This window comes from Phreatobacter sp. (genome assembly GCF_027532945.1).
Classification (GTDB): Bacteria; Pseudomonadota; Alphaproteobacteria; order Rhizobiales; family Phreatobacteraceae; genus Phreatobacter.
The window spans coordinates 1-108,698 of sequence record NZ_JAPZTZ010000022.1; the positions used below are offsets into that span (position 1 = coordinate 1).

Consider the following 108,698-nt stretch of genomic DNA (forward strand, 5'->3'; position numbering starts at 1 on the left):
CGCGGCCAAAACCCTGCGACGAAGATCAAACGAAAGCGAAGCTGCCATCCCTGCTGGCCTCCGCCCAGCAGGAAGCTTGAATCAGATCGTCACCGATTTGGGAATCTCGAACGATTCAGCCAGGACGATTCCGGCTCTAGCCTGGATCTTCCTCGGTGAGAGGCTCGACCGGCTGCGGCTGCTGGCGCTGGTGGTGGGTCTCACGGGCATCGCCGTGCTGGCCGCTCCGGTCTTCACCGGCGGCATCAATCCGCTCGGCATCCTCTTTCCGATGATCGCGGCGGTGAGCTGGGCTGCGGGGTCGGTCTACCAGAAGTCGCACCCGATCGAGGCGGACCGGGTGACCATGACCGGCTACCAGCTGCTGCTCGCGTCCGCCATTTCCGCGGTCGGCTTCGCGGTGAGCGGCGAGATCCTGCCGACGCAGCTGTCGCCGCGGGTGGCCTGGGCCATCGCCTATCACGTGATCGGGGCGACCGCGATGGCCTACTGGCTGTGGTTCACGCTGCTCAACCGGGTGTCGGTCGGGGCGGCATCGCTCACCACCTTCGCCATTCCGGTGGTCGGGGTGATCGGAGCGATGGTGCTGGTCGGCGAACGGCCAAGCCTTGCCGACTATGCCGGCTTCGCCGCGGTCATTGCCGCCGCGGGGATCGCCATGTGGGCCGCCCGGCCGAAGCCGGGCTGACCGCTGTCGGAGAGGCCGGGGCCTCAGGCCATGCCGAGGGCCTGCAGGTAGAGCTCGAGGATTGCCTCCTGCTCCATGCGCTCATCGCGGTCCTGCTTGCGCAGCGAAATGATCTTGCGCAGCACCTTGGTGTCGAAGCCGTTGGCCTTGGCCTCGCCGTAGACGTCCTTGATGTCGTCCGACAGCGCCTTCTTCTCCTCCTCGAGCCGCTCGATGCGCTCGATGATGGACTTCAGCTGATCGGCGGCGACGCTCTGGGTATCGGCCATGCCCTGCTCCGGATCGGGTGGGTGAACGGGAGCCGCACTGGTTCGCGAATTCAGCCCGCCGGGTCAAGCCGCGGAGCGCTTGTCCACAGGCCCGGCCCTGCCTATGGATCGGCGACCCGCTTGGCCAAGGCCCCATGACCGCACCGCCGTCCCCGTCCCCAACCCCCGCATCCGCGCCTGCCGCGGTGCCTGTCTCCCGCGCCGGTGCCTATCTGGCACTGGCCGCGGGCGCTATCGCGCTCGGCATCTCGCCGGTCTTCGTGCGCCTTGCCGATGTCGGCCCCTTCGCCTCGGCCTTCTGGCGGGCGCTGCTGGCGCTGCCCGTGCTGTTCCTGTGGATGCGGATCGAGGATCGCGGCCGAGCGGACCGTCCCGGCCCGACGCTTGCCATCGGCCTCGCCGGCCTGTTCTTCGCCGGCGACCTGTTCTTCTGGCACCTGTCCATCCTCAATACGACCATCGCCAACTCCACCTTCCTCGCCACGACGGCGCCGGTCTGGGTGATCCTGGTGGCCTGGCTGTGGTTCCGCGACCGCATCTCGGGATCGACAGTGGCTGGCCTCGCCCTGTGCCTCGCGGGCGGCGCGGCGCTGCTCGGCGACAGCCTGCAGGTCGATCGCAGCCGTCTCGTCGGCGACGCCTATGGCCTCGCCACCGGCGTGTTCTTCGGCCTTTATTTCCACGCGGTGCGCGCCGGGCGCGCCACCCATGGCGCAGCGCGGCTGACCTTCCAGTCCAGCGCCGTGACGGCGGCAGTGCTCTTCGTCATCGCCATGGCGCTGGAGCCGCGCCTCCTGCCGCAGACGATGCAGGGCTGGCTCGCGGTGCTGGCGCTGGGCATGCTGACCCATGCGGCGGGGCAGGGGCTTCTGTCGGTGGCGCTCGGGACGCTGCCCACCGTCTTCTCCTCCCTCGTCATCTTCATCGAGGCGGTGATCGCCGCCGTTTTCGCCTGGGCAGTGCTGGGCGAGGCGCTGACCCTCACCCAGGTCGCCGGCGGGGCCTCGATCATGCTCGGCATCTGGGTGGCGCGGCCGCGATGAAGCGCCTTGCCGCCCTCCCGTCGGCTTTCTCTCCGCTGGTCGGGAAGGGCGGGAGCGGGCTTCGTTGACAGGCTCTGCGGTATCAAGGAAAAGCCAAAGAGGTGGACCACAAGGCGCCGATGACTCGCACCCCTTTCCGTGGACTTGCGCTTCTTCTCGGGCTTCTCGCGGGCGGCTTCTGGCTCGCCGGAACGACGCCGGCCAGTGCCGACCTGAGGCTCTGCAATTCCACCGGTAGCCGCGTCGGCGCCGCCATCGGCTACAAGGATGGCGAGGGCTGGACCACCGAGGGCTGGTGGAACATCCCGCCGCGCTCCTGCGAGATCATCCTGCGAGGGCCGCTGGTCGCGCGCTTCTACTATCTCTACGCCGTCGACTACGATCAGGGCGGCGAGTGGTCGGGCCGGGCCTTCATGTGCTCGCGCGACAAGGAGTTCACCATCCGCGGCATCGAGCAGTGCCTCGCCCGCGGCTATGACCGCCTCGGCTTCTTCGAGGTCGACACCCAGGACCAGCGGCAGTGGACGGTGCAACTGACCGATGAGGGCCAACGGCCGCAGGCGCAGCCGCCCATGGCCTCGCCGGGACAGCCGCCGACGCCGCAGCGCCGTCCCGACGCTGTGCCCGCCGCCACTCCGGGTCGGCCGACGCCCTTGCCCAACGCCCCCGCAGGGTCGGCCGGCTCCGGTGCTGTTCAGGGCGGCGTGCCGGCCTTCACCGCGCCGCGCTGATGCGACCGCCGAGTGCGTTGCAAGACCTGAGTGCGTTGCAAGACCTGCCGCCTTGCGCTACGCGTCATTCCATACCGGGCTGGCTTGCAGGGAGTTGAACCATGGCCTCCGAACCGCGCGTCGACGGCACCGCTCCGATGGACTACGCCGAACACGAGCGCACCTATGACTTTTTCGTCGGAATGACCAAGTGGGGCACGATCTCCCTGGTCATCCTGATGATCCTCATGGCGATCTTCCTGCTCTGACAGGACGGGTCCTAACGGACCTCGGGCACCCGCCGTCGAGGGGCGGCGGGATGTCTGCGAAGCGACAAAAATCCCCTCGACAGCGCCCGTCCAGGGTGGAGCGGAGGAGCATTCAATGCGGATCGCTATCCCCAGGGAGACGGAGGCGGGTGAACCGCGCGTCGCCGGTACTCCCGATACGGTGAAGCGCCTGAAGGGCCTCGGTGCGGACCTCGTGGTCGAGCCCGGTGCAGGCCTCGCCGCAGGCATCACCGATGCCGATTTCGAGGCCGCTGGTGCCTCGCTCGCGGCGGACGCCGTGGCCGGCGCCGACGTGGTGCTGAAGGTGCGTCGTCCCTCGACCGCCGAGCTCAAGGCCTACAAGGCCGGCGCCGTCGTCCTCGCCACCATGGATCCCTATGGCAATGAGGCGGCTCTCGTCGCCATGGCGAAAGCCGGCGTGTCCGCCTTCGCCATGGAGTTGATGCCGCGCATCACCCGCGCCCAGGTCATGGACGTGCTGTCGAGCCAGGCGAACCTTGCCGGCTACCGCGCCGTCATCGACGCTTCGTCCGAGTTCGGCCGCGCCCTGCCGATGATGATGACCGCCGCCGGCACCGTGCCGGCCGCCAAGATCTTCGTGATGGGCGCCGGCGTCGCCGGCCTCCAGGCCATCGCCACCGCCCGCCGCCTCGGTGCGGTGGTGACCGCCACCGATGTGCGTCCCGCCGCCAAGGAGCAGGTGGAGAGCCTCGGTGCCAAGTTCGTCGCGGTGATGGACGAGGAGTTCAAGCAGGCCGAGACCGCGGCCGGCTACGCCAAGCCGATGTCGGCGGAGTACCAGGCCAAGCAGGCCGCCCTCGTCGCCGAGCACATCGCCAAGCAGGACATCGTCATCACCACGGCGCTGATTCCCGGCCGTGCCGCGCCGCGCCTCGTTACCGCTGCCATGGTGGCCTCGATGAAGCCCGGCTCCGTGCTTGTCGACCTCGCGGTCGAGCGCGGCGGCAATGTCGAGGGCGCCAAGTCCGGCGAGGTCGTGGTGACGGCGAATGGTGTGAAGATTGTCGGCCACGCCAATGTGCCCGGCCGCCTCGCTGCCACTTCCTCCTCGCTTTACGCCAAGAACCTCTTCGCCTTCCTTGAGATCATGATCGACAAGGCGACGAAATCGGTGGTCGTGCCGTGGGAGGACGAGCTCGTGAAGGCGACGCTTCTCACCCGCGACGGCGCCGTCGTGCATCCGAGCTTCGCCGAAGCCGCCGCCGCGCTGCCCGCGGAAGCGCCTGCCGCGAGCGAGGCACCGGCCAAGCCCAAGGCCGCGCCGAAGAAGTCCACCAAGGCCTGATCCGAGGGAACGCATGACGACGCTCACGCCAGACCAGGCCCTCGAACGGGCCCGCAGCGCCGCTGAAGCCGCGCGCATCGCCGCCGAACAGGCTCGCCTCGCCGCCGACCAGGCCACCGCCATGGCGGACCAGGTGGCGACCGTGGCCGGCGCCGCGGTTCATTCCGCGACCGGCGGGGCCATCGACCCCACCGTCTTCCGGCTCACCATTTTCGCGCTCGCCGTCTTCGTCGGCTACTACGTGGTCTGGTCGGTGACCCCCGCCCTCCACACGCCGCTGATGTCGGTGACCAACGCCATCTCCTCGGTCATCGTCGTCGGTGCCCTGCTCGCCGTCGGCGTTCAGGTCATGGACAGCGGCACGCTGCTGGCGCGCATCTTCGGTTTCATCGCCCTGGTCCTGGCGGCGATCAACATCTTCGGCGGCTTCCTGGTCACGCAGCGCATGCTCGCGATGTACAAGGCCAAGGACAAGCCAGCGGCGAACAAGGGCTGAACCGATGTCAGCGAACCTCGCAGCCCTCCTCTACCTCGTCGCAGGCGTCCTGTTCATCCTGAGCTTGCGCGGCCTGTCCAGTCCGTCCACGTCGCGTCAGGGCAACCTGATGGGCATGATCGGCATGACCATCGCCGTGCTCACCACGCTGGCCTATGCCCGCCCCGCGGGGATCGGCGCCTGGATCCTCGTGCTTGCCGGCCTTGGCATCGGCGGCGGCATCGGTGCCGTCATCGCCCGCCGGGTCCCGATGACCTCCATGCCGCAGCTGGTTGCCGCCTTCCACTCGGGCGTCGGCCTCGCGGCGGTCTTTGTCGCGGCGGCGGCGCTCTATGCACCGACGGCCTTTGACATCGGCACCCGCGGCACGATCAAGGCGCTGTCGCTGTTCGAGATGGGCCTTGGCGTTGCCATCGGCGCCATTACCTTCACCGGCTCGGTCATTGCCTTCCTGAAGCTCGACGGGCGGATGAGCGGCAAGCCGATCCTGCTGCCGCAGCGCCACCTCATCAACATCGCGCTGGGCGCGGCCATCGTGCTGCTGCTGATCATCTTCATGCGCACGGAGAGCACGCTCGCCTTCTGGCTGATCGTCATCCTCTCCTTCGTCATCGGCGTGACGCTGATCATCCCGATCGGCGGCGCGGACATGCCGGTCGTCGTGTCGATGCTCAACTCCTATTCGGGCTGGGCTGCGGCAGGCATCGGCTTCACGCTCGGCAACACGGCGCTGATCATCACCGGCGCGCTGGTCGGCTCCTCGGGCGCGATCCTGTCCTACATCATGTGCAAGGCGATGAACCGCTCCTTCATCTCCGTGATCCTTGGCGGCTTCGGCGGCGAGGATGCGGCGGCGGGCGCTTCCGCCGAGGCGCGGCCTTTCAAGGCGGGCTCCGCCGAGGACGCGGCCTACATCATGAAGAACGCCCAGAAGGTCATCATCGTGCCGGGCTATGGCATGGCGGTGGCCCAGGCCCAGCATGCGCTGCGCGAGATGGCCGACCTCCTCAAGAAGGAGGGCGTCGAGGTGAAATACGCCATCCATCCGGTTGCGGGCCGCATGCCCGGGCACATGAACGTGCTGCTGGCGGAAGCCAATGTACCCTATGACGAGGTCTTCGAGCTCGAGGATATCAACTCGGAATTCGCACAGGCCGACGTCGCCTTCGTCATCGGCGCCAATGACGTCACCAACCCTGCGGCGAAGACCGACAAGACCTCGCCGATCTACGGCATGCCGGTCCTCGACGTGGAGAAGGCGGGGAACATCCTCTTCGTGAAGCGCGGCATGGGCGGCGTCGGCTATGCCGGCATCGACAACGAGGTGTTCTACCGCGACAACACCATGATGCTGCTCGCCGACGCCAAGAAGATGGTCGAGAGCATCGTCAAGGCGCTGGCGCACTGAGCCACCTTTCGGGGCCACAGCGTCGCATCGGATAAGCAGGGGCGGGGCCATGGGCTCCGCCTCGTCGTTTTGAGGAGGACGACATGCTGTTCATGGTCATCGAACGCTTCCCGAACTGTGATCCGGTGCCGATCTATCGCCGGGTCCGTGATTCCGGCCGTTCGCTCCCCGAGGGGCTCACCTATGTCGGCAGCTGGATCGAGCCGAATTTCGACCGCTGCTTCCAGCTGATGGAGTGCGACGACGCCCGGCTGCTGCAGGAATGGGTGCTGTCCTGGCGGGGCTCGGGCGTGACCTTCGAGATCGTGCCGGTGGTGTCCAGCGACCAGACGCGGGCCGTCGTTGCGCCGCACCTGGACCGACAGCCATGAGCCTTGTCATCCGTGCCTACGAGCCTGCCGACCGCGCGGCGGTTGTCGATCTCGTCCACCAGCTCAACCTCTTCGAGGACGGCATCTCGGCCGACCGGGCGCGGGACGTGAAGGCAGCGGCCACCTGTCTCGATGCCGACCTCGCAAGGGTCGCGCGGGATGGCGGGGCGGTGGTGGTGGCGGCCGATGGCGACGAGGTCATCGCCATGATGTGCTTCGTGCTGGAGCAGCCGCAGCCCTATCTCAAGGCCGAGATTGCTCGGGTCGCCTGGGTGTCCGAACTCGTGGTGGACGAGCGGCACCGCGGGCAGGGGATCGGCACCGCGCTCCTGGAGGAGGCCGAGCGGCTCGCCCGCGCCCATGGCGTCTCCCGGCTGATGATCGGGGCGATCGTCGGCAACCACGTGGCGCGCAAGGCCTATGAGCGCTTCGGCTTCCGCCCGGCGGTGGTGGAGCTGGCGAAGGATCTGGAGTGAGGTACGCGGTCGCCCGCAGGCAAAACCCTGTTCCGCCTGCTCAGTTGAACAGGCGATAGGTCTGGCCGGCGCGGCCGCCGAGGCGGTTGAAGCCCTCGCGTGCACCGGGATTGTTCTCCTCGATGCTGATCGCCTTGGTGTAGGAGCCGAGCGCCCGCTCATTGTCGCCGGTGCGCTCCAGCGCCTGGCCACGGGCGACCCACAGGTCGGCATTGCGCTGTTCGAACTGCACCGCCTCGTTGAAATCGTCGAGGGCGGACTTGGCATCGTTGAGGGCGAGATAGCTGAGGCCGCGGCCGTAATAGGGCTCGGCATTGTTCGGGGCGAGGCCGAGGGCCGTGGTGAAGTCCTCCACCGCCTGGCGGTGGTTGCCCTGGGCCGCCCAGACGAGAGCCCGGTTGTGATAGGCCTGCGCATCCGAGCCGTTGATCTGGATGGCGCGGTTATAATCCGACAGGGCCTCGCCCTGGCGGTTCTGGGCGCGATAGATGTTGCCGCGGCCGACATAGGCCGCCGCGTAGTTCTGGTCGGCTGTGATGGCACGGTTGTAGTCGGCCAGCGCCTGGTCGAGCCGGCCCATGCGGCGATGCACGAGGGCGCGGTTGGCGAGCGCCTGGGCGTAGTTCGGATCGATCTGGATGGCGCGGGAGAAGTCCGCCAGCGCCTCGGCGTTGCGGCCGGTGCGGGCGAGAACGGTGCCGCGCATGTTGAAGGCCTGGGGATCGTTGGGATTGCGCTGCACCACCTCGCCGAGGGAGGCGAGATTGGTGGTGGAGCCGATATAGCTCGACTCGGCGTCGTCGCCGCCGGTGGTCGAGCCGGGGGAGGTGACGCCGCTGGTGGCGCTGCAGCCGCCGAGGGCAATGGCCGCGGCCAGGAGCAGGAGGCGCGGCGCGGTCAGTCGGTCTGTCCGTGCGGCCATGTCCCTCAGCCCCATCTGCCTGCGCCCTGTCATTCGCCGTCAGCCCCCGTGGCCCGGCTTCTTGGACCCGTCCCCATCCCGAGGGGCGAGGGTCCGGAAACGAATCGGCCCGCGAAGATCGTGCATCGCGGGCCTGACGAAATTGCGGCGGAAGGAGAAGGAGGGCGCCTCAGCGGGCGCCGGCAGCGGCCCGCGGCTTCACCGGCTTGGCCGGGATCAGACCCTCGCGCTGGGCGCGCTTGCGGGCCAGCTTGCGGGCGCGGCGCACGGCCTCCGCCTTCTCGCGGGCCTTCTTCTCGGACGGCTTCTCATAGTGGCCGCGCAGCTTCATCTCGCGGAAGATGCCTTCACGCTGCATCTTCTTCTTCAGCGCCTTGAGGGCCTGGTCAACATTGTTGTCGCGAACGAGAACCTGCACGCCGATGATCCTTCACGTCATCTGTTTCGAGATCGGGCAGGGTTCGCACCACGGTTTGCCGGGTGGCGAGGATGCCCAAAGAGAGAGTGGCGCGTAGCAGAATCAAGCGCCTTTGTCCATGGGGATGTGGCCTTCGCCACGATTTTTCACGCCAAGGTTTGCGTCATGGCGGGTAGGCCGTTATATCGAAGGTGATTTCCCGATCCTTTGATCGATACGAGGCGGTCGCCTCGGCCCCAGCCCTCCGGGCCGGGGCGGGGGAGGGGTCTACCCTTCTCACAGGCCGCCGCCGCGTTGTCGATCCTCTTGTGAAGAGGCCCGCCATGACCCAGCTCCTCATGCCCAAGGCGACCGCCGTCTGGCTGGTCGACAACACCGCGCTGTCCTTCGACCAGATCGCGGCGTTCTGCACGCTGCATCCGCTCGAGGTGAAGGCCATCGCCGACGGCGAGGCGGCGCAGGGCATCAAGGGCGCCGATCCCGTCATCAGCGGCCAGCTCACCCGCGAGGAGATCGCCAAGGCCGAGAAGGATCCGACCTACCGGCTGAAGATCGCGCCGCCCAAGGTGAAGCTGCCGGAGGTGAAGTCGCGCAAGGGTCCGCGCTACACGCCGGTGTCGCGCCGCCAGGATCGCCCGAACGCCATTCTCTGGCTGGTGCGCAATCATCCCGAGCTGAAGGACGCGGCCATCATGCGCCTCGTCGGCACCACCAAGCCGACGATCGCCGCCATCCGCGACCGCACCCACTGGAACTCGCAGACGCTGAGCCCGATGGATCCGGTGACCCTCGGCCTGTGCTCGCAGATCGACCTCGACATGGAGGTCAATCGCGCCGCCAAGGAGCGCGGCCCGGTGGACACCACGCCCGAGCAGACGCTGCTGCCGGCCGACCAGACCACCTCGGCTCCGGCCAAGTACGATCCCTTCGAGCGCGAGCAGGCGCCCAAGCGCGAAGAGCGCTATGACGCCGAGAAGGTCTTCGCCAACCTCAAGTCGCTCCGCCACGACGACGACGAGTGAGCGCGCCGCCGCGCTCTTTTCCCTGACGATGCGACGGTGTAACCCGGTTCGCCCGCCGAAAGGCAGGCGAGCCCGATTCGTTTCGCCTCCCGGAGACCGACCATGGCCGATGCTCCCCGCAGCCCCGTTTCGCTCGACGGGCTCGACCTCGCCGCGCTCGTCGCCAGCCGCGTCTGCCATGACGTGATCTCGCCGGTCGGCGCCATCGTCAACGGCCTGGAGCTGATGGAGGACGGCGCCGACGAGGCGACGACCGAGCTCGCCCTCGATCTGATCCGCAAGAGCGCCAAGACGGCCTCGGCCCGCCTGCAGTTCTGCCGCATCGCCTTCGGCGCGGCGGGCTCGGCCGGCTCCGCCATCGACACGCGCGACGCCCACCAGGTGGCCGCGAACTTCCTCAACGACGACCGCACCACGGTCGACTGGCACATTCCCCCGGCCTTCCTGCCGAAGAACCGGGTCAAGCTGCTGCTGAATCTCATGCTGCTCGCTGCCGGGGCGATCCCGCGCGGCGGCACCATCAAGGTGACGATGACCGGCGAAGGCGACACGGCGGGGTTCGACATTCTCATCACCGGGCTCAATGCCCGTGTTCCCCCGCATGCGGTGGAGCTGCTGGCCGGTATTCCCGGCAACGAGCAGGGAACCATCGACGCTCACGCGATCCAGCCCTATTACGCCGGGCTTCTGGCGCGTGCCGCCGGTATGACGGTGCGGATCGAAAAGATCGAGGATCGGGTCGAAATCAGCGCCGCATGACGTTGCGGCAGGGTTTCTCAAGCCTGCTTAACTTGCTGTAAATCAACCCTTATTTCACCCCGTTTTTCGGCTGTGAAACCGATTTGCGCTTCAACAAGCCTTAACCCTTTTGCCCGACACTCCGGCTCATGTGGCATGCCGTCGAACCGGTATGCCGGTGTGCTGAAAAGGCCGGGCTGGGCGACATGGATGACTTGCTGCGCGAATTCCTGACCGAAACCAACGAGAGCCTGGACGTCGTCGACGTCGAGCTGGTCCGCTTCGAACAGGACCCCAACAACGCCGCGATCCTCGGCAACATCTTCCGCCTCGTCCACACCATCAAGGGCACGTGCGGCTTCCTCGGCCTGCCGCGCCTCGAGGCTCTGGCGCATGCCGCCGAGACCCTGATGGGCAAGTATCGCGACGGCGCGCCGGTCACCGGTGACGGCGTGTCGCTCATCCTCTTCACCATCGACCGCCTGAAGGAGATCCTCGGCGATCTCGAGGCTGCCGGCTCCGAGCCGGAGGGCGACGATGGCGACCTGATCAGCCAGCTCGAGGACATGTCCATGGCCGCTGAGACCGCGCCTGCCGAGGCCGCCGCGCCGAAGGCCGAGCCCAAGACCGAGCCGAAGCAGGCGACCGGCACCGTTGCCGAGCAAACCCTCGAGCGCGCCCTTCGCCCGGGCGAGGTGTCGCTGGACGAGCTGGAGCGCGCCTTCCGCGAGACCGAGGCCGAGACCCCCCCGGCGCTGCCCGAGGTGGCCGCTCCCTCCGTGACCCCCGCCAAGGCCGAGAAGGTTGAGGTGAAGAAGCCCGCCGCGCGTCCCGCCAAGGCCGCTGTCGCCGAGGACGATTCCGGCGAGACCGGCGTGAAAGGCCAGCAGACCCTGCGTGTCAATGTCGACACGCTCGAGCAGCTGATGACCATGGTCTCCGAGCTGGTGCTGACCCGCAACCAGCTCCTCGAGATCGTCCGTCGCCACGAGGATTCCGAGTTCAAGGTGCCGCTGCAGCGGCTCTCCAACGTCACGGCCGAACTCCAGGACGGCGTGATGAAGACCCGCATGCAGCCGATCGGCAATGCCTGGCAGAAGCTGCCGCGCATCGTCCGCGACCTCGGCAACGAACTTGGCAAGCAGATCGAGCTCGAGATGCACGGCGCCGAGACGGAACTCGACCGCCAGGTCCTCGATCTCATCAAGGATCCGCTGACCCACATGGTCCGCAACTCCGCCGACCATGGCCTGGAGCCGCCGGAGCAGCGCCGCCTCGCCGGCAAGCCGGAGAAGGGCACGATCAAGCTGTCCGCCTATCACGAGGGCGGCCACATCGTGATCGCCATCTCCGATGACGGCCGCGGCCTCAACACCGACCGCATCAAGAAGAAGATTCTCGAGCAGGGCCTCGCCAGCGAGTCCGAGATCGAGAAGATGACCGAAGCGCAGATCCACAAGTTTATCTTCGCGCCGGGCTTCTCGACTGCGGCGGCCGTCACGTCGGTCTCCGGCCGCGGCGTCGGCATGGACGTGGTTCGCACCAACATCGACCAGATCGGCGGTACGATCGACCTGAAGTCGGTGCAGGGTGAGGGTGCCACGGTCACCATCAAGATCCCGCTGACGCTCGCCATCGTCTCGGCGCTGATCGTCGAGAGCGCCGGCGACCGCTTCGCCATTCCGCAGCTCTCGGTCATCGAGCTCGTTCGGGCCCAGCAGAACTCCGAGCACCGCATCGAGCGGATCAAGGACACGCCGGTCCTGCGGCTGCGCAACAAGCTGCTGCCGCTCGTTCACCTGCGCCAGCTGCTGGGGATTGCCGGCGGCGAGCCGCTGGATGAGACCAACGGCTTCATCGTGGTCACCCAGGTCGGCAGCCAGACCTTCGGCATCGTCGTTGATCAGGTCTTCCACACCGAGGAAATCGTCGTGAAGCCGATGTCCTCGAAGCTGCGCCACATCACCATGTTCTCCGGCACGACCATCCTCGGCGATGGCTCGGTGATCATGATCATCGACCCGAACGGCATCGCCTCCGCCATCGGCACGGACGTCTCCGCCCAGGCCGCGGAGACCGAGGCCAATGCCAGCCGCGGCAACGAGCGCCAGCTCATCTCGATGCTGGTCTTCCGCGCCGGCTCGCGCGAGCAGAAGGCCGTGCCGCTCTCCCTTGTCACCCGCCTCGAAGAGGTGGCGGTGGACAAGATCGAGCAGGCCCATGGCCGCCATCTCGTCCAGTATCGCGGCGCCCTTATGCCGCTGGTGCCGGTCTCCGGCCATATGCAGCTCAAGAGCGAGGGCAGCCAGCCGCTGCTGGTCTTCTCCGATGCCGGCCGCTCCATGGGCCTCGTGGTCGATGAGATCGTCGACATCGTCGAGGACGCGCTGAACATCGAGGTCTCGGCCGACGTTCCCGGCATGCTCGGCTCGGCCGTCATCAAGGGCCAGGCAACGGAGATCCTCGACATCGGCCACTACCTGCCGCTGGCCTTCGAGGACTGGTTCAAGCGCAAGGAAATGCGCATCGAGGCGCTGACCCGCAAGCTGCTGTTCATCGACGACTCGCCGTTCTTCCGGAACATGCTGACGCCGGTGCTGAAGGCCGCGGGCTACGAGGTGGTCACCGCCTCCGCCGGCTCCGAGGCCCTCGAGATCCTCAAGGCGGGCGACAACAAGTTCGATGTCGTCGTCTCGGACATCGAGATGCCGGAGATGAACGGCTTCGAGTTCGCCGAGGCGCTGCGCGCCGACAAGCGCTTCGCCTCGACCCCGGTGATCGCGCTGTCGTCGCTGACCAACCCGGCCGCCATCGAGCGCGCCCGCGTCGCCGGCTTCCACGATTATGTCGCCAAATTCGACCGTCAGGGCCTCATCGCCGCCCTGAAGGAAACCGCCAACGAATTCGCCCAGGCGGCGTAAGCCGAATTGCGTGAGGATCACTCCATGCAGCAGACCACCAGCGACGACGTGACCGAGTACGTGACGGTCCTCATCGGAGGCCAGCTTTTCGGCCTGCCCATCTCGCGCGTGCAGGACGTGTTCATGCCGGATCGGCTGACGCGCGTGCCGCTCGCCCATCCCGACATTGCCGGCGTGCTGAACCTGCGCGGCCGCATCGTCACCGCCATCGACATGCGGGTGCGCCTCGGCCTCGGCCGCGACAAGGACGCCAAGCCCGCCATGGCGGTCGGCATCGAGTCGCGCGGCGAGAGCTATGGCCTGCTGATCGACTCGGTCGGCGAGGTGCTGAAGCTCTCCAACGACAGCTTCGAGCAGAATCCCATCAACCTCGATCCCCGCTGGTCCCGTGTTTCGGCCGGCGTGCATCGCCTGGACGGCCAGCTGATGGTCATCCTCGACGTCGATTCCGTGCTCGCCATGGGTGGCGAGCAGATGGCCGCATAAGTTCAAGTAACGCGTAGGACTGAAGGCGATGAAAACCTGTCTGGTGGTCGACGACAGCTCGGTGATCCGCAAGGTCGCCCGGCGCATCCTGGAAGGCCTCGGCTTCCAGATCGAAGAGGCCGAGGATGGCCAGAAGGCGCTCGAGTTCTGCTACGAGACCATGCCGACGGCCATCCTCCTCGACTGGAACATGCCGGTCATGGACGGCTACGAGTTCCTCCGCGAGCTGCGCAAGCTGCCCGGCGGCCAGGCTCCGAAGGTGGTCTTCTGCACCACCGAGAATGACGTGGCGCACATCGCCCGCGCCATGCATGCCGGTGCCAACGAGTACATCATGAAGCCCTTCGACAAGGACATCGTCGAAGCGAAGTTCGCCGAAGTCGGCCTGATCTGATCCGCCGCGGCAGGAAGCCGCCCCGTCACGCGTTTGTTCCGAGTATCGGCGTCATGAGTCTCGCGTCCTTCAAGGCGGCTTCGGCAGGTCCGGCCCCCAGTTCCACCGACCCGATCAAGGTCATGGTCGTCGACGACGCTGTCGTCGTGCGCGGTCTGGTCGGGCGCTGGATTTCCGAAGAAACCGACATGAAGCTGGTGGCCTCGCACCGCTCGGGTCGCGAGGCCGTTGCCGATATCGCCAAGGTCAATCCCGACGTCGTCATCCTCGACATCGAGATGCCGGACATGGACGGCATCACCGCGCTGCCGTTGATCATCCAGGCCAAGCGCGACGTCATGGTTCTGATGGCCTCGACGCTGACGCGTCGCAACGCCGAAATCTCGCTGAAGTGCCTCTCGCTCGGCGCTGCCGACTATGTGCCGAAGCCCGAGACCAATGCGGGCGTCACCACCTCGCCGGCCTTCAAGCGCGAGATCCTCGACAAGGTCCGTGCGCTGGGCCGCCGCCGCAAGATCTCCGGCCGCGCCTTCCGCGCCGCCAGCCCCGCCGGCAGCCCGGCAGCAGCCGCCGCGCCGCGGGTCTCCTCGCCCTCCATCGCCCCCCAGTCCGTCGGCTTCAACGACACCGGCTTCAAGCTCCGGCCGATGGGCACGACCATCCCGAAGGTGCTGTTGATCGGTTCCTCCACCGGCGGCCCGCAGGCCCTGACGACGGTGCTGAAGGCCCTCGGCTCCTTCATCGACCGTGTGCCGGTGCTCATCACCCAGCACATGCCGCCGACCTTCACCACGATCCTCGCCGAACATGCCGCCAAGGCCGCGGGCCGCCCGGCGGCCGAGGGCCGCGACGGCGAGCCGATCCAGGCGGGCCGCATCTATGTCGCTCCCGGCGGTAAGCACATGGTGGTGCGCAAGACCGGCGGCACCAACGTCATCCATCTGGAGGACGGCCCGCCGATCAACTTCTGCAAGCCGGCCGTCGATCCTCTCTTCACCTCGGCCACGCAGGCCTGGGGCGCCCAGACCTTCGGCTGCGTGCTGACGGGCATGGGCCATGACGGTGCCCACGGCGCCGGCGACATCGTCGCCGCCGGCGGCTCGGTCATCGCCCAGGACGAAGCCACCAGCGTCGTCTGGGGCATGCCCGGTGCGGTGGCCCAGGCGGGCCATGCCTGCGCGGTGCTGCCTATCGACCAGATCGCCCCGAAGATCATGCGCGTATTCTCCGGAGACCGGTCGTGACGCCTCTCGACTATGATTTCCTCAGGGGCTTCCTGAAGACCCGTTCCGGCCTGGTGCTGTCAAATGACAAGCAGTACCTGATCGAAAGCCGCCTCATGCCGATCGTTCGCAAGAACGGCATGGCGTCGATCACCGAGCTGGTGCAAAAGCTCAAGATGCCCGGCCAGGAGCCGCTCGCCTCCGCCGTCACCGAAGCGATGACGACGAATGAGAGCTTCTTCTTCCGTGACAAGACGCCCTTCGACCACTTCAAGGAGCACATGCTCCCGGCGCTGATGAAGGCGCGCGCCACCAAGCGGCACATCCGCATCTGGTGCGCCGCCGCCTCGACCGGCCAGGAGCCCTATTCGCTCGCCATGATCCTCAAGGAGATGGGGGCGGCGGTCGCCGGCTGGCGCTTCGAGATCATCGGCACGGATCTGTCCGGCGAGGTGCTGGAGCGGGCCAAGGCCGGCGTCTACACCCAGTTCGAGGTGCAGCGCGGCCTGCCGATCCAGATGCTGCTGAAATATTTCCAGCAGAACGGCGATCAGTGGACGATCTCCCAGGAGATCCGCTCCATGGTGCACTATCGCACGCTCAACCTGCTGAACGACTTCTCGGCGCTCGGCCAGTTCGACATCATCTATTGTCGCAACGTGCTGATCTATTTCGACCAGCCGACGAAGATCGACGTGCTGAACCGCAGCGCGAAGCTGCTGGCGCCCGATGGCTACCTGCTGCTCGGCGCCGCGGAAACGGTGGTGGGCCTGACGGAGGCCTTCAAGCCGGTCACCGAGCGGCGCGGCCTCTATGTCCCGGGCGGCAAGCCCGCGGTCGCCGCTCCCGGCGCCGCCGCTGCGTCGAAGCTCTTCGCCTACGCCGGGTCGCGTCCTGGCTGAGCCGGATCACCCCTGAATTGGCATGAGAGGGCGCCCGCGAGGCGCCCTTCTTGTGTGGGGTTGGCGATGCTAGGGACGATGGACGCCGTCCCGACGCCAGCGGTCCCTGCATCCGATGATCACCGATCCCTTCTTCTACGTCGTCGCCGTCCCGGCGGTGATCCTCTATGGCCTCTCGAAGGGCGGCTTCGGCGGTGTGGCGATCCTGTCCATGCCGCTCCTGTCACTCGCCATCTCGCCGATCCATGCGGCGGCCATCATGCTGCCGGTGCTGATGGTCCAGGACGTCGTCACCGTCTGGAGCTATCGCAAGACCTGGGACTGGCCGACGCTGAAGCACCTGGCGCCCGGCGCGCTCGCCGGCATCCTCGCCGGCTATGTCTTCGCGTCCTACGTCTCCGAGCCCGCGGTGCGCCTCATCGTCGGTATCATCGCGGTCGGCTTCTGCCTCGACCGCTGGCTTCGCCCGCCCTCGGCGGGTGGCGAGAAGCGGCCGCAGGACTGGACGTCGGCGAGCGTGCTCGGCGCGCTATCGGGCTATACCAGCTTCGTCATCCATGTCGGCGGGCCGCCCTTCAACATGTACGCCATGCCGAGGGGTCTCTCGCGCGACGTCTTCGTCGGCACGGCGGCGGTGTTCTTTGCGGCGGTGAACCTGGTGAAAGTGACGCCGTTCCTCGCGCTCGGCGCGCTCAACCCCGGCAATCTCGCCACGGCGGCCGTACTCTTCCCGCTCGCCATCATCGCGAATATGGGCGGCATCTGGCTGGTGCGGCGGGTGCCGGCGCACCTCTTCTACCGCATCATCTATGTGCTGACCTTCGTCGTCGGCTGCGTGCTGCTCGTCGGCGGCGTCCGCGCCTTCCTGTGATGCAACTGCCCAACGAAAAAAGGCCGCCCGAGGGCGGCCCTTTCCGTCGATGGTCCGGTGAGGACCGATCGGATCAGTAGCGCGCGACGACGGCCGACGGGCCGGTCGAGAAGAGGTAGTTCACGCCGAGCTTCACGGTGTGGATCTCGTTGCGGACGGGCAGGCCGATCGCAGCGCCGGCCGCACGGGTGCCGAAGTTGTAGTAGTTGTACTCGATCTTCGCGGTCCAGTTCTGGGTCAGGGCGTACTCGACGCCGCCGCCGAGGGTCCAGCCGGTGCGGGTGAAGCGCTCGACAGCAACGCCGTTCTGCGCCAGAGCGGCGTTCTGGATGCCGAGACCGCCGGTCACGTAGAAGAGGGCGCGATCGACGGCGAAGCCGGCGCGGGCGCGGACCGAGCCGAGCATGTTGGTGCGCAGCGAGAAGGCGGGAACGGCGGTCACGCGGCCAGTCACCGCGGCGAAGGCCAGGTCAGCCTCGGCGCCGAGGACGAACTGGTTGATCTGGTAGTTGTAGCCGATCGTGCCACCGAGGAGCGGGCCGTTGCCGGTGCCGGTGCCGGGACCGATGACGTTGAAGTTGTTCCAGCCGTAGCCGGCGAAGGCGCCGACATAGAAGCCGGTCCAGGAGAAGGCCGGGGCCATCACGGCGGCGGCGACCGGGGCGCGCGGGGCGCCGAGATCGGCGGCCTGGGCGCCGGTGGCGAGGGCGGCGACAGCGGCGCTCGCGAGGAGAAATTTCTTCATGTGTAATTCCTTGTCCAATGGCCGGGGGAGGACCCGCCGGATACCTCTCGACCGTTCCAGATGTGGCCGGGGCGACCCCCTCTCTCGCCGCGACCACACCCAAACGGTGAGGTGAGGGATAAGGGGGTGAGGGTTGATTGCAACCTTCAAAGCCGTGAGTCCCGGTGTGATGACGCGTCGCGGAAGCACTGTCCGTGAAGCCTGTGTCGGGACGGCCACAGATTACCTTGGGGAATGCGGTATCATGATGCATCCTCTTGAAATTGTGACGAAAAAGCGGCGACTCGCGCGTCGGCACCAGGCTACCGGACGACCGGCGTTGAACCGCTTCGGGTCGGCGCGTAGGGTCCTTGCCGGAAACGCCCGAGACGAGACGCCGCCCATGAGCGCCTACGATACCGACCTCGACAAGAACCCGGCCAACCACCAGCCGCTGACCCCGCTCACATTCCTCGAACGCTCAGCGCGGGTCTTCCCCGACCACACCGCCGTGGTGCACGGGCGCATCCGCCGCAGCTATCGCGACCTCTATGCCCGGACCCGCCGTCTCGCCTCGGCGCTGGCGAAGGCCGGCATCGGCAAGAACGACACCGTGGCGGTCATCTGCGCCAACACGCCGGCCATGCTGGAGGCCCATTACGGCGTGCCGATGTGCGGAGCGGTGCTCAACACGCTCAACACCCGGCTCGACGCGCCGATCATCGCCTTCTCGCTCGACCACGGCGAGGCCAAGGCCTTCATCGTCGACCGCGAGTTCTCGAAGCTCGCGAAAGAGGCGCTGGCGCTGGCCAAGGTGAAACCGCTCGTCATCGACTATGACGACACGGAATATGACGGGCCCGGCGAGCGCATCGGCACGATCGAATACGAGGACTTCATCGCCGGGGGCGATCCGGACTTCGCCTGGCAGCGCCCCGGTGACGAGTGGGACGCCATCGCGCTCAACTACACCTCGGGCACGACGGGCAACCCGAAGGGCGTCGTCTATCACCACCGCGGCGCCTATCTCCTCGCGCTCGGCAATGTCGTCACCTGCGGCATGGCCAAGCACCCGGTCTATCTGTGGACCCTGCCGATGTTCCACTGCAACGGCTGGTGCTTCCCCTGGTCGATCTCGGCGGTCGCCGGCACCCATGTCTGCCTGCGCTGGGTGCGGGCCAAGGCCATGTATGACGCCATCGTCGACCATGGGGTGACGCATCTGTGCGGTGCGCCCATCGTCATGAGCCTGCTTCTGAATGCGCCGGCCGCCGAGAAGCGCGAGATCGGCCGCAGCGTGTCCTTCTTCACCGCTGCGGCGCCGCCGCCCGAGGCCGTTCTGGCGGCGATGAAGGCGGCCGGCTTCGACGTTACGCACCTCTACGGTCTGACCGAGACCTATGGGCCCTCCGTCATCAACGACTGGAACCGCGACTGGGACAGACTGTCGAGCGCCGACTATGCCGCGAAGAAGGCGCGGCAGGGCGTGCCCTATGTCGTGCTCGAAGGCATGACCGTGATGAACCCGGAGACCATGGAGCCGGTGCCGGCCGACGGCGTCACCCTCGGCGAGGTGATGATGCGCGGCAACGTGGTGATGAAGGGGTACCTCAAGAACCGCAAGGCGACCGACGAGGCCTTTGTCGGCGGCTGGTTCCATTCCGGTGACCTCGGCGTGCTCTATCCCGATGGCTATATCCAGCTGAAGGACCGCTCCAAGGACATCATCATCTCCGGCGGCGAGAACATCTCCTCCATCGAGGTCGAGGACGTGCTGTTCAAGCACCCGGCGGTGCAGGCGGCGGCGGTGGTCGCCAAGCCCGACGAGAAATGGGGCGAGACCCCCTGCGCCTTCGTCGAGCTGAAGCCGGGCATGACGGCGACGGCCGAGGACATCCTCGCCTGGTGCCGGCAGAACCTTGCCGCCTTCAAATGCCCGAAGACGGTGGTGTTCACCGAGCTGCCGAAGACGAGCACCGGCAAGGTGCAGAAGTTCGTGCTTCGGGAGATGGCGAAGTCCGCCTGACTCTCGTTCGCCCCGCTTGCATCACGCCGCCCGCCCGCGCAGGCTCGTCCCATCGGGAGCGCCCGGCACAAGGGCGCCGCGCAACGGGGAACACGCATGGATGCCGACGTCATCGTCGTGGGGGCCGGGCTTGCCGGCCTCGTCGCGACCGCCGAACTTGCCGATGCCGGCAAGCGGGTGATCCTGCTCGACCAGGAGGGCGAGCAGAACATGGGCGGGCAGGCCTTCTGGTCCTTCGGCGGCCTGTTCTTCGTCGACAGCCCCGAGCAGCGGCGCATGGGCATCCGCGATTCCATCGATCTCGCCATGCAGGACTGGTTCGGGTCCGCCGGCTTCGACCGGGCCGAGGACGACTGGGCGCGGCGCTGGGCGGAGGCCTATGTCCATTTCGCTCATGGCGAGAAGCGCGCCTGGCTGCATGGGCAGGGTGTGCGGTGGTTCCCGCTGGTCGGCTGGGCCGAGCGGGGCGGAGGTCTTGCCACCGGCCACGGCAATTCCGTGCCGCGTTTCCACGTTACCTGGGGCACCGGGCCGGGCGTCATCGCGCCCTTCGAGAAGCGGGTCAGGGAGGCGGCCGCGCGCGGCCTCGTCGATCTGCGCTTCCGCCACCGCGTCAGCGGCCTGACGCGATCCGGCGGCGTCATCGACGGCGTCGAGGGCGAGGTTCTGGAGGCGACCACCGTTGCCCGTGGTGCCGAGAGCTCCCGCAACCCTGTGGGCGCCTTTTCGCTGAAGGCGCAGGCGGTCCTCGTCACCTCCGGCGGCATCGGCGGCAATTTCGACCTCGTCCGCAAGAACTGGCCGGCGCGGCTTGGCACGCTGCCGGATTTCCTCGTCTCCGGCGTGCCCGCCCATGTCGACGGGCGGATGCAGATGATCACCGAGGCCGCTGGCGGGCGCATCGTGAACCGCGACCGCATGTGGCACTATGTCGAGGGCATCCGGAACTACGATCCGATCTGGCCGCATCACGGCATCCGCATCCTGCCCGGGCCCTCGTCGGTCTGGCTCGATGCGACGGGCAAGCGCCTCCCCGCCCCGAACTTCCCCGGTTTCGACACGCTCTCCAGCCTCGAGCACATCGTGAAGTCCGGCCATGGCTATTCGTGGTTCGTGCTCTCCCGCGCCATCATCAAGAAGGAGTTCGCGCTGTCGGGCTCCGAGCAGAACCCGGACCTCACCAACAAGTCGATCGCCGGTGTCCTGTCGCGGCTCGGCAAGGGTCTTCCGCCGCCGGTCCAGGCCTTCATGGACAAGGGTGCGGACTTCATCGTCGATGGCGATATCCGTTCGCTGGGGCGGCGGATGAACGCGCTGGTCGGCACCGATCTCATCGATCCTGAAGCGCTGGCGGCGGAGATCACGGCGCGCGACCGCGAGATCGACAATCCCTTCTCCAAGGACATGCAGGTCATCGCCATCCGCGGCATGCGCGGCTATCGCGGCGACAGGCTGATGCGCACCGCGCCGCCGCACAAGATCCTCGACCCAAAGAACGGGCCGCTCATCGCGGTGAAGCTGAACATCCTGACCCGCAAGACGCTGGGCGGCCTGCAAACGGACCTCGACGGCCGCGTGCTGACCGAGGGCGGCGAGCCGCTCGGCAATGTCTATGCAGCGGGCGAGGTGGCCGGCTTCGGCGGCGGGGGCCTGCACGGCTACCGGGCGCTCGAGGGCACCTTCCTCGGCGGCTGCCTGTTCTCCGGCCGCTCGGCGGGGCGGGCCTTGGCCAGGGCGGTGGGGTAGGGATCAGCGCGGTCCGGCGGCACGGCGCGCCTTGGCGTAGGCCTTCAGCACATTCTGCATGCGCGTGATGTGCCCCTTGCCGCCCGCCTCGTCGCGGAAGAAGTCAAAGACGTCCTGGTCGATCTTCAGGTGAACCGACCGCAGCCTTGCGGGCTGTTCGACCACCGCGCCTGCCCAGAAGTCCGGACCGAGGTCGTCGCCCGCCGGGGCGCTCGGGTCCTTGGTCAGCGCGCCCGCATCATTCATCCGGCGCAGATCCGCGAGCGATGCGCGCTTCATAGATGTCCCGGTCATGCCGGCCTCCCTTCCAGGCGGTGATCAACCGCGTCCGACCCTCACGCGGCGTGTGCACCACCACGAAACACTCGCCATCTACCAGGCCGATTGAGATCTGCCGGCCCTCGCCATAGTCGCGCCGGTGATCGACGCGGGTCAGCACCGGGCCTTCGAAGATGAGGGCCGCATGCAGAATGTCGACGCGGCGTTCAGCGAGCACGCGTTGCCGCTTGTCCTCGTCCCACTCGAACTCCATGCGGTCCTGATGTCGGCCGGTCAGCTGGAGGGAATAAGTGTACATGGAAAGTGTATCTTATCCCATTGGTATCGTCGATCGCCGGTTTCCGCTAGACCACCCGATGTCACAGCCCCCGCGAGTCCCATGTTCGGCATCCACGATCTCTGGCTCTTTGTCCTCGCAGGCCTCTTGCTCAACATCACCCCAGGACCGGACATGGCGCTGGTCATGGCGAGGTCGATGCGCGATGGCGTGAAGGCGGGCGCGGTGGCGGCGCTGGGCATCGGGGCAGGGGCCTTCGTCCACATTGCCGCGGCGGCGGTCGGCCTGTCGCTGATCATCGCCCAGTCGGCGCTGGCCTTTGCCGTGGTGAAATGGCTCGGCGTCGCCTATCTCGTCGTCACCGGGCTAAGGCTCCTCCTCAGCCGGCCTGAGCCGGTGGATGCCGCCTCCGTCGCGGAACCGGCATCGCTCGGCGCGGTCTTCGCGCAAGGGTTCCTCACCAATGCGCTGAACCCCAAGGTGGCGCTGTTCTTCCTTGCCTTCCTGCCGCAGTTCATCGACCCGGCCGTGGCCGACAAGGGGCTCGCCTTCGTCGTCCTCGGCCTCGTCTTCAACGTCAACGGCACGCTCATCAACCTCGCCGTCGCGCTGGCGGCGGCGCGCCTTGCCGCATTGCCCTCCTTCGCTGTGGTGCGGGGCCGGCTCGACAAGGTGATCGGGGCGCTGTTCGTCGGCCTCGCCGCCCGGCTCGCCTTCACCCAGCCCTAAAACGCAAAAGGCCCTCCGCAGGGGAGGGCCTTTCGAGGGGTGTGACGGGACGCAGCGTCAGGCGGCGCGGATCGTCGACAGGAACTTCGTCATCTCGGTGCTGAGGGCGCCGGCCTGGGCGGCCAGCGTGTCGGCCGAGGCGAGGACCTGGCTTGCCGCCGCGCCCGTCTCCGACACAGCGTGCGACACGCCGACGATGTTGGTCGAGACCTCGCCGGTGCCGAGGGAGGCCTGCTGGACGTTGCGGGCGATCTCCTGCGTTGCGGCGTTCTGCTCCTCCACCGCGCTGGCGATGCTGGCGGCCACCGCGCTGATGTCCCGAATGGCGGCGGCGATGCCATTCATGCTCTCGGCGGACTGGCCGGTGGCCTGCTGGATGCCGCCGATCTGCGCGGCAATCTCGGTCGTGGCCTTGGCGGTCTGGTCGGCGAGGCTCTTCACCTCGGCCGCGACCACTGCGAAGCCCTTGCCGGCCTCGCCGGCGCGGGCCGCCTCGATGGTGGCATTGAGCGCCAGGAGGTTGGTCTGCGAGGCGATCGAATTGATGAGCTCGACGATCTCGCCGATCTTCTGCGCCTTGGTGGCGAGCTCCTCGATCGTCGCGGCGGAAGCGTCGGCCTTGGCCACCGCCTGGTTCGCCATCATCGCCGACTGCTCGACGCGGCTGCCGATCTCGCGCACCGAGGCGGAGAGCTCCTCGGTGGCGGAGGCCACCGTCTGGACATTGGTCGAGGCCTCCTCGGAGGCTGCGGCCACCGCACCAGCCTGGCCGGAGGCCTCTTCGGCGGCGCTTGAGAGCGTCTGGGCGGCGCCCTTCAGCTGCGAGGCGGCCGACGAGACGTGGGTGACGATGCCGCCGACCGCGCGGTCGAAGTCATCGGCCATGCGGCTCATCAGCGCCTTCTGCTCCTGCTCGCTGCGGGTCTTGACGGCCTCCTGCTCGGTGCGCAGCTGCTGGGCCTCGATGCCGTTGGCCTTGAAGGTCTCGGCGGCGCGGGCGATGTCACCCACCTCGTCCTTGCGGGCGGTGCCGGGGACGGCGACGTCGAAGCGGGCGTTGGCGAGGTCCATCAGGCAGGCGGTGAGGTGACGGATCGGCGTGGCGATGCCGAAGCGGCCGATCAGCACGCCGAGCCCGCCGCCGATGACGAGCGCGGCGACGACGAAGCCGATGAGCAGGGTCTGCTGCGAGGCGGCCTCGGCATAGGCGGTGTTGAAGCCATCCGTGGAGCGCTGCTGCTGCACCTGCGTCAGGTCGCGGAAAGCCATGCGCGCGGCCATGTAGAAGCTGCGGGAGGCGAGGCTGCTCTTCGCCAGCTGGTCCTGCTGCTCGATGGTCGCGGTGTCCTGGACCTGGGCGGCGATGCGCATCGTCTCCTGGGCCAGCGGCAGGTAGGCGCGATAGGCGGCCTCTGCCTTCTGCACGGCGGCGACGACGAGGGGGTTCTGTGCCTGGCGCAGCGACTGCAGCCGGCTCTCGACCGCCTGCATGTCCTCGCGCATCTGCTGGAGGGTGGTGTCGATGGTCGCCTTGGTGGAGTCTGTCGCCATCAGGAACTCGGCCCGCGAGAGGGCGGCGAGGCCGCGATTGGCGACCACCGCATCGAAGGCACGGCCGCTGATGGTTGCGGCCAGTTGGACTTCGCTCTGGAGCTTCTGGAGGGCGACGTAACCGGTGGCCCCAACTCCCAGGGTGATGGCGCTCATGATGATCACGAGGCCGATGATCTTTGCCGAAATGCTGATCCTGCCCAGCAGAGACATGACATGCTCCAATGCAAATGCGTGAGCCAATTTGTCGCGGTATTCGGTTAATGACCGCTGAATTTGTTGCGTCGCAGCACCCAAAAATGCAGCTCTGAGGCGAAGAAACGCCTTACCGTAACTTCAGGTTGGCAGCTTGACGCGGCGTCCTTGGCATTTCCGCGCTGCAACTAAAGTTCGCTTCCCGACAGGCCGATCGGGCGAGGCCAAGCCTGTTGCGCTGGCGCGCGACACGGAGACAATGCCGCCCATCGAAACCGGTGCGCCATGAAGCGCATGGGATGAGGGCGTTCGCGCGCCCCGGGGGGTCGTCATGGGTGGTCAGTCCTCGCGCTACGGCGACGTCTATGCCGCATGGAAGGCGGATCCGGAGGGCTTCTGGGCCGAACAGGCCAAGGCCATCGACTGGGTGACGCCGCCGACCATCACCTTCGATCCGGCAGCAGGCGTTTATGGCCGCTGGTTCACCGACGGCGTCTGCAACACCTGCCACAACGCGGTGGACCGCCACGCGGCGACCCGCCCTGACCAGGCGGCGATCATCTATGACTCGCCAGTCACCGGCACGGTCCAGCGCATCACCTTTGCCGAGCTGAAGGAGGAGGTCGCGACCTTCGCGGCTGTCCTCCAGGACCTCGGCGTCGCCAAGGGTGACCGCGTCATCGTTTACATGCCGATGGTGCCGGAAGCGGCCATCGCCATGCTGGCCTGCGCCCGGATCGGGGCGATCCATTCGGTGGTGTTCGGCGGTTTCGCGGCCAAGGAACTCGCCACGCGCATCGACGACTGCCATCCCAAGGTCATCGTCTCGGCTTCCTGCGGCATCGAGGGGGCCAAGGTCATCCCCTACAAGCCGCTCCTCGACGGTGCCATCGACCTGTCCATGGCGAAGCCCGAGGCCTGCGTCATTCTCCAGCGCACGCAGGTCGAGGCCTCGCTCGTGCCGGGGCGCGACCATGACTGGGCCGGCCTCGTCGCCCGCGCCCGCGCTGCCGGCCGGCAGGCGGAGTGCGTGCCGCTCGCCGCCACCGATCCGCTCTACGTGCTCTACACCTCCGGCACGACCGGCAAGCCCAAGGGCGTGGTGCGTGACAATGGCGGGCACATGGTCGCCCTCGCCTGGTCGATGACCAATCTCTATGGCGTGAAGCCGGGCGAGGTCTTCTGGGCGGCCTCCGATGTCGGCTGGGTCGTCGGCCATTCCTACATCGTCTATGCGCCGCTCATCGCGGGCATCACCTCCATCCTCTACGAGGGCAAGCCGGTGGGCACGCCCGATCCGGGCGCCTATTGGCGGGTCATCGCCCAGCACGGCGTCGCCGCTCTCTTCACCGCGCCCACCGCCTTCCGCGCCATCAAGAAGGAGGACCCGGAGGCGACGCATCTGAAGCGCTACGAGCTGCCGAGCTTCCGCACCCTGTTCCTCGCCGGCGAGCGCGCCGATCCCGACACGGTGCTCTGGGCGGAGAGGATTCTCGGCGTGCCGGTCATCGACCATTGGTGGCAGACCGAGACCGGCTGGTGCATCGTCGGCAATCCCGTGGGCCTCGGCCAGCTGCCGGTGAAGCCCGGTTCGCCCACCGTGCCCATGCCCGGCTACGACGTGCGCATCGTCGACGAGGCCGGCCACGAGGTGGCGCCGAAGGCCATGGGTTCGATCGTGGTGAAACTGCCGCTGCCGCCGGGCTCGCTGCCGACCCTTTGGCAGCAGGACGACCGGTTCCACGAGAGCTATCTCTCACAGTTCCCGGGCTATTACTCGACCTCGGATGCCGGCTTCGTCGACGAGGACGGCTACCTCTACATCATGGGTCGCACCGACGACATCATCAACGTCGCGGGCCACCGGCTCTCGACCGGCGGCATGGAGGAGGTTCTCGCCTCTCATCCGGACGTCGCCGAATGCGCTGTCATCGGCATGGCCGACAGCCTCAAGGGCGAGGTGCCCTGCGGCTTCGTCGTGCTGAAGGCCGGTGTGAACAAGCGGCCGGAGGAGGTGGAGAAGGAGCTGGTGGCGCTGGTGCGCGACAAGATCGGCCCGGTCGCCGCCTTCAAGCTCGCCATCACCGTGTCACGCCTGCCCAAGACGCGCTCGGGGAAAATCCTGCGCGGCACGATGAAGAAGATCGCCGACGGCACCGATTGGTCGATGCCCGCGACCATCGACGATCCCGCCATTCTCGCGGAGATCGAGGAGGTCCTGAAGGACCGCCGCTGACCCCTGCGCCGGGCACGTGACAAACCGCGTGCGCTGCGGCAGGCTGCGCCAGCCGCAAGGAGGCGAGGGCATGGAACGGGCTAAAGTTGCGGCATTGCGGGCGCTTGTCCTGCTGGTATCGGTCGTCGCGGCCTTGCCCGGCGCATCGGCCCAAACCGGCCCGTCCACCGTTCCCTCCTCGGGCAGCGCCGCCTATGACCGGCTCGACCTGACGACGCCCGAGGCGGCGCTGCGCCAGTTCCTCGGCGCCTATCGGCGCGGCGACTATGTCACCGCCTTCTGGATCATGGCGCCGGCCGCCCAGCAGGCCTTCTATGTTCATCTCATGCGGTTTGACCTGTCGCGGATCGCCCGGGTCTCGGTGACCGGGGCGATGACCCATGCGATGGAGATGATCCCGCCCGTCAACCGGCTGGAACAGACCGATCCGAGCTTTGCCTTCGCCTATGCGATGCAGGTGGCCCGGCGTCTCGACATCATGCCGCTCAACCTCGCGGGGATGCCGGAGGACATGAGCCCCGCCGTGGTGCCGCGGCTCGGCACCCGCGTGCAACTCGCGGACGGGCAGGTTGAGATCGCCATGCCGTTGCAGGCCTATCGCGCGCCGGTCGTCTTCCGGATGGTGCGCAGCGCGCAGGGGCGCTGGCGGGTGCAGCAGGTGCTGCCGCCCGGCGGCAATGTGGAGGCGCTGCCCTTCGGCCTGCCGACGGACTGATCCGCCGGCAGCCGGTCCTTCTCGCTCAGAGCCCGTCGAAGAGCGCGGTCGAGAGGTAACGTTCGGCGAAGCTCGGGATGATGACCACGATGGTCTTGCCGGCATTTTCCGGCCGCTGGCCGAGCGTGATGGCGGCTTTCACCGCCGCACCGGCGGAGATGCCGGTGGGAACGCCCTCAAGGCGGGCGAGTTCGCGGGCCTGGGCGAAAGCCTCGTCGTTCGAGCCCTGCACCACCTCGTCGATGACGCCGCGGTCGAGGATGTCCGGCACGAAGCCGGCGCCGATGCCCTGGATCTTGTGAGGGCCGGGATTGCCCCCCGAGAGGACCGGCGAATCCGTCGGTTCCACCGCAACGACCTTCACCGCGGGCTTGCGGCCTTTGAGCACCTGGCCGACGCCGGTGATGGTGCCGCCGGTGCCAACGCCGGAGACGAAGATGTCGACGCCGCCCTGGGTGTCGTTCCAGATCTCCTCCGCCGTGGTGTGGCGATGGATCTCGGGATTGGCGGGGTTCTTGAACTGCTGCGGGATGATGGCGTTGGGGTTTGCGGCGGCGAGTTCCTCGGCCTTGGCGACGGCGCCCTTCATGCCCTTGGGTCCCTCGGTGAGCACCAGCTCGGCGCCGAGCAGGGCGAGCATCTTGCGGCGCTCGACCGACATGGTCTCGGGCATGACGAGCACGAGGCGGATGCCGCGGGCCGCGGCGACGAAGGCCAGCGCGATGCCGGTATTGCCGGAGGTCGGCTCGATCAGGACGGTGTCCTTGGTGATCTTCCCTGCCGCTTCCAGCGCATCGATCATGGCGACGCCGATGCGATCCTTGACGCTGGCGATGGGATTGAAGAACTCGAGCTTGGCGAGGATCGTCGCCTTGACGCCATGGGTCGCGGCGAGGCGGTCGAGCCGGACGAGAGGCGTGTCGCCGACGGTCTCGGTGATGGAATTGTAGATGCGGCCGCGGCCGGGCTTGCGGGTCTTGTCGGGCAAGACGTGAGCGGTCATGGGAGCCTCCCTTCTTGTCCGGTCAATCTAGCGACGCACGGAAGGAAATTCTACGAACGGTGTCTTCGTGCCTCAAATAAGAACGATCATTCCCCATGGGGGAGATAACGAGGAACGCCTGTATCTCGCTCCGTCCCACCTGAGGGAGCCTCTCCCTCGGCTGGGGGCAGGATTGCGGTGATGGGGATCGACCGGCGAGGAACTTACCAGCCAGTTTTGACGTGGGAGACACGCCATGAGTGACGAGCCAGTTCGCACCAACGCCCTTCGCGCCGCCGATGTTCCGCCGCGCACCAAACCGTCGAACTATCCCGAACCCTTCTTCTCGCGCATGGCCGGGCGGACGAAGCGGCCGCTCGGCGACCTGTTCGGCCTCAGCAATTTCGGCGTGAACCTGACGACCCTGGCACCCGGGGCCATGTCGGCGCTGCTCCACCGGCACACGACGCAGGACGAGTTCGTCTATGTGCTGGACGGCGAGCTGGTGCTGGTCACCGACGAGGGCGAGACTCCGCTGAAGCCAGGCGATTGCGCCGGCTTTGCCAAGGGCGGCATCGCCCATCATCTGGTGAACCGTTCAGGCGAACCCGCGACCTATCTGGAGATCGGCGACCGCTCGCCGGGCGACAGCGCGAGCTATCCTCAGGACGACCTCGTGGCGGTGCTCCAGCCCGACAGGACCTGGGCCTTCACCCACAAGGACGGAAAGCCCTACTGAGCGGGCTCACAGGATCATCTGTGTCTGGGTGACGAGCGCGACCGGCTTGCCGTCGCCGCGAGTGATGCGCGTCTGCCAGACCTGGATGCGCCCGCCGCGATGGACCGGTGTCGCCGTGGCGGTGAGCGTGTCGCCGACCGGGCCGGAGCTGAGAAAGTTCGTCTTGCTCTCGATGGTCGTCGTGCCCTTGGCGCCGGCCGGCAGGTTCAGAAAGGTTGCGGCGGCGCCGACCGTGTCGGCCAGCGCCATCAGCGCGCCGCCATGGACGATGCCGCCGATGGTGCAGAGGTCGTCGCGGACGGTGAGTGTTGCGATGACCTCGTCAGCGCTCGCGGACTTGAAGGTCACGCCCATCAGGGTCGCGAAGGGGAGGGGATGGGCGGCGAGGCGATCGAGGGCGTCGGACATGGGCAGCCTCCTCAAGGGAGGGGAGCCTCTCGCCGGAGACGCGGCGGGTCAATGACGTCGGAGGTCATGGGGGCGGGGCCCGTCGCCACCTCGACAACAAAAAGCCCCGCGCGGTTTCCCGGCGGGGCCCTCGTCGCCTGGCGGCATTCCATCCGTGCGCACCAGGCTGATGCGGTATCTTCTCTCAGGCCGGGATGACGGCCTTGTGACGCGGATGCGGCGGAAATGTTTCCGCCGGCCGCATCAAGCGGGGATGCGCTCTTCCGCCTCGTTGGGCTCGCGCAGCACATAGCCGCGGCCCCAGACGGTCTCGATGTAGTTGCGGCCCTCGGAGGCATTGGCCAGCTTCTTGCGGAGCTTGCAGATGAAGACGTCGATGATCTTCAGCTCGGGCTCGTCCATGCCGCCATAGAGGTGGTTGAGGAACATTTCCTTGGTGAGCGTCGTGCCCTTGCGCAGCGAGAGGAGCTCCAGCATCTGGTACTCCTTGCCGGTGAGGTGCACCCGCTGGCCGCCGACCTCGACCGTCTTCTGGTCCAGGTTCACGACGAGGTCGCCGGTGGTGATGACCGACTGGGCGTGGCCCTTCGAGCGACGCACGATGGCGTGGATGCGGGCGACCAGCTCGTCCTTGTGGAAGGGCTTGGTCAGGTAGTCGTCGGCGCCGAAGCCGAGGCCGCGCACCTTGTCCTCGATGCCGGCGAGGCCGGAGAGGATCAGGATCGGGGTCTTGACCTTGGCAACCCGAAGCGACTTCAGCACTTCGTAGCCCGACATGTCGGGCAGGTTGAGATCAAGAAGAATGATATCGTAGTCGTAGAGCTTGCCGAGGTCGATGCCTTCCTCGCCCAGATCCGTCGTGTAGACGTTGAAGCTCTCGGACTTGAGCATCAGCTCGATGCTCTTCGCGGTAGCGCTATCGTCTTCGATCAACAGAACGCGCATGCCCATCCCCTTCCGCTGACCCAGAACCGGCCATCCCGCCCGACAGGACGAAACAGACGCTCGGCAAAGCGGTCCCGTGCCTTCGCCGCCGCGCGAAAGCTGTCTGGGACCCGTCCCCGTTCACTGATTCGACGCTACGCCCTAATGGTTAACAAACTGTGATTCGCGGGGGCAAGAGTCGGCGCGAAATTATTTCGCGACTCACTCCAACCTCCTGCGGAATCGACCATTTTGGCCGTCTCGCAGAGTCCGGTTCCTGCCATACCGCGACCAGGGGCCCGCTGTGGGTCGTTCTCGACGAACCCCCGGCGGTCGCGGGTGCCATTAATCGGCTGTCAGGGATCATTAACGCGCCGGGTTAAGGAAGGGTTACCCTTCGGGGCGCAATTCGGGCGGCATCTGCCTTTACTTGGGCTGAAGTGCAGCCCGGAGCGTTAAACTTCGCTCGAAAATGGTCCGTCGCGGCGGCAACGGAGCCGATATCGGTCGCTCGCCGGGGAAGGGGTGGGCGCATCCGATGGGCAGGTTCTACCGGGTGCATGGTTAACGGGCGGTAAACGTTGCCGGGTGATCGTTGCGAAATGCGCGAGTTCCGGTAAGGGGCGGCGATCGTCCCGGCAAAATCTGCCGGTCGGCGTTAAGAACGGGCCTTTCGTTAACCTTTCATTGACCATGCCGGCAGGATTGTGGACCGTCATTGACGGATCCTTTGCCCATGCGCGCGCTCGCCGACCAGATTTCCGACATCGATTCCATGTCGATCTACGGCCGCGTGTCGGGCGTGCGGGGTTTGATGATCGAGGCTTCCGGTCCGATCCACGCCATGAGCGTCGGCGCGCGGGTCACTGTGGAGACCGGCGCGCGGCCGATCCCTTGCGAGGTCGTGGGCTTTGCGGGCGACCAGGCGCTGCTCATGCCCTTCGCGGGCCTTGAGGGCGTCAGGCGCGGCTGCAAGGCGCTGGTCTCGCTGGCGCCCGCTGCCGTGCGGCCGAGCGCCGGCTGGCTCGGCCGGGTGGTGAATGCGCTCGGCGAGCCCATCGACGGCAAGGGTCCGTTGCCGCAGGGCGGCGACCCCATGCCCTTCCGTGCCGATCCGCCCGCCGCCCATACGCGCCGCCGCGTTGGCGCACCGCTCGATCTCGGTGTGCGCACGCTCAACACCTTCCTCACCTGCTGCCGCGGCCAGCGCATGGGCATCTTCGCCGGCTCCGGCGTCGGCAAGTCGGTGCTGCTGTCGATGATCGCCCGGAACGTCGAAGCCGACGTCTCGGTGATCGGGCTCATCGGCGAGCGCGGCCGCGAGGTGCAGGAGTTCCTGCAGGAGGACCTTGGCGAGGAGGGCCTCGCCCGCTCGGTGGTCGTGGTGGCGACCTCCGACGAGCCGGCGTTGATGCGCAAGCAGGCCGCCTATCTCACCCTCTCCATCGCCGAATATTTCCGCGACCTCGACCAGCAGGTCATGCTGATGATGGACTCGGTCACCCGTTTCGCCATGGCCCAGCGCGAGATCGGCCTCTCCGCCGGCGAGCCGCCGACCGCCAAGGGCTATACGCCGACCGTCTTCTCGGAACTGCCGCGGCTTCTTGAGCGCGCGGGACCCGGTCCGCGCGAGGGCGCGATCACCGCCATCTTCACCGTGCTTGTCGATGGCGACGATCACAATGAGCCGGTCGCCGACGCGGTGCGCGGTATTCTCGACGGCCACATCGTCATGGAGCGTGCCATTGCCGAGCGCGGCCGCTACCCCGCCATCAACGTGCTGAAGAGCGTCTCGCGCACCATGCCGCGCTCGGCCGATCCGGAATATTGGCCGGTCATCCAGAGGGCGAAACGGATCCTCGCGACCTATGCCGACATGGAGGAACTGATCCGGCTCGGCGCCTATCGCCAGGGATCCTCCGCCGAGGTGGACGAGGCGATCCGCCTTCAGCCGGCACTGGAGGCCTTCCTCGGTCAGCGCAAGGACGAGAACGTCAAGATCCGCGACGGCTATGACGGCCTTGCCCGCATCCTCGAGGAGGCCGGCGATCCGGGCTGATTTCGCCAATGAATGCGGTAACTTATGAACGTCCGTTTACCACGAATCATCGTTTTCGGAAACGGATTCTCAACCTCGTATGGCTAGCTTCATCCTTCATTAGGGGTAAGGCGTCCGCTTGTCGGGCGCTTCGGACGACCGGTCCGCGTGTGTGTGCGGAACGGAACCAGGGGACTTCTGGGAGTACGAGTCGATGAAGTCGCGAGAGACGTTGATCCGCCTGAAGCGCTTTCAGGTCGACGAGAAACGACGTCAGGTCACGCAGATCGAGATGATGATCGCCGAGTTCGAGCGCATGGCGACCGAACTCGACCGCGAGATCCTGACCGAGCAGAACCGGGCGAACGTGCACGATCCCGCCCATTACGCCTATCCGACCTATGCCAAGGCGGCGCGCCAGCGGCGTGACAACCTGATGGGCTCGGCCGGCGAGCTGAAGGGCCAGCTGGACGACGCCAAGGCGGCTCTGGCGGAGGCCTTCGAGGAGCTGAAGAAGGTCGAGATCCTCGACGAGCGCGAGAGCGCCCGCGACAGGGCCTCCGATGCTGCTCGCGAGCAGGCTGAGATGGACCGGATCGGCCTGTCGCGCAGCGGCGCCTATCTCGGCGCCTGAGCTCTCGTCACCGGCATGAACGAAGGCGCGGCTTCGGCCGCGCCTTTTCGTTTGCGATCAGGCCACCGGCCGGCGTTCGACCTCCACCCGCCAGGCGCCGGGCTCGCCGGCCACGGTGACGAGGTTCCAGGCCGCGCCTTCGTGGCGGCCGCCATGGGCGGCGGAGGCCGATGGCACGCCGATCACCGGGATCGGCCCGGCGGGGCCCTTCAGCTGCTTCAGCGTGCCCTTGTGGGTATGGCCGTGGAGGACCGCCTCGCAGCCCACCTTGGCCAGCATGGCGGTCAGATCCCGATAATCGCCGAGCCGCTTCTGCGGGCCGATGTCGAAGGGCGGGTGATGGATGAGGACGAGGCGGGCGAGGCCCTGCTCGCCCAGCATTTGCAATTCGTCGGCAAGGGCCGCGATCTGCCTTGGTCCGAGATAGCCGGTGGCGAGGAAGGGGGCTGTCGGCACGCCGCTGTTGACGCCGACGAGGGCCACCTGTCCACGGATGCGCGTGAAGGGGAAGGCGTAGCCGCCCTCATTCTCAGCGACGCCGTCGGAGAGGAACCAGGGCCGCCATTGCAGCACGATCTGCGGCACCGTCTGGCGCATATAGGCGTCGTGGTTGCCGGGAACAAAACTGACGCGATCCGGCGGGCCGATGCGCCACAGCAGGGTGCGCGCCGCCTTGAACTCGTCGGGCAGGCCCAGATTGACGAGGTCGCCGGTTACCGCGACGTGGTCCACATCGGCCTGAACGATGTCGGCGATCAGCCTGTCCAGCACGTCCATCCGGTGATGGTGTGCGCGGCCGCGGCGCCAGTTCAGGTAGCCGGTCAGGCGTTTGTTCATCAGCTCGCGCCAGGTTGGCGCGGGCAGGGGACCGATATGCGGGTCGGAGAGATGGGCAAGGCGGAACATGCCTCGCCTATGAGCGAGGGCGCGGGAGCTGTCCAGTGCGCCGGACCGCCGCGGAGCGCCGGATCAGGCGCGCGGCTGGTAGATGCCGAGAGCGGCCGCCGTGGCGCCGTCGCGGATCTCGAGGGAGGGCTGCCAGTGATAGGCCGGGCGACGCTTCAGGAGCGACAGAAGGAACGAGATGAACATGGAAAAGCTCCGAAAATGGGCGCAATGCTTGTTTGTGCATCGCAACATGCCGTCGAAATAGGCCTTTTCCGTGACTGTTTGAAGAACTTGCCTTGCCGGACCAGCCATGCATTTTTGATCGCCTCCGTTCATGGATCCTCAATCAGTCATCAGGGAAGCTGATGGAGTCCCCGCCTTGATCCTTCTCTCCCCGGACCGCCGCTCCTGGCTGACGCCGCTGTTGCACCTCTACTGGCGCTTCACCCGCGGCATGACGCTCGGTGTGCGCGGCTGTGTCACTGACGCGGAGGGCCGTGTCCTCCTCATCCGCCACAGCTACACGCCAGGCTGGCACTTTCCGGGTGGCGGGGTGGAGGTCGGGCAGACCGCGATCGAGGCCCTCGCCATGGAACTGCGCGAGGAGGCCAATGTCTTCGTCACCGGTGAACCGGCTTTCGCCGGCCTGTTCCTCAACCAGCGCACCTCGCGCCGCGACCACGTGGTGCTCTACCGGGTCGAGGCCTGGACGCAGCCCGCCCCCTTCACGCCCACCCGGGAAATCCTCGAGGCGCGGTTCTTTCCCCGCGACGCGCTGCCCGAGGGGGTGACACGCGGCACGAGGGAGCGCCTCGCCGAACTCTTCGAGGGAGCGCCGCGCAGCCCCTATTGGTGAGGCCTGCGCCCCAGCAGCAGCGTGACGATCGCGGCCGAGAAGACGGCGGCCGCGAGGGCATGGACGAGCGGTGCGTCGCCGGCTCCCGCCGCCGAGGGGATGGCCTCGCGCAGCAGCCCGAAGGCCGCCGGCGCGAAGGCGTAAAGCCCCTGTCCCAGCGCCACCGTCAGCGCCACGACCCGCGGCACGTCGCTCGGCGCGAATTCGCTCTGGGCGATCAGCGGCGGCAGGTAGACGACATTGCCGATGCCGAGGCCGAAGAGCGCAACGCCCGTCCAGATCAGCCAGGGGTCGTTGCCGTGGGACAGCATCAGCGCGCCGCAGCCGACGACCTGCACCGCATAGCTCGCCGCGGCGATCAGGCGGCGGTCGGCATCTGCGGGCATCACCGCCGCAAGCAGGGTGCGCCCGGTGACGGCGGCAAGGGTCGCGCAGGCAATGGCGATGCCGGCGACCATTTCGCCGAGGGCCGGGACGATCAGCGAGAAGAGGTGGGCGAGGAGCCCGGTCTGGGCGAAGAGCCCGAGTGCGGTCGCCCCGGCGAGGGTGCGGAACCTGCGCTCGCCCCACAGGGCCGCGGCGGGGAGGGGCGGGCGGACCGGGGCCGCAGGCGCGGTGTCCTGCGCGTCGGCCGCATCGCCATCCGGCCGCTGACCGAGCGAGCCCGGCGAATGGACGAAGACCTGTCCCGCCAGCAGCCACAGGATGGCGATGACCGTCGCGGCGATGAGGCTGGCCGCGAGGGGGAAGCCGAATGCCTGGATCGACAGGACCCAGAGCGGCGACATGAGGATGCCGCCGAAGCTTGCGCCATTATAGGCGAGGGCCAGGGCTGCTGGACGGCCGCGAGCGAACCAGGGCGCCACGATGGCATTGACCGCGGCGGCGCCGAGGGTCGCCCAGCCGAGGCCGCTGAGGACTGCGACGGGGAAGAGCTGCCAGGGCGCTGCGGCCAGGCTCCAGCCGACAATGCCGAGGCCGAGCGCCACAGCGCCGGCGCGGGTGACGCGCATCAGGCCCCAGCGGGCGTGGAGGCGCGGCAGGTTGGCGACCGCGATGGCGCCAGCGAGATAGTGGACGGTGATGGCCGCGGCGACGAGCCCGAGCGACCAGCCCTTTGTCGCATGAATGACGTGGAGAAAGATCGGCGGACCATAGAAGCCGAGGCCCCAGCCACAGATGGCGAGCACGAAGGCGCCTCGCACCACCGTCCAGCCGAAGAAGCCGCCTGCCGCCGTCCTGCTCATGCTCATCCGTCTCCGCTGCGGATCAGATCATGGCGCGAGCGGCGGCGGAATTGTTCGGCGCGGACCGAAGCCCCGCGCAGGCGCGTGGGCCTCCTGCCCTCCGGCCGGGATGACGGCCTCTTTGACGCGTGCTATGCGGCGACGATGATGAGGTTCAGCCCACGGATCGAGCGACGACGACGGCCGGCATGAGTGCCGCAACACCCGTTCGTTTGCCCCTGCCGCTGGACGCCTGAGCCATGCCCGACTTGTCGCTCGACCTGCACCCCGAGACCCCCGCCGACCATGCCGCCATCGAGCGGCTGCACGAGCGCGCCTTCGGCCCGGGCCGCTTCGCGCGCACGGCCTTCCGCCTGCGCGAGGGCGTCGAGGCCTATCACTCGCTGTGCTTCACGGCGCGCGTCGGCACGCTGCTCGTCGGCTCCATCCGCTTGTCACCGGTGGAGATCGGGCCGGGCACCGCTTGCGTTCTCCTCGGGCCCATCACCATCGACCCGGCCTTCCAGAGCAAGGGCATCGGCGGCGCGCTGATGCGCCGGGCCATGGATCAGGCGAAGGCCGAGGGGCACCGGCTCATCATGCTGGTGGGGGATGCGCCCTATTACGAGCGTTTCGGCTTCACGGTCGTGCCGCAGGGCCGCCTCGCCCTGCCGGGCCCGGTCGATCCGCGCCGTCTGCTGGTGGCCGAACTGGTGCCCGGCGCCTTCGAGGGTGTCAGCGGCCCCGTGCGTGGCGGCCTCGTGGCCGCGTGATACGCGAACGGCGCGGGATCTCCCGCGCCGTCCGTCCTGCAAGCCTTGGCTTACGACCAGCGACGCCAGCCCCGGCCGGGCGGCGGGCCGCGCCGACGGCGACGGCCCTCACCCCAGCCGCGCCGCTCCCAACCACGACGGCGCCCCGGCGGCATCCATTCGCCTCGCCTGCGCTGACCGGGCGGTCCCATGCCGTCGGGACCCCAGCCACGGCCCTGGGCGGCGGCTGGCGCAGGGGCCGCGGCGAGCGCTGCACAGGCGGCCACCAACGATGTGACAAGTGTTCGACGGTTCATGTCCGCGTCTCCTTGGGGCGGGTTCTGGTCCCGCCGGTTTGAACGTTCTCCCGAACGCACATTGTCCGCCGCCACCCGGGGGTGGCGACGGTTCATGGCCGCAATCAGGTGGTACGGACCGTCATGGTCGTGAGAGCTCTGACCGGTTCGAACGCATCCAGCTCACACGCTGCGACCCTTGTCGCCGTGCTGGCCCTGCTCGCTCTTCTGCTGGCCGCCCTGCTGGCCCTTCTGGCCATCCTGCTGCTGCTGCTGGCCGCCATGCTCGGAGCCCTTGCCCTGGTCCTTCTGGTCGCCGGGAGACTTCTGGCCGCCCTGGTTCGGATTCGGCTGGTTCTGGTTGGTCATTATCGTTTCCTCTTTTGCCCCCAGTCACGGAAGACCAACGTGCGGGGCGGAGGCATGTTCCTCCCGAGACCGTGACGCGCGGAGCCATCCGGGGCATCACGGAGGGATCCGGGGATTGCGATCCGGCCCCGCGGCGATCAGGTTGAGCGTCCGCCCCGATCCGAGGGCGGCAAGGACCCGCCGGAGGACATGACATGCTGCTACGACGCGCCTTTCTGATGGCCCTGATCGGCCTGCCCGCCGCCACGCTCGCGGCGCCCTCCGCCGAGGCTTCCTGGGTGTCGCAGGGCGTCAACGCCACCGGGCGCGGACTGCGCCGCGCTGGCCGCAGCATCAATCGCGGCGTGAGGCGGGGTGAGCGGCGGGTGCGCCGGCAGGTCTTCGGCCGGCCGCGTCGCCGTCGGCGCTGAGGCTCACGCCGCCAACTGCCGTCAGCGGCCCTCGCGGGCTCAGACGGCGGGTCAAGTTCCTCGGTCGATCGGACCGCCGTCAGCGTCCCTCGCGGGCCCAGACGGCGGTCATGGCGCCGAGCAGCAGGATGAGGCCGAGCAGGCCGGCGAAGGTCGGCAGGATGCCAATACCGCGCACGACCGAGGCGTCGCGCTGGCGGATGCCCATCCAGTCCTCGCCGCGCAGCGAATTGGCCGAGCGGGTCGGGACGATGCGCGGGACGCTGAGCGTGCCCGTTTCCGAGATCCGCCAGATGCCGCCGCCGGTCGCCCGCACCAGCGGCTCGAGCAGGCGCGTCGTTGAGGTGACGTCGGTGAATTCGCGCGGATTGGGCGGCCCGACATTGATGAGGCGGGTGAGACGGCCCGCCTGGGCGCGCCAGAGCCCGAGTTCGTTGATGTCGACGAGGCCGCGCCAGAGACCGGGCTCGGCGTCCTGCATCGACACGGTGACGCTGTCGCCGGAGGGGCGGGTGAGGGTCACGGTTTCCGGTCGCTCTGCCATGGTCTGGAGCTCGACGGCGAGCTGGCGGCCGCGCACGGCAAGGCGAAGGCTCTCCTCCTCCAGCTCCGGCTCCTTCATGAGCCAGTGCGAGAGGCGGCGCAGCAGTTCGAGATGCGGCCCGCCGCCCTCGAAGCCACGGGCCCAGAGCCAGATATGGTCGGAGAGCAGCAGCGCGACGCGGCCCTCGCCCTGGCGGGTGAGGAGGAGCACCGGCCGCTGGTCGGGGCCATCCATGACGGTCATGGCGCCTTGCGCCGGCTGGCGGCTCTCGATGAGGCGGAACCAGCGGCTCCATTGCGGATTGCCCTCGGCCGCCATGCCGGGCAACGCCCGCGTCACGGGGTGGCGACGGCCGGTGTCGGAGACTCGGGCGTGGAAGGGCCGCTCCATCACGTCGCCGGTGGGCGCGGCGGGCAGGATCGTCTCCAGTGGCGTGTCGTTGATCGAGGCGGAGGTGGCGTGTTCGGGGCCGGCGGCGATGAGCAGCGCGCCGCCATTGCGGACATAGCGGGCGATGTTCTCGAAATAGATCAGCGGCAGCACGCCCTGCTGGGCGTAGCGGTCGAAGATGATGAGGTCGAACTCGCGGATCTTCACCTGGAAGAGCTCGCGGGTGGGGAAGGCGATCAGCGACAGCTCGTTAATCGGCGTGCCGTCCTGCTTCTCCGGCGGGCGAAGGATGGTGAAGTGGACGAGGTCGACACCGGCATCCGACTTCAGGAGGTTGCGCCAGGTGCGCTCGCCGGCATGGGGCTCACCGGACACGAGCAGGACGCGCAGCTTCTCGCGGATGCCGTCGATGACGACGACGGCGCGGTTGTTGATCGGGGTGAGCTCGCCGGGAAGGCCGTCCACCTCGATCTCGATGATGTTGGCGCCCGCATGGGTGATCTGGACCGAGGTGCTCACCGTCTGGCCGGTGGTGACGGTGCGCCGTTCGATGACCTCGCCGTCGCGGCTGATGGTGACCGTTGCCGGCGCGGCGATGCCGCCGGTGCCATTGTCCTCGATGCGGAAGCCGATGGTCTGGCTCTGCTGGACGATGCCGAAGCGCGGCGTCTGGGTGAGGACGACGCGGCGGTCCTTGTCGGTGGAGCGGCCGGTGATGAGGGCGTGGACCGGTGCCGTGAAGCCGATGGCCGCGGCTTGCGCCGGCACGTCGTGGACCTGGCCGTCGGTGACGAGGATGGCGCCGCCGACCCGCTCGGCCGGCACGTCGGCAAGGCCGGAGCGTAGCGCCTCGAAGAGGTGGGTGCCGTCGGTCTGGCCGTCGGAGGCCCCCGCCTCGATCCAGCGGATCTCGAAGCCAGGCGAGCGGGCAAGGCTCCGCTCGATGGCGGCCCGCGCCTCGTCGGTGACACGGCGGCGGTCGGCCAGCGACTGGCTGGCCGAGCGGTCGAGGACCACGGCGATGACCGACTGCAAGGGGTCGCGGTCTTCCTGGGTGAAGACCGGATTGCCGAGGGCGAGCAGGGCCAGCGCCATGGCGCCGATGCGCCACCAGGCGCAGCGGCTGCGGGAGAGCAGCAGCAGCGCGGCGAGCGCAACCACAGCCAGCGCGGCAAGGCCGAGCGCCCAGAGCGGGATGACGGGGGACCAGACGACGCCGAGGCTCATCGTCAGTTCCCCAGCCGCTCGAGCAGGGCCGGCACATGGACCTGGTCGGTCTTGTAGTTGCCGGTCAGCGCATACATCACGATGTTCACGCCGAAGCGGAAGGCGAGTTCACGCTGGCGCGCCTCGCCCTGCACGGGGAGCAGTGGATTGCCCTGGCGGTCGACGGCCCAGGCCGAGGCGAGGTCATTGGCGGTGATGATGATGGGCGAGACGGAATCGGAGGCCCGTGCCGGCCGTGCCGTCTCCTCGTCGGTGGCCGGCGGAATGGCTTCCACCCAGGTGACGCCGTCGGTGTAGCGGCCGGGGAATTCGCGCAGGATGAAGAAGGCCCGGGCGAGCACGTGGTCGCGCGGCACCGCCTCCAGCTCGGGGATGTCGAGGCCGGCGAGGATGCGCCGGAGCGTCACCTGCGCCGGGCTCGCCTGGCCGGGGCGGGCGGTGATGGCATCGCGGGTATCGAAGATCACCATGCCGCCCTGTTTCATATAGGCGTCGAGCTTCAGCAGCGCCTGGGGCGAGGGCTCCTCGGCGCCCGCCACCACCGGCCAGTAGAGCACGGGGAAGAAGGCGAGTTCGTCGCGGGCAATGTCGACGCCCTGCGGCTGGGACGGCTCCAGCGCCGTGCGGGCGGAGAGGAACCGCGTCAGCCCTTCGAGGCCGGCGCGGGAGACCTCGTCGATCTCGCGCGAGCCGGTGACGACATAGGCAAGCCGGGTCGACTGCGTGGCGCGGATGGCCGCGTCGTCGGTGGCATTGCCGGTGGAGATGACTGGGCGGTCCTGGTTGCGCCGGGTCTGCGCGTCGGCATCGTGTCCGCCCATGAGGGTGAGAGCAGCGGCGGCCAATATCAGCGATGCCGCCACGCGGCGGCGCGGGCCGATGAGGCGCGCGAGGCCTCCGGCGATGAGGAAGACGATCAGGCCGTCGGCGAGGAGGAGGAGGAGGGCGGCCACGAGCAGCGGTGTCCTGAGATCGACCGGTTCCCCCAGACGGTACCGCTCGATCGTGGCGGAGAGGGGGCCGGCATCGAGGGGCTTCAGCCGTTCATCGGCGGTGAGCACGTTCACCGCAAGCGTTCCTTCGGCGGGGCCGTAGAAGCCGGGCGGGGCGTCGAAGGTCGCGGCGTCGCGCCAGTCCGAGGGGATCGGCTTGGCGGTGGCCGGCGGGGCGATGAAGGCGCCATAGCCGTCGAGCACGCGCGTCGGCGCGACGCGCTCGGCGGCGCGGGCCTGGCCGGGCGCGCCTGCAACGCCCTCAGCGCCCGGCTTGCCGGCGGCGGACAGCCCTGCGATGCGCTTCAGCATGTCGACGAAGGCGCCCGACAGCGGCAGGTCGGACCAGGCGGTATCGGCGGTGATGTGGAAGAGCACGAGCAGGCCCTGGCCGCGCTTTTCGGCGGTGACCAGCGGCGTGCCGTCGGCGAGCTGGGCCCAGGTCTTGTCGGCCAGCAGCCCGTCCGGCTCGGCGAGGACCTGGCGGCGGACGCGCACGTCGGCGGGCACAGCAATGTCGGCGAAGGGGCTCTCCCGTCCGAAGGGGGATAGAGCCTGCGGCGTCTCCCAGGAGAGCGCCCCGCCGAGCTGACGGCCGCCACGGCGCAGGCGCACCGGCACGAGGTCGTCGCCCTGCGCGCCGGCGAGGCGGGTGCCGGCGAAGCGCAGCAGGATGCCGCCGCCATCGATGAAGCGGTTGAGCGCCTGCCGCGCGGCGGGGGTGACGGTGCCGACATCGGTCAGCACGATCATCGGCACGCGGCTCTCGATGAAGCGCAGGATGGCGTCGGAGGGCGAGGCGCCTTCGACCGTGCGGATATCGGCGAAGGGCTCCAGCGCCCGGCCGAGATAGTAGGTCGGTGACAGCAGCGGCTGGGCGACGTCGGTGCTGGCGCCAGAGACGACCCCGACCGTGCGCCGGGCCCAGCGGGAATCGATGAGCTGGACGGCACCGGCCGAGCGCTCGCCGGCAATGTCGAGGCGGGTGATCTCGTTGCGGATCTCGACGGGCAGGTCGAAGCGCACGTCAGCCTCGGTCTTGCCGGCCTCGAAGGCGAAGGCCGATTCGCCCAGCGGCAGGCCGCGGCCGTCGAGGGCGCGCACGCGGCCGACCTGGGCCGGGCCTCCCTGCGGCCGCAGCACCTTGGCGGTGAAGCCGCCCGCGGTGTTGGTGGCGGCGGCGAGGGCGAGAGGCTGGGCAAGGCCGGTGTCGAAGACGGTGACGCGGCGGCCGGTGACGAGTGGCGCCAGCTGGTCGATGAAGGCCTTGGTGCGGCCGGTATCGGTGCCATCGGCGAGCCAGACGACCTCGGCCTCCGGCTGGGCGGCGAGGAACTTGGTCAGCGCTGGAAGGAGCGCGGCGCGGTCGGGCGTGTGCGGCAGCGGGTCGATGGAGCGCAGCCGCTCGCGCACCGTTCCCGGCGTTTCCAGTGCGATGTCCACCACCGGGCGCGACGTTGGCACGAAGGCGACGGCGCGGCCGGCGCTCTCGGCGGAGGCAATGATCTCTGACGCGACGCGCTGTCGCTGGTCGAAGGTGGCGGCGGAGGGCCAGCCATCGTCGAGCAGCAGCAGCACGGGGCCGCGCGCACCGCCGGTGGCCGCCGGCGGGTTCCACATCGGCCCGGCCATGGCGAGGATGATGAGGGCGGCGAGGAGCAGGCGCAGCGCGGTCAGCCACCACGGGCTATGCGAGGGCGTCTCCTCCTTCGGCGCGATGTCCATGAGGATGCGCGTCGGGGGAAAGCGAACCCGGCGCGGCCGCGGCGGCACGAGGCGCAGGAGCCACCACAGCGCCGGCAGCGCGGCGAGGGCGAAGAGAACCAGCGGCGAGGCGAAGGCGAGGGGCAGGCCGAGCATCAGGCGCCTCCCGCCGCGGGGCCGAGATCGCGGGAGCCGGGACCCATGCGCTGGTGCAGGGCAAGGATGGCGGTGGCCGGCGGCTGGTCGGTGCGGTGGACGGCAAAGCTCCAGCCGCGCGTGTCGCAGTCACGGCGCAGCGCGGCGCGATGGGCGGCGAGGCGGGCGATATAGTCGTCGCGCCAGGTCTCGGCCCGGCCGGCGGTGATCGTCAGCTTGTCCTCGAGCTCCTCGAACTCGACCCGGCCCTTGTAGGGGAAGGTCTCCTCGATGGGATCGTTGATCTGCAGGACATGGCCGCGCGAGCCGGTGGCGGCGAGGCCGCGGATCTCCTCGCCGAAGGTTTCGGCCGGCACGAGGCAGTCCGAGAGAATGACGACCTCCGACAGGCGCGAGACGGGCGCGCGGGGCGGCAGGTTGGCCGTCGCGAGATCGGGGAGCGCCAGCAGCGCATCCGCCATGCGGTCGATGATGGCGCGGCTGGCCGTCGGGCGCATGATGCCGGGAATGCCGACGCGCTCACCGCCGCGCACCATGATCTCGGCGAGGGCGAAGGCGATGACGAGGCAGCGGTCGCGCTTGGTTTCCCAGGCGAGCGGCGAGACGAACTGCATGGAGGCCGAGCAGTCCGGCCAGATCCAGACCGTGTGGGCCGCCTCCCATTCGCGCTCGCGGACATACAGATTGCGGTCGCGGCCCGAGCGCCGCCAGTCGATGCGGGCGGCGGGCTCGCCGTTCATGAAGCGGCGGAACTGCCAGAAATTCTCACCCGTTCCGGCGCGCCGGCGGCCGTGCAGGCCATGCACCACCGTTGCTGCCACGCGCCGCGCCTCCAGCACCAGCCGGGGCAGGGCGGCGGCGAGCATCTCGCCGTCGCGCATCAGGCGGCTGGCATGGTCCTCGCGGCTCTCGGCGTTGGCGAGGTCGAACATCGGCGTCAACCGATCGGCTTGACCAGAGCGGCGATGGCTTTCTCGACCGTCAGGCCGTCGGCCCGGGCGGAGAAGGACAGGGCCATGCGGTGCTTCAGCACGGGTTCGGCCAGCGCCACGACATCGTCGACCGAGGGCGCAAGGCGTCCATCGAGCAGGGCGCGGGCGCGCACGGCCAGCATGAGCGCCTGCGAGGCACGGGGGCCCGGACCCCAGGCGATGGCCTGCGCGAGCTCGCCCTTCGCGGCGCCGGGACGGGCGGAGCGGACGAGCTGGAGGATCGCCTCCACCACGGATTCGCCCACCGGCAGGCGGCGGACGAGCCGCTGCGCTGCCATCAGGTCGTCGCCAGTGAGGGCGGCCTTGGCACGGGTCTCGTCGGCGCCGGTCGTGTCGAACAGGATCTTCCGCTCAGCCTCGAGGTCGGGATAGTCGACGTCGATCTGCATGAGGAAGCGGTCGAGCTGCGCCTCGGGCAGGGGATAGGTGCCCTCCTGCTCGAGCGGGTTCTGGGTTGCGAGCACGTGGAACGGGCGCGGCAGCTCGTAGCTCTCGCCGGCGACCGTCACGTGGTGCTCCTGCATGGACTGGAGCAGCGCCGACTGGGTGCGCGGCGAGGCGCGGTTGATCTCATCCGCCATCAGGAGTTGGGCGAAGACCGGGCCCTTGATGAAGCGGAAGGCGCGGCGGCCGCCGGCCTCCTCCTCCAGAACCTCGGAGCCGAGAATGTCGGAGGGCATGAGGTCGGGCGTGAACTGGATGCGCCGCGCGTCGAGGCCGAGCACCGTGCCCATGGTCTCCACGAGCTTGGTCTTGGCGAGGCCGGGAAGGCCGACGAGCAGCGCATGGCCGCCCGACAGGACGGTGATCAGGGCCCGGTCGACCACGGCCTGCTGGCCGAAGATCACGGTGGAGATATTGGCGCGCGCGGTGCGGATCTGGGCGGCCGTCGCTTCGGCGGCGCGGACGATGGCGTCTTCCATCCGTTCGGCGGTCTCGGCGGTCATGGTTGCTCCCTCGAGGCTGCGTCGCTGTGCATTGCATCATGGCCCATGCGTTGCGACGGGGATAGTCGAGTCTTAGGTTCGTCACAGGCATCGTCCACCGGAACCGGTCCGGAAGACAGGGCCCATCACCCAATCGTGAGGTGGCGAAGTGATGACGCAGGGGGGACCGCAGCAAGGTCTCGACGGGATCGCGGCGGCTTTGAAGAAGGCCGGCGGCGGGGCGCCGGTTCATCTGTGGAACCCGCCCTATTGCGGGGATCTCGACATTCGCATCGCTGCCGACGGCACCTGGTTCTACATGAAGACGCCCATCGGCCGGATGCCGCTGGTGAAGCTGTTCTCCTCCGTGCTGAAGCGCGAGGAGGGGCGCTATTTCCTCGTCACGCCCGTGGAAAAGATCGGCATCGTCGTGGACGATGCGCCTTTCGCGGCGGTGGAAATGCGGGTGAATGGCGAGGGGCGTGACCGCCGCATCGCCTTCCGAACCCAGGTCGAGGACTGGATCGAGGTCGGGGAGGACCATCCCCTGCGTTTCGAGAAGGAGGAGGGCACGGACGGCGTGAAACCCTATGTGCTGGTGCGCCGCGACCTTTGGGCGCGGGTTTCGCGGTCCCTCTTTCACGATCTCGCGAGCGTCGGGGAGATCGAACGCCATGATGACCGCGACTGGTTCGGGCTCTATGTGGCGGGAACGTTCTATCCGATGGTGGATGCCGTCGAGATCGAGGGCCTGACGTGATCGATTCGCCTGACGCATTCCGCCTCGCGGTCACCCGCCGGCTCAACCTCGACCTGCCGCAGGTGCAGCAGGACCTGTTCGGCAATGGCGCGACCAGCCCGCTCGACGAGGGCGACCATACGGTCAACGAGGGCCGTCCGCCCCGGCCTGCCGCCGTGCTGGTCCCGGTGGTGGCGCGGGACGAGCCGACCATGCTGCTGACGCAGCGCTCCAGCGACATGCCCGACCATTCCGGTCAGATCGCCTTTCCCGGCGGCAAGATCGAGACGGAGGATGCGACGCCGCTGCACGCCGCGCTGCGCGAGGCGGAGGAGGAGATCGGCCTTGCCCGGGCCCATGTACAGCCGCTCGGCTACCTCCTGCCCTTCCTGTCGCGCACCGGCTTCTTCATCACGCCGGTGGTGGCGCTGGTGCATCCGCCCTTCGAACTGGCGCTCAATCCGCGCGAGGTGACCGACGCCTTCGAGGTGCCGCTCTCGTTCCTCATGGATCCGGCGAACCACCAGAGGCAGCACCGCGAGTTCAACGGCCAGAGGCGGCATTTCTACGCCATGCCCTTCGGCGAAAGGTATATCTGGGGCATCACCGCCGGGATCATCCGCAATCTTTGGGAGCGGCTCGATGAGGCGGCGCCTGTGGGGGCTCCCGCATGAGGATCGCAATCAACCTCGTCCTCTTCATCCTGCCTTTCGTGCTGTATTTCTTCTGGCTGCACCTGAAGGAGCGCAACCCGTTCCTGAAGGAGCACTGGGATCGCCAGCCGGTGGTCTGGCTCGGCCTGTTCGGCCTCGTGCTCGGCGGCGGCTATTTCCTCTACCACCTGTCCTACCAAGTGCGGGATCCGAACGTCGTCTATCGCCCGGCGCGGGTCGAGAATGGTGTGTTTCTCCCCGCGGAGATGCAGCCACGCCGGCCGGAGCCGCCGCGATGAGCGAGGCTCCGCTGCCGCCGCTGCCGGCCTGGTTCGCGGACGGGCCGGTGCGGCGCCTCATCGACGTGATCGGTATCGAGGGCGACGAGGCGCGTCCCGTGGGCGGGGCGGTGCGCAACTGGCTGATCGGCTCCTCGTCGGGCGACGTCGACATCGCGACGACGGCGCTTCCGGCCGTGGTCGCGGCCCGCTGCGGCAAGGCCGGGTTCAAGGTCGTGCCGACCGGCATCGACCACGGCACCGTCACGGTGGTGGTGGACGGCACCGGCTTCGAGGTGACGACGCTGCGCGAGGATGTGGCGACCGACGGGCGCCGCGCGGTGGTGCGCTTCGGGCACGACTGGCTCAAGGACGCGGCGCGGCGGGATTTCACCTTCAATGCCATGAGCCTGACGGCGGAGGGGGCGCTGTTCGACCCGTTCGGGGGGCGGGAGGACCTCGCCCGCGGGCGCGTCAGGTTCATCGGCGAGGCGATCGCGCGCGTGCGCGAGGACAGGCTGAGGATCCTCCGCCTGTTCCGCTTCCATGCGACCTATGGCGCGGGCGCGCTGGACGCGGAGGCGCGGGCCGCCGCGATCGCCGAGCGGGCGGGCGTCGCGGACCTCTCGCGCGAGCGCGTGCGCGCCGAACTGATGAAGCTCCTCGTCGCCCCGCGTGCGGGCGCGGGTGCCCAGGCCATGGCCGATTGCGGCCTGCTCGACCGCATCCTTGGCGGGGTGCCCATGGCGGCGAGCGTCCAGCGCCTGTCGGCGATCGAGGCGGCGACGGGCCTTCCGGCCGATCCGGTGCGACGTATGGGCGCGCTGGCGGTGCTGACATGCGAGGATGCGGTGCGACTGCGCGACCGCCTCGCCCTTTCCAATGCCGAGTTCCGCCGCCTCGAGGGTATCGGCCACGGCTGGCGCCAGGCCGATCCGGCCGCCGGCCCCATCGCCGCCAAGGCCCTCCTCGCCGCCACCGGACCGCGCGGCTACGGCGACCGCGCCATGGTCGGTTTCGCACGATCCGGCGCGCCCGCAGACGATGCGGCCTGGTTGCAGCTCCTTACGTTGCCGGAGCGTTGGAAGGCCCCGAGCCTGCCCGTGTCCGGCGATGATCTGATGCGCCGCGGCCTTCCCGCAGGCCCTCCCGTGGGCCGTGTCCTCGCGTCGGTGCGCGAGCGCTGGATCGCTGCCGACTTCCCCATGGACCGGGCGAGCGTCGAGGCCATCACGGCCGCGGCGCTCGCGGAGGAGCGCGGCTGACCGCGCCAAACGGCCGATAAATGCGTGGCCGATATGCGCAACCATCTCGCGCCAATTAATTGATGGGCAAGTTTTTTTTGTTTGGATCAATCCGTCCGCCCCTCCCTCTGGAGAGGCCCCACGGCTTAATCCGACGAGATGGTGAGCGTCACCCGCAACGGTCCCGAGAGCACAGCGCGCGAATTGCCGGTCGAGGTTTATGTCTCGATGGTCGATGCGCTGTACGAGGACGTGCGCTCGCTGCTGCTCGGCGTGCTCGCGGCCCTCGCCGGCACCGTCTATGTCGCCGTCGTCACCGCCAACCCGATCCTTGTCGCCTTCCCGTTCGCCATCGTGCTCATCGCCGCAGGCCGCATCCTGCGCATGGGCGCCTACCGGCGGGAGCGCCGGGATGTGCGCAGCGCCGAGCAGGCGCGCCACTGGGAGCGCGAGTACACGATCGGCGCCAACCTCCTCGTCTTCACCATCGGCCTGTGGTGCCTTGCCTGCTTCGTGCTGACGACGCTGCCGAGCGCGCATCTCTTCTGCGTCGCGGTGGCGCTGTCCTACATGGTCGGTGTCGGCGGGCGGAACTTCGCCAACGGCCCGTTCGTCGACAACCAGATCGCGCTGCTGTGCGCGCCGCTGGTCCTCGGCATGGTGATGACCGGCAACTGGGATTACCTGATCCTCGCCTGTTTCGCCGTGCCCTTCTTCGCCAGCGTCCGCAGCATTGCCCGGCGCCTGCGCGACATCCTGCTCAACGCCATCATCGCCAAGCGCGATGTCTCGCTGCTGGCCGACCGTTTCGACACCGCCCTCAACAACATGCCGCATGGCCTCGCCATGTTCGACGCAGACGGCCGGGTGCTCGTCGTCAACCGGCGCTGGAGCGAGATCCTCCCCATCGATCCGGAGACCATCACCACCCGCTCGCGTTGCGAGGCGATCATCGCCGCCTATGTCGAGCTCGGCCTCCTGTCGGAGCGCGATGGCGGCCGCATCATCGAGGCGGTGGGCACGCGGCGCGGCGATCTCGCCAGCAGCCAGCTCGAGGTCACCGCCGGCGACCGCAACGTCGACATGACCTTCCAGCCGATGGAATCGGGCGGCCTGGTCGTCGCCATCGAGGACATCACCGAGAAGCGTCGCACCGAGGCCCGCATCGCTCACATGGCCCGCCATGACGCGCTGACCGGCCTGCCGAACCGCTCGCTCTACCAGGAGCGCCTGGAGGCGGCGCTGTCGATGATGAACGGCGACGACATGCTCGCCGTCCTTTTCGTCGACCTCGACAATTTCCAGCAGGTCAACGACACGCTCGGCCACAGCACGGGCGATGCCGTGCTCATCGAGGTGGCCGACCGGCTGCGCTTCACCGTCGGCGAGAACGACGTGGTCGCCCGCTTCAGCGCCGACGAGTTCGTCATCCTGCAGACCGGAGCCCGCAGCGAGCACGACGTCATCTCGCTCGCCGGCCGGGTCATCGAGACCATTGGCGACATCGTCCAGATCGAAGGCAAGGCCATCGCCTGCGGCGCCTCGGTGGGCATCGCTCTCGCCCCGCGCGACGGCACGGATGCCGACCAGCTCCTCAAGAGCGCCGACATGGCGCTCGCCCGTGCCAAGGCCGGCGGCCGCGGCATGCTGCATTTCTACGAAGAGGAAATGGATCGTCGCGCCCAGGCCCGCCGCGCCATCGAGATGGACCTGCGCCGGGCCCTGCAGAACGACGAGCTGGCGGTCTATTTCCAGCCGCTGCTGAACCTCAAGACGCTCAGCGTCACCACCTGCGAGGCGCTGGTGCGCTGGCCCCATCCCGTCCGTGGCATGATCTCGCCCGCCGAGTTCATCCCCGTGGCCGAAGAGACCGGCCTTGTCCTGGAGATGGGTCGCCAGGTCATGCGCAAGGCCTGCCAGGCCTGCGCCGGCTGGCCCGACGGCGTGCGCGTCGCGGTGAACCTCTCATCGGTCCAGTTCGAGCGTGACGATGTGGCCGCGGTCGTGGCAGAGGCGCTGAGCATCAGCGGGCTGGCGCCGTCGCGGCTGGAGCTCGAGATCACCGAGACGCTGCTGCTCAAGGATTCCGCGCCGGTGCTGGAGACGCTGGAGCGGCTGAAGGCCATGGGCGTGCGCCTGTCGCTCGACGATTTCGGCACGGGCTATTCGAGCCTCAGCTACCTCCACAAGTTCCCGATCGACAAGGTGAAGATCGACCGGTCCTTCGTCAGGCCGATCACCACCGACCGCAAGGCGGCGAAGCTCCTGCGCGGTGTCACCCGCCTCGGCGCCGAACTCGGCCTCTCCGTCGTGGTCGAGGGCGTCGAGACCCACGAGCAGCTCAAGATGATCGACGCGGCCGGCGTCGTGACGGAGATCCAGGGCTTCATCCTCAGCCCGGCCGTGCCCGATGCGCAGGTCAAGGCCATGATGGGCCGGACCGCCAAGGATCTACTGGCGCGGGCTGCGTAAAACGCGCCCTCAATACTTCCGTTGCGTCATGCCCTTGCGGCATCCGTAATCATCCCGTGCCGCACCATGCCGCGGCGCGGTTCCGCCGGGTGGCACGCTCCGGCGCAAGGGCTTTCGAGCCACATCTCCCCGTTCAGATCCTGCCAAATCGTCATCGCTTCGGCGAATGCGCCGCAAATGACGGCCAGAGGCCGCTCTTCCGTCCTTTTCGACATGCCGGAGCCGCCACGGCTACGCCCGCCGCGACCTGTGCGGCGCAGCGAAGCAAAAATGGAGGTATAATGATAACGGTCATTGTATCTGACCGTTTTTCTCGGGACGCGTTAACGATGATTTAACCAACCGCTTTCCATTGGTTAAAAAACCATGAACAATGATCCTGCTCATACGGGCTGCCATTCGACAGACTCGCGGGGTTGTTCAGATGATTACGGTTAACGCCGAAAGTTCGTTCTCCCGCAACGTCGCAGACCTCGTGCGGCGTGTGGAATACCGGCGGGTTGTGACCGCCGCCGAGCGTGAGGCGGTGTTTCGCCTGCGCTATGACTGCTACCTCCGGGAAGGTGCCATCCTTCCCAACGAGACCGGTCTCTTCGCCGATGACTTCGATGACGCACCGAACGTCTTCATTTTCAGCCTGCATCTCGACGGTGTTCTGGCGAGCTCCATCCGAGTGCATGTCGCGAGCCCGCAGCATCCGATCGCTCCGGCCCTCTCGGTCTTCGGTGACGTCCTCGGGCCGCGCATCGCCCGCGGTGAGGTGATCGTCGATCCCACGCGCTTCGTCGTCGACCAGGAACTGTCGCGGATCCATCCCGGCCTCGCCTATGCGACCGTGCGGATGGGCATGCTGGCGGCCGAACATGCCGAGGCCGATTACGCGTTGGCGACCGTCCGGACGGAGCACCGCGCCTTCTACAAGCGCCTGCTGTTCATGGAACCGGTCGGCGAGCCGCGGCTCTACCCGAACCTGAAGAACCCCATCAACCTGATGGGCGTGTCCTTCCCTCTCATGCGGCAGCGGGTCTATGATCGCTATCCGTTCATGATGTCCACCCGTGAGGAGCAGGACCGGCTGTTCGGTCCCCGCCCCGAGCGGAGCGTGGCAGTGCCGATGACGGATGACGCGCTGGAGGCTGCCGCGGCGGCCTGAGCCGGGGAGGCGGGCGATGAGGTCGGACAGGAACAGGCCCTTCGACGCCGTCCGCCGTGCGCCCGGTGCCCGCGACCAGGCATCGGATGGCTGGAAGCGCGAGACCTTCGTGCTGCCGCGCGAGGCGGCGCGGATCAAGGCGCGCGAAATCCTCGATCGCTTCCCGAAGGCGGCCTACCTCACGGAGGTCGAGTTCTGGCGCGAGCTGGAAGACGGCCGCATCGAGTTCACGATGCGCCGCCTTCCGAGTTCGGACTGACGGCCGGGAGCTTCACTCCTCGCTGCCTCATTCCTTGTCGTCGGAATCCTCGTCTTCCGATTCACCCTCGCCCTCTTCCTCTTCCTCATCTTCGGGATCAAGGATGGCCTCGAGGGCGATGAGCGGGATCTGCTCGCGGAACAGGTCACCTTCCTCGCCAAGCCAGATGCAGGTGGCGTCCTCGTCGTGGATCGCCGCGACGGTGAGGGCCTGGCCGCCCGATTTCAGGGTGACGATGTCGCCGGCACGAAAGGTCATGGAAGCCTCCTTGTTGGGGTGCGGGCTCCTCTTCGCACGGGTCCGTGACGGCGCGATCACGACAGCGCGACGCTGCGTCGCAGACGAATCCGGTCCCGCTACGTAGTGGGACGCATGACAAACGATGCCGGCTCCGCTGTTGTGGATCGTCCCATGTCTCATGGCTTGCACCAGAGGGAGACCAGCGTCGCCATGCACAGCCAGACCAGCTCCGACGCTCTCGTCGATCTCGCCGAGGAGTGCCTTGCCAGCGGCAAGACGCGCAGCGAGGTCGCGGCTTTCCTGGTGCGTGAATATGCGCTGGACCTCGGCGGCGTGATGAAGGTGCTGGCCCATCGCGAGGCGCGCTCTGCACGCCGCCAGTTCCGGGCTGCCGCCGCGGCGGTCTTCGTCGCGGTCGTCGCCACGGCGAACCGGGAAGGGCAGTTCGACGTGCCCTTCCTCTCCTTCATCTGACCTTTCTCAGCCTCGCCGCGCGGCGAGGCTCGCCATCAGCGCGCGGATCCCGTCTGTCCAGGGCGCGCATTCCGTCGACAGCCGCACCCGGTTCGTCAGGCCGCCGAGTTCGGGGCTGGCGATGGTGACGATGTCCCCGAGCTTGTGGGTGAAGCCCTTGCCCTTGTCGCCGCGGTCCTGGATGGGCGCGAAGAGCGTGCCGCAATAGAGCACGAGGCCATCCGGATATTGGTGGTGCGGGCCGATGGCCTGGCGGGCGAGGTCCTCCACGTCGCGCGAGATCGCCGCCATGTCGCTCTTGCCATCCAGGACGAAGCCGTCCTCGCCGGTCACCTTCAGCGAGATCTTCATGGTCCTGACGGCGTCGATCCCGAAGGTGGCGTCGAAGAGGCGCACGAAGGGGCCGAGGGACGCCGAGGCATTGTTGTCCTTGGCCTTGCCGAGGAGCAGCGCGGACCGGCCCTCGACGTCGCGGAGGTTGACGTCATTGCCGAGCGTCGCGCCGACGATGCGGCCCGCCGCCGAGATGACCAGCACCACCTCCGGTTCCGGATTGTTCCAGGTGGAGATGGGATGGAGGCCGACATCGGCCCCGGTGCCGACCGAGGACAGGACCGGCGCCTTGGTAAAGATTTCGGCGTCCGGTCCGATGCCGACCTCGAGATATTGCGACCAGAGCCCGCGCTCCTGCAGGTGCTTCTTCAGTGCGGCTGCCTCGGGCGAGCCGGGCTTCAGGCCTTTCAGTTCGCCGCCGATGATCTCGCCGATCTCGGCGCGGATCGCGGCGGCGCGCTCGGGCACGCCCTTGGCCTGTTCCTCGATGACGCGCTCCACCATCGAGATGGCGAAGGTGACGCCCGCCGCTTTGACGGCCTGGAGGTCGATCGGCGAGAGCAGGAAGGGCTGACTGGTGTCACGCGCCTTGGGCGGCGTGTTGGCGAGGATCGTGGCGAGGTCGCCGATCCGCTCACCCGGTACGGCCACAATGGCTGCGGCCGGGTCGGGTCGGTCGAAGAGATCTGATGTGGTGGGGAAGGCGCCGGTGACGTCGAAGACGCCGCCGGCGCGGATCACCACAACCGAGGGGCCGAGGCCGGGCCTGAAGACCCGGCCGACAAGGGTGCCCGCCGTGCCGTCGGCGGGAAGGGTTGAGCCGGCGGCGAGCGTGACGGACATCAGATGCACCGCCCGCCATCGACCTCGAGCACGACACCGGTGAGGAAATGACCGGGATCGGCGGCGAGGAACAGCGCCGCGTCGGCAATGTCCTTCGGGGTCGAAAGGCGACCCATGGGGATGGAGGCGACGAACTTCTTGCGCATCTCCGGCGTGTCCTCGCCCATGAAGGTGCCGAGGAGCGGCGTGTCGCCGGCGACGGGCGCCAGCGCACAGACGCGGATGCCGTCGGGCGCAAGCTCGACTGCCATGGACTTGGTGAGCAGGTTCACCGCGCCCTTGGAGGCATTGTACCAGGCAAGGCCGGGGCGCGGGCGGATGCCGGCGGTGGAGCCGACATTGACGATGACGCCGCCGCCGTTCTGGCGCATCGGCGGGACGACGGCATGGGCGAAGTGGAAGATCGACTTCACGTTGACGTCGAAGACGCGGTCGAAGGTCGCCTCGTCGACCTCCAGCATCGGCCGGTTGCGGTGGGAGGTGCCGGCATTGTTGACGAGGATGTCGACCTTGCCGAAGCGCTCGATGGTCTTGGCCACGGCGCGCTGGACGTCCTTGGCCTTGGAGACGTCGCACTTCATGCCGAAGGCCTTGCGGCCGAAGGGCTTGGCCGCCGCCTTGGCGCCCTCCTCGTTGAGGTCGAGGACGGCGATGCGCGCGCCCTCTTTGGCGAAGGCCTCGACGATGCCGAGGCCGAAGCCCTGTGCGCCGCCGGTGACGATGGCGACCTTGTCCTTCAGACGCATGGTTTCCCCCTGATGCGTGGATGCTTGGTGGGCAGGCGTTGGATCGCTCAGCCGTGGTTGATGACGACGGTCTTGGAGGCGGAGAACTCGTAGAGCGCCTCAAAACCCTTCTCGCGGCCGTGGCCGGATTTCTTCACGCCGCCGAAGGGCAGCTCGATGCCGCCGCCGGCGCCGTAGCCGTTGACGAAGACCTGGCCGCAGCGCATGGCGCGGGCGACCCGCATCGAGCGCTTCGCATCGCGGCTCCAGACACCGGCGACGAGGCCATAGTCGGTGCCGTTGGCGAGGCGGATGGCGTCCTCCTCGTCGTCGAAGGGAATGGCCGAGAGGACGGGGCCGAAGACCTCGTCGCAGGCGAGGCGGTTTGAGCGCGGCACCGGGCCGAACAGGGTCGGGGCGACATAGAAGCCGTTCGGCGGCAGGTTCGGCGCGAGCTGGCCTTCCGCCAGAACCGGAATGCCGTCGGTGCGGGCGCGGGCGACGAAGTCCTCGACCCGCTTCTTCTGACCGCGGGTGATCATCGGGCCGCAGTCGAGGTCCATGTCCCAGGCGCCGACGCGGACGGTCTTGAAGCGTTCGGCGACGCGGCCGACCAGCTCGTCATAAGCCGTGCGCTCCACCAGCATGCGCGAACCCGCCGAGCAGGTCTGGCCGCCGTTCTGGATGATGGCGTTGACGAGGGTCGGCACCGCCGCGTCGAAGTCGGCATCCTTGAACACGACCTGGGGCGACTTGCCGCCGAGCTCCAGGGTGCAGCCGATATGGTTCCGCGCCGCCGCCGACTGGATCAGCGTGCCGACTTCCGGCGAGCCGGTGAAGGAGATGAAGTCGATGCCGCGATGGGCGGAGAGCGCCGCGCCCGCCTCCTCGCCAAGGCCGGTGAGGAGATTGATGACGCCCGGCGGGAAGCCGACCTCGAGCGCCAGCTCACAGATGCGGATGAGCGAGAGACAGGCATCCTCCGCCGGCTTCACCACACAGGTATTGCCGCAGGCGAGCGAGGCCGCCACCGAGCGGCCGAAGATCTGCGCGGGATAGTTCCACGGCACGATATGGGCGGTGACGCCATGGGGGTCGCGGACGACCGCGACCGTGTAGCCGTTGAGGAAGGGGATGGTCTCGCCATGCACCTTGTCGGCGGCGGTGCCGTAGAACTCGAAATAGCGCGCGGCGGCGGTGATGTCGGCCTTGCCCTGGCGGGCGGGCTTTCCGGTGTCGATGCTCTCCAAGAGCGAGAGCTCGTCGTGGTTGGCGAGGATGGCATCGGCGAGCTTGCAGAGCAGGCGGCCGCGCTCGGTGGCGGTCATCCGCCCCCAGGGGCCTTCCTCGAAGGCGCGGCGGGCCGCGGCCACCGCCCGGTCGACATCCTCGGCAGAGGAACGCGGCATGGACGAGATAACGGCGCCGTCCGATGGTCCGACCACGTCCAGCGTCGCGCCGCTCGCCGCCGCCACCGACTTGCCGTCGACCACATTGAGATAGGCGCGGGCGAGGCCGCGGGGCGGGGTGATGGCCTCAGGGCTGGCGGTCATGCGGATTTCCTCGGCGAGGGCGGGCGCCGGCCGCATGGGGCGGCGCCGGATGATCGGGCGCGCACGCTAGCCGCGCCGCACGGGCGCCGGAAGAGGGGGCTCGCATGGGAGCCTTTCCGCCAGGGGCGGGGAGGGCGGTCAGATCCTCACGGCGAACTGCGCCACGGCGAGCACGCCGCCGATCCCCGCCGCGATGCCGATGAGGAAAACAACGAAGGCGCCGAAGCCCGAGAAGCGGACGCGCTGCGCTTCGGCTGAGGGCGGCTCCTGCATGAGCTGAGCGGTCGCGGGGGCAGGCTGCGCCGGCGTGACCGTCGCTGCCGCGGGTTCGCCGGTCGCATCACCGCCTGCATGGCGCGCCGCGAGGAAGGCGGCGGGCAGGTCTGCCGGCGGCAGGGCCCGTTCGCCCTCGGGCGTCTTAGCGGCGACAGCGGGCATCTGCGCCAGCAGGCGTTCGCGCTCGATCAGCCGGCGCGCCATGTAGGCGGTGATGCGCCCGGCGACCGCGCCGATATCCGTGCTCTCGATCAGCACGCGGCGGCCGTCGCTCGTGTCCTGCAAGAAACGGTAGCTGCGCTTGTCGCGGCCGATCTCGACGAAGGTGACCATGTCGATCCACAGCCGCGGCGTCTCGCCCGGGGTGATGCCGGTGTCGAAGAGCTCGACGTGGCGTGGCACCTCGCCAAAGACCGGCTGGAGCCTCTCCTGAAGCATGCCGAGGCGGGCGAGATCGGCCTCGCGCAGCGCGACGACGACACCGGTGCGCTCGGCCTCATCGATCCGCAGGGCGCGGATCGTCTCCTTGAGGCTCCGGTCGGAAGACGGGCGGTCGGCAGTCGGCTTGGCGTCCATGGGGCTGTCCGGGCGAGGGGCGATGGTTAACCATCATATAATCGTGGCGCGGCAGCGGCGGGAGCGGCGTGTTCGAAGGTTCGTCGCTAGGCCATCCGCCTCGGCGTGTGCTGGCTCATCTCGACCGGCCCGTTTGCGTTTCGGGGCGCATACGACGCCGCTAGCGATTCGTTGTGGCGGCGAGCATTGAACGATGGCGGAACGCTTCGAAAGCTTTGCAATTGTACCGGCCCACCAAGGTGACGTGCCACGTCAACTTCATGGCGCACCGGCAGGATCGACCATTCCGTGTTGTCGGCATGCAACATAACGTTACGAAAAATGCATTCCTCGTCGGAATCCCTGGGTCAGCATGTGGGAATCCGTTGTGCGTCGGGCCTAAGGAAGGCATGGTCGCGTGAAGCATTCCTGCCGGTCGGCCGGCTTCACAGTCATTGCAGGACGCACCCCATGAAGAGGCTTCTCCTCGCCACCACGGCGCTTGTCGCCTTCGCCGCCGGTGCCCAGGCCGCCGATCTTGGCGTGCCGCGTTCGCCCGTCGCGGCCGCGGTCGTCGCGCCGGCCTTCAACTGGACCGGGTTCTACCTTGGCGGCCACCTCGGCTATGGTTTTGGGCGCGGTCACCATGCCAACACGCCGCTCGGCGCTGGCGGCGCTTTCGACAACGGCCCTGATACGACGCCCTTCACCTACAACACGCGCGGCGTTCTCGGAGGCGTCCATGCCGGCTACAACTGGCAGACGGGCTCGCTTGTCGTCGGCATTGAGGGCGAGCTCGGGTTCAGCGGCGTGAGTGGCCGCCGTGCGGGCGCGATTCCTGGAGTGTCCACAGACGACTATGGTGACACGCGTTTCGGCTTTTACGGCTTCATCGGCCCCCGACTCGGTTTCGCGGTCGACCGGGCGCTTCTCTACGTGAAGGCTGGTCTCGCCGTCGGGACGGTCCGCAACACGGCGACGGACCTTCTGGCCGACCCGCCGCCCATCGATTTCGACCTTGGCGACACCACGCGGGTTACGCGCACCCGATTGGGCTGGGGCGTCGGCGCCGGCATCGAGTACGCTTTCACGCGCAACTGGGTCGGGCGTCTTGAATACATGTACAAGGACTACGGCTCGTTCACCTCAACGAACCTCGACGGAGACTTCTTCCGTCACCGCAACCACGAACATTCGGTCCGCGTCGGCGTGAGCTACCTGTTCTCGACCGGCCCCTCTGCGGTCGTCGCGCGCTACTGATCCAGACGCTTTCAGCGTCGGAGGGACGAACGGGCTGCCTTCGGGCGGCCCGTTTGCGTTTCGGAGGGACGCCGCCGTCGGGGGCGTCGTGGTGGCGAGCATGCGTTGGTCGCGGGGGGGCGTCGCTGCAGGGGGCATTGCGCCGGCTTCCCGAGGCGACGCTGCGCATCAACCGCATCATTCTTGGGCGGGAGGGATCACGGCCTGTTGTCGGTGCGCAACATCACGGTTCGAAAGATGTCTCCCGCAGAGGAATTCCGGGTTGGGCCTGTGGTAACGCATTGCATGTCGGGCTTCGGCGAGGCAGGGTCGAGTCGGGCATTCCTGCCGGTCGGGCCGGTGCCGCAGTCATCGCAGGATGCACCCATGAAGACGTTTCTCCTCGCCACCTCGGCGCTCGTCGCCTTCGCCGCCAGCGCCCAGGCTGCCGATCTCGGCGTGCCGCGCTCGCCCGTCGCCGCCGCGGTCCTGGCCCCGGCCTTCAACTGGACCGGGTTCTATGTCGGCGCCCATGTCGGCTACGCCACGGGCACGTCGTCCTGGCGTTTCACGCCGCCCGGCACCGAGCGCAACACCCGTCCGGCCGGCGTGTTTGGCGGCGTCCAGCTCGGCTACAACTGGCAGATCAACCAGGCGGTTCTCGGCCTCGAGGCGGATATCGGTCTTGGCGGCGTCAGCAACACCCGCTTCTGTCCCAACCCGGCCTTCACCTGCGGGACGCGCGTTGACTTCCTCAGCACCATCCGTGCCCGTGCCGGTTTCGCCATGGACCGGGCTCTTCTCTACGTGACGGGCGGCCTGGCGATCGACCAGTTCCGCCATCGCACGAGTGTCGCCGCCACGGGTGCCCTGTGGGGCAGCTACAACGTGACGCGCGTCGGCCTGGCCGTGGGTGCTGGTGTCGAATATGCGGTGGCCCAGAACTGGACCGTCAAGGCGGAGTATCTCTACCACACCTTCGGTTCGTCCACGCAGGCCGCTGGCGTCGGCGCGCTCGATCAGATCAGCGCCACGCGCATCCGCTCCGACCTCCATACCTTCAAGCTCGGCGTGAACTATCTCTTCTCGACCGGCCCCTCGGCCGTCGTCGCGCGCTACTGATCCAGACGCTTCCCGCGTCGGAGAGACGAACGGGCTGCCTTCGGGCGGCCCGTTTGCGTTTCGGGATCTGCGCCACCGCCCTCCCGGCCAGATCGTGACATTCATGCCGCAGGCGGTGCAGCAATGCGGGTGCCGTAAGGTCAATCTGCGCTGCAGCGGCCTTTCGCGGCTTGCATGGTTTTGGCGAGTCGTGCTTTCGGAAAAGCGACGGTACCGGCTGTCCAAGCCGTGCCCCAGACTTGAAGTGGATGACATGATGAAGAAGCTCCTCCTCGCCACCACCGCGATCGTCGCCTTCGCCGCCGGCGCCCAGGCCGCCGATCTCGGCTCGCGCCGCGCCCCTGTCGCCGCCGCCGTCATGGCCCCGGCCTTCTCCTGGACCGGCTTCTATGTCGGCGCCTTCGCTGGCTACGGCTGGTCCAACTTCAACTTCGGTGGCACGCCCGGCAGCGCCAACGGCCCTCTGATCGGTGGCACGCTCGGCTACAACTACCAGATCAACCAGTTCGTCCTCGGCGTTGAGGCTGATCTCGCCTTTGCCGCCGCTACCGGCCGTCTCGCAGCCGCCCCGGCTGTGTCGCACAGCACGAACATGCTCGGCTCGCTGCGTGCCCGCGCCGGCTTCGCCGTTGACCGCGCGCTGCTCTATGTGACGGGTGGTCTTGCCGTCCAGGGTGCCGCCCTTGCCGCGAACCTCGGCCCGCTGGAGAAGTACACCCGCGCTGGTTACACCCTCGGCGCCGGCGTCGAGTACGCCTTCACGCCGAACTGGACCGCGAAGATCGAGTACGGCTACTACAACTTCGGCACGCGCGCTGCGACCGTGAACTTCCCGACCCTGCGTTCGGACGTCCACACCGTGAAGATCGGCGTGAACTACCTGTTCTCGACCGGCCCCTCGGCTGTCGTCGCACGCTACTGATCTCCTGACGCTTCCAGCGTCGGATGACCGAGCGGGCCGCCTTCGGGCGGCCCGTTTGCGTTTGGGGGGACGGGCAGGCCGCCTGCGACCAGCCCGTCCCTCGTGGGACGGGATGCCATGCGGATGCGATCAGCTGTCGCGCTGCGGCGGAAAGCCGCCGAGTTGTCGCAAAGCTTCGCCGGCGATGATGGCGCTGGCCATGGCCACATTGAGCGATCGCAGGCCGGGCCGCAGCGGAATGAGGATTCGCGCATCCGCGGCGGCATGGACCTCCTCCGGCACACCTGCCGATTCACGGCCGGCCATGACGACATCGCCGGGCTGGAAGGCGAAATCCACATGCGGGATGCTGCCGCGGGTGGTGGTGAGCACGAGACGACGGCCTTCCGCCCGCCGGCAGGCCTCGAAGGCGGCCCAATCGTCGTGCCGCCGCCAGTCCACGTGGTCGAGATAATCCATGCCCGAACGGCGGAAGGCCCTGTCGGAAACGGGGAATCCGGCGGGCTCGACGATGTCAACGGCGATGCCGAGACAGGCGGCCATGCGCAGGATCGTGCCGGTGTTCTGGGCGATGTCAGGCTGGAAGAGGGCGAGGCGCATCATCACCGGTTCATTCAGAACAGTCAGAAAACACGAAATGGGCGGCACATCGGTTCATGCCTCCGACGAAGGTCCGGTACAGTGCAATACGGTGTTCTCAAGGCCGCACTGGACATCACCTTATAACGGTGCGAATAAGCGTCGCCGATCAAGGTTCCCGCGCGGATTCCCATGGCCCGTGAAGGGTCATTCGGTGTGGCGGCGCCGCCTTCCGGCTGCCCCATGCCGGCCCGGTCTCCCGCGGAGGTGCCCCTCGCCTGGTCGGCGCGATTGGGTCCCGGTTGTCGGACCGACGAGCGAAAGGACGACAAGAAGTGGCAAGCGTTCAACATGCCGAGGGCGATCGCCGTGATTTCCTGTTCCTGGCGACGGGGGCGGCTGCTGCCGTCGGCGGCGCTGCGGCGATCTGGCCCTTCATCAGCCAGCTGGCTCCCGATGCCGGCACCATTGCGGCCGGCGCCCCGGTCGAGATCGATCTCGCTTCCATCCCGGCTGGCGGCCAGGTGAAGATCCTGTGGCGCGGCAAGCCCTACTTCGTGCGCAACCGCACCGAGGCCGAGATCAAGTCGGCCCAGGATGTCGATGTGAAGACCCTGCGCGACCCGCAGCCGGACGCTGTCCGCGTCAAGGAGGGCCACGCCAAGTGGCTCATCACCGCGGCCAACTGCACCCATCTCGGCTGCGTGCCGCTCGGCAACCAGGGCGACTACGGCGGCTGGTTCTGCCCGTGCCACGGCTCGCATTTCGACACGTCGGGCCGCATTCGCAAGGGCCCGGCGCCGACCAACCTGCCCATCCCGCAGTACACCTTCGTCAGCGAAACGCGCATCCGCATCACCGGCGCGCCGACCACCGCCTGACGCTCCGATCCAGAGGTATTCACGACCATGCAGGGTCACTCGCACTACACCCCGACGTCGGGCATCGGAAAGTGGATGGATTCCCGTCTGCCGGTGCCGCGCCTCGTCTATGACAGCTTCATCGCCTATCCGGTTCCGAAGAACCTGAACTATTTCTACACCTTCGGCGCCATCCTCTCGTTCATGCTGGTGTCGCAGATCATCACCGGCGTCGTGCTGGCGATGCACTACACCGCCCATGTCGACCTCGCCTTCAACTCGGTCGAGAAGATCATGCGTGACGTCAACTACGGTTGGATGATCCGCTATCTGCACTCGAACGGCGCGTCGATGTTCTTCATCGCCGTCTACATCCACATCTTCCGCGGCCTCTATTACGGGTCCTACAAGGCTCCCCGCGAGGTGCTGTGGATCCTCGGCGTCATCATCTACCTCTTGATGATGGCCACCGCCTTCCTCGGCTACGTGCTGCCCTGGGGCCAGATGTCCCTGTGGGGCGCCGTCGTCATCACCAATCTGTTCTCGGCCATCCCGCTGGTCGGCCCGACCATCGTCGAGTTCCTGTGGGGCGGCTATTCGGTTGATCAGCCGACGCTGAACCGCTTCTTCTCGCTGCACTACCTGCTGCCGTTCATGATCGCCGGCGTCGTCGTGCTGCACGTCTGGGCGCTGCACGTCACCGGCCAGAACAATCCGACTGGTGTCGAGGTGAAGGACGTGAAGAAGGACACCGTGCCCTTCACGCCCTATGCGACGATCAAGGACGCGGTCGGCCTCGTGTTCTTCCTCGTCTTCTTCATGTGGTTCGCCTTCTTCCAGCCGAACTATCTCGGCCATGCGGTGAACTACGTGCCGGCCGACCCGCTGGTGACGCCGCCGCATATCGTGCCGGAGTGGTACTTCCTGCCCTTCTACGCGATCCTGCGTGCCATCACGTTCGACATCAACCTGATCATCTTCACCATCCCCTCGAAGCTCGGCGGCGTGCTTGCCATGTTCGCGGCCATCGCGGTGCTGGCCTTCCTGCCCTGGCTCGACACCTCGAAGGTGAAGTCCTCGGCCTATCGCCCGCTGCACAAGCAGTTCTTCTGGGCCTTCGTCGTGGTCTGCGTGATGCTGGGCTGGCTCGGCTCCAAGCCGGCCGAATATCCCTACACCGTGCTGTCGCTCATCTTCACCGGCCTGTACTTCGCGTATTTCCTGGTGGTGCTGCCGCTGCTCGGCCTGTTCGAGACCCCGCGCCAGCTCCCGGCCTCCATCGCCGATGCTGTGCTGGGCAAGAACCGGGGTGCCGCTCCCGTCACGGCCGGCGCCGCCGCCGCGCCGCAGACCAAGGGTTGAGAGAACCGAAGGACTTCATGAGATGACGCGTTTCTCTCTCCGCATGGCGGCGGCCGGCCTTGCCGGCCTCGCCCTCGCCGCCAGCCTCTCGCCGGCTTCGGCCGCCGGGCAGGTCGAACCGCCGCGCTTCAACTGGTCGTGGGCCGGCGTCTTCGGCACCTTCGACCGGGCGCAGCTGCAGCGTGGCTTCCAGGTCTACAAAGAGGTCTGTGCGGCCTGCCACGGCCTCGAGCTGGTGTCGTTCCGCAACCTCGCCCAGCCGGGCGGCCCCGGCTTCAGCACCGCCCAGGCGGCGCAGATCGCGGCGGACTGGATCCACAAGGTCCGCGAGATCGGTGACGACGGCCAGCCGGCCGAGCGCACGCCGCGCCTCGCCGATCGCATTCCCGGTCCCTTCCCGAACAAGAAGGCCGCCGAGGCCGCCAGTGGCGGCAAGGCGCCGCCGGACCTGTCGCTGATGCCGAAGGCGCGCACCTACGAGCGCGGCTTCCCGCGCTTCCTCTTCGACATCGTCACCCTCTATCAGGAGACGGGCGCCGATTATGTGAAGGCCTTCCTCACCGGCTACGAGGACGGCCACGAGGTGCCCCCGGGCACCCACTACAACAAGTATTACCCGGGCAACGCGGTCGCCATGCCGAACGTGCTGCAGGACGGCCAGGTGACCTATTCGGACGGCTCGCCGCAGACGGCGAAGCAGTATGCCGCCGACGTCACCGCCTTCCTGATGTGGACGGCGGAACCGCACATGGAGCAGCGCAAGCGCATCGGCTTCCAGGTGATCCTGTTCCTTCTGGTGCTCGGCGGTCTCGTCTATTTCACCAAGAAGAAGGTGTGGAAGGACGTCGAGGGCCACGCCTGAGACGTGTCGACACGGACTTGACGAAGGGCCGCGCGAGCGGCCCTTTTTCGTGGGGCTTCAGGGGACAGGCGCATGGCCAAGGCGGTTCTGGGAATCATGGGCGGGTCGGGCATCTACGACCTGCCGGGCCTCGAAGGGCTTGAGGAGGTCGCCATCGCCTCGCCCTGGGGCGAGCCGTCCGACGTCCTGCGGCGTGGCCGCATCGGCGGCACCGAGATCGTCTTCCTGCCGCGGCACGGCCGGGGCCATCGCCTCAGCCCCTCCGATATCAACTACCGCGCCAATATCGACGTGCTGAAGCGGGCAGGGGTCACCGACCTCGTCTCGCTCTCCGCCGTCGGCTCGTTCAAGGGCGAGTTGCCTCCGGGCCATTTCGTCCTCGCCGACCAGTTCGTCGACCGGACCTATCTGCGCACCTCCAGCTTCTTCGGCCGGGGCTGCGTCGCCCATGTCGCCTTCTCCCATCCGGTGGCGCCGCTGCTGCAGAAGCGCGTGGCGTCGGCCGCCGAGGCGGAGGGCATCGCCCACCAGGTCGGCGGCACGGCCGTGTGCATGGAGGGACCGGCCTTCTCGACGCTGGCCGAGAGCCTGTTCCACAAGGGGCAGGGCTGGGACCTCATCGGCATGACGTCGATGCCCGAGGCCAAGCTCGCCCGCGAAGCAGAGATCTCCTTCGCCTTCGTCGGCATGGTCACGGACTACGACGCCTGGCACGAGGAGGTCGGGCCGGTGGACGTCTCGCTCGTCGTCCATCACCTCCACGCCAATGCCGACAAGGCGCGCCGGCTGGTGGCACGCCTCGCCCGCGATTTCCCGGCGGAGCACGAGCCCTGCCCGATCCATTCGGACCGGGCCCTGGAGCACGCCATCATCACGGCGAAGGAGCATCGCGACCCCGCGCTCGTGGCGAAGCTCGATGCGGTGGCCGGCCGGGTGCTCGGCCGCTGAGGCGTCAGAGGCCGAAGGGGCCCATGCCCATATAGCCATAGCGCCAGGTGGCGACGCCCCAGAACAGCAGGCCGCCGATGACCCGCACGACGATCGCCACCGCGATGATGGCGGGGATGGCGGCGAGGGCTGCCTTGAAGAAGAAGGCGACGAGCCTGAGGAAGGGTACGTCGAGCGCGGTCAAGGTGACCGGGGTCGGCTGCCAGGTGGTCGGGGCCGGCTGTGCGGGCATGGTCATGGGTCTCTCCGGGTGGAGGGGCGCGTCCTGCCGGACGGGTCCCGTTTTCTCTGTGTCGCTCCCCGGCTAGAGTTGGACGGGGCGCCGCCAATGCGCCAGTGAATTCGCGGTAAGGTTTTGCCGGCGCGCCGGCGCGCCGGCACGGGGGCATGAGCGGATGACGGACGACGGGGATCTGCGGCAGGCGATCAGGACCATCCCGGACTATCCCAAGCCCGGCATCATGTTCCGCGACATCACCACGTTGCTCGGGGATGCGCGGGCCTTCCGCCGCGCCGTGGACCAGCTCGTCCACCCCTATGCCGGCGCGAAGATCGACAAGGTCGCCGGCATCGAGGCGCGCGGCTTCATCCTCGGCGGGGCGGTGGCGCACCAGCTCTCGGCCGGCTTCGTGCCGATCCGCAAGAAGGGCAAGCTGCCGCACCAGACGGTTCGCATGGCCTATGCGCTGGAATATGGAACCGACGAGATGGAGATCCATGTCGATGCGATCCGGCCCGGCGAGAAGGTCATCCTGGTCGACGACCTGATCGCCACCGGCGGCACGGCCGAGGGCGCGGTGAAGCTCCTGCGCCAGATCGGCGCCGACGTGGTGGCGGCCTGCTTCATCATCGACCTGCCGGAGCTTGGCGGCGCTGCGCGCCTGCGCGCCATGGGCCTGCCGGTGCGGGCGCTGATGGCCTTCGACGGGCACTAGCCGGAGTGGGCTTTCAGCTGCAGCCGACCGGCGGGCGGCTGCCGGTGGGGCAGTTACGGCCGAAATTGCGGCCTGTTCCGTACCAGCTGCCGTTCGGTCGGCGTTCCCAGCCTGCGCCGAAACTCGACCCGGTGCCGGTGATGCGGTTGCGCTGAACCTCATAGCCCGAGCCGAACCGGCTGCCGGTGCCGGTGATGCGGTTGCCGCGCTGCTCGTAGCCACCGCCGAAATTGCCGCCGGTACCGCGGAAGGTCGTGGTGCCGGAGCGGCGCGACCGCTCCACATCGAAGCCCCGGCCGAAGCGCCGGCCCTCGCCACGGAGATTGCCGCGGCGATCCTCGACATATTGCACCGGCGTGATCTGCGGTCCGGATGCGGCTGGCGTCGTGGAAACGATCTGGCCTGCCATCATCAGCGCGAGAATGGCGCTCATCCTGTTCTCCCGGGTGTCCCTCGCACGGTCTCCTGTCGCATCGGCGGCTTTCCGCATGATGCCGCGAAGCGACGCCCTGTCCTTCGCAACGACGTCTTGACCTTCCCACAATGGGAAGGTGCATCCCCCTGGCCTGACATCGTCAAGGAGCCTCTCATGCGCCGCACCGCGATCCCTGCCCTCGTCCTCGCCTTCGCCGCCGGCCTCGCCGCTGCCACGGCCCTCACCGGTGGCGGCCTGCCGCTTCTCGCCCAGACCCATGGTCATGGCTCGCACGGTGCGCGTTCGCCCGCGCCGGCCGCCGCCAGTGCCGCGACAACGGGCTACCGCGCCGCCAATGCCCGCATGCACCGCGACATGGACATCGCCTTCACAGGTGATGCCGACGTCGATTTTGTCAGGGGCATGATCCCGCACCACCAGGGCGCCATCGACATGGCGAAGGTCGTCCTTGCCCACGGCACCGATCCGCAGGTGCGCAAATGGGCGGAGGATGTCATCCGCGAGCAGGAGCGCGAGATCGGCGAGATGCGCGGCTGGCTTGCCCGCCGCGGCCGGTGAGCCGTCAGAGCGGCACGAAGACCGAGCCGTCGAAGGCGAAGACCTGCTCGCCGTGCTGGTTTTCGCCGGTGTTGAGCGAGAAGACGATGCCCCAGCCGGGCCGCGAGGCGAGCGGCCGCTTCGACACATATTCGGTGTAGTAGGTGACGGTGTCGCCGGCCCTGACGGGTCGCGGCCATTTCAGGTTCGTGAATCCGCCGGAAGGGCCGTTCCACTGCGGCGGCAGGCCCTTGGCCGCGCGCTCCGCGGCGATGCGCTGGGAATGCTCCACCCGCATCCGCATCCACAGGCTGCCGGTATGCCAGCCCGAGGCGACGAGCCCGCCGAAATGCGTCGCCTTGCCACCCTCCTCCGAGAGGTGGAAGGGCTGCGGGTCGTAGTTGCGCGCGAAGGCGATGATTGCCTCGGCGGTGAAAGTATAGGCGCCAAGCCGCTCGCGCTGCCCCAGGACAATGTCGTCGTACATGGTCAGGCCCCGGCTGGATGGCGGCGGGCGAAGAAGATGGGATTGGTCTGCTCCATCACCACCTCGCCCTTCTGGTTCATCAGCTGAAAGCGGAAGCGCACGACGCCGCGGTCGGGCTTCGAGGCGGAGGGCCGCGCCTCCAGCACCTCGCGGCGCACCGACAGCACATCGCCGGGGAACACCGGCTTCAGCCAGCGCACCTCGTCGATGCCGGGCGAGCCGATGGAGGTCGAGCCGTCCATGAAGTGATCGAACATCAGGCGCATCAGGATGGCGCAGGAATGCCAGCCGGAGGCGGCGAGGCCGCCGAGCATGGAGGCGCGGCCGGCCTCCTCGTCGAGGTGGAAGGGCTGCGGGTCGAACTGGCTGGCGAAATCGATCACCTCGTCCTTCGTCACCGCATAGGCGCCGAAGGTGGTGATTTCGCCGGGGACGAAATCCTCGAAGGCGGGGTAGGGGCGTGTGGCGGTCAAACTGTCCTCCGAACCTCGTATCCGGCGACGTGGCTGTTCCGCCTTATGCCGGAAAGGGAGGGCTTCGTCCCGCTGGACCTTCGGCAGGGTGGGGACCTGTCCTGGGTGCCCGAGGAGCCTCAACCGCCATGCCCGGCCTTGTGCCGGGTATCACGCGGAAGCGTGCGATCCTAAAAAGGCGCGCTGCATCGCGGCAGTGCGTCCTTCGAGGCTCGCTGTCGCTCGCACCTCAGGATGAGGATGGTGGAGCGTTGCGGAGCCGTTGCAGATCACGGCCAGCGGCTGAACCGAAGCGATGACGCCACTCACCGCTGATGCCAGTCACCACATGCCTCATCCTGAGGTGCGAGGCCTCTTGGCCGAGCCTCGAAGGACGCACTTGCGTGATGCAATGCAGGGCCACTTACCCTCGGGAGGCTGTGTGCAGGTCCAATGGCCCCATAGGACACGTCGGGATGGCCGATGCCTCCCGCCGGTCGAGACAGATGCTTCCTGCGCCCCGCCTCAGTTGGCGAAGCGGAAGTGCAGCACGTCGCCGTCGGCCACCACATATTCCTTGCCCTCGAGCCGGAGCTTGCCGGCATCGCGCGCGCCGGCCTCGCCGCCCAGCGCCGTGTAATCGGCATAGGCGATCGTCTCGGCGCGGATGAAGCCCTTCTCGAAGTCGGTGTGGATGACGCCGGCAGCGCCGGGGGCCTTGGTGCCCTGGGTGATGGTCCAGGCGCGGGCCTCCTTCGGGCCGACGGTGAAATAGGTCACGAGGTGGAGGAGGTCGTAGCCGGCGCGGATGACGCGGTTGAGGCCCGGCTCGGTGAGGCCGACGGCCTCGAGGAAGTCCTTCTGGTCCTCGGCCGGCATGACCGCGATCTCGCTCTCGATCTTGGCGGAGACGACGACGGCCTTGCCGCCTTCCTCCTTCGCGCGGGCGAAGACCTTCTCGGAGAAGGCATTGCCCTTGTCGGCGGAGGCCTCCTCGACGTTGCAGACGTAGAGCACCTTCTTGGAGGTCAGGAGGTTCAGCATCTCGAAGGCCTTTTGCTCCTCCACCTTCACCTCGGTCATGCGGGCCGGGCGGCCGTCGCGCAGGTGGACGAGGGCGCGGTTGATGAGGTCGACCAGCTCCTTCGACTCCTTGTCGCCGCCCTTGGCCTTCTTCTCGAGGTTGATGACGCGCTTCTCCAGGCTCTCGAGGTCGGCGAGCATCAGCTCGGTCTCGATCGTCTCGATGTCGGCGATGGGGTCGACCTTGCCCTCGACATGGGTGATGTCGCCGTCCTCGAAGCAGCGCACGACATGGACGATGGCGTCCACCTCGCGGATGTTGGCGAGGAACTGGTTGCCGAGGCCCTCACCCTTGGACGCGCCGCGGACGATGCCGGCGATGTCGACGAAGGTGATGCGGGTCGGGATGATCTGCTGCGACTTGCCGATGGCGGCGAGCTGGTCGAGCCGCGGATCGGGCACGGCCACGTCGCCGACATTCGGCTCGATGGTGCAGAACGGGTAATTGGCGGCCTGCGCCGCCGCCGTCTGCGTCAGGGCGTTGAAGAGGGTCGACTTGCCGACGTTCGGCAGGCCGACGATGCCGCATTTGAAGCCCATGGGAGGTCCGATCTCGTGGTTCGGCGCCTTGTCGAATGCAGGCGCGGGGGTGTCAAGGGCCGCGGGGGCGCGGCGTCAGGGCTTGCGGGTCAGGGTTTCGGCGCGTCCTTCTCGCCGACGCGCTTCACGTCGCCCCAGCCGCGGCCCTCCATGGCGAGGTGAATGCGGTTCTGGAAGCCGGGATCATCGCCCGCGCCAAGGAGCTCGGCATGGTCGGCGCAGGCCCCGCAAAGGTCCTCGACCCAGGGCGTCTCGGCCTTGGCAAAGTCGTTCAGCACATAGGCGTGGACCAGAGCCTTGTCGCCGGGATGGCCGATGCCCATGCGCACGCGGCGATAGTCGTTGCCGCACTGGGCGGTGATAGAGCGCAGGCCGTTATGGCCGGCATTGCCGCCGCCGGTCTTCACCCTGAGCTTGGCCGGTGGCAGGTCGAGCTCGTCGTGGAAGACGATGACCTCGCCGAGAGCGATCTTGAAGAAGCGCATGGCCTCGCCGACGGCCCGGCCGCTCTCGTTCATATAGGTGCCGGGCACGAGCAGCAGCACCTTCTGGGTGCCGATGGTGCCTTCCGCGGTGAGGCCCTGGAAGCGCTGGCGCCAGGGGCTAAAGCGATGGCGGCGATGGATCGCCTCGATCGCCATGAAGCCGATATTGTGCCGGTTGTTCTGGTATTTCGCCCCGGGATTGCCGAGGCCCGCCATCAGGATCATGGGCCAGGGTCTCTCGCGCGTGTTCGCGTCTCAAATGACAAGGGGCGCCCTGCGAGAGGGCGCCCCGATGCCGGTCACGGTGGGGCCAAGGCCCCGCCGGATCACTTCTTGGCGGCGGGCGCGGCAGCGGGAGCCGCAGCGGCCGGCTCGGCCGCGGACACGGTCGGGGCGACGATCGACAGCAGCGTGACGTTCTCCTTGGAGGCGAAACGCGTGCCGGCCGGAAGCTTCACGTCCTGGATATGGACGCTGTCACCGACGCCGAGGGCCGAGATGTCGACGTCCACGCCATCGGGCAGGTTGTCGGCGTTGCAGAGCAGGGTGAGCGCGTGCAGGACGAGGTTGACCGTGCCGCCGGCCTTGATGCCCGGCGAGGCCTCGGAGCCCTTCACGTGGATCGGGATCTCGACGCTGATCTCGGCACCGGCGCCGAGGCGCAGGAAGTCCACATGGAGCGGGGTGTCCTTGACCGGATCGAGCTGGTAGTCGCGCGGAATGACGCGATGCTTCTGGCCGTCGACCTCGAGCTCGAACACCGTCGAGAGGAAGTGACCGGCATAGATGCGCTGGTGAAGGGTCTTGTAGTCGATCGCGATCAGCACCGGGGGCTTCTTGTCCCCGTAGATCACACCGGGCACGCGGCCCTGACGACGTTCTGCGCGTGCGGCCCCCTTGCCGCCCTTCGCGCGGACCGTCGCCGACAACATTGCGTTGGCAGCCATGGTCTGTTCTCCAAAAGAAAGACCCGTGGCGGGAGCCTCCAGGGGTGCGGAGATGCCACGGGACGCGGCTCCATAGCGGAAAGCGCCCGCCGGAGCAAGGCTTGCGGTGCTGCGGCGGCGTTTGGCGGAAACAGCAGCGGGGCCTAGTCTGTCCTTCTGTCACGAGAGGCTATCCGCATGCGCATCGCAGCCGTCGTCACCCTCGCTGGCCTTGCCGGCACGCTTGCCTCCGGCCCCGTCGCGGCGCAGAGCCTGTTCGATAGGCTGAGCGGCGCAGGCGGGACGGGCGATCCCTGTTTCGGGCGGACCTATGACCGGGAGCATCTCAACCGCAACCCGGGCCAGCGCGTCGTGGCGATGCATGTGGTCCGCGAGCGGGTGGAGGTCGCGGCGGAGAACGGCCCGCGGCGCTTCACCGTCCGTGTCGGCTTCCGCCTGCGAAGCGGCACCGAGACCTTCTCGACCCTCGCCATCTGCACGCCCGCAGGCGACGGTGCGGCCTGTGCCGGCGAGGGCGACACCGGATCGTTCCGGCTTGCGCCGGCCGGGCAGGGGCTGCGGATGACCATCGCGCGGCTGGAGGTCGAGGGCGAGACCGAGTCGAGCCCCGACCTCGCGCGCGGCGACGACCGCGTCTTCCTGCTGCGGCCCGCGGCGGCGGCAGCCTGCTCCGCCAGCTAGCTCACTCGTCGCGGCCGAGCAGGCCGTCGAGCGCCGCCTTGAGGTTTTCCAGCGACAGCGGCCGGTAGGCGAAGACGACCTTGCTCGCGCCAGCCGGGACCTCGACGCCGCGGAACAGGACGTCGGAGCGCAGCAGCGGCTTGCGCAGGCCGTCTACCTCGACCTCCCAGCCAGGATACCAGGGCTCGTGCAGGGTGAGCACGGTGGAGACGCGGGCATCGACGGCGACCTCGATCCGGTCCGGGCGCCAGGCCGTGATCTCGGCCTTGCCGGGCGAGCGCATCAGCGCCTGCATGGCCGGGGTGAGGGTGGCGCCGCCGCCCTGGCGGGCGGGTGTCTGGCCAGCCGTCGCCTGCTGGCTCAGTTCGTCGTCGTCGTCGACCATGACCTCCTGGTGCGTGCCGTTCACGCGCGGGAAGCTGCCCGCCTCAATGAAGGCATCGGCATCGGCGACGCGGACGGCGCTGGCGAGGGCGACGCGCGGGGAGGGATCGGGCAGGCGGTAGATCCAGGCACGCGGGCCGGCCATGACCGTCTCCACCGTCGAGCGCTGGGCGAGGTGCGGCATCTGCTCGATGGGGCGGTCGAGGACGATGAATTCGAGGCCGAGCAGCTTGGAGAGGTCGCAGCTATAGCTCGGGAAAGAGGTCGGGAACTGCCGGTGCAGGACCGTGTAGGGGCTCTCGCCAGGCGCCACTAGCCGGTCATAGGGGCCGATGCGCAGCGGGTTGTAGCCGTTGGTCGCCTCGAAGCCGTAGACCATCGCGGCGTTTTGCCAGGGACCACCGAGGCCGACGATCTCAACGCGCGGGCGCGTCGCGCGCGAGCCGTGCTTCTTCAGCTCGCGGGTGAGGGTGGCGATGATGCCGGCATCGCGGCCGGCAGGCTTCTCGAGGAAGGCGTACGAGGCGCGCGGCTCGGCATTCAGCGACGAGCCGGCATTGCGCAGCACGAGTTCGCCGCTGGTGACGAGGACGGCAAGGCTCGCCGCGGCGAGGCGCATGCGCGCCGTCTTCGGCCAGGCGAGGAGGACAATGAGGGCCACATAGATCGGCGCGACCTTGGCGATGGCGAGAGCCGATTCCCAGGCCTTGCCGGACTGGGCCGAGAAGTGGATCGCCCAGGCGAGCATGGCGGCGGTGCCGAGCCCAAGGCCAATCACAACGAGCCGGTTGAGGCGCGGCAGGCCGCGGCGGACATAGTCAGCGAGGAGGAAGCCGGCGAGATAGGCGAGGGCGATGACGACGATGAAGAGGCCGCCGACCGGCCGGCGGAAGCGCGAGACGCCCGGCATATGCTCGAAGAGGAATGGGAAGACCGGCGTGTAGCGGCCGAGCGCATAGGCAAGGCCCGCCAGCGCCACGACGGCGAAGACGCGGCGGCCCGAGGCGAAGATGCGGCCGCCGGCAAGGCCGTGCCAAAGCAAGAGCAGGGCGGTGAGCGTGCCGGCGAAGAGATAGTTGAAGGAGCGGTCGGTGCTGTCGATGCCGGGGCGTGTGCCGTGGCTCGGGCCCCAGTCGCCGGTCGCGCTCGGCTGCAGCGAACCGAGTGCGTCGGGGGCGAAGAAGGTGGCGAGGTTCACCGGGAACCAGGATGAGGTCAGCGCCGTCTCGAGATCGACCGCAGGACGGTTCGAGAAGCTGGCGAGCTGGGCCGTGAGCAGGATTGGCACCACCATGAGCGCCGCGCCGAGCAGCGCCATCAGCACAAAGAGGTGGAGGCGGCGGCCGAGATAGGCGAGGGGGCGTTCCTGCACCGCCACCTTGGTCACCGCATAGGCGACGAGGATGGCGCTGAGCAGCATCGGCTCCTGGGTGCGGCCGATGGCCAGCAGCACCGCGGTCAGCGTGAAGCCGATCGCCGACAGGATCGAGCGGCGGTCGAGGGCGATGTCGAGCAGCAGCAGGGCGAGCGGGAAGAGCCCGTAGGCGGTGATGATGCCGACATGGTTCATGCGGCCAGACACGACGCCGCCGAGCATGAAGATGGTGGCGGCGAGCACCGAGGCAGCCGCCGGCCAGCCGAGGCGGTGGCCGTGGATGGCGAGGGCGAGGCCGCCGACCAGCAGATGGGCGAAGACAAGGAAGTCGAAGGCGAAGAGCGAGGGTTCCGGATCGAACCAGGCCCACAGCAGGAAGGGCGGCTGGAAGATCAGCGATTGCGGGTCGGCGATGCTGGGATGGCCGGAATAATGGTAGGGGTTCCAGAAGGGCGTCGCGCCGGAATGAATGGCCGAGGCGAGGAACCGGAAGAAGGCGTAGAACTGGTTCTTGGAGTCCCAGGGGACGACGAGGTCGTTCAGCCACCACTGCATCCAGGCCGCGGTCCAGACGAGGGTGACGGCGACGAGAGCAACTGCGAGGCCAGCGCGAGGGGAGGCTGCGACGCTGCGCCGCAAGCCCGCAAGCCGGGCTTGGGACGCAAAAAAGACGGACGCGCCACGCGAGGCGGCGCGGGCCGGGCTTTGCAACGACACAGGCAGTCCCCCTGGACCACGTAGGATCCGACTTCTTCACTGAAACGTGAACGACGCAAATTTCAAGTGATTTGTCGGCTCTCGGGCACCAAAGACCACGAGCGACATTTACCGCACGTGAACGGGATTGGGTTGCAGCGCGGCGACGGGGGCGCGATAAGCGGGCATGTCCACGCTCGACCGTCCGCGCTCGACCTATGGTGGCCTTCGGGGCGTGCTCGCCAATCTCGCGAGCCGCTTCTCCGCCTTTTCCGACATTTCGGGCCGACGGTTCAACGACCTGATGCCGAAGGGCCTCTATGCCCGCTCGCTCATCATCGTCATCGCGCCAATCGTCATCCTCCAGTCGGTGGTCGCCTATGTCTTCATGGAGCGGCACTGGCAACTCGTCACCTATCGCCTCTCGGCGGCGGTGACGCAGGACATCGCCGCCCTCATCGACATCCACCGCACCTATCCCGCCGACCGTGACGACGCGACGCTGAAGCGGATCGCGCGCGAACGCCTGAACCTCATGGTCGATATCCTGGCGCCCGAGCCCCTGCCAGTGTCGGGGCCGCGGCCCTTCTTCGACGTGCTCGACGCGGCATTGTCGCGAGAGATCGCGCTGCAGGTCGGCCGGCCCTTCTGGATCGACACGGTCGGCAATTCGGCGCTGGTCGAAATCCGCATCCAGCTCGAGGACGGCAAGATCATGAAGGTCTTCGCCCGGCGGGGCATGGCCTATGCCTCGAACAGCCACATCTTCCTCGTCTGGATGGTCATAGCCTCGCTGGTGCTGATCGCCATCGCCATCCTGTTCCTGCGCAACCAGATCCGCCCCATCCAGGCGCTGGCGGCGGCGGCGGAGGATTTCGGCAAGGGGCGCGAGGTCGCCGGCTTCCGCCCGCGCGGGGCCAGCGAGGTGCGCCAGGCGGCGCTCGCCTTCATCGAGATGCGCCGCCGCATCGAGCGGCAGATCGACCAGCGCACCACCATGCTGGCCGGTGTCAGCCATGACCTGCGCACCATCCTCACCCGCTTCAAGCTGGAGCTGGCGCTCCTGCCGGAGGGGCCGGAGACGGAGGCGCTGCGCCGCGACGTCGACGAGATGGGGCGCATGGTCGAGGGTTATCTCGCTTTCGCCCGCGGTGATGCCGGCGAGGCGCCCGCCGTCACCGACATCGAGCTCATGCTGAAGGAGATCGGCGCCGATGCCGAGCGCACCGGCGCGCCGACGACGGTCGCCTATCATGGCCAGCCCACGGTGAAGGTCCGTCCCGACGCCTTCCGCCGCTGCATTGCCAATCTGGTGGTCAATGCCGCCCGTTATGGCGATGCCATCGCCATTACCGGCCATCGCGACCATCGCTGGCTCACCGTGACGGTGGATGATGACGGGCCCGGCATTCCCGCGGAGAACCGCGAGGACGTGTTCAAGCCGTTCCTGAGGCTCGACGATGCCCGCAACGTCGACGATGGCGGCTCGGGCCTCGGCCTTGCCATCGCGCGCGACATCGCCCGCTCCCATGGCGGCGAGATTACTTTGTCGGACAGTCCGCTCGGGGGCCTGAGGGCGACGGTGCGCGTGCCGGTCTGACCGGCCTCAGGCCGCGGCTTCCGCGTCGGCGCCGATCCAGCGCTTTTTCGCCGCCAGCACCACGTCGTGGACGAAGAGCGACAGGTGGCCGGCGGTGATGGCCGCGGAGAGCGCCATGCCGAAGATCCAGTAGCCCGGCATCGAGGACAGCGCCGTCGAGGGCGAGGGGATGCGGCTGGCCTGGTCGAGAAGGGGCTGCGCCAGCCAGGACAACAGGATCAGGCCGGCGAGGCCGCCCATGACGATGGCGGTGGAGCGGATGTTGGCGAGAGGCTCGCTCGGGCCGAGGATGGCCCGCAGGGCGCCGACGAGGGTAAGGCTCAGCACGGTCGCCCAGGAGACAGCGTGGAGGCCGGCATAGACCTGCGCCTCGAAGATGCGTTGCGCGCTCACGAGGGAGTCGATGCGTGCCTCCAGCGTGTCCGGCGACATCCAGAACAGCGAGAGACGATAGCCTGGCACGGGATCGATCAGCCCCCAGCCGGTGGTGGCGGCGGCGAGCGCCGCGGCTGCGAGATAGATCCCGCAAAACGTGATGACGAGCCGCCGCATGGACCCGAGCCTCCGATATCCCGGGGGGGACCCTAGGAGGGGGGCGGGGCCCTCACAATGAAAAGGTTAAGAGAAGGTTAACGCCGCGTCCCATCCCCGGTTCGGCCGGATTGCGGCCCGGCTGCGGCGGGGCGAGGCTCACGGCCACACCAGGGAGGACGAACGATGCCTGATCATCACGCCGCCAATTCGGCTGCCATGCCGGCCGCCATCCGTCGCTGGCATGCGGTCGCCGAGGCGCGGGACGTCGCCGGCCTCGCCGATCTGCTGGCGGACAATGTGGTGTTCGAGAGCCCTGTGGTGCACACGCCACAGGAGGGTCGGGCCCTCACCACAAAATATCTCGCGGCGGCGTTTCAGGTGCTCAACAACGAGGGCTTCCACTATCCGAACCAGTGGTTCGGCGCGCGCTCCGCGGTGCTGGAATTCGCCACCGGCATCGACGGCATCGCCGTCAACGGCATCGACATGATCAGCTGGGACGAGGCCGACCGCATCACCCATTTCAAGGTGATGATCCGGCCGCTGAAGGCCATCAATATCGTCCATGAGAAGATGCGCGAGACGCTGATGGCGATGTCTGCCACCTCATGATGTTGTCAGCCTTTCGGGGTATGTCAAAATCTGGCATTCTGTACGCCTATGACAGCCACTCTTCAAATATTCTAGAATTCTAGAATGAAGACAATGTGGTCATCTTATTACATGTCGACGCGATAAGTGCGAATGGTATCACACGATTATTGCCACGTTCGGTGCGGATGACTTAGCTGTCTCCAACGGCGATCATCGCCTTAAGGAGGAACGTCATGCGTCGTGTTCTGTTCGGTCTGGCTGCTGCCTGCTGCGTTGCAGGGACTGCGTCCGCAGCCGATCTCGGCTCTCCGCGCGGTCCGGTGATGGCGGTCGCCGTCGCGCCAGCCGGGTTCAACTGGACCGGCTTCTACATTGGCGGCCACCTGGGCATCGCCTCGGTCGCCGGTGGTTACGACGCCTTCACACCCCGCAACGGCTTCGCAGGCTTCCCGCTTCAGGGGATGGGCGGTTCGGCGCTGATGGGCGGTATGCAGATCGGCTACAACTACCAGATCAACAGCATGGTCCTCGGCCTTGAGGCCGATCTGTCGGCTGTCGGATTCAACAAGAGCTCGACCACGGCGCTGGCGCCGGCCGCGGGTGTGGTGCCCGTGTTCGCGCGCAGCCTCAACTGGACCGCAACGCTGGCGCCGCGCATCGGCGTCACCTTCGACCGGGCCATGCTCTACGCCAAGGCTGGTCTCGCCCTCGGCGGGTTCACGACCGGTCACGATCAGGGGCCCTACCTGTCCTCCTCCAGCACCCGTGTGGGCTGGATGGTTGGCGCCGGCCTCGAATATGCGGTGACGCAGAACCTGACCGCCAAGATCGAGTACAACTACCTCGCCTTCGGTCGCTTCCGCACCGATCTGGCGGGTGCGCCGAACATCTGGGTCCAGCAGCGTGGTGACGTCCATGCCGTCAAGGTTGGCGTGAACTACCTGTTCTCGTCGGGTCCGGCTGGCGTCGTCGCCCGCTACTGAACGAAGGCTATCCGACAAGATGAAGGGCCGCCTCGTCGAGGTGGCCCTTTTCCGTTGTCCGCCCGTTGGCTGTCAGGCCGCCCGGAGGGCGTCTAGAACCCGCGTCGCCACGCCCGACTCGATTGAGTGGATGATCCGGCGCCCGGAGCGCCGCGATGCAATGATCCCGGCGTGGCGAAGGATGCCGAGATGATGGCTGACGGTCGCAGGCCGGAATCCGGTGCGCCTTGCAATCACGGTCGACGAATCCTCGCCATCGCGAAGACAGCAAAGGACCATCAGCCTCTGGGAATGCGCCATGGCCTTGAGAACATTTTCGATCTCGTCGGCAAGCGTTCGCTGGGCGTCGCAAGGCATATCCATGCCGAAACCTTTTGGCTTTTTCTTCCTCCAAGGCAAGTAATTTACGTGAGGGCTCCAAGGAATGCATTGCGCTGTCTCAAGACAGGCTGCCACGGCCTGGGCCGGATTCTCGATGTGTCGGTCGTGTCAGCGCTGGCAGATGGTCAGCGTCGAGACGGCCTCGCCGGTGGGGCGGAACTTCAGCACCTGCGATCCACCGAGGACCTGGCCGTTCGGCACCCAGTCGCCCGAGACCGTCATGGCCGGCGGCGCGGCGGTGCACAGGCAGGGGCCGCAATAGGTGACGGGGCGGGTGCCCGGCGACTGCGCGGGGGACTGGGCCGGGGCGGCGCCGGCGCTGGCGGCGAAGCCGGCAGCGAGAACGAGGGCGGCGAAGGCGGTGCGGGCGATGCGGATCGACATGGTCTGTCTCCGGTCGGCGGCGCTGTTGGGCCGCGGGACGATGAACTTGACCATGGGTGGCGGCGTGCCTCGAAAAGGTTCAAACCGCCGCGGATTTTTCGTCAGCCAGCCGTATTGGGGCGCCGGCAGGAGGAGGCGGTGCGGCCCGGCTCGCGCGGCTCGAAGCGCAGGGTGATGCGGTCGCCCATGCGGCCACTCGGGCGCCACTCGCCGGGAACCGGCATGTCGGGGCGTTCCTCGTCGCAGAGGCAACCGGTGCAATAGAGGACCGACTGGGGCGCCATCGCACGCGGCGCATCGCCGGCGAGGCCTGCCAGGCCCGCGACGGCGGTGATGGCGGCGGCGATGGAGGACAGCGGCATGAGGGGCATCGGAGCGATCCTCCGGCGGAACGGCTGACTTGAGAACAGCCCGCCGAGGTTAAGGTTCCCTTAACGGCCTGGCCGTCTGCGGTTGGACATCCCGGCGAGAGGCGCCGTGTCGCCTGGGATCGTCACGAAGAGTGGCCCTGAAGCCGCTCACTTGAACATGGGTCGGATCGGCATTCCGAAAGGTTCAAACGAAAAAGCGCGCCGGTGAGGGCGCGCTTCCCGATGGGGACCGGTGATGACCTGAAAGGCTCAGCGCAGCTCGGCGCAGAACTTCTGGATCTTCTCGCAGGCCGTGGTCAGCGTCTCGGTCGATTCCGCATAGGAGAGGCGGAAGGCCGGGCCGAGGCCGAAGGCCGAGCCGTGGACGATGGCGACACCCTCGCTCTCGACGAGTTCCATGGCGAAATCCTCGTCGGTGGCGATGGTCTTGCCCGAGGGAGCCTTCTTGCCGATCACGCCCTGCAGCGAGGGATAGACGTAGAAGGCGCCTTCCGGCGTCGGGCAGGACAGGCCCTTGGCCTGGTTGAGCATGGAGACGACGAGGTCACGGCGCTGCTCGAAGGCCTTGCGGCGCGCCGGGATATAATCCTGCGTGCCGTTCAGTGCTTCCACGCCCGCCCACTGGGCGATGGTGTTGGCGCCGGAGGTCTGCTGGCCCTGAATAAGGTCCATGGCCTTGATCAGGGGCTCGGGACCGGCGGCATAGCCGATGCGCCAGCCGGTCATCGAATAGGCCTTCGACAGGCCGTTCATGGTCAGCGTGCGCTCGTAGAGGGCGGGCTCGACCTGCGCCGGGGTGGTGAAGGTGAAATCGCCGTAGACGAGGTGCTCGTACATGTCGTCGGTGAGGATCCAGACATGCGGGTGCTTCATCAGAACGTCGGTGAGCGCCTTCAGCTCGGCGCGCGTATAGGCCGCGCCCGTCGGGTTCGACGGCGAGTTGAACAGGAACCACTTGGTCTTCGGCGTGATCGCGCGGTCGAGCGCCTCCGCGGTCAGCTTGTAGTTGGTCTCAGGCCCGGCCGAGACGAAGGTCGGCGTGCCGCCGCACAGCGCCACCATTTCCGGATAGGACACCCAGTAGGGGGCCGGGATCAGCACTTCGTCGCCGGCGTTCAGCGTCGCCATGAAGGCGTTGAAGAGCACCTGCTTGCCGCCGGTGCAGACGATGGCCTGCTGCCACTTGTAGTCGAGGCCGTTCTCACGCTTGAACTTGGCGACGATGGCCTGGCGCAGCTCGGTGATGCCGGACACCGCCGTGTACTTCGTCTTGCCGTCGGCGATGGCCTTGACGGCCGCCATCTTGATGTTGTCCGGCGTGTCGAAATCCGGCTCGCCGGCCGAGAGCGAGATGACCTTCTTGCCCTGCGCGTTGAGGTCGCGGGCCTTCTGCGCCATGGCGATGGTGGCAGAGGGCTTCACGCGCTTCAGGGCGTCGGCGAGAAAGGCCATGGTCGACTCCGTCGAGTTTGAAAATCCCCGAAGGCACGTTATGACCGCGTGGAAAATCTCCGCGGCGCCCCGGCGTTCCGGCGGGGACGTTTAGTCGTGCGTCACGGCGCGAACAAGCGAAAAACATTCATAGAAGCCATCATCAGGAAGGGAACCCATGAGCAGCACCACGCGCAGCATCAGCCGGGCCACGCGTCGCGGCGTCGTCCTCGGTTTCGGCGGCCTTCTCGCCGCGCCCCTTTTCATCCGCGGCGCTTCGGCCCAGGCCTGGTCACCGTCGCGGCCGGTCAAGCTGGTCGTCGCCTATCCGGCCGGCGGCCCCACCGACGGCATCGCCCGCATCGTGGCGCAGGATATTTCCGGTCCCCTCGGCCAGCAGGTTGTGGTGGAGAATGTCGGCGGCGCCTCGGGCTCCATCGGCACGCGGCAAGTCGCCCGCGCCGATGCCGATGGCCACACCATCACCTTCGGCAACAACCAGACCCACGGGAACAACATGTTCCTCCTGAAGGAGCCGGGCTACGACGCGGTGAAGGATTTCTATCCGCTCGCCGGAGTCGGCGCCTTCGAGCACATCTTCGTGGTGAAGAACGACTCGCCGGCCAAGTCGATCCAGGAACTGATCGCGCTGGCGAAGTCCAAGCCCGGCGAGCTCAATTACGGCTCCACCGGCGTCGGCTCCGGCTCGCATCTCTCCACCGAGCTGTTCATGGTGCGCACCGGCATCAAGATGACGCACGTGCCCTATCGCGGCGCTGCGCCGCTGGTGCAGGACATTGTGGGTGGCCGCATCGATGTCGCCAATTCCACCATGGCGAGCGTCTTCACCCAGATCCAAGGCGGCCTGATGCGCGGCATCGCCATCGGCTCGCCGAAGCGCAACCCGCAGCTGCCGAATCTCGCGACGCTGCGCGAGCAGGGCGTCACCGATGCCGACGCCGAGAGCTGGACCGGCTTCTTCGCTCCCGCGGCGACGCCGCAAGGCGCCCTCGACCGGCTGTCGCGCGAGATCCTCGCCTCGCTGGCAAGGCCCGCCGTGGTCGAGGCCATCACCAAGCTCGGCTTCACCATCACGGCGCGCGACCCGGCCGCCTTCCGGCCCTATCACGCCCAGGAGATGCAGACCTGGGCGGAGATCATCCGCGCGGCGAACATCCAGCCCTCGGGCTGAGTCCGCGCGGCTAACCTTGTCTTAGCGCCTTGCTGCGATGGTGCCCCGGTCTAGCAACCGGGGCATCCATGCTGGCCTCCCTTCGCAGCGGCGACTGGCTCACCGAAGATCGTGCGCGCATCTATGCGCTGATGATCGCGCTGTTTGGCGCCGCCTCGCTCATTTTCATCTGGGTGACCGGCGGGCCGATGACCGACCGGTTCGGCCGGCCCATCGCCACCGACTTCTCAGGCATGTGGACGGCCGGGCGGATGCTTGTCGGGGGCGATCCCACCGGCCTTTTCGACCCCGAGACCCATTTCGCCTTCCAGCGGCAGGTCTTCGCCAATCCCGCCATTGACGTCTATGGCTGGCATTATCCGCCCTTCTTCCTCGCCGTGGCGGCGCTGATGGGGCTCCTGCCCTATGTGCCGGCGCTGATCGCCTGGCAGGCCTCGACGTTCGCGCTCTATCTCGCCGCCGTGAGGGCCATCGCCCCGCCGCACCGCGCCCTTCTGGCGGTGGCCATTGGCTTTCCGGCGGTCTTCGTCACGCTCGGCCATGGCCACAACGCCTTCCTGACGGCAGGCCTGCTCGGCTTCGGGCTTCTGCTCCTTCCGACGCGGCCGATCATCGCCGGGATCTGCATCGGGCTCCTCGCCTACAAGCCGCAGTTCGGCCTCGTCCTGCCGGTCGTCATGCTGCTCGGCTGGCATGTCCGCGCCGTGGTCGCGGCAGGCGTCACGGTCCTCGCCATGGTGGCGGGCGTGACACTCTGGCTCGGTCCCGAGGTCTGGACGGCCTTCCTCAAGGGTGCCGTCTTCACCCGCGAGGTCATTCTCGAACAGGGCATCACCGGCTGGGCGAAGATCCAGTCGACCTTCTCCGCCTTCCGCTCCTTCGGCGCGCCGCTGCCGCTCGCCTATGGCGCGCAGTTCGCCGTCACCGGCCTTGTCGTTGCGATCCTTGCACTCGCCGCATGGCGCCGGGCTGACCACCGCCTCGTCGCCGCCATGACCGCTACGGGCGCGCTGCTCGCGACGCCCTATTGCCTCGACTACGACATGACCATCCTCGCGGTCGCCGTGGCCTTCACCGCCGCCCATGGCGTCGAGAAGGGCTTTGGCCCCTATGAGAAGACGCTTCTCGCGGCCGTCTGGTTGCTGCCGCTCGTCGCCCGCCCCGGCATGATGGTGACGGGCGTGCCCATCGGCGTCCTCGTCATGGCCCTGTTTTTCGGCGTCCTCGCCCACCGGGCGCTTGGGCCCGATCTCCTCCGCCTTTCCGCCCGCTGGAGCCCCGCCCGTGGCTGAACCGCAGAAGCGCGCGTCCCGATCCGCTGCCCCCGCCTCGGGGAGCCCGGCCCGCGCCCTCATCGACGATCTCGCCCGCCGCCTCGCGGCCGAAGCCTCACGGCCCTCCGTCGCCGTCCTGCTACCCTGCTACAATGAGGCAGCGACCATCGCCGCGACGGTTGCCGCCTTCCGCGCCGCGCTGCCGGAGGCCACCGTCTACGTCTATGACAACAATTCCACCGACGGCACGGCCGAGGTGGCGCGCGCCGCCGGCGCGGTGGTCCGCCACGAGCCGTTCCAGGGCAAGGGCAATGTCGTGCGCCGCATGTTCGCCGATGTCGACGCCGACATCTATGTCATGGCCGATGGCGACATGACCTATGACCCAACAGCGGCCCCCGGCCTCGTCGACCTGCTGCTGCGCGACCAGCTGGACATGGTGGTCGGTGCCCGGGTCGACAGCGAGGAGGCGGCCTACCGGCGCGGCCATCGCTTCGGCAACGCGCTGTTCAACCGCATCACCACCGCGATGTTCGCCTCGCCCTTCAAGGACATCTTCTCCGGCTACCGCGTGTTCTCGCGCCGCTTCGCCAAGTCCTTCCCCGCCTCGTCCTCGGGCTTCGAGATCGAGGCGGAGCTCACCGTGCACGCCATCGACCTGAAGCTGCGCACTGGCGAGGTGCCGCTGCCCTATGGCAAGCGCCCGGAGAACTCGCATTCCAAGCTGAAGACCTATCGCGACGGCGCGCGCATCCTCTGGACGCTGGTCAACATGTACCGGGCCGTCCAGCCGCTGCGCTTCTATGGCCTGATTGCCGGCGTGCTGGCGCTGGCGAGCCTCGGCCTCGCCGCGCCGATCATCCAGACCTACCTGGAGACCGGCCTGGTGCCGCGATTCCCCACCGCCATCCTGTCGGCGGCGGTGATGCAGCTCGCCTTCCTCATGCTGGTCTGCGGCCTGGTGGTCGATGCCGTCTCCGGCGGGCGGCGGGAGATGAAGCGGATGCGCTATCTCGACCTGCCGGCGCTCGCCTGCGAGCCGGCCGCGGCCCATCGTCCCGGCGGCTGACAATCCCGCTGCGTTCGCTATAACGAACGCATGAGCCTCGTCCTCCACGCCGCCCAGCGTTCGGCCAATTGCTACAAGGTGCGCCTGCTTCTGGCGCATCTCGGCATGCCCTTCGACCTGCGTGACGTCGACATCCTGCGCGGCGATACGCGCACGCCCGACTTCCTCGCCATGAACCCCCGTGGACGCGTGCCCGTCCTGCAGGTCGATGGCGGCACCGTGCTGATCGAGTCCAACGCCATCCTCATGTATCTCGGTGAGGGCACGCGCTTCCTGCCCGAGGACAAGCTGTGCCGTGCCATGATGATGCAATGGCTGTTCTTCGAGCAGAACTCGCATCATCCCTCGCTCGGCGAGGCGCGGTTCTGGATGGCGCTGATCCCCGGCGGGCGCGAGTTGAAGCGCGACCTCGTCGACGACTGGATGGAGAAGGGCGAGGAAGCGCTGTCGCGGATGGAAACCCAACTCGCCCGCTCCCCCTTCGTCGCGGGCGACCGCATGACGCTTGCCGACATTGCGCTCTACGCCAACACCCATCTCGCCCACGAGGCGGAGTTCGACCTGACGCCCTTCTCGGCGGTTCGCGGCTGGATCGACCGTGTGGCGGCGGAACCCGGCCATGTCGGCATGGACTGGCGGCCCGTTCCGGTCGTGGCCTGAGGGAAGCGGATCATGGCGGTGCGCGTCCAGCGTGAGGATTTCGACATGGGGGCGGAGGTCCGCCGCCTCACGGCGGGCCGTGTCGATGTGGGGGCGGTCGCGACCTTCACCGGCCTCTGCCGCGGTGTGACCGGCAGCACCACCATCGGCGCCATGACGCTCGAGACCTACGAGGCCATGGCCCTGGCCGAACTCGGCCGCATCGAGGACGAGGCGCGGGCGCGCTGGCCGCTGCAGGACGTACTGATTATCCACCGCCACGGGCGGATGGAGCCGGGTGACAATATCGTCCTGGTGGTGACCCTCTCCGAGCATCGCGAGGCGGCCTTTGCGGCGGCCGAATTCCTGATGGATTTCCTCAAGACACGGGCGCCGTTCTGGAAATTCGAGGAGAGCGGCGGCGATGGGGCCTGGGTTGCCGCGAAGGACGCGGACGATGCCGCAGCCACCCGCTGGCAGGGCGCCGAGGGCGTTTCCCGGCGGTCCTGACCGGGGCGGCGTTTCGCCGCGACACATGGTGAACGGCCCTTAACCCTGCCGCGCCGACCCGGCTGGTCCATTGGCAAGGGTTGCCCGGCTAACAGCGTGCGGCCGGCGCGGGGCCGGCTTGCAGGGCAGCAGCGGGACATGGGACGGGATACGTCGAAGGAGGCCTATGGCCGGGGGCTGAACAGCATCCCCTTGCGCTTCGCGTTGCTCAGCTTCGTCGTGGCGCTGGCCTGCGGCGGGCCGCTGAGCTTCGCGGTGCTGACGCGGATGACGGACCAGGAGCCCGCTCTCGCGGCTGCCGCCATTGCGCTCGGCACGGCTGCCATCTCCGCCGTCATGATGCTGCTCGCTGCCCGCAAGCTCACCAGCACCATCGCCGCCATCCAACGCTCCACCGATGCGGTCGCGGCCGGCCGCTTCGACGAGGTGGTGGACGTCGATTGCGCCTGCGAGATCGGCGGCCTTGCCGAGAGCTTCCGGCGCATGGTGAAGCGGGTGAACGCCAGCATCGTCCGGATGAACGTCCTCGCCCATACCGATCTCGTCACCGGCCTGCCGAACCGCGCGGTGGTGACCCATGTCCTCAATCTCGCCGCCGGCCGGACGCAGGAGCCTTGCGAAGGCGCGCTGTTCTTCATCGACCTCGACGGGTTCAAGGCCGTCAATGACACCTATGGCCACCGCACGGGCGACGAGCTTCTGCGCCAGGTCAGCCGGCGCATCGTCGTCGACGGGTTCGGGCGCCAGCCCGAGGAGCTCGCGAGCTGCACCAATGCCCTCGGCGAGCTGATCGAGGCCTGCCCCGACGATCTCGTCGTGGCGCGCTTTGCCGGCGACGAGTTCGTCGCGCTGATGCCGGGCATCGTCGCGCTGGACGTGCTGCGCGCCCGTGCCGACGCCATCCTCGCGGCGCTTCGGCGGCCCTTCCGCATCGCCGGCCATGACATCGTGATCGGCGCCAGCATCGGCATCGCGCGCGCGCCCGACGACGCGCCGGCGCTCGGCGACCTCATCAGCCTCGCCGACTTCGCCATGTATGTCGCCAAGGCGCGGGGCAAGAACACGGCAGTCTTCTTCGACCAGGACCTGCGCGACCTCGTGCGCGAGCAGGCCGAGCTGGAGGCCGATCTGCGCATTGCCATCGAGACGCAGGCGATGGAGCTGTACTACCAGCCGAAAGTCTCGACCACGAACGGCGAGGTCGTCGGCGTCGAGGCGCTGCTTCGCTGGACCCATCCGAAGCGCGGCGCGGTGGCGCCGTCGCAGTTCGTGCCGCTCGCCGAGAAGGTCGGGCTGATGGAGGACCTCGGTCGTTTCGTCGTCACCGCGGCCATCCGCCAGCAGGTGATCTGGGCGGCGGAGGGGCTCGACCTGCCGGTCGCCGTCAACGTCTCGCCGCGCCAGCTCGAGGACCCCGCCTTCGTGCCTGAACTCCTCGAACTGGTGATGCGCAGCGGCGTGCGCCCGGAGCTGATCGAGGTCGAGGTGACGGAAACCGCGTTGATCAGCGACTATGCCGAGACGGCGGCCAAGGTGCGCCTGTTGCGCCAGGCCGGGATCGGCGTCGCCATCGACGATTTCGGCATCGGCCATTCCAACCTGTCCCACCTGTCGCGCCTTTCGGCGACGGCGTTGAAGATCGACCGTTCGCTCATCGAACGCGTGGCCGAGGACGAGAAGGCGGAGGCGATCATCCGCGCGGCCGTCGAAATGGCGAGGGCTCTCGGCCTGACCAGCGTCGCCGAGGGCATCGAGACGCCGCAGCAGGCGGCCTTCCTTGCGAGCGCCCGCTGCGACGTGCTCCAGGGCTTCCTCTATGCCCGGCCCATGGCCCCGGCCGACCTCCTCGGCTGGCTTGCCGGGCGCGGTGCAAGCCCCGTGGCCGATCTGACCGACGGATTGCGGCAGGCGCTGTCCTGACCATCCACAGGGCGCCCAGACCACTTCCGAAAAAGCCTCGGGAAAGTGCTATGTCTCCGCCATGCGCTTTCCCCCCTCGTTCCTCGACGAGATCCGCCAGCGCCTCCCCGTGTCGGAGGTGGTGGGCCGGCGCGTCAAGCTGAAGAAGCAGGGGCGGGAATGGCGAGGGCTGTCGCCCTTCAATGCCGAGAAGACGCCGTCCTTCTATGTGAACGACCAGAAGGGCTTCTATCACTGCTTCTCCTCCGGCAAGCACGGCGACCAGTTCCGCTTCCTGATGGAGACGGAGGGCGTGTCGTTCCCCGAGGCGGTGGAGCGGCTGGCGGCCGATGCGGGCCTCGCCGTGCCCAAGGTGTCGGCGGAAGAGGTGCAGCGGGCCGAGAAGGCGCGCACGCTCTACGACGTCATGGAGCTTGCGGCGAAACATTTCGAGGCCAAGCTCCAGGATCGCGTCGGCGCCAAGGCCCGCGGTTACCTCGCGGGGCGGGACCTCGGTGCGCCGACGCAGCTGAAGTTCCGCCTCGGCTATGCGCCGGGGGAGCGTTTCGGGCTGAAGGAGTTCCTGGGATCCAAGGGCGTCTCGGTGCCCGACATGATCGCCGCGGGCCTTCTCGTCCACGGCGACGACATCCCGGTGCCCTATGACCGGTTCCGCGACCGCGTCATGTTCCCGATCACCGATCTGCGCGGGCGGGTCGTCGCCTTCGGCGGCCGGGCGCTGGAGAAGGACGTTCCGGCAAAGTACCTGAACTCGCCGGAGACCGACCTCTTCCACAAGGGGTCGCTCCTCTACAACGCCCATGGCGCCCGCGAGGTCGCCCATCGCGCGAACCGCATCATCGCGGTGGAGGGCTATGTCGATGTCATCGCCATGGTCATGGCCGGCTTCGGCGAGACGGTGGCGCCGCTCGGCACCGCCCTGACCGAGGGCCAGCTCGACCTCTTATGGAAGATGGCCCCCGAGCCGGTCCTGCTCTTCGACGGCGACAAGGCCGGCCGGCGGGCCGCTTACCGGGCCATCGACATCGCCCTGCCGCTGCTGAAACCCGGCCGTAGCCTTCTCTTCGCCGCCCTGCCGGAGGGGCAGGACCCCGACGACCTCATCCGCTCCTCGGGTCGCGAGGCGATGGATGCGGTGCTGGCCCAGGCCCAGCCGCTCGCCTCCATGCTCTGGCAGCGCGAGACCGAGGCCGGCGTCTTCGGCACACCGGAGAAGCGCGCGGCGCTGGAGGCGCGGCTCGGCCAGGTGGTGGCGACGATCGGCGACGAGAATGTCCGCCGGCACTATCGCGACGATGTCTTCGGGCGGCTGTCCGACCTGTTCCGGCCGATGCAGCGGGCGCGGCGGCAGGGGCCGCCGGGCGCCCAGCGGCCGGGCCAGGGGAGCCGCGGCTTTTCCCGCTACGACGTGCCGGACCACCGGCCCTCGCCTTCGCTTGCCGCGAGTGCTCTTGTGCGCGGCCCCCGCGCGGCCCTGCCGATGCGCGAGGCGCTGATCCTCATGGCCCTGCTCAACCATCCCTGGCTGATCGATGGCCAGGAGGAGGAGATTGCCGGCCTCGACCTGCGCCATCCGCAGGCGGAAGCGCTCAAAGCGGCGCTTCTCGACATGCACGCGCAGGGGATTGATGCAGAGGCCGAGGCCTTCGCCGTGGCGCTCATGGCCGCCGGGCATGGGCCGCTGGTCGACCAGTTGCGGGCCACCGTTTCGCTCGGCGCGGTCTGGGGTGCCAAGCCGGGGGCCGCAAAAAGCGACGCAGAGGTGACATTCGGCCAGCTGATGGCCTTGCATCGCAAGAAGCAAGCGCTAATTAAGGAAATCCGGGATGCCGAACGTGCCTTCGGCGACGATCCGACGGAAGCCAATGAGCAATGGCTCCTTGACGCGAAGCGTCGGGAGGCGGAGTTGGCGGGAACGGAAGCCCTCGTCGAGGGCTTCGGGGCCCAGTCCGGTCGGGGTGGTCGGAGCGTCTGATGCGCTCGGTGTCACGGGGGGCTGGCCCACGCAACGGCAACGAGGCGTCCGGTCATGGTTCACCAGGTCTTAAGGACGAAGGCCTTAGGGCGGGTCAGGCGGGTTTGACGAGGGGCGCGCCGGTGAGCGAGCGCAGCCCCTCTTTTGGCGTTGAGGCGGGCGGTTGCCCTCCATTGGTGCCGGACGGGCCGCTTGCGGCGCGTGAGCGAGGACGGGTGTTGATGGCGACCAAGGCAACCGAGAAACCGGAAGGCGCGGATCAGGAGACCGAGGGCCCGGATGGCCCGCTCCTGGACCTCTCCGATGCCGGCGTTCGGGCGATGATCAAGCGCGCCAAAAAGCGCGGCTATGTCACCATCGACGAAATCAATGCGGTCATGCCCGCGGCCTCGTTCACCTCGGACCAGATCGAGGACATGAACGCGATGCTCTCCGAGATGGGCATCAACGTCGTCGACAACGACGAGGCGGCCGAGGATGGCGAGGGCGAGGAGCAGCCGGAGGCCGACGAGCCCGATGGCGAGCTGCAGGAGGCTTCCCCCCGTGCGGTGGTCAAGTCCGAGCGCGCTTCCGAGCCGCTCGACCGCACCGACGACCCCGTGCGGATGTATCTGCGCGAGATGGGCTCGGTGGAGCTGCTGTCCCGCGAGGGCGAGATCGCCATCGCCAAGCGCATCGAGGCCGGCCGCGAGGCGATGATCGCCGGTCTCTGCGAGAGCCCGCTGACCTTCCAGGCCATCATCATCTGGCGCGACGAGCTCAACGAGGGGAAGATCTACCTCCGCGACATCATCGATCTCGAAGCCACCTATGCCGGCCCCGACGCCAAGAACGCGCCGGTGGTGGGTGAGGGCGAGGCGCCGATCGCCCCCGATGGCGAGGAGGCCCTGCCGCCGGGCGCCGAGGGCGACCTCGACGAGGACGACATGGAGAACGCCGTGTCGCTCGCCGCCATGGAGGCGGAGCTGAAGCCGAAGGTGCTCGAGATCTTCGACACCATCGCCGACGAGTACAAGAAGCTCCGCCGGCTGCAGGACCAGAATGTCGAGAATCGGCTGAACGACACCAAGCTGTCGCCGAGCCAGGAGCGCCGCGCCAAGAAGCTGCGCGAGGACCTCGTCACCCACGTCAAGTCGCTGTCGCTGAACACCGCCCGCATCGAGGCGCTGGTCGAGCAGCTCTACGACATCAACAAGCGCCTCGTCGGCTACGAGGGGCGCCTGCTTCGCCTTGCCGAGAGCTATGGCGTCGACCGCATGTCCTTCCTGAAGGAGTACCAGGGCTCGGAGCTCGATCCGAACTGGATCCGCCGCGTCGCCTCGCTGGGCGCCCGTGGCTGGAAGGGCTTCGTCGCCGAGGAGAAGGACACGGTCAAGGAGATCCGCGCCGAGATCCAGGCGCTGGCCACCGAGACGGGCCTGGAGATCGGCGAGTTCCGCAAGATCGTCCAGATGGTGCAGAAGGGCGAGCGCGAAGCCCGCCAGGCCAAGAAGGAAATGGTCGAGGCGAACCTGCGCCTCGTCATCTCCATCGCCAAGAAGTACACGAACCGCGGCCTGCAGTTCCTCGATCTCATCCAGGAGGGGAATATCGGCCTGATGAAGGCGGTCGACAAGTTCGAGTACCGCCGCGGCTACAAGTTCTCGACCTATGCCACCTGGTGGATCCGGCAGGCGATCACCCGCTCGATCGCCGACCAGGCCCGCACCATCCGCATTCCCGTGCACATGATCGAGACGATCAACAAGATCGTCCGCACCAGCAGGCAGATGCTGCACGAGATCGGCCGCGAGCCGACCCCGGAGGAGCTGGCCGAAAAGCTCGGCATGCCGCTGGAGAAGGTCCGCAAGGTCCTCAAGATCGCCAAGGAGCCGATCTCCCTCGAAACCCCGATCGGCGACGAGGAGGATAGCCACCTCGGCGACTTCATCGAGGACAAGAACGCGATCCTGCCCATCGACGCGGCGATCCAGAGCAATCTTCGCGAAACAACGACGCGTGTGCTCGCCTCGCTCACCCCGCGCGAGGAGCGCGTGCTGCGCATGCGCTTCGGCATCGGCATGAACACCGACCACACGCTCGAAGAGGTCGGCCAGCAGTTCTCGGTGACGCGCGAGCGCATCCGCCAGATCGAGGCCAAGGCGCTGCGCAAGCTGAAGCATCCGAGCCGTTCGCGGAAGCTGCGCAGCTTCCTCGACAACTGACGCGACGAGCCCGCCTGCGAGGAACGTCGACATGACGGAACGCGCGGCGGGCAGGCATCAGGGCGGCGGCAGGGGCAGCGCCCGGTCGCGCTCGCTCTTCGAGGTGCCGCGCAGCTCGCCGCTCTGGGGCCGGCTCGCCCGCTCCATCGCCATTTGGTTCGCCCTGATGCTTGCCGGCCTCGCCGTGGGCATGGCCGGCTATTCCGGCTTCGAGGGCATGGGCTGGCGCGATTCCTACCTCAACGCCGCGATGATCCTCTCCGGCATGGGCCCGGTGACCGAGCTCAAGACCGATGGCGGCAAGCTCTTCGCCGGCACCTACGCCATCTTCTCGGGACTTGTGATCGTGCTGGCGACCGGCGTGGTGCTCTCGCCCATCGTCCAGCACGTGCTGCACGTCTTCCACGCCGACACGGACGACGACGAGCGCAAGGGGTGAGGGCAACCTCGCCCATCGGGATTCATCCCAAAGTTGTGTGACCCTCCGGAAGCGCTTTCAATCGGAGTACCCGCGACGAGGTACCCCGTGGCGAAGCCCGACAGAATCCACGCTGTCACGTCCGCTGAAATGACCTTCGACTGTCCGTGCTGCGGGAAGCTCTCTCGGACGATCTTTGGTGAGGTCCATGACCCGGTAGGCTCCATCGTCGTCTACCTCTGCCAGTGGACGGTCGACGGCCCTGACCACGATGCCAATGTCGACCTCCTCATCGGCCCCTGGGGCGATGGCACGACGGCTGGTGACCGAGCCTTGGTCAGCCTGCTGTATCGGCGCAGTGAAACCAGTTTCATGGCCATCGATGCCGAGCCGAGGCTGGAGAAGGTCCCGGGCCTCGCCGCGATCGGGCTGGCGCGCAGCGAGGTGATCGGCTCCTGGATCGCTCAGAGCGCTTTCATCGTCGTCGACGTCATCTGGTACGACGACCCGCGGGTTGCCGACCTCCTCGCCGCCCGCTGATCCTCACATCGCCTTCACCATCGCCACCAACTGATCCAGCGCCGTGCCCCAGCCCGTGTGGAAGCCCATGGCCTCGTGCTGCTGCTTCGCCTCCGGGTCCTTGTGCAGGGCGCGGGCGACATAGAGCGTGCCCGTCGCGGTCGGGGCGATCTCCACCGAGGCGGCCATGAAGGCGCTGCCGGTGGGGCGGAAGCCCGGGCCGAGCGCGTCGGTGAAGACGAGGAGGCGGCCGGGGATGACGTGCAGAACGCAGCCCGTGCTGTCGTTCTTCTCGCCGTTCGGCCCCTCCATCACCGTGCGGAACTTGCCGCCCGGGCGCACGTCGATCTCGCAGAGCGTGGTCCGCCAGGGCGCCGGCGTGAACCATTTGACGATCAGCTCCGGCTCGGTCCAGGCGCGCCAGACGAGGTCCGCCTTCACCGGCACCTCGCGGCGCAGCTCGAGGTCGAGGGTGGGATCGAAGACGGAGAAGGCGTCGGGCGTCGGAGCGGTGGTCATGGCGTGTCCTTGTCGGTCTGGTCTTGGGGGGAGGGCGTGGCGGGCATCTCCTCGGCCATGGTGACGAGGAGCGCGTCCAGTTGGTCGAGGCGGCGGGTCCAGAGGCTGCGCTGCACTTCCAGCCAATGATCGAGGGCCGCGAGCGGTTCCGGCTTCAGGCGGCATGTGCGCACCCGGCCCTGCTTCTGGGTTTCGACGAGGCCGCACTCCTCCAAGAGCTTCAGGTGCTGCAGGAAGCTCGGCAGGGCCATGGAGAAGGGCCGGGCGAGGTCGCTGACGGCAGCGGGGCCGCGCCCCAGCGCTTCGACCACGGCGCGGCGGGTGGGGTCGGCCAGGGCGCGGAATGTGTCATCGAGGCGATGGGGCGCAGTGATCATGGGGCGAGGCTAGCGACACCTATTAGTTAGGTTAATGACTAAGTATTGAGGGGTGTGCGGAGGGATTGCCTCCGGGCGTCATGAAGGGCCTCATGGCCCATCATCGGAGAGAGACCATGACGATCGAGTTCCTGCTGACGACGCTCATCATCGTCGCCTCGCCCGGCACGGGCGTTGTCTACACGCTGGCCGCCGGCCTTTCGCGCGGCAGCCGGGCGAGTGTTCTCGCTGCCTTCGCCTGCACGCTCGGCATCGTGCCCCACCTGGCCGCGGCCATGCTCGGGCTCGCGGCGCTGCTCCATACCAGCGCCGTGGCCTTCGCCATCGTCAAATATGCCGGTGTCGCCTACCTGCTCTGGATGGCCTGGCAGACGCTGAAGGAGAAGGGTGCCCTCAGCGTCGATGCGGCCAGTGCCCCGCGGTCGAACCTGCGGGTGCTGGTCGACGGGGTCGTCATCAACGTGCTGAACCCGAAACTGTCGATCTTCTTCGTGGCTTTCCTGCCGCAGTTCATTGCGCCGACGGAGGCCGCACCGCTCCTGCGGATGCTGGAGCTGTCAGGCGTGTTCATGGCCATGACCTTCATCGTCTTCGTTGTCTACGGCCTGTTCGCCGCGGCGATGCGCGACCGGGTGATCAGCCGGCCTTCGGTCATGGCCTGGATGCGGCGGACCTTTGCCGCCGCCTTCGTGGCGCTTGGCGCGCGCCTCGCCCTGCAGGAACGCTGAGACCGTCCGTCTTCGTCTTCCGAACGCAAAAGGGCGCGCCGATGGCGCGCCCTTCTGGATCAAGTCGGCTCAACCGCCCTGGCCGCGACCCACGGAACCCGGCGTGCCGGGGGACTGTCGGTCGGGTCGAGGAGCAACGGGCCGCGGGGCCGGTCCGCCCGTGCCTGGCCGCGTGACATCCGGTCGCGTGAAGGGGGGGCGGCCACCGCCACCATCAGTCCAACCCGGGCGCCCGGGCGGGCGGAAGTCTGGCCGATCGGGCCGCGGCGGGCGAAAATCAGGGCGGTCGGGCCGCGGCGGGCGAAAATCAGGCCGGTCGGGCCTTACCGGCGGACGCCATGCGGGGCGGCCGTCAGTTTCGTCCGGACGGACAGGGGGACGCCAGTTCGGGCGGTCAGGCCGGTAGGGAGGGCGCCAATCCGGACGGTCGGGCCGGTAAGGCGGGCGCCAGTCCGGGCGGTCGGGGCGATAGGGCGGACGGTAGTCGGGACGATAGGGCGGATCATAGGGCCGCACATAGACCGGCGGCGGGATGTAGACCGGCGGCGGGACATAGACGCGCGGCGGCGGCGGCACGTCCACGTCGTCGTCGATCAGGCTCGCCGAGACAAAGCCGCGCAGGCCGCGATAGGTGACCTGGCACCAGCTCACGCTGCAGCCGATCAGGTTCACCACCGCGCCCGGGGGGAGGGTAGCGATGCGGCTGAATTGCGCACCAGGGCCGGCGCGCAGGTTCGCCGTCGCGATTGTCACCGCCGGCTCGGCCATCGCGGCCGTCGACAGGCCGCCGACGGCGAGCAGTGCTCCCGCCAGGCCCGTCCATCGCTTGAAACCCCAGATCATCGCGGATCTCCACCCTCGCGACCTCTCCTCCATGGGATGGCCGCGCCTACGCAATATCACAGTGACGGTATCGCCATGAACCGTCGATGAACCCACCGGACCCCGGTGTGGTTCCAGAATGTCGCACCGGCGGCGCGGGTGCATCCGGTCCTTTCCGCAGGGGGCGTGGCGGTCTAAGGGTGGCGCAACCGTCCCCGGAGGAAACGCCATGTCCTTTTTCAAATCCCTGTTCGGCTGGGGCAAGTCCGGCCCCGAGGCGGAGGCGGCCCCGGCGGAGGGCGCGACGCTGGAGCACAAGGGCTTCCTCATCACCGCCGCGCCGTTCCGGAACGAGGGCCAGTTCCAGACCGCCGGCACCATCACCAAGGAGGTCGGTGGCGAGATGAAGGCGCACAGGTTCATCCGTGCCGACCGCCATGCCAGCCATGAGGATGCGGTGACCTTCTCGCTGTCGAAGGGACGGCAGATCGTCGACGAGCAGGGCGAGCGGCTGTTCCGCTAGAGGGGCCTGATCAACGAAAAAGGGCCCGTGAGGGCCCTTCCGGTGTCGTTCTCCGCCCTCAGGCAGGATGGCGCGCTGCCTTCAGCGCGGCGTGCCGGTGGTCGGAGCCGCAGCGAGCGGCGCAGAACCCGGGGCACCGCCCGGACGGGGCTTGCGCTCGGGGCGCGGCTTCGGCTTGGCGGCGGGAATGAGGCCGTCGCGCTGGGCCTGCTTGCGGGCGGCCTTGCGGGCGCGGCGAATGGCTTCGGCCTTCTCGCGGTTCTTGCGCTCGGACGGCTTCTCGAAGTTCCGGCGCTGCTTCATCTCGCGGAAGATGCCCTCGCGCTGCATCTTCTTCTTCAGGACCCGGAGGGCCTGGTCGACATTGTTGTCACGGACGAGAACCTGCATGTCGTCTCCCTTGTCGGTGGGGCCGCCGCAGCGGCACGGGCTTCGGGCGGTGGAGCGTCAGGCCGACTTGGCCGCCGCGTCCTTCTTCCGCCAGAGCTGGAATCCGTTCTGCGCAATGCCATCCTCGATGGCGTCGCGCTTGAGGCCGTGAGGCGGGCGCTGGTCGCCGCGGATCACGCCGATGCTCGACCAGGGGCCGAATTTCTCCGGCAGCTTGCTGCCAGTATGGTCGGACGCGAAGCCGAAGAGCTGGTCGTTGGCTCCCGACTTGAACATGAACAGGCGCGGCGCATCGGCGGTCATGGCGGTCCTTCAAGGCTTGCCGCCTGCGGACCTCGGTGCCCGTCGCGGTCGTCACGCAGGCGCGTCGGGCGATAACGCCCGGCGCCTGCGCAAGGTCCGGACGACGCGCGGCAAAGCCGCCCCGTCGCCCGGGTCTCCCGATGGTCCTCGGTCGCCACCATTACATCCGTGGCTCGCGAGCGGGGCCCATCGGCCCCGCGGTCACTCGACCGCGCGCAGGTTGTCGGCCGCCGACTTGCCGGAACGGCGATCGGCGACGATCTCGAAGGAGATCTTCTGGCCCTCGTTGAGGCCGTAGAGGCCGGCACGCTCGACGGCGCTGATGTGGACGAAAACGTCCGAACCACCGCCATCAGGCTGAATGAAGCCGAAGCCCTTCTGGGAGTTGAACCATTTCACGGTTCCGGTCTGCATGGGATGTCCTTTCGCAAAGCGCGATGAAGTGGACCGCTCGCGTCAGGCACGAGAAGTTCGTTGGTACGGTTTCGATGATTTTTGTCAGCGGTGCGCCGAATTGGATGGGCGCGGGGCCAAAAAAGAACGGCCGAAACGTCGGTGAGAGATAGGCCCTTTGTCTGCCAATTGCAAGACAATAAATTTCCCGGCCGCGCCACAGATGCTGCGAAGAGGCCGAAAACTGCCGCTGAACGCGGGAAAAACTGGAGCTACTGGTTGAGGGGTGCGGCGAGTTCACTCGCCAGCACGCCTTCTCGCCCCCAATTGCCACGGCCCCTGCGACCTGCGTCAAATCGTCGAAGGATACGATAGCGGAATCACCCATGACCTCCAGCCAAAGGCACGAGCCTGCCAAGCCCCGCGGCCAGCTCACGGTGCGGATCAGCGCCATGCCGGCCGACACCAACGCCAACGGCGACATTTTCGGCGGCTGGGTCATGGCCCGCATGGACCAAGCGGGTGGCATCGCCGGTGTCGAACGCGCGCAGGGCCGCGTCGTCACCGTGGCGGTGGAGGCGATGACCTTCATCCGCCCCATGGGCGTCGGCGATGTGCTCGAGGTCTACACGGAAGTCTTCCATGTCGGCCGAACCTCCATGAAGATCCATGTCGAGGCCTGGGCGCAACGCTTCCGCTCGACCCTGCGGGAACTGGTGACGCAGGCGACCTTTGCCTTTGTCGCCATCGACGAGGAGGGCAAGCCGCGGCCCGTGCCGCCGCTGCCCGAGGCCGTCACGGCCCCCAGCGGTAGTTGAAACTCACCGAGATCCGCTCCTCCGGACTGCGGTTCACCGGCACTTCGTGGCGCACGAAGCTTTCCCAGAGCAGGATGTCGCCGGGCGCCGTCGCCACGGAGACATGCGGCTGGAGCTCGCGCGGCGCATTCGCCTTGCGCGGCGGATGGGCCATCATCTGGGTGTGCCGCGGGTCCTCGAGCTTCAGCGCCGCGGCGCCCTTCGGCATGGCGACATAAAGCGTGCCGGAGATAACGCTGTGCGGGTGGATGTGGGAGGCATGGGCCCCCCCCTCGGGCAGCACGTTCACCCAGAGCGAATCGAGCGCGAGCTTGCGGCGGCCGAGATCGAGGGCGAGGTCCTTGGCGAAATCGGCGACATGGCGGTCGAGCCGGCGGGCGAGGGCCTTGAAGGCAGGGAAGCGCCAGGGCAGGTCGTTCAGCGAGGCGTAGCTGGTATAGCCGGGATAGCCGTTGCGGGCGCACCAGCGAATGCCAGCGGCGTCGTCCACGGCCAGCGAGCGGCAGGATGCGTCGATCTCGGCGAGGAGCGCGGCGTCCTCGGGCGCGAGAGCGGAGCGGTAGAGGCGGGTGACGAAGAGGGTTTCGATCGTGGCCATGGCGCCTGTCATGGCACCGCCCCGGGCCCGACCGCAAGCACCGGGACCCGTGGCCTAGTCCAAGTTTGACCGCCGGTAAAACGCCCTTCGCCTTGGTCGGGATGCCGAAACCTGTTATGCGGCGGCGTTGTATCCTCGGCGAGCACAAACGGCTTCATGCGGCTGCCTGGCCTCCTTTCCAAGCTCGATGCCCAGCGGGGCCAGACACTCAAGCGCCTGGTCTCCGAAAGCATCAGCACCTATGCGGCGCGCTACGCGCTCGCCTTTGCCTGCATGGCCGTCGTCGCCGGTTGCACCGCCATGTCCGCCTGGATCATGCGCGACCTCATCAACGGCGTGTTCCAGAACCGCGACTTCACGCTCGCCGTCTGGTTCGGCGTCACGGTCTTCACCGTCTTCCTCATCAAGGGCATCGCGGCCTATCTCTCCAACATCATCCTGTCGCGGATCGGCAATGCCATCGTCGCGGCCCAGCAGGCGCGCATCTTCCGCCATCTGCTGGGACAGGGCGTCGACTTCTACCAGCAGCATGTCTCGGCCGATCTCGTCACGCGCGTGACCCACAATGCCCAGGCGGCGCGCGACGTGCTGCAGAACATCGTCACGACGGTCGGGCGCGATCTCCTCACCGTCATCGGCCTCATCGGCGTGATGATCTATTCCGATCCGCTGATGTTCGCGGTGTCCGGCCTGGTCATGCCCTTTGCGGTGCTCGGCGTGAACCGCCTGCGCCGCCGCGTGCGGCGCCTCGCCCAGAGCGAGTTCACCTCCCTCTCCTCCATGGTCAACGTGGTGCAGGAGACGGTTCAGGGCGTGCGGATCGTCAAGTCCTTCGGCATGGAGGACCGGATGCAGGCCCGCATGGAGGCGACGATCGATGCCGTGCGCCAGCGCGCCGACAAGATTGCGACGCTCGGAGCCCGCACCGCGCCGCTGATGGAGACGCTCGGCGGCCTCGCCATCTCCGCCGCCATCGTCTACGGCGCCTGGCGCGTCATCCACCAGGGCGTCGATGCCGGCGCCTTCTTCGCCTTCGTCACCGCGCTCCTGCTCGCCTATGATCCGGCGAAACGCCTGGCGCGGCTCGGCGTCGAGGTCGAGAAGGGTCTCGTCGGCGTGCGGCTGATGTACGAGCTGCTCGACACCGAGCCGACGCTGAAGGAGAAGCCCGACGCCAAGCCCCTCGCGGTCAGCGCCGGCACGGTCGCCTTCGACACGGTCACCTTCGGCTACCAGACCGGCGAGCCGGTGGTGCGCGACCTGTCCTTCATCGCCGCCGGCGGCAAGACCACGGCGCTGGTCGGGCCCTCGGGCGGTGGCAAGTCCACCATCATCTCCCTTGTCCAGCGCTTCTTCGACGTGCAGGGCGGCGCCATCACCGTCGACGGGCAGGACGTGCGCGACGTCACCGTTGCCTCGCTGCGCGGCGCCATGGCCTTCGTCAGTCAGGACGTCTTCCTCTTCCAGGGCACGGTGCGCGAGAACATCGCGGTCGGTCGCCCCGGCGCTACGGAAGAGGAGATCGTCGCCGCAGCGCGCGCCGCTCACGCGCACGACTTCATCACCGGGCTGCCGGAAGGCTACGAGACGCTGATCGGCGAGCACGGGCAGGGCCTGTCTGGCGGCCAGCGCCAGCGGGTGGCGATCGCCCGCGCCATCCTCAAGGATGCGCCGATCATGCTGCTGGACGAGGCAACCTCGGCGCTCGATTCCGAGAGCGAGTTCGAGGTGCAGCGCGCTCTCGACCAGTTGCTGGACGGGCGCACCTCCATCGTCATCGCCCACCGCCTGTCGACGGTGATGCGCGCCGACCGGATCTTGGTGATCGAGGCCGGCCGCGTCGTCGAGACCGGTACCCATGCCGATCTCATCGCCCGCAACGGGCTCTATGCGCATTATGTGGCGATCCAGTTCGGCGCGCCCGACGCGGCGGCCGAATAGCCGTCAGTCCACCAGTTCCCAGGCGATGGAGACCGACAGGCGGAAGGTCTGGTCGCCGGTTGCGACGGGCACCGACTCGCCGGAGGCATAGGAGGCCGACCGGGGCCGCGCCACGGCCATCGGTGCCGGCATCGAACCGCCGCTCTCGGTGATCGACAGCACCTTGCCGAGCCGGGCGCCGGCGGCCTTGGCCAGAACCTCGGCCTTGCGGCGGGCATCGGCGACCGCCGCCTCGCGGGCCTCGTCCACCTTGGCGGACCAGTCCGGCACGCTGAGTTGCAGGCCGTCGATCTGGTTGGCACCCGCCGCCACCATCCTGTCCAGCACGTCACCGAGGGTGGCGAGGTCGCGAAGCCGCACCCTGAGGCGGTGGCCGGCGACATAGCCGGTGACGCGCGGCCGGCCGCCCGAGGGATATTCGACCTGGGGCTGCAGGGAGAGGGCGGAGGTCGCCACGTCGCGGTCGGCGATGCCGGCCTGGCGCAGCGCCTCCTGCACCTGCCGCATGGCCCGCGCGTTGCCGTCCATGGCCTCGCGGGCGGTGCGGGCCTGGATCTGCGTGCCGCCGGCGATGAAGGCCTCGGTGGGTGCGGCGGAGGCCTGTCCCTCGCCCTGAACGGCGATCTGCCGGGGCTGGGCGACCTGCGCGGCGGCGGGCAGGGCCGCGAACGTGAGGCCCGAGGCGAGGAGTAGGCCGGCGAGGGCGCGGCGGGGCAGGGCAGCCGTCGCGACGCGGCCCGGACGCGAAGTGGTGGGTGTCATTGTATCCCTCAGGTTGCAGCGGTGCGGCGATTGACGCCGCGGAGGCCAAATGCCATCACCTGTTCGTGCCGCCCCAAGGGTCGCCTTGCGGCCTTTTCGCGGCACGCCGCGCGTTACTGCCGGCACGGTGGGCCTGTAGCTCAATGGTTAGAGCCGGCGGCTCATAACCGCTTGGTTGGGGGTTCGAGTCCCTCCGGGCCCACCAAACTCCGCTGGCCTCGCCCCGCCCGACGCTCTATCCCTCGGCCGAGTCCAGTCCCCGCCCCACGGAATCCCCATGCGCATCGTCGACGTCGTCGAGGTCACCAAGCCGATCGCCTCGCCCATCCGCAACGCCTATATCGACTTCACCAAGATGACCGCGAGCCTCGTCGCCGTGGTGACCGACGTGGTGCGCGATGGGCGGCGGGTCGTCGGCTACGGCTTCAATTCCAATGGCCGCTACGGCCAGGGCGGGCTGATCCGCGAGCGCTTCCGCGGCCGCATCCTCGAGGCCGATCCGAAGGGCCTCCTCAACGCGGCCGGCGACAATCTCGATCCGCACCGCGTCTGGGCGGCGATGATGGTCAACGAGAAGCCGGGAGGGCATGGCGAGCGCTCGGTCGCGGTCGGCACGCTGGACATGGCGGTCTGGGACGCTGTCGCCAAGATTGCCGGCAAGCCGCTGTTCCGCCTGCTCGCGAATCTCAAAGGCCGCGAGGCCGACCCGAAGGTCTTCGTCTATGCAGCCGGCGGCTACTATTATCCGGGCAAGGACGACAGCGCGCTGCGGGCGGAGATGCGGAGCTATCTCGACCGCGGCTACAATGTCGTGAAGATGAAGATCGGCGGCGCGCCGATTGCCGAGGATCGCCGCCGCATCGAGGCGGTGCTGGCCGAGATCGGGTCGCAGGCACAGCTCGCCGTCGACGCCAATGGGCGCTTCGACCTGGAGACCGCCATCGCCTATGCCAAGATGCTCCGGGACTATCCGCTGTTCTGGTATGAGGAGGCGGGCGACCCGCTGGATTACGCGCTACAGGCGGCCCTCGCTGAGTTCTATCCGGGGCCGATGGCCACCGGCGAGAACCTCTTCTCCCACCAGGATGCGCGCAACCTCCTGCGCTATGGCGGCATGCGGCCCGACCGCGACTGGTTGCAGTTCGACTGCGCGCTCTCCTACGGCCTCGTCGAATATCTGCGGACGCTCGACGTGCTGGAGCAGCAGGGCTGGTCGCCCGCCCGCTGCATCCCCCATGGCGGCCATCAGATGTCGCTGAACATCGCCGCCGGCCTCGGCCTCGGCGGCAACGAGAGCTATCCGGACCTGTTCCAGCCCTATGGCGGCTTCCCGGACAGCGTCCGTGTCGAGGACGGCCATATCGTCATGCCCGACCTGCCGGGCATCGGATTCGAGGGCAAGAGCGACCTCATCCGGGTGATGCGGGATCTCGCGGAATAGGCCCTGCCATGGGGGATGCAGCCACCGCGGTGTGCGGTGACGCACATCACGGCTTATGCATCACCCTGTTCCTTTCCGGCACTGGGCTTGGCCGCTTCGTCAGCGCGGCCAGGGGTTGTGCGTCAGGGGCGCGGGATGGTCGATGGGGACTCAGCAGCGCCGAGCTTGTCGGTCGTCGCGCCCTGTTTCAATGAGGCGGAGATCGTCGGAGCCTTTCTCGTCCGCATGAGTGCTGCGGCCGAAGCGGCAGCCGGCGGCGATTTCGACATCATCCTCGTCGATGACGGCTCGACCGACGGCACCTGGCCGATCATGGCGGCTGCGGCGGCCGCCGACCCGCGTATCGTCGCCATCCGGCTGCGGCGCAATTTCGGTCACCAGATGGCGGTGCTGGCGGGCCTCAGGGCGGCCCGCGGCGCGCGGGTCCTGCTGATCGATGCCGACCTGCAGGATCCGCCGGAACTTGTCGGCCCGATGATGAGCCAGATGAATGGCGGTGCCGATGTCGTCTATGGCCGGCGGGTCGAGCGGGTGGGCGAGACCGTTTTCAAGCGTGGCTCGGCCGCCCTGTTCTACCGGCTGTTGCGTCGCCTGTCGTCGGTGGACATTCCGGTTGATGCGGGGGACTTCCGGCTGATGACGCGCCGGGTCGTCGACCTGCTGGTGGCGCTGCCTGAACAGCACCGCTTCACCCGCGGGCTGGTGAGCTGGATCGGCGGTCGGCAGGAGCCGATCGACTATGTGCGCGAGGCCCGCTTCGCCGGCGCGACCAAGTATCCCCTGGCGAAGATGCTGCGTTTTGCCCTCGACGCGCTCACTTCCTTCTCGATCAAGCCGCTGCGGCTCGCCACCTGGCTCGGCTTCGCCGCCGCCGGCCTCGCGCTGATGCTGATGGGCTACAGCGCGGTGCAATGGGCACGCGGCCATGTGGTGGATGGCTGGACCAGCCTTTTCATTGCGGTGACGACCCTTTCGGCGGTGCAGCTCGTCGTGCTCGGCATCCTCGGCGAGTATGTTGGCCGGCTGGTGATCGAATCGAAGCACCGCCCCCACTACATCGTCGATGCGGTCATCTCGGCCCGCGGGCTTAATGCGGCCGCCCCGCTCATGCCCCTTCCGGGTGTGGCGATGGCCTTGCCCGGCCTTACGCTGCCGGCCGGTCCGGCATCGTCCTGACCGATGCTGCCGCAAGCCATCACGCGGGTCGTGGCCTTCCTTGGCGTTGGCGTTGTCAATTCGCTGATCGACGTGATCGTGTTCCTTCTCGCCATGGCCATGGGCGTGCCGCCGCTCGCCGCCCATGTGCTCGGCTTTGCGGCCGGCGGGCTCAACAGCTTCCTGATGAACGGGCTCGTGACCTTCGGCCGTCGCCTCGTCGACATCGTCCGCTGGCGCACGGTCGTTCCGTTCATCGGCGTCCTCGCCGTCCAGTTCAGCATCGGCACGGCGACCTTCTGGCTGGCGCATCACGCGACCGGCTGGCCGATCCTGGCAAAGCTCATGGCGATCGGCATCACCACCGTCGCCTCCTTCCCGTTGATGCGCCGCGTCTTCGCGGCGGCGCGCTGATGACCTCCGGAAAGTGATCTCCGCCATGTCGATCCACCTGCCATCGGGGGCCGCGCCACCGCGCTGGCTCGTCGCCGCCCTGGTCAGCCTCGCCGCCATGAGTGTCATCGCCCCGCTCGCCGTGGCGCCGGTCCCCTATCTCTGGGACTTCCCGAACCACCTCGCGCGGTTGTGGGTGCTGCTCGGCTATGCGGCGGGCACGCCGGTCGCCGGGATGTACCAGCCCGACTGGAGCCTTGCCTGGACCAATCTTGGCCTCGACTATCTCGGCATGGTGCTCGGGCAGGTCCTGCCCTTCGCCTGGCTGGGGACGGTTCTCGTCGCCGTCGCGCTGCTCATCGTCCCGGCGGGGCTCATCGTTCTCAACCGCGCCCTCTTCGGCGGGCCCCATATCTGGCATGTCGGGCTGTTCCTGCTCGCCTGGAACTTCGTGGTGGTCGGCGGGCTGCTGAGCTTCCAGCTCGGTCTTGGCTGCGCGCTGTTCGCCGCAGCTCTTGATACGCGCCTTACGGGCCTGTCCCGCTGGAGGCGCTTTGCGGCGCGGGTAGCGATGGCGACTGGGCTGATGGTCGTCCATGTCTTCGGGCTGATGTTCTTCCTGCTGCTGCTGGTCGGGCTCGATGTCGGCCGGCGGCGCCCGCCGGTGGACCAGCCGATCGTTCGGCGTCTCATTGTCAGCCGCCTTGCCATCGCAACGGCCGCCTGCCTCGTGCCGATCGTGGCTCTCGTGATCCTCGCCCCGCGCCTGCCCGGTGCGCATGTGCTGCCAGGCGCCGGGGCTCAGTTCAAAGCGACGATCCTCGACTTTCCGCCCCTGACGGTGCTCGAGCACCTGTCGATCATGCTCACGCCGCTGAAGACCTACGATCTCCTGGCGGACCTTGTGACCGTCGTCGCCGCGATGGCGCTGCCCGTCTATGCGCTGGTCCGGGGCCGTCTGCAGATGCATTTCGGCCTGTTCTGGCTGGCGGTGGCGCTGTTCATCCTCTGTCATTTCGCCCCCTCGACCGTTCTCGGAACGGGGTGGATCGACAAGCGCCTGCCAGCCATGGCGGGTCTGATGTGGGCGGCCTCCGCGCGCCCGCAGCTTCCCGCGACGGTGCGCGGGCAGGTGCTCGTGGCCTGCCTGCTGCTCGGGGCGGTCGTCGCCCGGGCGGCATTCATCGGCACGGTCTGGTCCGGCCAGCTAGTGGTGGTGCGCGATGTCCAGGCGGTCACTGCCACTGTCGAGCCGGGCTCGGCGGTACTGATCGCTGAGCATTTCACCGGCTCGGTATCCGATCCCCGCGCCCCGCTCGGCCGCTACGCCCATGGCGAGCCGGTCTTCCGCCATATGCCGACGCTCCTGGTGATCTGGCGCCAGGCCTTCGTGCCGACGGTGTTTTCGGCTGCCGGCAAGCAGCCGCTCAGGGTCCTGCCGCCATGGATCGAGCTGGCGGTGCCGGAGGGCGGCATCCCGAATCTCAACGATCTCGACGCGCCGGAGGCGCTCGTCGAGTTCCACTATCTCGCGGACTGGCGACGCCGGTTCCACTATCTGCTTGTGGTCAATGCCGACCTGCCCCATGCCGGGCGCCAGATCAGCGAGATCCCCGGCATCCGCGAGGTGGCGACAAGCCCCTTCGCGCGCCTCTACCGCATCGAGAAGCCCGGAGCGGACTGATCCGCGTCATGGTCCCGCTGCCGTCGCCGCGCTAGGCAGGTGCGTGGATGGCAGGAGAGGCTCTTGGCAACAGCACAGGCGGACGAGCAGGTGGTCGGCTTCCTCCTCGCCATGGCGGGCGAGGGCGTGCGGCGCATCGCCACCCATGCCTCGGAGGTCATCATCGGACGTCGCGACGTCTTCAAGCTGAAGAAGCCGCTGACGACCTCCTATCTCGACTTTTCGAGCCCGGAGCGACGGCTCGCCTTCTGCGAGCGCGAGGTCGCGATCAACCGGCGCAGTGACCCGCAGGGGCGGATCTATCGCGGCGTGCGACGTATCACCCGCACGGGCTCTGACGGCCTCGCCTTTGACGGAGAAGGGCCGCTGGTCGACGCGGTGGTGTGGATGCAGCCCTTCGACCAGGCGGGCCTGCTCGACCGGCTGGCGCAGGAGGGACCGCTTGCCGGGGCGCTGGTCGATGATCTTGCCGCCGCGATCGCGAGGCTCCATGCCGCCGCCGAGATAGCTCCCGATGCCGCCGGCGCGGCGCGAATGGGCCGGGTGCTCGCCGTCAACCGCCGCGCCTTCGTTGATAGCGGGCTGCTGAACGCGGCGGGAGCGGAGGCGCTCGATGCCGCATTCCACGCGGCGTTCGCCCGCCATGCCGGCCTCCTCGACCGCCGCGCCGCCGCAGGTTGCGTGCGGCGGTGCCATGGCGACCTTCACCTCAGCAACATCTGCCGGATCGACGGCGAACCGGTGATCTTCGACGCGCTGGAATTCGACGAGGACCTCGCCACCACCGACATTCTCTACGATGTCGCCTTCGCGCTGATGGATCTCAGGCATCGCGGGCAGGCGGTGGCGGCGAACCGGCTGATGAACCGCTGGTGCGATGCGACCGGCGACGAGGCGGGCCTCGCGGCCCTTCCGTTCCTCGTGGCGGTCCGCGCCGCCGTGCGTGCCCACGTCGCAGCATCTGCAGGCGACATGGCAAAGGGGGAGGCCTATCTCGCGCTCGCTCGATCGGCGCTCGCCCCGGTGCCGGCGCGGCTCGTCGCTGTCGGCGGCCTCAGCGGCTCCGGCAAGTCGAGCCTCGCGGGCGCGCTGGCCCCTCGCCTTGGCGGTCTGCCCGGCGCTCGCATCCTCTCCAGTGACCGGATCCGCAAGCAGATGTTCGGGGTAGGTGCGCTGGAGCGCCTCGGTCCGGAGGCCTATCGCCCGGAGGTTTCCAGCGCCGTCTACGGCGCGATGCGCCAGCGCGCCGCGGCGCTGCTCGCCAGTGGCGTGCCGGTGGTGGCCGACGCGGTTCATGCCAGGGCTGAAGAGCGTGAGGCCATCGCGGCTGTCGCGGTCGCCGCGGGCGTGCCGTTCCACGGGATCTGGCTCGACCTGCCGGCGGACCGGCTGGCTGCGCGTGTCGCGAGCCGGCAAGGCGATCCCTCCGATGCCACGGTCGAGACGGTGGCAGCGCAGCAGGCCTACGACCTGGGCGCCATCACCTGGGAACGTCTCGATGCCTCCCGCCCTTCCGCGCGGATCCTGGCAGCGGCGATCTCCAGTCTCGATTGACCATGGGCTTTGGCTGAAGGCGTTGCTGCATTGCGACAATTTCGCGCATATGGTGTATAAGAGATCTATTGCTCTTATATTTTTGATAATTTTTTCAATGGGGTATGGCCTTTATCCCTCCGCTGACCCTTGTCTCGCCCGGCGGACCGTTCACCACCGATTAACCACCCCGATCGACGGTGCTCGGATGGGTGGAGGGGTGCTCCGCCGCAGACGGAATGACACCATGCTGCAGCTTCTCAGGCGTCACGACCGAGCAATGATCGATGCGATCGGGCGATCTCATGCGATCATCTGTTTCGCGCCCGACGCGACCATCCTCGACGCCAACGACAATTTCCAGAAGGCGATGGGCTACTCGCTGGATGAGATTCGCGGGCGCAAGCACAGCATGTTCATGCCGCCGCACGAAGCCGAATCCGCGGAATACCGGCGCTTCTGGGATGACCTGCGTGCCGGGCGTTTCCAGCAGGCGGAGTGTCGGCGCATCGGCAAGGGCGGCCGCGAGGTCTGGATCCGTGCGAGCTACAATCCGGTGACGGATGCGGCTGGCAAGGTCGTGCGTGTCATCAAGATCGCCAGCGAGATCGGCGAGCAGATGCTCCGCCAGGCCGAGTTCTCCGGGCAGGTTGCCGCCATCAACCTCTCCCAGGCGGTCGTTGCCTTCTCGCTGGACGGCACGATCCTCGACGCCAACGAAAACTTTCTCAAGGCAGTCGGCTATCGCCTCGAGGAGGTGAAGGCACAGCCCCACAGCATGATCGTCCATCCGGCCGAGCGGCAGAGCCCGGAATACCGCACGTTCTGGCAGAGCCTGGCGCGCGGTGAGTTCCAGGCGGCGCAGTACCGTCTGGCTGGCAAAGGTGGCAAGGATGTCTGGATCCAGGCGAGCTATAATCCAATCTTGGACATGGCGGGCAGGCCCTTCAAGGTCGTCATGTTCGCCACCGACGTGACGGCTCAGGTCGTCGAACAGCAGCGCCGGGCGGGTATCCAGAAGGACATTGCCGGCGGTCTGGGCACCATTGCCGCCTCCGTCACCAATGCCATGCACGAGGCGACGGCTGCCGCGGCCGCTTCCACCCAGACCTCCGGCAATGTGCAGGCGGTCGCGAGGGGGGCGGAGGAGCTCTCCACGTCCGTTGGCGAGATCCGGCGGCAGGTGTCGCAGGCCCGCGACATTGCCACCCGCGCCGTCGACGAGGCCGCGAGGACCAACGAGATCGTCTCTGGTCTGACCTCTTCGGCGCAGAAGATCGGCGACGTGGTCCAACTCATCAACACCATCGCCGCCCAGACCAATCTGCTGGCGCTCAATGCCACCATCGAGGCGGCGCGTGCCGGGGAGGCCGGCAAAGGCTTTGCCGTGGTCGCCACCGAGGTGAAGAGCCTCGCCAACCAGACTGCCCGCGCCACCGAAGAGATCGGCACCCAGATCGGGTCGGTCCAGGCCTCGACCCGCGAGGCGGTGGAGGCCATTGGCGAGATCAATGCCACGATCACCGCGATCAATGACATTTCGGCTGCCATTGCTTCGTCGATTGATCAGCAGAGCGCCGTCACGACGGAGATGTCGGAAGCCATGAAGGTCGCCGCTGAGGGAGTTGCGGCAGTCTCGTCGAGCATGAACTCCATCGCACGCGCCACCGAGGACATCGATGGTGCCGCACAGGAGGTTCGGCGCTCGGCGCAGGCCTTCGGTTGATGGCCTTGCCGCCACTTATGCGTAGCGGCGCCGGATGATGAGGGTTGAGGCGACGGTGAGGATCAGCGTCGCCGTCATCAGGATGAAGGAGACCGCGCCGCCGAAGGGCCAGTTGTTCTGCTGGGCGAAGGTGGAGAAGACCAGCGGCCCCATGGTCTGGAACTTCGGCCCGCCGAGCAGCACCGGCGTCGCATAGGCGTTCATCGCGAGGATGAAGGTGAGGATGACGCCGGCGAGAATGCCGGGCAGGGCGAGGGGGAAGAGCACCCGCATCGCCATGGTCATGGGCGGCGCGCCGAGGGAGAAGGCGGCCTCCTCCACATTGCGGTCGATGCCCTCGATGACGCTCTGCAGCGTCAGCACCATGAAGGGCAGGTTCACCGCGATGATGCCGATGATGACCGCGAGCTCAGTGTACATGATCTCGATGGGTGCGGAGGTGAGGCCGAGGCCCATCAGGCTGGCATTGATGAAGCCCTTCGAGCCGAAGGCGACCATCCAGCCCGCCGCGCGCACGGCATTGCCGACGAAGAGCGGCAGGACGATCGCCATGACCAGCAGGTTCTTGAACCGCGACTGTGTGCGCGCCAGCACATAGGCGAGCGGAAAGCCGAACAGCAGGCAGAACACCGTGCAGGCGACCGCGACGCGGACCGTCCGCCACAGGACCTGCAGGTAGAAGGGATCGCTGAAGAACTTGACGTAGTTGGCGATGGTCAGCGCGTCGACCATCAGCTTGCCGGGCTCGAAGGCATTCAGGCTGTAGCGGAAGAGGATGGCGATCGGGACGAGCAGGCCGATCGCCACGAAGAGGCTGGCGGGGACGAGGAGCCCCGCCGCCGTGAGCGCACCCGGCTCGCCGACCGGTCGTTGGGTAATGGTGGCCATGGCGAGCCGGTGCTCCCGTCTCAGGCCTTGAAGACCTTGTCCCACCACTCCTTCATCGCCGCGTCGTTCTTGGCGAGGAAGTCGTAGTCGAG

General features: G+C 68.0%; 115 protein-coding genes, 1 tRNA gene and 1 pseudogene (1 of these 117 running past the window's edge). 70 read left to right on the forward strand and 47 right to left on the reverse strand.

The features are described 5' to 3' along the window. Positions 1–688, forward strand: a 688-nt coding sequence (locus tag O9344_RS15985) for a DMT family transporter (protein ID WP_298479474.1), incomplete at its 5' end; no start/stop codon positions are given. A 23-nt stretch (positions 689–711) separates the two neighbouring features. Here the strand turns inward: O9344_RS15985 and O9344_RS15990 are convergent. Further along, positions 712–957, reverse strand: coding sequence for a DUF2312 domain-containing protein (locus O9344_RS15990; RefSeq protein WP_298479477.1), 246 nt, complete (start codon positions 955–957; stop codon positions 712–714). A gap of 185 nt (positions 958–1,142) precedes the next feature. Between O9344_RS15990 and O9344_RS15995 the strand changes: the two genes are divergently transcribed. The 8 genes and pseudogenes from O9344_RS15995 (at position 1,143) to O9344_RS16030 (ending at position 7,057) form a co-directional block, all read left to right on the forward strand. Continuing rightward, positions 1,143–2,000 (forward strand): DMT family transporter, encoded by an 858-nt coding sequence (locus O9344_RS15995; protein ID WP_298479480.1) that lies wholly within the window; start codon positions 1,143–1,145, stop codon positions 1,998–2,000. Positions 2,001–2,119: 119 nt separating this feature from the next. Then, positions 2,120–2,731: a DUF1036 domain-containing protein gene (locus O9344_RS16000; RefSeq protein ID WP_298479483.1), complete on the forward strand. Its 612-nt coding sequence runs from the start codon at positions 2,120–2,122 to the stop codon at positions 2,729–2,731. Between the two features lie 101 nt (positions 2,732–2,832). After that, positions 2,833–2,964, forward strand: a pseudogene (locus tag O9344_RS16005) (aa3-type cytochrome c oxidase subunit IV); the annotation flags it as partial. Between the two features lie 130 nt (positions 2,965–3,094). Further along, the gene (locus O9344_RS16010; protein ID WP_298479486.1) at positions 3,095–4,306 is read left to right on the forward strand and encodes a Re/Si-specific NAD(P)(+) transhydrogenase subunit alpha; all 1,212 of its coding nucleotides are present in this window, start codon (positions 3,095–3,097) and stop codon (positions 4,304–4,306) included. A 13-nt stretch (positions 4,307–4,319) separates the two neighbouring features. Further along, the gene (locus O9344_RS16015; RefSeq protein WP_298479489.1) at positions 4,320–4,802 is read left to right on the forward strand and encodes a proton-translocating transhydrogenase family protein; all 483 of its coding nucleotides are present in this window, start codon (positions 4,320–4,322) and stop codon (positions 4,800–4,802) included. Between the two features lie 4 nt (positions 4,803–4,806). Next, the gene (locus O9344_RS16020; RefSeq protein ID WP_298479492.1) at positions 4,807–6,210 is read left to right on the forward strand and encodes an NAD(P)(+) transhydrogenase (Re/Si-specific) subunit beta; all 1,404 of its coding nucleotides are present in this window, start codon (positions 4,807–4,809) and stop codon (positions 6,208–6,210) included. 83 nt (positions 6,211–6,293) lie between these two features. Further along, positions 6,294–6,581, forward strand: coding sequence for a DUF3303 family protein (locus tag O9344_RS16025; RefSeq protein WP_298479496.1), 288 nt, complete (start codon positions 6,294–6,296; stop codon positions 6,579–6,581). Next, entirely contained in the window at positions 6,578–7,057 is a 480-nt protein-coding gene (locus O9344_RS16030; protein ID WP_298479499.1) for a GNAT family N-acetyltransferase, read from the forward strand. Before O9344_RS16025 ends, O9344_RS16030 begins: the two co-directional genes overlap by 4 nt. A 40-nt stretch (positions 7,058–7,097) precedes the next feature. On the opposite strand, the gene O9344_RS16035 is transcribed toward O9344_RS16030, so the two are convergent. Both O9344_RS16035 and rpsU (O9344_RS16040) read right to left on the reverse strand, forming a co-directional pair. Next, positions 7,098–7,979 (reverse strand): tetratricopeptide repeat protein, encoded by an 882-nt coding sequence (locus O9344_RS16035; RefSeq protein WP_298479502.1) that lies wholly within the window; start codon positions 7,977–7,979, stop codon positions 7,098–7,100. 169 nt (positions 7,980–8,148) lie between these two features. Next, on the reverse strand, positions 8,149–8,397 hold the full coding sequence (gene rpsU, locus O9344_RS16040; protein ID WP_108178314.1) for a 30S ribosomal protein S21: 249 nt from the start codon (positions 8,395–8,397) through the stop codon (positions 8,149–8,151). A gap of 323 nt (positions 8,398–8,720) precedes the next feature. Here rpsU (O9344_RS16040) and O9344_RS16045 point away from each other — a divergent pair, with 323 nt between their 5' ends. The 8 genes from O9344_RS16045 (at position 8,721) to O9344_RS16080 (ending at position 16,954) form a co-directional block, all read left to right on the forward strand. Further along, the gene (locus tag O9344_RS16045; protein WP_298479506.1) at positions 8,721–9,419 is read left to right on the forward strand and encodes a cell cycle transcriptional regulator TrcR; all 699 of its coding nucleotides are present in this window, start codon (positions 8,721–8,723) and stop codon (positions 9,417–9,419) included. Positions 9,420–9,521: 102 nt separating this feature from the next. Further along, entirely contained in the window at positions 9,522–10,178 is a 657-nt protein-coding gene (gene chpT / locus O9344_RS16050; protein ID WP_298479509.1) for a histidine phosphotransferase ChpT, read from the forward strand. A gap of 185 nt (positions 10,179–10,363) precedes the next feature. Next, positions 10,364–13,078 (forward strand): chemotaxis protein CheW, encoded by a 2,715-nt coding sequence (locus O9344_RS16055; RefSeq protein WP_298479514.1) that lies wholly within the window; start codon positions 10,364–10,366, stop codon positions 13,076–13,078. Between the two features lie 24 nt (positions 13,079–13,102). Continuing rightward, positions 13,103–13,564 (forward strand): chemotaxis protein CheW, encoded by a 462-nt coding sequence (locus O9344_RS16060; RefSeq protein WP_298479515.1) that lies wholly within the window; start codon positions 13,103–13,105, stop codon positions 13,562–13,564. Positions 13,565–13,592: 28 nt separating this feature from the next. Then, positions 13,593–13,958, forward strand: coding sequence for a response regulator (locus O9344_RS16065; RefSeq protein WP_108178309.1), 366 nt, complete (start codon positions 13,593–13,595; stop codon positions 13,956–13,958). 53 nt (positions 13,959–14,011) lie between these two features. Beyond that, positions 14,012–15,202: a chemotaxis response regulator protein-glutamate methylesterase gene (locus O9344_RS16070; RefSeq protein ID WP_298479521.1), complete on the forward strand. Its 1,191-nt coding sequence runs from the start codon at positions 14,012–14,014 to the stop codon at positions 15,200–15,202. Further along, a complete protein-coding gene (locus O9344_RS16075) occupies positions 15,199–16,083 on the forward strand; it encodes a protein-glutamate O-methyltransferase CheR (RefSeq protein WP_298479524.1) in 885 nt (294 codons plus the stop codon). The genes O9344_RS16070 and O9344_RS16075 overlap by 4 nt, the downstream gene beginning before the upstream one ends. A 115-nt stretch (positions 16,084–16,198) precedes the next feature. Further along, positions 16,199–16,954: a sulfite exporter TauE/SafE family protein gene (locus O9344_RS16080; protein WP_298479527.1), complete on the forward strand. Its 756-nt coding sequence runs from the start codon at positions 16,199–16,201 to the stop codon at positions 16,952–16,954. A 73-nt stretch (positions 16,955–17,027) separates the two neighbouring features. Here O9344_RS16080 and O9344_RS16085 read toward each other — a convergent pair whose 3' ends face one another. After that, the gene (locus tag O9344_RS16085; RefSeq protein WP_298479530.1) at positions 17,028–17,699 is read right to left on the reverse strand and encodes an outer membrane protein; all 672 of its coding nucleotides are present in this window, start codon (positions 17,697–17,699) and stop codon (positions 17,028–17,030) included. Positions 17,700–18,081: 382 nt separating this feature from the next. Between O9344_RS16085 and O9344_RS16090 the strand changes: the two genes are divergently transcribed. Both O9344_RS16090 and O9344_RS16095 read left to right on the forward strand, forming a co-directional pair. Continuing rightward, entirely contained in the window at positions 18,082–19,704 is a 1,623-nt protein-coding gene (locus O9344_RS16090) for an acyl-CoA synthetase (RefSeq protein ID WP_298479533.1), read from the forward strand. A 96-nt stretch (positions 19,705–19,800) separates the two neighbouring features. Further along, positions 19,801–21,450, forward strand: a complete 1,650-nt coding sequence (locus tag O9344_RS16095; RefSeq protein ID WP_298479537.1) for an FAD-binding dehydrogenase — start codon at positions 19,801–19,803, stop codon at positions 21,448–21,450. 3 nt (positions 21,451–21,453) lie between these two features. Here the strand turns inward: O9344_RS16095 and O9344_RS16100 are convergent, their stop codons facing one another. Both O9344_RS16100 and O9344_RS16105 read right to left on the reverse strand, forming a co-directional pair. Continuing rightward, positions 21,454–21,696 carry a BrnA antitoxin family protein gene (locus O9344_RS16100; RefSeq protein WP_298479539.1) on the reverse strand — a complete coding sequence of 81 codons (243 nt, stop codon included), beginning with the start codon at positions 21,694–21,696 and terminating at the stop codon, positions 21,454–21,456. Next, entirely contained in the window at positions 21,689–22,027 is a 339-nt protein-coding gene (locus O9344_RS16105; protein ID WP_298479542.1) for a BrnT family toxin, read from the reverse strand. Before O9344_RS16105 ends, O9344_RS16100 begins: the two co-directional genes overlap by 8 nt. Before the next feature lie 81 nt (positions 22,028–22,108). Here O9344_RS16105 and O9344_RS16110 point away from each other — a divergent pair, with 81 nt between their 5' ends. Next, positions 22,109–22,735, forward strand: a complete 627-nt coding sequence (locus O9344_RS16110) for a LysE family translocator (protein ID WP_298479545.1) — start codon at positions 22,109–22,111, stop codon at positions 22,733–22,735. 57 nt (positions 22,736–22,792) lie between these two features. Here O9344_RS16110 and O9344_RS16115 read toward each other — a convergent pair whose 3' ends face one another. Further along, entirely contained in the window at positions 22,793–24,499 is a 1,707-nt protein-coding gene (locus tag O9344_RS16115) for a methyl-accepting chemotaxis protein (RefSeq protein ID WP_298479547.1), read from the reverse strand. A gap of 313 nt (positions 24,500–24,812) precedes the next feature. Between O9344_RS16115 and O9344_RS16120 the strand changes: the two genes are divergently transcribed. Together O9344_RS16120 and O9344_RS16125 are read left to right on the forward strand one after the other, a co-directional pair. Then, positions 24,813–26,717: a propionyl-CoA synthetase gene (locus O9344_RS16120; RefSeq protein ID WP_298479549.1), complete on the forward strand. Its 1,905-nt coding sequence runs from the start codon at positions 24,813–24,815 to the stop codon at positions 26,715–26,717. A 70-nt stretch (positions 26,718–26,787) separates the two neighbouring features. Continuing rightward, the gene (locus tag O9344_RS16125) at positions 26,788–27,432 is read left to right on the forward strand and encodes a hypothetical protein (RefSeq protein WP_298479551.1); all 645 of its coding nucleotides are present in this window, start codon (positions 26,788–26,790) and stop codon (positions 27,430–27,432) included. A gap of 25 nt (positions 27,433–27,457) precedes the next feature. Here the strand turns inward: O9344_RS16125 and cysK are convergent, their stop codons facing one another. Continuing rightward, a complete protein-coding gene (gene cysK / locus O9344_RS16130) occupies positions 27,458–28,435 on the reverse strand; it encodes a cysteine synthase A (RefSeq protein WP_298479553.1) in 978 nt (325 codons plus the stop codon). A 235-nt stretch (positions 28,436–28,670) separates the two neighbouring features. Here cysK and O9344_RS16135 point away from each other — a divergent pair, with 235 nt between their 5' ends. Continuing rightward, complete coding sequence (locus O9344_RS16135; RefSeq protein ID WP_298479556.1) at positions 28,671–29,153, forward strand: cupin domain-containing protein; 483 nt, start codon at positions 28,671–28,673, stop codon at positions 29,151–29,153. 6 nt (positions 29,154–29,159) lie between these two features. Here O9344_RS16135 and O9344_RS16140 read toward each other — a convergent pair whose 3' ends face one another. Together O9344_RS16140 and ctrA are read right to left on the reverse strand one after the other, a co-directional pair. After that, entirely contained in the window at positions 29,160–29,561 is a 402-nt protein-coding gene (locus O9344_RS16140; RefSeq protein ID WP_298479559.1) for a PaaI family thioesterase, read from the reverse strand. 243 nt (positions 29,562–29,804) lie between these two features. Beyond that, the gene (gene ctrA / locus O9344_RS16145; RefSeq protein ID WP_108178383.1) at positions 29,805–30,506 is read right to left on the reverse strand and encodes a response regulator transcription factor CtrA; all 702 of its coding nucleotides are present in this window, start codon (positions 30,504–30,506) and stop codon (positions 29,805–29,807) included. A gap of 715 nt (positions 30,507–31,221) precedes the next feature. Between ctrA and fliI the strand changes: the two genes are divergently transcribed. Together fliI and fliJ are read left to right on the forward strand one after the other, a co-directional pair. Then, positions 31,222–32,544 carry a flagellar protein export ATPase FliI gene (fliI, locus tag O9344_RS16150; RefSeq protein WP_298479565.1) on the forward strand — a complete coding sequence of 441 codons (1,323 nt, stop codon included), beginning with the start codon at positions 31,222–31,224 and terminating at the stop codon, positions 32,542–32,544. Between the two features lie 193 nt (positions 32,545–32,737). Further along, positions 32,738–33,157, forward strand: a complete 420-nt coding sequence (gene fliJ, locus O9344_RS16155) for a flagellar export protein FliJ (protein ID WP_298479569.1) — start codon at positions 32,738–32,740, stop codon at positions 33,155–33,157. A 57-nt stretch (positions 33,158–33,214) separates the two neighbouring features. Here the strand turns inward: fliJ and O9344_RS16160 are convergent, their stop codons facing one another. Further along, positions 33,215–34,063: a metallophosphoesterase gene (locus tag O9344_RS16160; protein ID WP_298479572.1), complete on the reverse strand. Its 849-nt coding sequence runs from the start codon at positions 34,061–34,063 to the stop codon at positions 33,215–33,217. A 63-nt stretch (positions 34,064–34,126) separates the two neighbouring features. Beyond that, positions 34,127–34,249 carry a hypothetical protein gene (locus O9344_RS16165; RefSeq protein WP_298479575.1) on the reverse strand — a complete coding sequence of 41 codons (123 nt, stop codon included), beginning with the start codon at positions 34,247–34,249 and terminating at the stop codon, positions 34,127–34,129. Between the two features lie 175 nt (positions 34,250–34,424). Here O9344_RS16165 and O9344_RS16170 point away from each other — a divergent pair, with 175 nt between their 5' ends. Next, entirely contained in the window at positions 34,425–34,901 is a 477-nt protein-coding gene (locus O9344_RS16170; protein WP_298479578.1) for an NUDIX domain-containing protein, read from the forward strand. Here the strand turns inward: O9344_RS16170 and O9344_RS16175 are convergent. Then, the gene (locus O9344_RS16175; protein ID WP_298479581.1) at positions 34,892–36,154 is read right to left on the reverse strand and encodes an MFS transporter; all 1,263 of its coding nucleotides are present in this window, start codon (positions 36,152–36,154) and stop codon (positions 34,892–34,894) included. The genes O9344_RS16170 and O9344_RS16175 overlap by 10 nt on opposite strands. A 233-nt stretch (positions 36,155–36,387) precedes the next feature. Here O9344_RS16175 and O9344_RS16180 point away from each other — a divergent pair, with 233 nt between their 5' ends. Further along, positions 36,388–36,900 carry an N-acetyltransferase gene (locus O9344_RS16180; protein WP_298479584.1) on the forward strand — a complete coding sequence of 171 codons (513 nt, stop codon included), beginning with the start codon at positions 36,388–36,390 and terminating at the stop codon, positions 36,898–36,900. A 458-nt stretch (positions 36,901–37,358) separates the two neighbouring features. Here the strand turns inward: O9344_RS16180 and O9344_RS16185 are convergent, their stop codons facing one another. Beyond that, positions 37,359–37,544, reverse strand: coding sequence for a hypothetical protein (locus tag O9344_RS16185; RefSeq protein ID WP_298479587.1), 186 nt, complete (start codon positions 37,542–37,544; stop codon positions 37,359–37,361). 194 nt (positions 37,545–37,738) lie between these two features. On the opposite strand from O9344_RS16185, the gene O9344_RS16190 reads away from it, so the two are divergent. Next, positions 37,739–37,954 carry a hypothetical protein gene (locus O9344_RS16190; protein ID WP_298479590.1) on the forward strand — a complete coding sequence of 72 codons (216 nt, stop codon included), beginning with the start codon at positions 37,739–37,741 and terminating at the stop codon, positions 37,952–37,954. Positions 37,955–38,033: 79 nt separating this feature from the next. Here O9344_RS16190 and O9344_RS16195 read toward each other — a convergent pair whose 3' ends face one another. The 4 genes from O9344_RS16195 to O9344_RS16210 are packed head-to-tail and all read right to left on the reverse strand — an operon-like array spanning position 38,034 to position 44,906. Continuing rightward, positions 38,034–40,115 carry a hypothetical protein gene (locus O9344_RS16195; RefSeq protein WP_298479593.1) on the reverse strand — a complete coding sequence of 694 codons (2,082 nt, stop codon included), beginning with the start codon at positions 40,113–40,115 and terminating at the stop codon, positions 38,034–38,036. A 2-nt stretch (positions 40,116–40,117) separates the two neighbouring features. Next, positions 40,118–42,967, reverse strand: coding sequence for a DUF4159 domain-containing protein (locus O9344_RS16200; protein WP_298479596.1), 2,850 nt, complete (start codon positions 42,965–42,967; stop codon positions 40,118–40,120). Beyond that, positions 42,967–43,899: a DUF58 domain-containing protein gene (locus O9344_RS16205; protein WP_298479598.1), complete on the reverse strand. Its 933-nt coding sequence runs from the start codon at positions 43,897–43,899 to the stop codon at positions 42,967–42,969. The genes O9344_RS16200 and O9344_RS16205 overlap by 1 nt, the downstream gene beginning before the upstream one ends. A gap of 5 nt (positions 43,900–43,904) precedes the next feature. Next, positions 43,905–44,906, reverse strand: a complete 1,002-nt coding sequence (locus O9344_RS16210; protein WP_298479601.1) for a MoxR family ATPase — start codon at positions 44,904–44,906, stop codon at positions 43,905–43,907. 151 nt (positions 44,907–45,057) lie between these two features. On the opposite strand from O9344_RS16210, the gene O9344_RS16215 reads away from it, so the two are divergent. The 7 genes from O9344_RS16215 (at position 45,058) to O9344_RS16245 (ending at position 51,683) form a co-directional block, all read left to right on the forward strand. Beyond that, positions 45,058–45,645, forward strand: a complete 588-nt coding sequence (locus O9344_RS16215) for a DUF1285 domain-containing protein (protein WP_298479604.1) — start codon at positions 45,058–45,060, stop codon at positions 45,643–45,645. Then, positions 45,642–46,298, forward strand: a complete 657-nt coding sequence (locus O9344_RS16220; RefSeq protein ID WP_298479607.1) for a CoA pyrophosphatase — start codon at positions 45,642–45,644, stop codon at positions 46,296–46,298. Before O9344_RS16215 ends, O9344_RS16220 begins: the two co-directional genes overlap by 4 nt. Then, positions 46,295–46,576, forward strand: coding sequence for a DUF6111 family protein (locus tag O9344_RS16225; protein WP_298479610.1), 282 nt, complete (start codon positions 46,295–46,297; stop codon positions 46,574–46,576). Before O9344_RS16220 ends, O9344_RS16225 begins: the two co-directional genes overlap by 4 nt. Then, positions 46,573–47,820 (forward strand): CCA tRNA nucleotidyltransferase, encoded by a 1,248-nt coding sequence (locus tag O9344_RS16230; RefSeq protein ID WP_298479613.1) that lies wholly within the window; start codon positions 46,573–46,575, stop codon positions 47,818–47,820. Before O9344_RS16225 ends, O9344_RS16230 begins: the two co-directional genes overlap by 4 nt. Before the next feature lie 138 nt (positions 47,821–47,958). Next, entirely contained in the window at positions 47,959–50,271 is a 2,313-nt protein-coding gene (locus O9344_RS16235; RefSeq protein WP_298479616.1) for an EAL domain-containing protein, read from the forward strand. 424 nt (positions 50,272–50,695) lie between these two features. Further along, positions 50,696–51,424: a hypothetical protein gene (locus O9344_RS16240; RefSeq protein ID WP_298479619.1), complete on the forward strand. Its 729-nt coding sequence runs from the start codon at positions 50,696–50,698 to the stop codon at positions 51,422–51,424. Positions 51,425–51,440: 16 nt separating this feature from the next. Further along, the gene (locus O9344_RS16245; RefSeq protein ID WP_273511557.1) at positions 51,441–51,683 is read left to right on the forward strand and encodes a hypothetical protein; all 243 of its coding nucleotides are present in this window, start codon (positions 51,441–51,443) and stop codon (positions 51,681–51,683) included. Between the two features lie 27 nt (positions 51,684–51,710). On the opposite strand, the gene O9344_RS16250 is transcribed toward O9344_RS16245, so the two are convergent. Continuing rightward, positions 51,711–51,941 (reverse strand): DUF2158 domain-containing protein, encoded by a 231-nt coding sequence (locus tag O9344_RS16250; RefSeq protein ID WP_298479626.1) that lies wholly within the window; start codon positions 51,939–51,941, stop codon positions 51,711–51,713. A gap of 153 nt (positions 51,942–52,094) precedes the next feature. Between O9344_RS16250 and O9344_RS16255 the strand changes: the two genes are divergently transcribed. Then, on the forward strand, positions 52,095–52,397 hold the full coding sequence (locus O9344_RS16255; RefSeq protein WP_298479629.1) for a hypothetical protein: 303 nt from the start codon (positions 52,095–52,097) through the stop codon (positions 52,395–52,397). Positions 52,398–52,403: 6 nt separating this feature from the next. On the opposite strand, the gene O9344_RS16260 is transcribed toward O9344_RS16255, so the two are convergent. The 4 genes from O9344_RS16260 to O9344_RS16275 form a co-directional block, all read right to left on the reverse strand. Further along, on the reverse strand, positions 52,404–53,573 hold the full coding sequence (locus O9344_RS16260; protein WP_298479632.1) for a fumarylacetoacetate hydrolase family protein: 1,170 nt from the start codon (positions 53,571–53,573) through the stop codon (positions 52,404–52,406). Next, positions 53,573–54,319 (reverse strand): SDR family oxidoreductase, encoded by a 747-nt coding sequence (locus O9344_RS16265; protein ID WP_298479636.1) that lies wholly within the window; start codon positions 54,317–54,319, stop codon positions 53,573–53,575. Before O9344_RS16265 ends, O9344_RS16260 begins: the two co-directional genes overlap by 1 nt. 47 nt (positions 54,320–54,366) lie before the next feature. Next, complete coding sequence (locus O9344_RS16270; protein WP_298479639.1) at positions 54,367–55,851, reverse strand: aldehyde dehydrogenase family protein; 1,485 nt, start codon at positions 55,849–55,851, stop codon at positions 54,367–54,369. A 138-nt stretch (positions 55,852–55,989) separates the two neighbouring features. Beyond that, the gene (locus tag O9344_RS16275) at positions 55,990–56,703 is read right to left on the reverse strand and encodes a hypothetical protein (RefSeq protein ID WP_298479642.1); all 714 of its coding nucleotides are present in this window, start codon (positions 56,701–56,703) and stop codon (positions 55,990–55,992) included. Positions 56,704–57,153: 450 nt separating this feature from the next. On the opposite strand from O9344_RS16275, the gene O9344_RS16280 reads away from it, so the two are divergent. The 3 genes from O9344_RS16280 to O9344_RS16290 all read left to right on the forward strand — a co-directional run bounded on the left by O9344_RS16280 (position 57,154) and on the right by O9344_RS16290 (position 59,965). Then, positions 57,154–57,942, forward strand: a complete 789-nt coding sequence (locus tag O9344_RS16280; RefSeq protein ID WP_298479645.1) for an outer membrane beta-barrel protein — start codon at positions 57,154–57,156, stop codon at positions 57,940–57,942. Between the two features lie 366 nt (positions 57,943–58,308). Continuing rightward, positions 58,309–59,043, forward strand: coding sequence for an outer membrane protein (locus O9344_RS16285; protein ID WP_298479647.1), 735 nt, complete (start codon positions 58,309–58,311; stop codon positions 59,041–59,043). A gap of 253 nt (positions 59,044–59,296) precedes the next feature. Further along, complete coding sequence (locus O9344_RS16290; RefSeq protein WP_298479650.1) at positions 59,297–59,965, forward strand: outer membrane protein; 669 nt, start codon at positions 59,297–59,299, stop codon at positions 59,963–59,965. 129 nt (positions 59,966–60,094) lie between these two features. On the opposite strand, the gene O9344_RS16295 is transcribed toward O9344_RS16290, so the two are convergent. Next, a complete protein-coding gene (locus O9344_RS16295) occupies positions 60,095–60,568 on the reverse strand; it encodes a tRNA (cytidine(34)-2'-O)-methyltransferase (protein WP_298479653.1) in 474 nt (157 codons plus the stop codon). 311 nt (positions 60,569–60,879) lie between these two features. On the opposite strand from O9344_RS16295, the gene petA reads away from it, so the two are divergent. The 4 genes from petA to O9344_RS16315 all read left to right on the forward strand — a co-directional run bounded on the left by petA (position 60,880) and on the right by O9344_RS16315 (position 64,576). Then, complete coding sequence (gene petA / locus O9344_RS16300; RefSeq protein WP_298479655.1) at positions 60,880–61,425, forward strand: ubiquinol-cytochrome c reductase iron-sulfur subunit; 546 nt, start codon at positions 60,880–60,882, stop codon at positions 61,423–61,425. Between the two features lie 27 nt (positions 61,426–61,452). Further along, positions 61,453–62,766, forward strand: coding sequence for a cytochrome b/b6 (locus O9344_RS16305; RefSeq protein ID WP_298479657.1), 1,314 nt, complete (start codon positions 61,453–61,455; stop codon positions 62,764–62,766). A 22-nt stretch (positions 62,767–62,788) separates the two neighbouring features. Next, on the forward strand, positions 62,789–63,628 hold the full coding sequence (locus O9344_RS16310) for a cytochrome c1 (protein WP_298479659.1): 840 nt from the start codon (positions 62,789–62,791) through the stop codon (positions 63,626–63,628). A gap of 72 nt (positions 63,629–63,700) precedes the next feature. After that, positions 63,701–64,576, forward strand: a complete 876-nt coding sequence (locus O9344_RS16315; RefSeq protein WP_298479661.1) for an S-methyl-5'-thioadenosine phosphorylase — start codon at positions 63,701–63,703, stop codon at positions 64,574–64,576. A 4-nt stretch (positions 64,577–64,580) separates the two neighbouring features. Here O9344_RS16315 and O9344_RS16320 read toward each other — a convergent pair whose 3' ends face one another. Next, positions 64,581–64,814 (reverse strand): hypothetical protein, encoded by a 234-nt coding sequence (locus O9344_RS16320; protein WP_298479663.1) that lies wholly within the window; start codon positions 64,812–64,814, stop codon positions 64,581–64,583. Between the two features lie 157 nt (positions 64,815–64,971). Here O9344_RS16320 and O9344_RS16325 point away from each other — a divergent pair, with 157 nt between their 5' ends. Beyond that, positions 64,972–65,511, forward strand: coding sequence for an adenine phosphoribosyltransferase (locus O9344_RS16325; protein WP_108178260.1), 540 nt, complete (start codon positions 64,972–64,974; stop codon positions 65,509–65,511). Positions 65,512–65,524: 13 nt separating this feature from the next. Here O9344_RS16325 and O9344_RS16330 read toward each other — a convergent pair whose 3' ends face one another. Continuing rightward, positions 65,525–65,944: a hypothetical protein gene (locus O9344_RS16330; RefSeq protein WP_298479669.1), complete on the reverse strand. Its 420-nt coding sequence runs from the start codon at positions 65,942–65,944 to the stop codon at positions 65,525–65,527. A 156-nt stretch (positions 65,945–66,100) separates the two neighbouring features. Here O9344_RS16330 and O9344_RS16335 point away from each other — a divergent pair, with 156 nt between their 5' ends. Continuing rightward, a complete protein-coding gene (locus tag O9344_RS16335; RefSeq protein ID WP_298479672.1) occupies positions 66,101–66,505 on the forward strand; it encodes a DUF305 domain-containing protein in 405 nt (134 codons plus the stop codon). Between the two features lie 4 nt (positions 66,506–66,509). Here O9344_RS16335 and O9344_RS16340 read toward each other — a convergent pair whose 3' ends face one another. From O9344_RS16340 to O9344_RS16360, 5 genes are all read right to left on the reverse strand, one after another. Continuing rightward, a complete protein-coding gene (locus O9344_RS16340) occupies positions 66,510–66,971 on the reverse strand; it encodes a MaoC family dehydratase (protein ID WP_363321947.1) in 462 nt (153 codons plus the stop codon). Positions 66,972–66,973: 2 nt separating this feature from the next. Beyond that, entirely contained in the window at positions 66,974–67,444 is a 471-nt protein-coding gene (locus O9344_RS16345) for a MaoC family dehydratase (RefSeq protein WP_298479674.1), read from the reverse strand. A 504-nt stretch (positions 67,445–67,948) separates the two neighbouring features. Beyond that, positions 67,949–69,046, reverse strand: coding sequence for a redox-regulated ATPase YchF (ychF, locus tag O9344_RS16350; RefSeq protein ID WP_298479676.1), 1,098 nt, complete (start codon positions 69,044–69,046; stop codon positions 67,949–67,951). Between the two features lie 89 nt (positions 69,047–69,135). After that, positions 69,136–69,756, reverse strand: a complete 621-nt coding sequence (gene pth / locus O9344_RS16355; RefSeq protein ID WP_298479678.1) for an aminoacyl-tRNA hydrolase — start codon at positions 69,754–69,756, stop codon at positions 69,136–69,138. Between the two features lie 101 nt (positions 69,757–69,857). Beyond that, a complete protein-coding gene (locus O9344_RS16360) occupies positions 69,858–70,478 on the reverse strand; it encodes a 50S ribosomal protein L25/general stress protein Ctc (RefSeq protein ID WP_298479680.1) in 621 nt (206 codons plus the stop codon). Positions 70,479–70,655: 177 nt separating this feature from the next. Here O9344_RS16360 and O9344_RS16365 point away from each other — a divergent pair, with 177 nt between their 5' ends. Continuing rightward, positions 70,656–71,159, forward strand: a complete 504-nt coding sequence (locus tag O9344_RS16365) for a hypothetical protein (protein ID WP_298479683.1) — start codon at positions 70,656–70,658, stop codon at positions 71,157–71,159. 1 nt (position 71,160) lies between these two features. Here O9344_RS16365 and O9344_RS16370 read toward each other — a convergent pair whose 3' ends face one another. After that, complete coding sequence (locus O9344_RS16370; protein ID WP_298479686.1) at positions 71,161–73,557, reverse strand: hypothetical protein; 2,397 nt, start codon at positions 73,555–73,557, stop codon at positions 71,161–71,163. Between the two features lie 244 nt (positions 73,558–73,801). Between O9344_RS16370 and O9344_RS16375 the strand changes: the two genes are divergently transcribed. Next, positions 73,802–75,214, forward strand: a complete 1,413-nt coding sequence (locus tag O9344_RS16375; RefSeq protein WP_298479689.1) for an ATP-binding protein — start codon at positions 73,802–73,804, stop codon at positions 75,212–75,214. A 6-nt stretch (positions 75,215–75,220) separates the two neighbouring features. On the opposite strand, the gene O9344_RS16380 is transcribed toward O9344_RS16375, so the two are convergent. Beyond that, entirely contained in the window at positions 75,221–75,766 is a 546-nt protein-coding gene (locus O9344_RS16380; RefSeq protein WP_298479692.1) for a hypothetical protein, read from the reverse strand. Between the two features lie 198 nt (positions 75,767–75,964). On the opposite strand from O9344_RS16380, the gene O9344_RS16385 reads away from it, so the two are divergent. Both O9344_RS16385 and O9344_RS16390 read left to right on the forward strand, forming a co-directional pair. After that, positions 75,965–76,360: a nuclear transport factor 2 family protein gene (locus O9344_RS16385; protein ID WP_298479833.1), complete on the forward strand. Its 396-nt coding sequence runs from the start codon at positions 75,965–75,967 to the stop codon at positions 76,358–76,360. Positions 76,361–76,575: 215 nt separating this feature from the next. Further along, the gene (locus tag O9344_RS16390) at positions 76,576–77,325 is read left to right on the forward strand and encodes an outer membrane protein (RefSeq protein ID WP_298479694.1); all 750 of its coding nucleotides are present in this window, start codon (positions 76,576–76,578) and stop codon (positions 77,323–77,325) included. Between the two features lie 72 nt (positions 77,326–77,397). On the opposite strand, the gene O9344_RS16395 is transcribed toward O9344_RS16390, so the two are convergent. From O9344_RS16395 to O9344_RS16410, 4 genes are all read right to left on the reverse strand, one after another. After that, the gene (locus tag O9344_RS16395) at positions 77,398–77,688 is read right to left on the reverse strand and encodes a metalloregulator ArsR/SmtB family transcription factor (protein WP_298479697.1); all 291 of its coding nucleotides are present in this window, start codon (positions 77,686–77,688) and stop codon (positions 77,398–77,400) included. Positions 77,689–77,814: 126 nt separating this feature from the next. Further along, a complete protein-coding gene (locus tag O9344_RS16400) occupies positions 77,815–78,090 on the reverse strand; it encodes a hypothetical protein (protein ID WP_298479700.1) in 276 nt (91 codons plus the stop codon). Between the two features lie 101 nt (positions 78,091–78,191). Continuing rightward, the gene (locus tag O9344_RS16405) at positions 78,192–78,461 is read right to left on the reverse strand and encodes a hypothetical protein (RefSeq protein ID WP_298479703.1); all 270 of its coding nucleotides are present in this window, start codon (positions 78,459–78,461) and stop codon (positions 78,192–78,194) included. A 249-nt stretch (positions 78,462–78,710) separates the two neighbouring features. Then, the gene (locus tag O9344_RS16410; RefSeq protein WP_298479706.1) at positions 78,711–79,913 is read right to left on the reverse strand and encodes a pyridoxal phosphate-dependent aminotransferase; all 1,203 of its coding nucleotides are present in this window, start codon (positions 79,911–79,913) and stop codon (positions 78,711–78,713) included. Positions 79,914–80,070: 157 nt separating this feature from the next. Between O9344_RS16410 and O9344_RS16415 the strand changes: the two genes are divergently transcribed. From O9344_RS16415 to O9344_RS16460, 10 genes are all read left to right on the forward strand, one after another. Continuing rightward, a complete protein-coding gene (locus O9344_RS16415; RefSeq protein ID WP_298479709.1) occupies positions 80,071–81,084 on the forward strand; it encodes a tripartite tricarboxylate transporter substrate binding protein in 1,014 nt (337 codons plus the stop codon). Between the two features lie 68 nt (positions 81,085–81,152). Continuing rightward, positions 81,153–82,376 carry a glycosyltransferase family 87 protein gene (locus O9344_RS16420; protein WP_298479712.1) on the forward strand — a complete coding sequence of 408 codons (1,224 nt, stop codon included), beginning with the start codon at positions 81,153–81,155 and terminating at the stop codon, positions 82,374–82,376. 61 nt (positions 82,377–82,437) lie between these two features. Then, positions 82,438–83,427, forward strand: a complete 990-nt coding sequence (locus tag O9344_RS16425) for a glycosyltransferase family 2 protein (protein ID WP_298479836.1) — start codon at positions 82,438–82,440, stop codon at positions 83,425–83,427. A gap of 30 nt (positions 83,428–83,457) precedes the next feature. Beyond that, entirely contained in the window at positions 83,458–84,087 is a 630-nt protein-coding gene (locus O9344_RS16430) for a glutathione S-transferase family protein (protein WP_298479714.1), read from the forward strand. 12 nt (positions 84,088–84,099) lie between these two features. Then, positions 84,100–84,576, forward strand: a complete 477-nt coding sequence (locus O9344_RS16435) for a molybdenum cofactor biosynthesis protein MoaE (protein ID WP_298479717.1) — start codon at positions 84,100–84,102, stop codon at positions 84,574–84,576. A 138-nt stretch (positions 84,577–84,714) separates the two neighbouring features. Then, a complete protein-coding gene (locus O9344_RS16440) occupies positions 84,715–86,496 on the forward strand; it encodes an EAL domain-containing protein (protein ID WP_298479720.1) in 1,782 nt (593 codons plus the stop codon). 61 nt (positions 86,497–86,557) lie between these two features. Beyond that, positions 86,558–88,471 carry a DNA primase gene (gene dnaG / locus O9344_RS16445; protein WP_298479723.1) on the forward strand — a complete coding sequence of 638 codons (1,914 nt, stop codon included), beginning with the start codon at positions 86,558–86,560 and terminating at the stop codon, positions 88,469–88,471. 221 nt (positions 88,472–88,692) lie between these two features. Next, a complete protein-coding gene (gene rpoD, locus O9344_RS16450; RefSeq protein WP_298479726.1) occupies positions 88,693–90,675 on the forward strand; it encodes an RNA polymerase sigma factor RpoD in 1,983 nt (660 codons plus the stop codon). 31 nt (positions 90,676–90,706) lie between these two features. Then, positions 90,707–91,114 carry a hypothetical protein gene (locus tag O9344_RS16455; RefSeq protein ID WP_298479729.1) on the forward strand — a complete coding sequence of 136 codons (408 nt, stop codon included), beginning with the start codon at positions 90,707–90,709 and terminating at the stop codon, positions 91,112–91,114. A gap of 87 nt (positions 91,115–91,201) precedes the next feature. Continuing rightward, positions 91,202–91,633, forward strand: a complete 432-nt coding sequence (locus tag O9344_RS16460) for a hypothetical protein (RefSeq protein ID WP_298479732.1) — start codon at positions 91,202–91,204, stop codon at positions 91,631–91,633. Between the two features lie 3 nt (positions 91,634–91,636). Here O9344_RS16460 and O9344_RS16465 read toward each other — a convergent pair whose 3' ends face one another. Further along, positions 91,637–92,131 carry an SRPBCC family protein gene (locus tag O9344_RS16465; RefSeq protein ID WP_298479736.1) on the reverse strand — a complete coding sequence of 165 codons (495 nt, stop codon included), beginning with the start codon at positions 92,129–92,131 and terminating at the stop codon, positions 91,637–91,639. After that, a complete protein-coding gene (locus O9344_RS16470) occupies positions 92,128–92,508 on the reverse strand; it encodes a metalloregulator ArsR/SmtB family transcription factor (RefSeq protein ID WP_298479739.1) in 381 nt (126 codons plus the stop codon). The genes O9344_RS16465 and O9344_RS16470 overlap by 4 nt, the downstream gene beginning before the upstream one ends. A 116-nt stretch (positions 92,509–92,624) precedes the next feature. Between O9344_RS16470 and O9344_RS16475 the strand changes: the two genes are divergently transcribed. Further along, positions 92,625–93,236 (forward strand): LysE family translocator, encoded by a 612-nt coding sequence (locus tag O9344_RS16475; RefSeq protein ID WP_298479742.1) that lies wholly within the window; start codon positions 92,625–92,627, stop codon positions 93,234–93,236. A gap of 69 nt (positions 93,237–93,305) precedes the next feature. Here the strand turns inward: O9344_RS16475 and O9344_RS16480 are convergent, their stop codons facing one another. Next, positions 93,306–94,079, reverse strand: coding sequence for an SH3 domain-containing protein (locus O9344_RS16480; RefSeq protein ID WP_298479745.1), 774 nt, complete (start codon positions 94,077–94,079; stop codon positions 93,306–93,308). Between the two features lie 208 nt (positions 94,080–94,287). Between O9344_RS16480 and O9344_RS16485 the strand changes: the two genes are divergently transcribed. After that, entirely contained in the window at positions 94,288–94,581 is a 294-nt protein-coding gene (locus O9344_RS16485; protein ID WP_298479747.1) for an HlyU family transcriptional regulator, read from the forward strand. 81 nt (positions 94,582–94,662) lie between these two features. On the opposite strand, the gene rpsU (O9344_RS16490) is transcribed toward O9344_RS16485, so the two are convergent. The 3 genes from rpsU (O9344_RS16490) to O9344_RS16500 all read right to left on the reverse strand — a co-directional run bounded on the left by rpsU (O9344_RS16490) (position 94,663) and on the right by O9344_RS16500 (position 95,688). Further along, positions 94,663–94,971, reverse strand: coding sequence for a 30S ribosomal protein S21 (gene rpsU / locus O9344_RS16490; protein ID WP_108178232.1), 309 nt, complete (start codon positions 94,969–94,971; stop codon positions 94,663–94,665). 57 nt (positions 94,972–95,028) lie between these two features. Further along, complete coding sequence (locus O9344_RS16495) at positions 95,029–95,274, reverse strand: hypothetical protein (protein ID WP_298479752.1); 246 nt, start codon at positions 95,272–95,274, stop codon at positions 95,029–95,031. Positions 95,275–95,475: 201 nt separating this feature from the next. Continuing rightward, positions 95,476–95,688 (reverse strand): cold-shock protein, encoded by a 213-nt coding sequence (locus tag O9344_RS16500; RefSeq protein WP_108178230.1) that lies wholly within the window; start codon positions 95,686–95,688, stop codon positions 95,476–95,478. 365 nt (positions 95,689–96,053) lie between these two features. Between O9344_RS16500 and O9344_RS16505 the strand changes: the two genes are divergently transcribed. Beyond that, complete coding sequence (locus O9344_RS16505; RefSeq protein WP_298479756.1) at positions 96,054–96,485, forward strand: acyl-CoA thioesterase; 432 nt, start codon at positions 96,054–96,056, stop codon at positions 96,483–96,485. On the opposite strand, the gene O9344_RS16510 is transcribed toward O9344_RS16505, so the two are convergent. After that, on the reverse strand, positions 96,463–97,083 hold the full coding sequence (locus O9344_RS16510; RefSeq protein ID WP_298479759.1) for a TIGR02466 family protein: 621 nt from the start codon (positions 97,081–97,083) through the stop codon (positions 96,463–96,465). The two genes, O9344_RS16505 and O9344_RS16510, sit on opposite strands and share 23 nt — an antisense overlap. Positions 97,084–97,239: 156 nt before the next feature. Between O9344_RS16510 and O9344_RS16515 the strand changes: the two genes are divergently transcribed. Next, the gene (locus O9344_RS16515) at positions 97,240–99,024 is read left to right on the forward strand and encodes an ABC transporter ATP-binding protein (RefSeq protein ID WP_298479762.1); all 1,785 of its coding nucleotides are present in this window, start codon (positions 97,240–97,242) and stop codon (positions 99,022–99,024) included. A 3-nt stretch (positions 99,025–99,027) separates the two neighbouring features. On the opposite strand, the gene O9344_RS16520 is transcribed toward O9344_RS16515, so the two are convergent. Further along, positions 99,028–99,786 carry an SIMPL domain-containing protein gene (locus O9344_RS16520; protein ID WP_298479764.1) on the reverse strand — a complete coding sequence of 253 codons (759 nt, stop codon included), beginning with the start codon at positions 99,784–99,786 and terminating at the stop codon, positions 99,028–99,030. Between the two features lie 129 nt (positions 99,787–99,915). Between O9344_RS16520 and O9344_RS16525 the strand changes: the two genes are divergently transcribed. The 7 genes from O9344_RS16525 to O9344_RS16555 all read left to right on the forward strand — a co-directional run bounded on the left by O9344_RS16525 (position 99,916) and on the right by O9344_RS16555 (position 107,718). Then, positions 99,916–99,991: transfer RNA gene (locus tag O9344_RS16525), tRNA-Ile, on the forward strand. A gap of 66 nt (positions 99,992–100,057) precedes the next feature. After that, a complete protein-coding gene (locus O9344_RS16530) occupies positions 100,058–101,227 on the forward strand; it encodes a mandelate racemase/muconate lactonizing enzyme family protein (RefSeq protein ID WP_298479839.1) in 1,170 nt (389 codons plus the stop codon). Between the two features lie 165 nt (positions 101,228–101,392). Further along, entirely contained in the window at positions 101,393–102,403 is a 1,011-nt protein-coding gene (locus O9344_RS16535) for a glycosyltransferase family 2 protein (protein WP_298479767.1), read from the forward strand. Between the two features lie 3 nt (positions 102,404–102,406). Continuing rightward, positions 102,407–102,796, forward strand: coding sequence for a GtrA family protein (locus O9344_RS16540; protein WP_298479769.1), 390 nt, complete (start codon positions 102,407–102,409; stop codon positions 102,794–102,796). Positions 102,797–102,821: 25 nt separating this feature from the next. Next, complete coding sequence (locus O9344_RS16545; RefSeq protein ID WP_298479772.1) at positions 102,822–104,459, forward strand: hypothetical protein; 1,638 nt, start codon at positions 102,822–102,824, stop codon at positions 104,457–104,459. A gap of 63 nt (positions 104,460–104,522) precedes the next feature. Next, entirely contained in the window at positions 104,523–106,013 is a 1,491-nt protein-coding gene (locus tag O9344_RS16550; RefSeq protein ID WP_298479775.1) for a bifunctional aminoglycoside phosphotransferase/ATP-binding protein, read from the forward strand. A 226-nt stretch (positions 106,014–106,239) separates the two neighbouring features. Beyond that, positions 106,240–107,718, forward strand: coding sequence for a PAS domain-containing methyl-accepting chemotaxis protein (locus tag O9344_RS16555; RefSeq protein WP_298479842.1), 1,479 nt, complete (start codon positions 106,240–106,242; stop codon positions 107,716–107,718). 15 nt (positions 107,719–107,733) lie between these two features. On the opposite strand, the gene O9344_RS16560 is transcribed toward O9344_RS16555, so the two are convergent. Together O9344_RS16560 and O9344_RS16565 are read right to left on the reverse strand one after the other, a co-directional pair. Next, the gene (locus tag O9344_RS16560; RefSeq protein WP_298479778.1) at positions 107,734–108,606 is read right to left on the reverse strand and encodes an ABC transporter permease; all 873 of its coding nucleotides are present in this window, start codon (positions 108,604–108,606) and stop codon (positions 107,734–107,736) included. 20 nt (positions 108,607–108,626) lie between these two features. Beyond that, positions 108,627–108,698, reverse strand: the 3' portion of a protein-coding gene (locus O9344_RS16565; RefSeq protein WP_298479781.1) for an extracellular solute-binding protein. The gene runs 993 nt beyond the window's last position; only the last 72 of its 1,065 coding nucleotides appear in the window; its start codon lies off the right edge, out of view; it ends in the stop codon at positions 108,627–108,629.

What these genes read in the sequence shown, in the direction of transcription:
- O9344_RS15990 (WP_298479477.1), bottom strand. Translation starts at nt 957, where the DNA reads ATGGCCGATACCCAGAGCGTCGCCGCCGATCAGCTGAAGTCCATCATC.
- O9344_RS16000 (WP_298479483.1), top strand. Translation starts at nt 2,120, where the DNA reads ATGACTCGCACCCCTTTCCGTGGACTTGCGCTTCTTCTCGGGCTTCTC.
- O9344_RS16010 (WP_298479486.1), top strand. Translation starts at nt 3,095, where the DNA reads ATGCGGATCGCTATCCCCAGGGAGACGGAGGCGGGTGAACCGCGCGTC.
- O9344_RS16015 (WP_298479489.1), top strand. Translation starts at nt 4,320, where the DNA reads ATGACGACGCTCACGCCAGACCAGGCCCTCGAACGGGCCCGCAGCGCC.
- O9344_RS16020 (WP_298479492.1), top strand. Translation starts at nt 4,807, where the DNA reads ATGTCAGCGAACCTCGCAGCCCTCCTCTACCTCGTCGCAGGCGTCCTG.
- O9344_RS16025 (WP_298479496.1), top strand. Translation starts at nt 6,294, where the DNA reads ATGCTGTTCATGGTCATCGAACGCTTCCCGAACTGTGATCCGGTGCCG.
- O9344_RS16030 (WP_298479499.1), top strand. Translation starts at nt 6,578, where the DNA reads ATGAGCCTTGTCATCCGTGCCTACGAGCCTGCCGACCGCGCGGCGGTT.
- O9344_RS16035 (WP_298479502.1), bottom strand. Translation starts at nt 7,979, where the DNA reads ATGGCCGCACGGACAGACCGACTGACCGCGCCGCGCCTCCTGCTCCTG.
- O9344_RS16045 (WP_298479506.1), top strand. Translation starts at nt 8,721, where the DNA reads ATGACCCAGCTCCTCATGCCCAAGGCGACCGCCGTCTGGCTGGTCGAC.
- chpT (WP_298479509.1), top strand. Translation starts at nt 9,522, where the DNA reads ATGGCCGATGCTCCCCGCAGCCCCGTTTCGCTCGACGGGCTCGACCTC.
- O9344_RS16055 (WP_298479514.1), top strand. Translation starts at nt 10,364, where the DNA reads ATGGATGACTTGCTGCGCGAATTCCTGACCGAAACCAACGAGAGCCTG.
- O9344_RS16060 (WP_298479515.1), top strand. Translation starts at nt 13,103, where the DNA reads ATGCAGCAGACCACCAGCGACGACGTGACCGAGTACGTGACGGTCCTC.
- O9344_RS16065 (WP_108178309.1), top strand. Translation starts at nt 13,593, where the DNA reads ATGAAAACCTGTCTGGTGGTCGACGACAGCTCGGTGATCCGCAAGGTC.
- O9344_RS16070 (WP_298479521.1), top strand. Translation starts at nt 14,012, where the DNA reads ATGAGTCTCGCGTCCTTCAAGGCGGCTTCGGCAGGTCCGGCCCCCAGT.
- O9344_RS16080 (WP_298479527.1), top strand. Translation starts at nt 16,199, where the DNA reads ATGATCACCGATCCCTTCTTCTACGTCGTCGCCGTCCCGGCGGTGATC.
- O9344_RS16085 (WP_298479530.1), bottom strand. Translation starts at nt 17,699, where the DNA reads ATGAAGAAATTTCTCCTCGCGAGCGCCGCTGTCGCCGCCCTCGCCACC.
- O9344_RS16090 (WP_298479533.1), top strand. Translation starts at nt 18,082, where the DNA reads ATGAGCGCCTACGATACCGACCTCGACAAGAACCCGGCCAACCACCAG.
- O9344_RS16095 (WP_298479537.1), top strand. Translation starts at nt 19,801, where the DNA reads ATGGATGCCGACGTCATCGTCGTGGGGGCCGGGCTTGCCGGCCTCGTC.
- O9344_RS16100 (WP_298479539.1), bottom strand. Translation starts at nt 21,696, where the DNA reads ATGAATGATGCGGGCGCGCTGACCAAGGACCCGAGCGCCCCGGCGGGC.
- O9344_RS16105 (WP_298479542.1), bottom strand. Translation starts at nt 22,027, where the DNA reads ATGTACACTTATTCCCTCCAGCTGACCGGCCGACATCAGGACCGCATG.
- O9344_RS16110 (WP_298479545.1), top strand. Translation starts at nt 22,109, where the DNA reads ATGTTCGGCATCCACGATCTCTGGCTCTTTGTCCTCGCAGGCCTCTTG.
- O9344_RS16115 (WP_298479547.1), bottom strand. Translation starts at nt 24,499, where the DNA reads ATGTCTCTGCTGGGCAGGATCAGCATTTCGGCAAAGATCATCGGCCTC.
- O9344_RS16120 (WP_298479549.1), top strand. Translation starts at nt 24,813, where the DNA reads ATGGGTGGTCAGTCCTCGCGCTACGGCGACGTCTATGCCGCATGGAAG.
- O9344_RS16125 (WP_298479551.1), top strand. Translation starts at nt 26,788, where the DNA reads ATGGAACGGGCTAAAGTTGCGGCATTGCGGGCGCTTGTCCTGCTGGTA.
- cysK (WP_298479553.1), bottom strand. Translation starts at nt 28,435, where the DNA reads ATGACCGCTCACGTCTTGCCCGACAAGACCCGCAAGCCCGGCCGCGGC.
- O9344_RS16135 (WP_298479556.1), top strand. Translation starts at nt 28,671, where the DNA reads ATGAGTGACGAGCCAGTTCGCACCAACGCCCTTCGCGCCGCCGATGTT.
- O9344_RS16140 (WP_298479559.1), bottom strand. Translation starts at nt 29,561, where the DNA reads ATGTCCGACGCCCTCGATCGCCTCGCCGCCCATCCCCTCCCCTTCGCG.
- ctrA (WP_108178383.1), bottom strand. Translation starts at nt 30,506, where the DNA reads ATGCGCGTTCTGTTGATCGAAGACGATAGCGCTACCGCGAAGAGCATC.
- fliI (WP_298479565.1), top strand. Translation starts at nt 31,222, where the DNA reads ATGCGCGCGCTCGCCGACCAGATTTCCGACATCGATTCCATGTCGATC.
- fliJ (WP_298479569.1), top strand. Translation starts at nt 32,738, where the DNA reads ATGAAGTCGCGAGAGACGTTGATCCGCCTGAAGCGCTTTCAGGTCGAC.
- O9344_RS16160 (WP_298479572.1), bottom strand. Translation starts at nt 34,063, where the DNA reads ATGTTCCGCCTTGCCCATCTCTCCGACCCGCATATCGGTCCCCTGCCC.
- O9344_RS16165 (WP_298479575.1), bottom strand. Translation starts at nt 34,249, where the DNA reads ATGTTCATCTCGTTCCTTCTGTCGCTCCTGAAGCGTCGCCCGGCCTAT.
- O9344_RS16175 (WP_298479581.1), bottom strand. Translation starts at nt 36,154, where the DNA reads ATGAGCATGAGCAGGACGGCGGCAGGCGGCTTCTTCGGCTGGACGGTG.
- O9344_RS16180 (WP_298479584.1), top strand. Translation starts at nt 36,388, where the DNA reads ATGCCCGACTTGTCGCTCGACCTGCACCCCGAGACCCCCGCCGACCAT.
- O9344_RS16185 (WP_298479587.1), bottom strand. Translation starts at nt 37,544, where the DNA reads ATGACCAACCAGAACCAGCCGAATCCGAACCAGGGCGGCCAGAAGTCT.
- O9344_RS16190 (WP_298479590.1), top strand. Translation starts at nt 37,739, where the DNA reads ATGCTGCTACGACGCGCCTTTCTGATGGCCCTGATCGGCCTGCCCGCC.
- O9344_RS16195 (WP_298479593.1), bottom strand. Translation starts at nt 40,115, where the DNA reads ATGAGCCTCGGCGTCGTCTGGTCCCCCGTCATCCCGCTCTGGGCGCTC.
- O9344_RS16200 (WP_298479596.1), bottom strand. Translation starts at nt 42,967, where the DNA reads ATGCTCGGCCTGCCCCTCGCCTTCGCCTCGCCGCTGGTTCTCTTCGCC.
- O9344_RS16205 (WP_298479598.1), bottom strand. Translation starts at nt 43,899, where the DNA reads ATGTTCGACCTCGCCAACGCCGAGAGCCGCGAGGACCATGCCAGCCGC.
- O9344_RS16210 (WP_298479601.1), bottom strand. Translation starts at nt 44,906, where the DNA reads ATGACCGCCGAGACCGCCGAACGGATGGAAGACGCCATCGTCCGCGCC.
- O9344_RS16215 (WP_298479604.1), top strand. Translation starts at nt 45,058, where the DNA reads ATGACGCAGGGGGGACCGCAGCAAGGTCTCGACGGGATCGCGGCGGCT.
- O9344_RS16225 (WP_298479610.1), top strand. Translation starts at nt 46,295, where the DNA reads ATGAGGATCGCAATCAACCTCGTCCTCTTCATCCTGCCTTTCGTGCTG.
- O9344_RS16230 (WP_298479613.1), top strand. Translation starts at nt 46,573, where the DNA reads ATGAGCGAGGCTCCGCTGCCGCCGCTGCCGGCCTGGTTCGCGGACGGG.
- O9344_RS16235 (WP_298479616.1), top strand. Translation starts at nt 47,959, where the DNA reads ATGGTGAGCGTCACCCGCAACGGTCCCGAGAGCACAGCGCGCGAATTG.
- O9344_RS16240 (WP_298479619.1), top strand. Translation starts at nt 50,696, where the DNA reads ATGATTACGGTTAACGCCGAAAGTTCGTTCTCCCGCAACGTCGCAGAC.
- O9344_RS16245 (WP_273511557.1), top strand. Translation starts at nt 51,441, where the DNA reads ATGAGGTCGGACAGGAACAGGCCCTTCGACGCCGTCCGCCGTGCGCCC.
- O9344_RS16250 (WP_298479626.1), bottom strand. Translation starts at nt 51,941, where the DNA reads ATGACCTTTCGTGCCGGCGACATCGTCACCCTGAAATCGGGCGGCCAG.
- O9344_RS16255 (WP_298479629.1), top strand. Translation starts at nt 52,095, where the DNA reads ATGTCTCATGGCTTGCACCAGAGGGAGACCAGCGTCGCCATGCACAGC.
- O9344_RS16260 (WP_298479632.1), bottom strand. Translation starts at nt 53,573, where the DNA reads ATGTCCGTCACGCTCGCCGCCGGCTCAACCCTTCCCGCCGACGGCACG.
- O9344_RS16265 (WP_298479636.1), bottom strand. Translation starts at nt 54,319, where the DNA reads ATGCGTCTGAAGGACAAGGTCGCCATCGTCACCGGCGGCGCACAGGGC.
- O9344_RS16270 (WP_298479639.1), bottom strand. Translation starts at nt 55,851, where the DNA reads ATGACCGCCAGCCCTGAGGCCATCACCCCGCCCCGCGGCCTCGCCCGC.
- O9344_RS16275 (WP_298479642.1), bottom strand. Translation starts at nt 56,703, where the DNA reads ATGGACGCCAAGCCGACTGCCGACCGCCCGTCTTCCGACCGGAGCCTC.
- O9344_RS16280 (WP_298479645.1), top strand. Translation starts at nt 57,154, where the DNA reads ATGAAGAGGCTTCTCCTCGCCACCACGGCGCTTGTCGCCTTCGCCGCC.
- O9344_RS16285 (WP_298479647.1), top strand. Translation starts at nt 58,309, where the DNA reads ATGAAGACGTTTCTCCTCGCCACCTCGGCGCTCGTCGCCTTCGCCGCC.
- O9344_RS16290 (WP_298479650.1), top strand. Translation starts at nt 59,297, where the DNA reads ATGATGAAGAAGCTCCTCCTCGCCACCACCGCGATCGTCGCCTTCGCC.
- O9344_RS16295 (WP_298479653.1), bottom strand. Translation starts at nt 60,568, where the DNA reads ATGATGCGCCTCGCCCTCTTCCAGCCTGACATCGCCCAGAACACCGGC.
- O9344_RS16305 (WP_298479657.1), top strand. Translation starts at nt 61,453, where the DNA reads ATGCAGGGTCACTCGCACTACACCCCGACGTCGGGCATCGGAAAGTGG.
- O9344_RS16310 (WP_298479659.1), top strand. Translation starts at nt 62,789, where the DNA reads ATGACGCGTTTCTCTCTCCGCATGGCGGCGGCCGGCCTTGCCGGCCTC.
- O9344_RS16315 (WP_298479661.1), top strand. Translation starts at nt 63,701, where the DNA reads ATGGCCAAGGCGGTTCTGGGAATCATGGGCGGGTCGGGCATCTACGAC.
- O9344_RS16320 (WP_298479663.1), bottom strand. Translation starts at nt 64,814, where the DNA reads ATGACCATGCCCGCACAGCCGGCCCCGACCACCTGGCAGCCGACCCCG.
- O9344_RS16325 (WP_108178260.1), top strand. Translation starts at nt 64,972, where the DNA reads ATGACGGACGACGGGGATCTGCGGCAGGCGATCAGGACCATCCCGGAC.
- O9344_RS16330 (WP_298479669.1), bottom strand. Translation starts at nt 65,944, where the DNA reads ATGAGCGCCATTCTCGCGCTGATGATGGCAGGCCAGATCGTTTCCACG.
- O9344_RS16335 (WP_298479672.1), top strand. Translation starts at nt 66,101, where the DNA reads ATGCGCCGCACCGCGATCCCTGCCCTCGTCCTCGCCTTCGCCGCCGGC.
- O9344_RS16340 (WP_363321947.1), bottom strand. Translation starts at nt 66,971, where the DNA reads ATGTACGACGACATTGTCCTGGGGCAGCGCGAGCGGCTTGGCGCCTAT.
- ychF (WP_298479676.1), bottom strand. Translation starts at nt 69,046, where the DNA reads ATGGGCTTCAAATGCGGCATCGTCGGCCTGCCGAACGTCGGCAAGTCG.
- pth (WP_298479678.1), bottom strand. Translation starts at nt 69,756, where the DNA reads ATGATCCTGATGGCGGGCCTCGGCAATCCCGGGGCGAAATACCAGAAC.
- O9344_RS16360 (WP_298479680.1), bottom strand. Translation starts at nt 70,478, where the DNA reads ATGGCTGCCAACGCAATGTTGTCGGCGACGGTCCGCGCGAAGGGCGGC.
- O9344_RS16365 (WP_298479683.1), top strand. Translation starts at nt 70,656, where the DNA reads ATGCGCATCGCAGCCGTCGTCACCCTCGCTGGCCTTGCCGGCACGCTT.
- O9344_RS16375 (WP_298479689.1), top strand. Translation starts at nt 73,802, where the DNA reads ATGTCCACGCTCGACCGTCCGCGCTCGACCTATGGTGGCCTTCGGGGC.
- O9344_RS16380 (WP_298479692.1), bottom strand. Translation starts at nt 75,766, where the DNA reads ATGCGGCGGCTCGTCATCACGTTTTGCGGGATCTATCTCGCAGCCGCG.
- O9344_RS16385 (WP_298479833.1), top strand. Translation starts at nt 75,965, where the DNA reads ATGCCGGCCGCCATCCGTCGCTGGCATGCGGTCGCCGAGGCGCGGGAC.
- O9344_RS16390 (WP_298479694.1), top strand. Translation starts at nt 76,576, where the DNA reads ATGCGTCGTGTTCTGTTCGGTCTGGCTGCTGCCTGCTGCGTTGCAGGG.
- O9344_RS16395 (WP_298479697.1), bottom strand. Translation starts at nt 77,688, where the DNA reads ATGGATATGCCTTGCGACGCCCAGCGAACGCTTGCCGACGAGATCGAA.
- O9344_RS16400 (WP_298479700.1), bottom strand. Translation starts at nt 78,090, where the DNA reads ATGTCGATCCGCATCGCCCGCACCGCCTTCGCCGCCCTCGTTCTCGCT.
- O9344_RS16405 (WP_298479703.1), bottom strand. Translation starts at nt 78,461, where the DNA reads ATGCCCCTCATGCCGCTGTCCTCCATCGCCGCCGCCATCACCGCCGTC.
- O9344_RS16410 (WP_298479706.1), bottom strand. Translation starts at nt 79,913, where the DNA reads ATGGCCTTTCTCGCCGACGCCCTGAAGCGCGTGAAGCCCTCTGCCACC.
- O9344_RS16415 (WP_298479709.1), top strand. Translation starts at nt 80,071, where the DNA reads ATGAGCAGCACCACGCGCAGCATCAGCCGGGCCACGCGTCGCGGCGTC.
- O9344_RS16420 (WP_298479712.1), top strand. Translation starts at nt 81,153, where the DNA reads ATGCTGGCCTCCCTTCGCAGCGGCGACTGGCTCACCGAAGATCGTGCG.
- O9344_RS16430 (WP_298479714.1), top strand. Translation starts at nt 83,458, where the DNA reads ATGAGCCTCGTCCTCCACGCCGCCCAGCGTTCGGCCAATTGCTACAAG.
- O9344_RS16435 (WP_298479717.1), top strand. Translation starts at nt 84,100, where the DNA reads ATGGCGGTGCGCGTCCAGCGTGAGGATTTCGACATGGGGGCGGAGGTC.
- O9344_RS16440 (WP_298479720.1), top strand. Translation starts at nt 84,715, where the DNA reads ATGGGACGGGATACGTCGAAGGAGGCCTATGGCCGGGGGCTGAACAGC.
- dnaG (WP_298479723.1), top strand. Translation starts at nt 86,558, where the DNA reads ATGCGCTTTCCCCCCTCGTTCCTCGACGAGATCCGCCAGCGCCTCCCC.
- rpoD (WP_298479726.1), top strand. Translation starts at nt 88,693, where the DNA reads ATGGCGACCAAGGCAACCGAGAAACCGGAAGGCGCGGATCAGGAGACC.
- O9344_RS16455 (WP_298479729.1), top strand. Translation starts at nt 90,707, where the DNA reads ATGACGGAACGCGCGGCGGGCAGGCATCAGGGCGGCGGCAGGGGCAGC.
- O9344_RS16465 (WP_298479736.1), bottom strand. Translation starts at nt 92,131, where the DNA reads ATGACCACCGCTCCGACGCCCGACGCCTTCTCCGTCTTCGATCCCACC.
- O9344_RS16470 (WP_298479739.1), bottom strand. Translation starts at nt 92,508, where the DNA reads ATGATCACTGCGCCCCATCGCCTCGATGACACATTCCGCGCCCTGGCC.
- O9344_RS16475 (WP_298479742.1), top strand. Translation starts at nt 92,625, where the DNA reads ATGACGATCGAGTTCCTGCTGACGACGCTCATCATCGTCGCCTCGCCC.
- O9344_RS16480 (WP_298479745.1), bottom strand. Translation starts at nt 94,079, where the DNA reads ATGATCTGGGGTTTCAAGCGATGGACGGGCCTGGCGGGAGCACTGCTC.
- O9344_RS16485 (WP_298479747.1), top strand. Translation starts at nt 94,288, where the DNA reads ATGTCCTTTTTCAAATCCCTGTTCGGCTGGGGCAAGTCCGGCCCCGAG.
- rpsU (WP_108178232.1), bottom strand. Translation starts at nt 94,971, where the DNA reads ATGCAGGTTCTCGTCCGTGACAACAATGTCGACCAGGCCCTCCGGGTC.
- O9344_RS16495 (WP_298479752.1), bottom strand. Translation starts at nt 95,274, where the DNA reads ATGACCGCCGATGCGCCGCGCCTGTTCATGTTCAAGTCGGGAGCCAAC.
- O9344_RS16500 (WP_108178230.1), bottom strand. Translation starts at nt 95,688, where the DNA reads ATGCAGACCGGAACCGTGAAATGGTTCAACTCCCAGAAGGGCTTCGGC.
- O9344_RS16505 (WP_298479756.1), top strand. Translation starts at nt 96,054, where the DNA reads ATGACCTCCAGCCAAAGGCACGAGCCTGCCAAGCCCCGCGGCCAGCTC.
- O9344_RS16510 (WP_298479759.1), bottom strand. Translation starts at nt 97,083, where the DNA reads ATGGCCACGATCGAAACCCTCTTCGTCACCCGCCTCTACCGCTCCGCT.
- O9344_RS16515 (WP_298479762.1), top strand. Translation starts at nt 97,240, where the DNA reads ATGCGGCTGCCTGGCCTCCTTTCCAAGCTCGATGCCCAGCGGGGCCAG.
- O9344_RS16520 (WP_298479764.1), bottom strand. Translation starts at nt 99,786, where the DNA reads ATGACACCCACCACTTCGCGTCCGGGCCGCGTCGCGACGGCTGCCCTG.
- O9344_RS16540 (WP_298479769.1), top strand. Translation starts at nt 102,407, where the DNA reads ATGCTGCCGCAAGCCATCACGCGGGTCGTGGCCTTCCTTGGCGTTGGC.
- O9344_RS16545 (WP_298479772.1), top strand. Translation starts at nt 102,822, where the DNA reads ATGTCGATCCACCTGCCATCGGGGGCCGCGCCACCGCGCTGGCTCGTC.
- O9344_RS16555 (WP_298479842.1), top strand. Translation starts at nt 106,240, where the DNA reads ATGCTGCAGCTTCTCAGGCGTCACGACCGAGCAATGATCGATGCGATC.
- O9344_RS16560 (WP_298479778.1), bottom strand. Translation starts at nt 108,606, where the DNA reads ATGGCCACCATTACCCAACGACCGGTCGGCGAGCCGGGTGCGCTCACG.